This is a genomic window from Nocardia sp. NPDC088792, from assembly GCF_044750615.1.
Taxonomy (GTDB): domain Bacteria; phylum Actinomycetota; class Actinomycetes; order Mycobacteriales; family Mycobacteriaceae; genus Nocardia.
Genome location: NZ_JBIVKC010000006.1, coordinates 684,438 through 778,913, shown reverse-complemented (window position 1 = coordinate 778,913; position 94,476 = coordinate 684,438). Strand labels below are relative to the sequence as shown.

Here is a 94,476-nt window from a genome sequence, read left to right as displayed (position 1 = left end):
ACTCAGCAGGATTCGCGCGGGGCGGCACGATCCGAAATGCTATCGGAGCGTAGAACAACCCAGCGCACCGCACCACAAACGTCCTGTCTTGCCGCGGACCGCGCTGACCGAACCGGCCAACGTGGTGCGCCGGATGATCAACCGGCGGTGTCCATCCGAGCCCGGCCGAACGCACCATATTGCCGAGTTCAGTGTGTTCAATAGGGTCGCTATCGCGCTGTGCTGTCAATTTCGGGCCCCTGGACGCTCGAAGCGCTCACGCAGCTTTTCGCTGGCTCCCTGCCGCTGCGATACCGACGACATCGGCGAAGGAATGTGGAAGCTCGACGGGCAGAGATCATCTCGATAAATGCGGACCTGTCGGTCCGCACGCGTGCGGCATCGCCACGGTCAAAGTGCCTGTATCTGTTCGGATTCCGGCGCAAACTGGTTGTGTCCCCTGATGAATCGGCACCGGAGTACGCCATGCTCGTTCTTACGGATCCCACCAAATCTGGCAGTACGGAGACTTTTCCGCAGAAGGACTTCAGGGAGGGGGCGAAGATGCTGGCGGGTCGGGTCGATCCGCCTACCGAATCAGCTGGGGCGCTACACAAGTTGCTCACCCTCGTGGTCCAGGTCGCCGTCGACGACCTCGAGAACACCTATACCGAACAAGACGTCGCCTTTGCCTATCGCAAGCTCGCCCGGCAGGCCACGGCGCGGGTGCAGAGATGGGAAGCTGACGCCGCCGCGTGTGAGTCGGCATTGGCGGACAACGAGAATCGTCGGCTGGCGAGCGCATTGAGCAGGGCGCAGCGGGACCAGGAGACCCGGCTCGCCGACCTCGAGAAGAGCCAGTACGTGGTGATCACCCGCGGGACCGATCCGACGCAGGCGCTCAACATCCTGATCTACCAGACATTCGGCGGCGTGTTGCCAGGTCCGGAGCGCACAGACACGCCGACCGAGGCGGAGGCGGGCGTGCAGACCGGTTACGGCATCAAGGTGACGAGTCAGGGGCGGCTGGAGGAGTGGTCATTGGGCACTCTGGAGGGATTCTCGACCGGTGGGTACATGCTCATCGCGGCCGCGAAACCGACCGCGGTGCGGTTGCCTCCGGTGAAAGTGCGCAGCGCCGGCGAGAGCGGGGTTACCGGTTTCGCCGATCAGCGCATGCTCGAGGTCGCGCTCCTGAAGCCCGGACCCAAATCCACCGGCGATCCGCTGGAGCGGGCGATCGAGGGCATGTTGAAACAGGGGCAGGCCAACGCGGCGAACGCCTTGCACGACGCCGTCCTGCATCGCTGAGGGTGCTCGGACCGGGGTTCGCAGCGGCCGGACGGTCCAGCTGGAATCTGAACGCCCCGAGATCATCTCGGGGCGTTCGCGTTTGGCCGGAACATAGGCAATTGCCGATGAGCGGATTCGCGGCTGCCTGGACGCCCGTTTCGAATGCCAGTGTGGCTGTGCTCGATCGGTCATAGCAGTGGTGTCCAGATCCAGTCGTTGGAGGCGGCGCTGGCCGGTTGGCAGGTCAGCGCCTTTCCGTCGTTGGTTGAGACTGTCCCCGTCTGGCTGGTGTGGTCGCACTTCTCACCGGGCTGGTGGTACCCGGCTGTAATAGGGCCCTGGTTCGTGTAGCTGTAGCTGTCGGAATGTTTGTCATACAGGCAGATCAGTCGGGTCTTGTTGTCGGCGGCGTAGCCGATGTCACCGTCCGCTTCTGGTTCGCAGAGGATTCCGATGGCCACGGTGTTCTCGTCGACCCACCGGGAGCCGGAGTCTCCGGACACATCGCAGGTCAGAAGGATGCCGTTCGCGTCTTGCGCTCTTCGCCCGAGATCGTCACAGGATTTGCCGAAAACGGCCGGTGCATTGCTCGCGGACCGAGTGGTTGTGGTGGAGCGTTGCACGGTGGTGGTTTGGGCGGGCTGGGGTGTCGTGGCCGGTGTGGGCTGGGCGGTGATGGTGACGGCCGAGGTTGGGGCGGCGTTGGGAACGTCGGTTCGGGTCGGGGTGACTCGTCCGTAGACGAGGACACCTCCCACCGCGAGAGCCGCTCCCGCAATGGTCGCCGCCAGAGCGATGAGCGCGTATTTGCGGGGCTCCGAGTGCTTCTGGGCGCGTCGGCGACGCGTGGGTTCGGGCGCGTAGTCATCGCGGATGGGCTCGAACACATCGGTGTCCTGCGACCACAGGTCATCTTGTCGACGTTGAGCTGCCGCCATCGACGCCCCCAATCTCGATCATCTTCAGGGCATCGGTAGATCCATCCCGCCCCGCAGAGCAGCATACGATGTGCTCCTCGATTTCTCTGCTGCACACAGTGATTCGCGAGATTTGACCGATACACCAACCGATACAAGTCCATTGCAACCGGCGGAAGCTCAGGAGGCAGGTAGTCATATAACGCGCGGTGGTCGGCCTGCCAAACCGCGGCTGACGGAACATCCGCTATTGCCGTGACCCACGCGGAGCCGCGGAAGATCAACCGGCCGTGCCGATCTAGAGCCCGGCAGAACGTCCGCTACTGCACCGATTTTCGTGCGTTCGTGAGTGGGCAGACTTCGAGGATTTGTTGCGGCTGTGCGGCGTTTAGGCGCGACCAAGGCCCGCGGCGAAGGCGGTGAGCAGGTCTCGGCCGTACCGCCAGTGGGCGAGGTTGCTCGCGGAGTTTATGTGACCGAGTCTTCCGGCGGAAAGGTGATCGAGACCCCATGCAGTGGCCAGGGCGGTAGCTGTTGAAGGCTCGCAGTACGGGTCGTTCTCGCTCGACACGACCAGCCCTGGCAGGCCGAGTGGCCCGGTGGCGGTTGGTGCGAATCCCTTTGCGGCCGTCGGGAAATTCGGGCCGGTACTGTCCGGTGGCGCGACGAGGAACATGCCGACTATCCCTGGCCGGTCGGCACGCTGCCGAGTCAGCCATTCGGTCACTGCTAGGCATCCGAGGCTGTGGGCGACGACTACGGTCTGGCGTGATCCACTGCCGAGTACTGCACGATCGACGGCCTTGATCCAGTCGTCGAGGTCGGGAGCGCTCCACGATGCCGGAGTGATGCGGGAGGCGGCTGCTCCCCAACCGTTTTGCCAGTGGCTTTGCCAGTGGTCGCCGTCGGAGTCGTCGATTCCGGGGACGATCAGGTAGTGCAATATTCTGGCCCTTCATTGCTCGAAACGTGGTGAGACAGCTGTGTCGGTGAACAACTGTGTGCGATTCAGTCGCTGATGTCATCGCGAACTGATGGATGGAAGGCAGATGACCAGACAGACGACGGTTTCATTGGATTCGACCGACCACGCCATCCTGCGCCTGCTGCAATCCGAGGCCCGTCTCGGTGTCACCGAGATCGGTCGCCGGGTCAATCTGTCCCAGCCCGCGGTGTCCGCGCGGATCAAGCGGCTCGAACAGTCCGGGGTGATCACCGGGTATCAAGCCGTGGTCGATCCGACCAAACTGGGCCTGAACCTGCATGCGGTCATCCGGGTCCGCACGACCCATGCCCACCTCACCGCGGCATTGGAGCATTTCGCACAGATCCCGGAAATCACTACCGCCTACCGGCTCACGGGTGAGGACTGCTTTTTCCTCGATGTATTCGCCGCCAGCTCAGAACGACTGGAACAGATCGTCGACGCTGTTGCTCGATTCGGCCCCGTCACAACCTCTCTCGTACTGCGAACCTACGACACCAAGCCCGTCTCGCCGGCCCACGCCACCCCTACAGCTGTGTGATCCACGGGCTTCGAGAACGCATTGTTCTGCCGCGTGCCGCGCTGATCCTGCGGACGAACTGGGCACCCTGCCTGAGCTCGCCATGGGCGGTGTCCCCGTGATTGGTCGTGGGAAGACGACCCCACTACGTCACCAGGACACTGGCCGGGGACATCGCCCGTTTGTCGGCGGGCACTGTGTGCCCGAAGGCCCGCCCACGGCGCGAATTCTTTTTCGCGGCAGGACAATCCGGCTCACGCTGGAGGTCGGCGGTCAGCACTGCGGGACGTGGCGCATCGAATATGGTGCGTTCGTGTTCTTTTTCTGCTTGGTGTTTCTGTTCCCGGTGCTGTGCTGGGCATTGGCGGCGCAGACCCCGAGAGGGCGATGGGCCGGGGTCACGGTGCTGACCATTGTGGCCGGTGTTCAGATCCCGCTGCAGGATGACGTCTTCGGTACCGATTTCCAGGCCACCGTCGGCGTAGTGCTGGCCGTATTCGTCATTGTGGTGCTGATCGTCGCGCCGATCATGGAGTCGGCGCCTACCCGAGCGGTGCCGCTCGGCTGGGGCGCCAAGGTGCGCATCGGCGTTGGTTGGACGCTCGGGGGTTTGTACTGCCTGCTCAGTGGGTTTGTCGTGCTGGCAGTCACCGCGCTGGGCCTGGTGGAGCTCGGAACGGCGACAATGCCTCCCGCCGACGCTATCGGCTCGCTGCCCGAGGGGCTGTCGATGACCAAGACGGTGGCCCCCAACTGCGCCAACGATTCCGACGGCACCGATTGCGAGCGGACTTTCTACATCGCAGGAACGAATAAAACACCTGAGCAGGTCGCTGAACAGGTTCGGCAGTACCTGACCGACAGCAACGGATGGACTTTCACCCCCGAACAAACCTTCCCCGACGATTCCAGTACATGGAAAGGCTCCTGCCGGCATCAAGGCTGGATACTCGATTCGTATCAGGCCTGCACATGGGTAGAAATCAAGAACGACGGCAGAGTCGCGGTTGTCCTCAGCCACAAGGACAGAGACTAGATCGACCGAGCCTTCGCCGGCACGGTCAGCAGCCCTGGTTGGTTCGTGTCGAAGGCGAGGACGGTGCGCAACCGCTGAGGAGCATCCCACCGGGCACCTAGATCAAATCCTGGCCGGGATCCGATCCTCACACCAGTCTCTCACCGGCCGTAGACCGCGCTGACCGAACCGGCCGGCCCAGGATCTGGAAGATCAACTGGGACTGCTGATCCAGGGCCAGCCGAACGCAGCAGCCGAATGCAGGATGCTAAGTGGTGTGAGCGCTAGTTGGGCTTCAGATTTGAGGTCGGTATTTATCCTTCAGAGTGTTTCGGGTTGGGCCGCCCACTCGTGATCTGCCAGTACGAAGTCATCATCGAACCAGCTGCCGGTCGGACCGAGTCGGTATCGGATGTCAGCTTCGCGATCTCGCCTCGCAATGCGAGCCTACCGATCCCGGCATGCCCGTACCTTGACAGGACACGGTTCGAACCTACTGGATACCGATTGGTTCCTATAGCGTGCGCTGAGTGACATCGGCGGATGCCGATACGGATACATCTCGGTCCCTCACTATCCGACAAGACGATGCGCACAATCAGTCCGCATCCTCATCCGGAGTCGGCAGTCGCCACCACCAGTGATCTGCAGGTATATTCGCCGAGATTCCGGGTTCCGGAAGCGAATCGACGAATGCTGCCTGGCTGCGCAGGGTTTCGTCCATGTCCGCAAGCAACTCGTATTCTTCTCGACCGAACAATCCGCCCGCCTCCGGGCAGGAGGTCAGCACAAGTTGGATAGCCGTCCGGGCAATGCAGACGTCTTCCCATTCATCGGTGCACGCGCAATGCATCGCGCACTCCACGGCGTCGTCGATGTACCAGCACAGACCGGTTTCACTCGCCGCGATGAGTTCCACCGCTGCAGGCCAGAACAGGGCGAGATCGTCTGCGGTGATGGTGCCATCATCACCCCCGACTTGCATGCCAACGATCGCCAACATCCCATGAGCGAAGGACGCGGCAGATAGCAGATGCCCACCGTATTTATCCGGCCGTGCGCGGCCGGCCTCGGCAAAGGATATGAGAGCGTTCTGCAAGCACATTCTGGCCGGGTGGAATACGATGTTCATTGCACCGGTCCGCCTAACTCATCGAGCTCCGATGCTGGAACCAGCGCCAGATTCGGATCCTTCTCAGGGGCGGTCCTCGACACCCGTGACCACCACCGATCTACAGACAACCCCATCACATGCTGCCCTGAATTAGCCATGATTTCACAGGTTTTCCGTTCGAACGCTCGTCGCCATGCAGCCGTCGACCTTCATATCGACTCAGTTCCTCTGATCGTCACGTATGCTGCACGCGCTGCCACGGCTCTCCGCGCCGAAAAGCTCAACGAGCCCGAGATAACCGCGGCCTGGCGAACGCACTGTATTGCCGCACGGCGCGCTGACTGAACCGTTCAGCGCAGCATCTCCTAAGGTCAACCGGCCCTGGCCATCTGAGGCTGACATCGGGCGGCAGTCTGCGTGTGTCGTGCCCTGTGGGAAGCGCTGTCGAGCTGGTTCGGGGTACGCCCTAGCCACGGGATTCTGGCCACACGCGTCGATTACGCGTGTGGCCAGCCCGTCGGGTTGCTTACCGGGCGATCGATATCCACCGGGACGATCGACCGCGCTTCGTACTGAGTGGACAGCACGATGTGGGTCTCGATCGTGCCGTGCTCGCCGATACGCTCGGCCAGCCCCTCGAAATGCTGTAGCGACGCGGCCCGGATCTTGAGCAGGGTGCAGTGCGCGCCGCTGAGCTTGTGCACCTCCGCAACCTCCGGATACGCCTCGGCCGTACTGGTTTTCAGCAGGCACCTGCCCAGCGCGCATCGCAATTGGATGAATGCCAGCACCGGCAGTCCGGTGCGTCGCGGGTCGACGCGGGCCTCGTATCCGGTGATCACGCCCGACTCCTCCAGGCGGCGTACCCGATCGGCCACCGCGGGTGCGGACAGATGGACCCGGCGGGCGAGCTGGTTGTAGGACAGCCGGCCGTCGGCTTGCAGCTCGGCGAGGATGCGCCAGTCGAGCTCGTCGAGGGGTTTGTTCACCTGCAAGCCGAAACCTCCCGAACCCGTTGCGATCGGCAACCGCAGCGGCCGAATGTCCTTGGTTATCTTATTCTTCGGCGCCCTTCCGGCTTCTAGCGTTTCTCGCATGACCACAATCGAGACAACCGCACCGGTAGTCGAACGCCGTTGGCTGGTGGCGCTTTTCACCGGCGCGGCAGCGATGAGCCTGGCAATGGTCACCGCTAGCACGATGGGCACACTCGTCGCCGCTGACGATCTGGGACCAGGATGGTCGGGCCTGCCGAGTGCGGCGGGCGTGGTCGGTACCGCGATCGGGGCCGCGGCGCTGACCGCGATCATGGCGCGCTGGGGTCGCCGGGCGGGCCTGGTGTCCGGGTATGCGATCGGGACCGTCGGCGGCGTGCTCGCGGTGCTGTCCTCCGCGACGGTGTGGCTGCTCATCGCGGGCTTGCTGCTGCTGGGCGTCGGGAACTCGGCTGCGCAGCTGTCCCGCTACGTCGCCGCCGACGTGCGACCGGGTCGTTCCGGGATCGTGCTGGCCGTGGTGGTGTGGGCGGGAACCATTGGGGCCGTGGGTGGTCCGCTGTTGCTGGTCCCGGTGTCGGCGGCGGCCACAGCGGCGAGCCGACCGGCACCAACGGGCGTGTTCCTGCTGGGTGCGATCGCAGTGGCGCTGGCGGCGCTGGCCGCGACCACATTGCCACGCGGCTCCCGCAGTGTCTTGCCGGGACGACCGGCACGCCTGCCACCCATGCGGCTGCCCCTGGCCACGATGCTGGTCGCGCAGATAGTGATGACGACGATCATGACCGCCGCCCCGGTCGCCATCCACCAGCACGGCCACGGCCTGCATACGGTCGGCACGATGATCTCCGCGCACACGTTCGGCATGTTCGCGCTCGCGCCGCTGTCGGGGCTGCTCTGCGATCGTTTCGGCGGACGAGCACTCATCGCCACCGGCATTGCGCTGCTTGCCATCTCGTCGGTCGCGACGATCGTGGTCACGACGGTCGGCGGGGTCCCACTCGCGCTCGTACTGTTCCTCCTCGGCTACGGCTGGAATCTCGCATACATCGGTGCGAGCAATCTGATCTCGGGCAACCTGCCCGACGTGGAGCAGATGCGACTGGAGGGAGCGGTGGAATCGCGCGTGTGGGGCGGATCGGCCCTGGCCACAGCGGCATCCACCGCAGGTTTCGCGGTCGGCGGCTACGGCCTGCTGGCAGCGCTATCCCTCGCGGCGCTCACGGTGCCGGTCATCGCTCTGGCCCGCTCAGCGAGGCGATGAATCAGGTAGGTAGATCACATAAATTTGGATGAAGTCGATCATTCGGTGCCGTAGATCAAGCGGACCTTCGTGGCTCCAAGAACCACTCCTCGCGAGCCTCAATTACTTTGGAGTCGTTTCAGCAGTCTCCAGGCGCTCCAGGCGGATACAGGTCGAGCACGATGTCGAGCCCAAACGTCGCGATATCGGCAAGCAGCGATCCGGGCAGCACGCAGCCGCCCTGACCGTTTCCGCTGCCGAAACCGAGAAGGAACTCCACGTCGCAATCGACGGACAAAGCAGCCAACTCCGCGCGGCGCCCATCCAATAGTCCGACCAACACCCGGACATGGTCAGCGAGATCGCTGTCGTTGGCCAGGCCACTGCGCCGGATCCATACGTTGTACTCGCGTCGAGCACCGGCCGGATTTCGGGGACTGATCAGGCTGCCCCGCTCGAACTGCTCATCGGCCATGATTCCCAGCCGAGCAGAGATCTCACCCGCGCTGACCGTCCGACTCGACAGGCGAATCGACCCTGCCGTCCATTTCCTGTCCTCCGATGGAGACCGCCGCTTTACCTTGTCTGGCACGCCCTCACCCTCGCAGGTTGCTCTGAACGAGGCGAATGCATTTCGACAACCCGCAGAACCGCGCGAGCCCAGTAGGCGTACCGCCGCCGAACGCACCGATCTCCCAATGCCCCGCGCTGACCAAACCGCCTAGCCGTACGTCTGGCGACGCAGATATCCCTACATGCCGCTGGTCGCGCTGATCGAGTCGGCCAACGCGGGTAAGGCGGAAGATCAACCGGCCGTGCGGATCTGATGCCGGCTGATTGTACGCCTCTGCCGATTCCCGTCAGAATCCGCGGACCGATGCGGCGGTGCGGTTGCTGCATAGTCATTCGCCGCGCTCTGCGCCACGTCGACTGAGTTCGTCGAGGATGCGGTACGCCCATTCACGAGTTCGTTCGTTGTCGCTGTTGGCTGCTGCGGCTGGGATGGAATGCCATGGCGGTGTGGTCAGCAGGGACCAGTAGCCGGTTCGCAGTGATTCCAGGGTTGCCCAGTCCGGTGGAGTCACGTTGGGACGACCGTCCAGAAAACGGGCGAGGGCCCACACCCAGCGATACCGATCCGGGCTTGGAGCGAGTCCACGTACGTGTGAGAGGTAGTGGGTGAGAACCTGTTCGGCGTGTTCGTAGTCCCAGAGGGTGCCACCTATGCCGTCACACCAGGCCAGGGTGGATATCAGGTCTCCGGTGTGGTCAATAAGGGCCTCGTCGGCGTCCGGTGCTGCTATCGCTTCGTGGATCGGTGCGGCGCAGGCAACCTTGTAGGCGAATTCGCCGTTCAGGTAGTCCCCATCGCAAGCCTTGCGCAGCAGCCACGGCTCGGCTGCGGGGTCGCCTAGCTCGCAGAGGGCGTAGACCAGGTACACCCGACCCCAGCCCGCGGTGCGGTCGGCGAGCCAGATCAGGTTCGTCGTGGCATCGGGGAGCCGGGCAAGAGCCTGGGAGGCGAGAAGTCCGAAGGTATTGGACAGCAATCCGATCGTCTGGATGAGCGGGACGTCTTGTTCGGTTCCGATGACGGCGAGCATTGCCATGCCGAGCACGGTCGGGTTCTGATCGGTGCTGGTGCGGGTGAGATAGCGGCCGAGCTCGCGGGCCTGGCCGGGGTCCGCGCGACTGATTGCCGCCGCGATCGATGGCCACAGAGCACTCTCGATGTCGTACTCGGTGACCTCGTGACAGAGTCGTGCGATGTCGCGGTGTTCGGTTGGGACACTGAAGTATTCGTCGATGAGTCGGCTCGTGCGGGTGCCCTGGAAGTCAGATTCGTCGTCACTCCCGTGGCGGGGATCGCGGCGGTCGACGTCCGGATATGGTCTGCCCTCATGGGGCAGTGGAATGCCCGGGTACCTGCGTGCAAGAGCAAGCGCGTGGTTGTAGAAGGTGGTTTTTCGGCTGGGCTGGGCAGAGCCGGTGGGCGCGCTCATCGCGCGGTGGAGAACTCGATTCTTGCGATCATGGGAGCCGATCGTGACAGGCATTGGAGGGCTTGGCAAACGGATTGGCAACTCGAGCGAATTGATCGGGTCGTTCGGTCACGCCACCCGCCTCGCCCACATCCGCGTATCCGAGGTCACCGGCGTCCCGCGCACGCAACCCGCGTGATTTGGCCGCGACCCGCGCATTCAGTTCAACAGTGGGGGATACAGCGTGAACGGCGATGGCACGATCTCAGTCACGGAAACACACTAATCTGCCGCAGATCGCGCTGATCGAACCGGCCGGCTCAGAACCTGGAAGATCAACTGGGACTGTCGATCCGGGGCCGACCGAACGCCCCATATCGCCCGCCCCGTGCGGTTCGAATTCCCCGGACAACCCGTCGTTTTGCTCCCCGGGATACGGTGCGGTTCATGACGTATGACTGGTCGGACGTCCCCCGTAGGATCGCGTGTCTTGCTGAAGCGGCCGGCGCGCACGAGGTTTTCGGGGCGGGCGGGCATCGGTGGTCTCTCGAGGCGCCGCTGAGTATTGCCGAATTAGGTGAGATCGAGAACCAGGTGGGGGTGGTACTGCCGCCAGAGTATCGAGCGTTTCTCCTGGCCGTCGGCCGCGGCGGGGCCGGGCCGGGCTATGGGCTGTTCACCCTCGGCCGGAGGGAGGGGCGATGGTGCTGGGAGGGTGACGGCGCGGACCTGACCGTGTTGGACACGCTCGCGCAACCCTTCCCGTACGTCGAGGCGTTCAACCCGGCAGACGAGCTCCCCGATCCTCCCGACGAGCAGGACTTCGACTCGGTCGAAACCTTCAACACTGCCGAGGACGCATATTGGGAGACGCACGACGAGATCGTCTACCGGCCACAGCATTCGATCGGGCTGCTCTATCTGTGTCATCTGGGTTGCGCACAACGCGAAGTGCTCGTGGTGAGCGGGGAGGCGCGAGGGCAGATGTGGGCCGACAACACCGCCGACGATCGTGGTTTCGAGCCCTTGGTCGATGGCGCCGGAGCCAGGCTGGGCTTTGCCCAGTGGTATCGGCGGTGGCTGGACCGAAGCGAAGCCGAAATCACCAACCAAATACCCGACGCCGTGTAATCAGCGCAAGACGTTCCGCATCGCACCTTTCCATGCTGACTTCACTCGAAACGAATGAACGATAATGCCGCTGACCGCGCTGAGCGAACCGGCCAGCGTGGCGCAGGGCCCTGCGCCACGGCCCTCGACACATCCAATACAGGTCCACGCTCATCGATAGCTGCTTGGCTGCGACAGGACTCACCATTGACGGCACCCACCCAGGAACCTCGTTACCCTGTTGCGACCGTTACCTTTTCGCCGCGGCGGTGGCGGTGCAGGCCGACGAACACCGCGCCCAGCCTGAGCGCTAACCGGGAATTCGCTGCGAGCCCCATCGCTTCTGGTGCCCTGAATTTCATTGTCTCGTGCCGTGAAGGCGTCGTTGACTAACTTTCTGCGAGCAAGCCTGAACTGAACTATTCGTATTTCAACTCGTTCGGTTCTCTGCGTACAGTGTTGTTCGCGGAGATTCGCCTAGTCTTCTTGGAGCTTCGATATGAGTGCGTACATCACGGCCACCGGCAGGTTCCTTCCGGGAGATCCGGTGTCCAACGAGGAGATCGAGGACTATCTCGGGACGGTGGGCCGCGCGTCTTCGGCTCTCAAGGACCGGACCCTGGCCAACTGCGGCATCAAGACACGCCACTACGCGATCGACAAGAAGCAGCAGACGATCATCTCGAACGCGGCGATGGCAGCCGGCGCGGTGCACGAAGCTGTCGAGCGAGCCGGACTCGGCGGCAACGACATCGAACTGCTCACGGCCGCGACCACGGTGGCGGACGTGGTCGCCCCGGGATTCGCCAGCATGGTGCACGGCGAACTCGGCTACGGTCCCCTCGAGATCTCCACCGCCCACGGCATCTGCAGTTCCGGAATGATGGCGTTGAAGAACGCCTACCTGCAGGTGGCGATCGGCGAGAAGCGCACCGCGGTAACCGTGGCCAGCGAACTCGCCTCCCGCATCCTGAAGAGCTCCCGTTACCAGGAACTCGACACCGAGCGCGGGGCGATCCCGATGGAGGCGGCGTTCCTGCGCTACATGCTCTCCGACGGCGCCGGCGCGGCGGTCATCCAGGACACGCCCGCAGCCTCCGGGATCAGCCTGCGCATCGACTGGATCACGCTGACCTCGTACGCGAACACCGAGAAGACGTGCATGTTCCTCGGCTCCGCGGACAACACGGTCGTGAAGAGCTGGATGGACTATCCGACATCGCTGCAGGCCGCCGCCGACGGCGCGCTGCACCTACGTCAGCGCCTCACCATGCTGCCGCACCTGGTGCGCGTCGGCGTCGACGAGTATGAACGCCTGTGGGGCATGCGCAAATTCGATCCCGAGCAGGTGACGTGGTTCCCCGCCCACTACTCGAGCGAGCGCATGAAGACCATGGTGCTCGACGAGCTCGACCGCCGCGGTATCTGGGCCGGACGCCCCGAGATGTGGTACAGCAACCTGACCAGAGTCGGAAACATCGGCAGCGCCTCCATTTTCGTCATCCTCGACGAGATGCTGACCGACGGCCTGATCAAGCCCGGCGACACACTCCTGTGCATGGTCCCCGAATCCGGCCGATTCGCAGTCTCCTTCATGCACCTCACCGCGGTGTCTGCACCGGAATCCCGCTAGGTTCTGGCTGAGTCGATCGTCCCCGGTGTCGAGTCCTGGGGTTCCGGACTGGTGAGCTCGCCTATTCAACTGTCGACTTCTCGAGACGCAGCGGTTCGTGGTCGGGGTTCGCTACCCAGTAGGTGACTGCCTCCGGTTTGGTTGACTCCTCGAGCTGCCCCGGATTTGGTGGTCGAACCGTGGCGATGACGCATATGCTCCGGTCTGCCGGTACGAAATCGGCTACAGCTCAATGTTTCTTCGGTGCGGGGTGAGATGGCGATCGCAACTCGGGCCCGGACCAATGCATGGGGGTGGTTACGACAGCTCCGCCGCGTATTGCTGGGTCTGGCAGGAGGTATATGGGCGGTTGGGTGTGCCTACGGTTTGTTCACCGTTCCCGTTCGCGTTGAGAGGCAGTGCACCTCCTACCCGTACGCGGATGCGGCGACTCATCGACTGTTGATCCTGGAACTCGTCGTCGCGGCGGCGCTGACGGTGGCGGTCGTCGTCACCGAAGGTGCCCGACGACGGGGCGATCTCGCCGCGGAGTCCGGGTTACGGCGGGTCCTGCGGCCTTTGTGGCCGCTGGTGATCATGTGGTCGTTGTTCTGGCTGCTTGCGCTGCAGGACACCGGGATCGCACCGTTCCTGGGGTACGTCCCGGCCGGAGATCTTCCGGATACCCGAATGTGCGCGCTGCTGGCAATGTGGGCGGCCACGCTCGCCTTCGGCGCGGCCGCAATGGTGCACACCCTCGTGGTCGCCGGGAGCCATCTGCGCGTGCAGTCGAAACATGTTGTCCCGGTCAGGTATCGAAAGTCGACATGGGCTCTGATGATCGGTGTCCTCATCGGTATCGCCCTGGCCGTACCGGTATGCGTGCTTGACTGGAACAATCCGGCAGAGTGCATTGCCCTGTCCCGATAACTGCCGGCACAGCGAATTCCGTCGCGAGTGACATCAGACTTTTGGCAGCGAGCCCAGGGTGTTTTCGTAGAATTGGAGTCGTGCGGCACCTTTTGCGTTCGCTGTGGGACGAGCCCGGGGCACCGGATCCACCGCGGCGAACACGGTGGGATTGGGTGCTGGTCGGGGTGTTCGTGGGGTTGGTGGTGCTGGAAGGGATAGTGCGGCAGGGCCTTCCGCATCGGGTGCCGCAGGTTGCGTTCGCGGTCGCGGTGGTGCCGACGTTGTTGTGGCGGCGGAGCCGGCCGTCGGAGATGGTGACGATCGCTTCCGTGGTGTCGGTGGTCGAGGCGGTGCTGGCCGGTGGGGAACAGGCGGGCTTGCGCAGTCTGGGGGTGCTGGTGTTGTTGCCGTTCGCGTTGGTGCGGTGGGGGTCCGGGCGTGAGGTGATGTTCGGCTCGGTGGTCGTGCTGGCCGCCGCCGGTTTGTCTTTGGCGGTTTCGGAGGCTACGGCGGTCGATGCGGCGGGTGGAATGACCATTCTGTTCGCGGTGGCGGCGCTCGGCCTGGCTTTGCGATATCGGGCGCGGGAGAAGACACGCGAACTCGATCAGGTCAAACTGCTCGAACGGGAGCGGCTGGCCCGCGATCTGCACGACAGCGTCGCAAATCATGTGTCCGCTATGGTGATTCGCGCGCAGGCGGGTGTGGTGACGGCCAAGTCCCGGCCCGATGCGGCGGTGGACGCGCTGCGCCTGATCGAGCTGGAGGCCACGCGCGCGCTCGGTGAGATGCGCGCGATGGTTCATATGCTCCGCGGTGACGCTGCGGCCGGGGACCACGACCCGAGTCCCGGTATCGGCGATGTGGGCAGCCTGGCCGGGAACGCCGGCCACGGACCACCGGTGGACGTCGCGATTACCGGTGATGTCGCCGACCTGCCCGCGGCGGTCGGCACCGCGATCTATCGACTGGCCCAGGAATCGGTGACAAACGCTGTGCGGCATGCACGCAACGCCACCCGCGTGCAGGTCCGCGTCGATATCGATGACGCGGCGGTGCGTTTGCTCGTGTCCGATGACGGCGATCCTTTACTGGGCCAGGCACTTCCCGGCTACGGACTGCTCGGAATGAGCGAACGCGCTGCTCTCCTCGGCGGCAGCTGCGAGGCCGGCCCGAATCCCGATCGGGGATGGCAAGTGAGCGCGGTACTCCCCCGTGCCGGCGCGGCAAGCTGAGTGAGGACCTATGAGCGAAAACCTCCGTGTGCTGGTCGCTGACGATCAGGAGATCGTTCGTACCGGGCTGGTGATGATCCTCGACGCCCAGCCGGGCATCGAAGTAGTCGGCGCGGCCGCGGACGGGCAGCAAGCTGTCGAACTTGCGCGGCAACTGCGTCCCGACGTGTGCCTGTTCGATATCCGTATGCCGAAGGTCGACGGCATCGACGCCACCCGCCGTCTCGCCGGACCTGCCGTCGCGGATCCGCTCGCGGTGGTGGTGATCACCACCTTCGATCTCGACGAATACGTCTATGCCGCATTGCGTGCCGGCGCGCGCGGGTTCCTGCTCAAGGAAGCAGGCCCGGATATGCTCGCGCAGGCCGTGCATGCCGCCGCCAGCGGTGACGCCCTCATCGCGCCGAGCATTACCGCGCGACTGCTCGGCGCCTTCGCCGGGTGCGGGCCCGATCCGGCTCCGCCGCAACCGATCTCGCCGTTGACCGAACGCGAGGAACAGATTCTGGCCACAGTTGCCAAGGGGCGGACCAATATCGAGATCGCCGCCGAACTCCACATCAGCCTCAGCACGGTCAAGACCCACATCGCCGCGCTGATGGCCAAGCTCGGCGCCCGCAACCGGGTCGAAGTCGCCATCTGGGCCTACGAGACCCGCCGCGTCAAGCGCTGACCGGCTCGGCCGAAAGTACCATCGCCGGACCGGCCGACAGGCCGACCGGATTCGAGCCTTTGTCCCGAGGCGGTGCGACGGCCCGACGACGACGATTTCAAGTACGGCCACACGCTCCGCGCGATGTGAACGCCCACCCTCTCCAGGAGAAATCATGTCGTCATCGACAAACCCCGGCACCCCGACCACGTTCGACCGGGACGCGCAGATGAAAGCGATCGTGCAGCGCGGCTACGGAGCACCGGAACGAGTGTTCGCACTCGACGAAATCGCCCGTCCCGCAATCGGCGCCGACGATGTGCTGGTCGCGATGCGCGCCACCAGCGTCAACACCCCGGACTGGGCCACCGCGATCGGCCTGCCCTACATTCTCCGGCTGCAGTCCGGACTGCGGACTCCCGCAACGCCGGTGCGGGGGTCCGACATTGCCGGGATCGTGCAGGCTGTCGGCGCGAACGTGACCGAATTCGAGCCCGGCGACGAGATATTCGGATCGACGTGGGATCCCGCCGCCTCGACACCGTCCGGCACCTTCGCCGAATACGCGGTCGCACCGGCGTGCAGGCTGATCGCCAAGCCCGCCGAGCTGACCTTCGAAGAGGCTGCAGCGTCGGTCATGTCGGGCATCACCGCCCTGACCGCCATGCGTGACGTGGGCGAGGTCGCACCGGGCAAGCGCGTGCTGATCAACGGCGCTTCGGGCGGGGTCGGGACACTCGCGGTGCAGATTGCCAAGGCACGCGGCGCAGAGGTGACCGGCGTGTGCAGCACCCGCAATATCGAGTTCGTCCAGTCGCTCGGCGCCGATCACGTCATCGACTACACCAGGGAAGACTTCACCCGCGGCCCGCAACGCTACGACGTCATTCTCGACAACGTCTTGAACCATTCGCCCGCGGTCACCGCCCGTCTACTGACCCCGGGCGGAATCTTGATCCCAAACAGCCTCGGCGAGGCCCGCGGTCTGCTCGGCAGCATGCCCAGGATCGGACGGGCCCTGCTGATGACGCGTTGGGGTTCCACCGACGTCCGCACCGTCACCTGCGTTCCGAACCGCGACAACCTCGGAGCACTCGCAGCTCTCCTGGTCCCCGGCGATCTCAAGGTGATCATCGAGAAGACTTACCCGCTGGCCGAGGCCGCCGCGGCGATGGCCCATATGAGCAGCCACCGCGCCCGCGGCAAAATCGCCATCACCATATGGTCCAGCCGAAGCGGCGACACAACCCGAACCTAATGCCGCGTGCGGGCGGTTACTTCGGTTGTGGCTCAGGCGGATTCGATTGTTTTCTTGAAGACGATCAGGGCCTGGTCCATGGTGGCGGTGAAGGGGGTGGCCATGGCGTCGGGGAGGATGTCGCGGGTCCACGTGAGACGGGTGGCGTTGTCGCCGTGGGGATAGACCTGCATGACCGCGTTGTCGTGCAATGGCGTCGCGCTCCCGCCGATGACCGAGTAGACGAGGCGACGGGCTTCGTTGTCGAGGGTGATGAGGCGTTCGCGAGCCACGGTGCCATGGGCGAAGGCCACTTCACGAACACCCTCACCCATGTCGGTGCCGGCGGTGACCAGGCCGGGGGCCATCCGGAGCGGGCCCTCGACGAAGTCTGCGACTACCGCCCACACCTCCTGCGGCGCGACATCGATGAGGATCTCTCGGGAGATCGAAGCCATGGCATTGCCCTTCCGTATCCGGAACCGTGATCCGATCATGGCAACCGGGCCGCGGAAGCAGCAGTGCCATAGGAATTTTCGATCAGACGTCTCTCGTTCCGATGGGCTGACCGTCTCTGGAGGTCAGGGGGCTCGTTTGATACGGGCGCGGGCATCGGCCCACGAGAGTGGAATGTCGGCGGAAGTTGCCGTGGAGTCGGCGAAGTGGGGATTGCCGAGGCGACCGGCCATGTCCTTCAACATCTCCGCGTGCGCGCCGCTGCGCACGAACTTCTCCATGGCCTGCTCGTCGGACCAGGCGGACAGCGTCCAGAAGGTCTTGATGAGAGGCTTCGCATCCATGGTGAATCCGGCGCAGCCCGGGACGGACTTCAACTGGGTACGGATCTTCATGGTCCAGCGCAGGAACCGAGGGATATCTCGGTATCGGGTCAATGGCAGATTGGTGGTCAGAACGTGTAACTGGTGTCCGTCAGCGGGTTTGTAGACTCCGGCGGACCAGGGCAGGGCGGGCATCGACAGCCCCTTCCGATCGAGGTGGGCGGTCGCCCGGGCGTCCCGGACGCCGTCGCCAAAGTCTCAGAATACTCAGGCGCTCTTCCACTTCGACTCGAATTCGAGGCCGCCGCAGTCAGGAAGGCCGCGGACTGAACTCCAGGTACACCGTGTCCTCCGGCACACCACCGAAGAAGACCCGATCATAGAGTTGAGGCCACAGCCGGTATATCGAGTTGCGAGCCTGCTCAGCGCGCGGCCGGTCGGATTCATCGAGCACACGCGCCGTGGCCCGCACCGCCGGACCGAGCGGCTTCCCCCGCACATTGCAGGGCGCAATCAACGCATGCGGATTGTTCCGAATCCGCTTGACCTTCCCCGACTGCCGCTCGGTGAAGACGTACACGAGCCCTTCACCATCGATCCCGAACCAGACCGGCGACGGCACCGGCTCACCGCTGCGCCGGAACGTCACCAGCACCGCATGCCGATGACCACGCAAACCTTCGAAATCCCCTGCCGTCGCGGTCGATTCGGTGATCGAGAACGCACGCCGATCCCGCAACCGGTTGTACACCACATTCATCCCGCTACCGAACCTCGCCAAGATGCCCATGACTACCACCCTCCGGCACCGCACGTCGTGGCCAGGAACCACGATACGTAGGTTGTGCGGTCCCCTGGTCGAATATGGATGACCACTTACCGTGCTGACGATTCCGGCAGCCATCCACTGAGCGTAACGATCTGCGCAGCGATGTCAGTGACGCAGCGATCGTCGGTCTCGACCCGATGAACTCAATCCGGCGAACAACAACGAAAAGTACGAGCCCTGCAGGCACAGCCGACGTCAGCGACAGCGGCAGCACCATAGAACCGACACGGAACGCGCCAGTAACTGCACCGAGCCAATAGAACGGAATCGAAAGTGCCGCAACCAGACCCAGAAACCACAGCGACCGACCTCGCACTCCCACCACACCCACAATACAAAGATCACACCGCCCGGTGACTTCACCGTGAGCCCGTTCAGTCAGAGCCGACTCTTCCTTGCTTCCCAGACCGTCACGCCGAATGCTAAGCCGGACGCACGATCTGAGGACACCCCGCATGCCGCGGGGTGTTCACCTCCGAGCGATGTCACGAAGGGACGTAGCCCGGAGGTGTCTCGCTCGGCGAATAGCATCGCGGCATGCGACCGCAATGGATCATCGATCTCCACGAGGAATTCCCGGGCTCCGAGGTCGTCGCGGCCGCGCTCGACGACGCCCTGATTGTCGAACCGCGTGATGCGATGATGGGGCGCTGGCCCGTTGTCCAAGAGGGCCGCCCGATCGTCGGGTACGGGACGATGCCGACGATGAGGAGCCTCCTCCGCGTGCCGCAGCTCGGAGAAGCGGTTTTCGATGACTATGCGATGCTGCGCTGCTCGTTCTACTACCGACACGTGTACGACCTACTCGGACGCACAGCCCTTTTCGTGCCATTCTCGGCGGTTCCTGGTCTGCCGCTGCGGCGAATGTTCGACAGTGATCAGGTCTTCATCCGCAGCGATACGAACTACAAGCTGTTCCCCGCAGGCGTTCATGCGATCGCGGAGCTGGATGGCTGGCTCCAAATTTACGACCAGTACCGGGACGAGCTCGTCGTCGTGTCCGAGGTAGTGACCTTCGAGCGCGAGTACCGATGCTTCTGCCGCGACGGCCGCTTCGTCTGCGGAAGCTCCTATCCAATCGAGCCGTACCTCCCCGTCCCCGATCACGTACGTGGCTTCGCGGAGACTACGGCGGCGCGACTACTCGCTCACGGCTGCACCATGGTCACCGTCGATGTCGGCGTCGGCCCCGACGGCGTACTCCGCCTCGTCGAACTCGGCGGCGTGAACAGCTGGGGTATCTATGGCTCCAACGTCACCGACTTCATCGCCGCGATGGAAGCCGAAGCCCTCGCCCGCCAGCGCGAAGAGTCGTGACTTCCTGTTCAGACCGGACGCAGAGCAACGCATTCCGTACAGCGCACTCACCACTCAGGGATCGCGTCTGACCACGGGAATCCGTGAGGAAGCACCCTGACGTCAGTGCCGCATTCGGGTCGGCTATCTCCCACGGCCACCGCGTGAGCGACGGGTGGGCCCTCACTGACGAACGTGAGATTGGCGTAGTTCGCGAAGTCGAGAGGCCGCGCCGGGTCGGCTGCCATCAGCTTGGCGTTCCCGATCATGGCGTCAGTGTTCGCCGATTCGGCATCCGGCTCGCTCTGACCGCCGTCGAGATTCACCGATGAACGACGTCAGGTTTCACCGATGCGGCCGGCGCCTGGCATGGTCTTGTGGATGGGTATCTGGACGGATCAATTTCTCGCCCCCTACGAGGCATATCTGCCGGAGGTGGCGGACTTCGCCGAGTTGGCGGCGAGCATGATTCGTTATCATGTGGCGTGCGCGCCCTGGACGCTGGTCGCCGGAAACCTCTCTGCCAATGCCGAACTGCCCTATGTCGGGATTCTCGGCGATATCCGATGGAGCATCCAAGAAGGTTCACTGGCCGTCGGCGGCGAGCGCGCCACCGACACTACCGAACTCAGCGAATGGGAGGAGAAACAAGTGCCGCCGTGGGGGAAGGCATTGGAGGTGGGCCGGGTGCTGGCTACCGGGACCGACCCGGCGGATATCGCGCCCGCACTTTCCGCCGCTCCGTACGGGCAAGAGGACATCGCTATCGTCTTCGACCAGCTCGATTTCGACAATCCCGAAGTGCTGAACCACTTCTGGAGCGAGGACAGTCGAATCCAGTTGACTTGTTTCGCGCTTGCCCGCCCGCAGCACCGGCCGTTGTCCGCCGATACGCTCGCTGCTCCGGGCAACGGCCCGGTGCATCCGGTGCAGGCGTTCGTGTCGGTCGGCTACAAGCTCGGCGAGGGCGGCTATCCGTGCCCGGCGGTCGCGGATGCCGTGGTGCGAGTCCTGGGTCCAGGGCTGGTGGTCGGTCAGACGATCGGTTGAGCGGTTCCCCTGGTTCTTCCTTCTGCGGCGAAGGAACAGAATCAGCTAGGCATCCCGTCATGCCGCGGACCGCGCTGACCTAACCGGCCAGCGCGGCAGGGCGGAAGATCAACTGGTCGTGCCCATCTGAGGCCGACCGAACGGACCACATTGCCGAATTCAGGATGTCTTCCGATCGAGACCTTGCTCATCCGTTGATGATCGGCAGAGATCAGCCGGACTACCAGGCCGCGCGCCTCCTGGTACTGGAGCACCTACCCACGGTTCACGAAGCAACCAACTCGGAGAGCAAGCTCCCGGTCACCACGAGCGGTCATCGCAACCGCTGGGCAGCAGTCGATCTCAGCAACATCCGCACCTGCCTGCGGACCGCGCTGACCGAACCGGCCAGCCCTGGGTCTGGAAGATCAACTGGGACTGCCGATCCGAGGACGGCCGAACGCACGACATTGCCGAATTGAGGATGTCGTGACGGTCCGCGATGGTCATCGCGGACCGCCGAGGACGTGCGGCACTGAGGCTAGCGATGCGCTCTTCCATAGACGGCCATGGCGTCGCGGGCGAATTCCGTTGTACCAGCACCGTGGAGGTCGTAACCGGCCCGGAAACGCTCGTCGGAAACATACATCTCACCGAGGTGGGCGAAGGCCTCTTCGAACGGCTTACCGCCCCAGGAACGGCCCTGCCACCCTTCCCGCACCCATTCCGCGTGGCGGGCGACGATGGCCTGGACCTCAGAGCTGTCGACGGCCAGACCCGTAGCATGGGCGCGGCCGTAATCAGCGGCGATATCGAGGGCGGTCTGCTGGAAGTCCTTCTTTTCCACATCGGTCTTCGACCGCCACCAACGGTCGCTGGACTCGTAGGCGTCCTTGCCCCAACGTTGGATGACCTCGTCCTTGTACTCGGTGTGGTCGAAACCATCGAAAGACTCTGCAGGCATGAGTGGTTGTCCTTTCTCGAGTTTGAGCACAGTCGTGGAGACCGAGGAGATCTGCCGATCGATGCGATCGCGCTCCCCACGCAACAGGTCCAAATGAACCCGCAATGCATCGACCGTCGTCGCCATGTCCATGCCATCGGCGGCCAGCACCTCCGCAATCGCCGGAAGACCGAGCCCGAGTTCCCTCAACAGCAAAATCCGCTGCAACCGGACCAGCGCACCCGAGTCGTAGTACCGCATCCCGTTGGCTCCGGTCCGATGCGGGACCAGCAGCCCCAACTGCCCGTAGTGGCGCAACGTGCGGCTGGTGGTTCCGGCGGCCTTGGCCAGGTCCTGGATCGACCACTCCTGTGCGTTCACACCCATCAGCCTGCCGATTGACGTCGCGTCAATGTCAACTCCAGATCGACCGCAAACAATCTCTGGCGTACAAGCCCCAGCGAACATCCGCCATTGCCGCAGAACGTATCCGCCGCCACCGACAACGCCGCCCCCAGTAGGTCGCGATGACCGACAGTCCCGAATCTCACGCGAGCCAGAGCCACCGTGCAGCAACACACCGAGATCTGGCACAAACCTGCCCGCAGGAAACGCACTCAACTGCCGCGGACCGCGCTGACCGAGCCGGCCGATGCGGTGCCTCGGAAGATCGACCGGCAGCATCCATCTGGCGCCGGCCGAACGTTCGCAAGCCGATTTCAGGTCGTCGGTGTAGAGCCAGACCTGAGGGTCCGATCATGGTGAGGTTGGTGGCGCGTGTGTCTGCTCACGTGAGATAGACAGCCACACCGACTGCTGCGAGACACGCCACGGCTAACAGCTGTAAAGTGCGGTCGCCCAACACGATCTCTTCGGGTTCACCGGCCTCGCCGCCATCGACGTCGACCGCGTAACGCAGGACGCAGATCGTGAAGGGAATCATCGAGATCGCGAACGGGACTGCCCCCGGTTTGGTTGACTCCTGACCTGTGAGGATGCGTCCTCGCGGTGGAAGGATCAGCATCATGCCCAAGCCTTATCCCGAGGAGTTCCGTCGCGACGTGGTCGCGGTCGCCCGCAAGGGCGAGATTCCGTTGACCCAGATCGCGAAGGATTTCGGGATCTCGCAGAGCTGTGTGAAGAACTGGGTGAAACAGGCCGACATCGACGACGGTCACCGCACCGGCACCACCGGTGATGAGTCGACCGAGTTGCGCGAGGCCCGCAAGCGAATCCGGCAACTGGAACAAGAAGCCGAGGTCATGCGCCGCGCGGTCGCCTATTTCTCGCGCGATGTGAACCCAAAATGAGTTACCCGCTGGTCCTCGATCTGGCCGCGGACGGTATTCCCGTCGCGGTGACCTGCCGGGTGCTCGGATTCACCACCCAAGCGTTCTATAAATGGAAGAAGCACCCTGTCTCGCAGCGTGATTGGGACAACGCACATCTGATCAACGCCGCCTACGATATCCACGCCGACGATCCGGCGTTCGGCTACCGGTTCATCACCGACGAACTGCCCGCCCGCGGCCTGCGCGCAGGGGAGAACCGTGTCGCCAGATTATGTTCACAGCAGCGGATCTGGAGTGTGTTCGCCAAGAAACGCGGGTCCAATCGCAAGGCCGGCCCGCCGGTCCACGACGACCTCGTCGGGCGCCGCTTCAGCGCGGATGCTCCGAATCTCGTGTGGTTGACCGACATCACCGAACACGCCACCGGGGAGGGCAAGCTGTATTTGTGTGCGATCAAGGACGTGTTCTCCAACCGGATCGTCGGTTACTCGATCGATTCGCGGATGAAGGCGTCGCTGGCGGTGTCGGCGCTGCGCCACGCGGTCGCGTTCCGCTCGCCGGCCGCGACGGTCGTGCACTCGGACAGGGGCAGTCAATTCCGGTCCAGGAAGTTCGTGAATGCGTTGTCGGTCAACAGGTTACGAGGTTCGATGGGCAGGGTCGGGGCGTGTGGCGACAATGCGGCGATGGAATCGTTCTTCGCGTTGCTGCAGAAGAATGTTCTCGACCGCCAACGCTGGGCGACCCGGGCGGAACTGCGGTTGGCGATCGTGGTCTGGATCGAGAAGACCTACCACCGCACCCGCCGCCAACGCCGACTCGGCCGACTCACACCGATCGAGTTTGAGACAATAAACCAGCCCGCGCTCGCGGCCTGAAACACCACACCCGCGAGTCAACCGAACTCGGGGCAGTCCCAACCACGGGTTGTCCTTGTGATCAGCCTCGAACGCCCACAGCCCGTAGAAGACCACGACCGCAGTACCGGACAAAGTCCAGACGAAACGCAGATAGGTAGGCGTGTAGTACTGCAGCGACTTACGAATCTTCGCACCGGTGTCGAGCGCGATCCTCAACTCGGCGTAGCGCTTGCCCGCAGCCATGAAAAGCGAGCCGGAGGCCGCGATCAACAGGAACCATTGCGACAGATGAATGTTCGCCGCCGCACCACCGGCGACCGTGCGCAACACGAAGCCCGACGACACGATGCAGACGTCGAGCACCGCTTGATGCTTGAGTCCGAAGCAGTAGGCGAGCTGGATACCGATGTAAACCGCCATCACCGCTGCCAGTTGCCACGCGGCCACGAATGAGATCAGGATCGAGGCGCCCAGTAGCACCGCCGACAGTGCGTACGCCAGATTCACCGGCACGACACCGGCGGCGATCGGCCGGAAGCGTTTGGTCGGATGCGCTCGGTCTGCCTCCACGTCGAGCGAGTCGTTGACCAGATAGATGCCCGAGGCCGCCAGGCAGAACACCACGAAAGCGATACCGATATGCAGGTCGCGGGTGAGGTCGGAGAGGGCGAAGGTGTCGGTACCCGGAGTTGTGCCCGCGGCCAGCGGTGCCGCCAGCACCAGGACGTTCTTCACCCACTGGCGCGGCCGCACGGCTTTGACCAGGCCACCGGCCAGGGTCCTGGGCGGTCCGGCAAGGACAGCGTCGTCGAGTTCGATGGTGGTCGGCTCTTCGCTCATATCAACCTGACTGCTTCCCGTGGCGGTGCACGAATCTCTTTCCGCGGCTGGGACTGCCGCTTCGACGCCCCCGCGATTGTGTCGACCCGCAAGACCGCCCACGACATACTCCCAAACACCCACCCGTATGTCTTCGGTCAATTTTTCGGCAAGCTCCGCCCGTTCGTTGGAATGATGACGAAGCCAGCAGTCCCTACGCCCACACAGGCCGTTGGGCGGGCGATCGGCAAGGCGAGATCGACTGCCCCGCAAAACATCCGATATTGCCGTATGCCGTGCTGTTTGAACCGGCCACATTGGCGCGCCCGAGGATCTACGGGCCGAGCTGATCTCGGCATCGGCACTGAGCCCGCACCAATTTCAGGGTGTTCGCAGGAGCGCGGACATGATCTCGCCCGTACCGATGAATTTTGTGTGGATCGGCAGTCGATACGGGTGGATACACCGACACGGTGGGTCTGTGTCGGGAACGTTGCGAGCGCGGGAGGAAACACATGGAGGCAGTGATGGGCGTCGACGACTCCAACCAGGAGCACACGATTCGGTCAGGCGAGCGGGGGACGCGGGTGAGCGGTCCCAGGGTGTTGGTGGCGGGGGCGAGCATCGCGGGGCCCGCGCTGGCGCACTGGCTGCGCCGGTGGGGGGCCGAGGTGACCGTGGTGGAGCGGGCGCCCGAGCTGCGGCCCGGAGGGCAGGCGGTCGATGCGCGCGGGGTGGCCAGGGAGGTCATCGGGCGCATGGGGCTGGACGCGGCGGTGCGCGCGGCGTGCACCGACACCGCCGGCGCGTACACCGTGGACGCGGACGGGCAAGTGCTGCAGACCTTCCGTGCCGACGACGATGGTGGCGACGGGTTCATCGCGGACATCGAGATTCTGCGTGGGGACCTGTCGCAGGTGCTCTACGACGACACCCGCGACGGCGTCGAGTACATCTTCGGTGACCGGATCGCCGAGCTCACCCAAGACGCGGACGGGGTCGATGTGGTCTTCGCGGGCGGCGACCGGCGGCGCTTCGACCTGGTGGTCGGGGCAGACGGGCTGCACTCGGCGCTGCGAGCGATGGTCTTCGGGCCGCATGAGCGGTTCCTGCACCACCTCGGGCATGTGCTGGCCTTCTACAGTGTGCCCAACGAGTTCGAGCTGGACCGCTGGCTGCTCGAGTACCAGGATCAGGAGTCCGGACGCTCAGCCCTGCTGCGACCCATCCAGGACGCCACCCGGGCGATGGCCATGTTCTACTTCCCCTCGGCCGACTTCGACGTCGACTACCGTGACGTCGCGGCCCAGCAGGTCCTGCTGCGTGAGCGGATGGCGGGCCTGGGCTGGTTGACTCCGGATATCCTCGCGCACCTGGACGACACCCCGGACTTCTACCTCGACCAGGTCGCCCAGGTGGTGATGGACCGCTGGTCGAGTGGACGGGTGGCGCTGCTCGGGGACGCGGCGTTCAGCTCGTCGCCGATGTCCGGGCAGGGCACCGGGCTGGCCCTGGTCGGCGCCTACCTGCTGGCCGGTGAACTGGCCGCTGCCGGATGGGACCCCGACGCCGGGTTCGCCCGCTACGAGGCGCGGATGCGCTCGTTCGTCGAGGCCAACCAGGAGATCGGCCGGTTGAACGCCCGCAGCCGCAACGTCTCCGGGCCGGACGCCGAGCCGAGTCCCGATTTCGCGGGCGAATGGTTCATCGAGCTGGTCGGGCGCGCGATCAACGGTATCGAGCTGCCCGACTACGCGGGGGTGCCGGACGCCGGGGCCCCGGCCGGATCGCCGATCACCTCGTCGGCCAAGCCGTAGGCGTCACACCACGTGCGGTGCAGCGGAAGATCAACGAGCCGAGATCATCTCAGCGTCGGCGATGCGCTGAAATGCCGAGGTGAGTACGCCCCCTCGAGTTGGCGATCGCAAAAAATCACACGTCGCGCAGGATCAGCGGAGACTGATCTTCAGTCTTTCGTCAATAAGAATCGGAAGGTATCTGATGGGCTTCGCACAGCGTTTCGACCACGTCGGCATCACCGTTGCCGACCTCGACACCGTGACAGCGTTTTTCGTCAGCCTCGGCCTGGAGGCCGATCAGAAGATGGCCATCGAGGGCGAGTTCCTCGACACCGTGATCGGCATGACCGGTGCTGCCACCGAAATCGTCATGCTGCGACTACCCGGCGGCGGAACAACGCTGGAACTGTCGAGCTTCACACGCCCGCAACACCTCCCGGGTTCGCCCTCCGCACCGGCCAACGAACTGGGCCTGCGCAATGTCGCCTTCCAGGTAGAGAACCTGCAGGCCGCGGTCGACCACGCAGCAGCCGCCGGCTACGGCCTGGTGGGAGGCATCGGCGAATACGAAGGCGTGTGGCGGATGGCCTACGTCCGGGGACCCGAAGGAATCATCGTCTCGCTGGCCGAGCACATCCAGAAATGAGGAGACATCATGACCACGACAGTCACCGACGAACAGATTCGAACTCTGGCCGCAACCGCGAAACCCTACAGCCTGGCACTCCTTCAATGGGGGCCGGAACGCACCATGGACGGCGCGGACGCAATCGAACTCGAACACCAGCGCCGCATGGTGTCACTACGCGCTGATGGGGTGATCGCTGTCCTATGCCCGGTCGCTTCCGACACCGTAGCCGGCGTCGCGATCATGACCGTGCCGGCCGAGGACGCCACGAAGATCATGACCGAAGACCCCTGCGTGCGAGCCGGCATGATGCGCTACGAGGTACACCCATGCCACGGCTTCCCCGGAGACACCCTCCCCGCATAAGCGATTCCGGCCTCGTGGACATTTCAGCCATAATCCATGGCCCACACCTGTTGCAAGAAGAGGGTTTTCGCTCTCAGAACATCCACCACCGCCGCATGCCGCACTGACCGAACGGTCGGCGCGGGTCTTCGAAAGATCAACAGCCAGTGCGCTTTCGGCTGCAGGCAGTCCACGCTCATTCCAAGTTGAGTGGGTTGGCTGGTCCGTGCCAGAAACGGTCACCCCCATCCGATCGGCGGCAGCGGTCGCCGGCGTGTGGCTGACCTACCAGTGTTCCCGCAGTTGCTCGTCCAGGATTCTCATGGTGCTTTGCGGAACTACCAAGTCCAGGCTGATGGGGCTGACGGACACCTTGCCCTGTGCGAGTGCGTGGATATCTGTTCCAGCGGCGGCGTTTTCGAAACTGACCAGCGGACTCCTCATCCGATAGGCGGTCCCGCTCCGGTGGAATACCTGGCCATACGCATTTTTGAACGGCACAGTTATCTCGTATTCGGTGTCCGTTCCAGCTTCGAACGGAATGTTGACGGAAATCAGGTCGAAGGAGGAAATGACCCCGGGGCGCATCAGAATATCGACGATCTTGCAGGCGATCATGGCCGCGCGCTGGAAGATGTGAAAGTTCTCAGCGTCGAAAAAGTCGATCTCCTCCTCGTATTCGGGAGGGATGTACAGCGAGAAGGCGACCGACCTGATTCCATCGATCGCCGCTTCCATGGCTGCCCCGACCGTCCCTGAGCTGAGAATCAAGCTGCGGCCGACGTTCTCTCCGATGTTGATTCCCGAGACCGCCATCATCGGCTTCTGGTCCAGAACGTGGAACAGGCCAACCTGAACACAATCCGCCGGCGTTCCGTTCACGGCGAAAACCGGAAGACCCTCTACCGCAACCTTTTCGAACTCGATATCCGCGTGCGCCGTGAGCGATTTACCGACCCAGCTCCTCTGGGTATCGGGCGCGATGCCGCAGACGGTGTATCGCCGCCGGAGTTCACGAAGAAGTGGATAGAAGCCGATCGACGAGTACCCATCGTCATTGGTCAGCAGTATGTCAATCACGACCCCACCTCTACGACGACCGCTCCAGCCAGAGGACTCACTGGTTATAACCAGTTGTTGATGCTAGAGGCGCTCATGAGCGTCGTCAACGGATTCGCCCCAGGCGCCCCGAGCGCGAACATCTGTGACGTAGCTCGACGGGCATGGACTGTGCTCTGCTATCAGCCGAATTTGGTCGCTGGTCAAGGCTCGGTCGAAGACCGCGAGGCCACCGATCGCACCCGCGAAGTGGTTGCCGGGACCATCGCTCAATTGCACCGCACCGACAGTGAACTCCGCAGGCGCGCCATTGAGGCCGGGCAGGCCACAGCCCTCAGGTATCCGGTACGGGTTCTTCGGATAACCGAGCCCCAGACCCAGCGGTGGGGGCGGCTCGGTGTAGTGCCGATAAGTATCGGCGACGCCATCGAGATACGAGGTGACACAAACGCCGTCGTAGGTGAAACCTGCCAACTGCCAGCGGTCGAACGACACCGTGCGCGCGGACGCCGAGTAGTCACGGGAGAAGGGCAGACCAGGCGACGGTCCACCGGTACGCGAGACATGGCCGCACACACGATCGGCACCACCGTAGACAGGCAGATCGACGAACAAGCCATACTGCCGCTTCGGCGCCCGATCGTCCTCCACCCAAATACCCGCAACGAAATGACACTCACTGCTGGGCGTGCGCTTGATCCACGCGAGCACAGACACACTGTCCCCCACGGCACCGACGTTCAGCGAACCGATCTGATCGACAGCGACACCGAGGGCATCATCACGGCCGTTGAAGACGACGGCATGCCCGAACGGGCCCGCGCTCATTCTCCTTGGCGCACCGCCACACACCTGAAGCGGGCCGATATCGGCGCCTCCGAGCGCCGGCGCGAACTCTGCAGCGTCTTGATGGAAATCCCAGAAGGCGACAAGGGACGCAGGCCACTTCACGATGCGTCACCAGCCAGCCGTGCAGATCGCCTGGTGTGGTGGTGAAATCCCGAGGAGGCACCGGACTGCCCGCAGAGAACTGCGACCCTGCCCGGAATCGAAACCACCCGAACCCTCCCCCAGTCGCTTCGGCCTCGTCTACCAGCGCGGCCTACGGGTCGGGCCATGGCTGTGATGCGTGATCAAATCTTACTCGGTCGCCGACAGCGTGCCGTCACCCAACGTCTGCAGGAATCCCGAATATCGCAGCGTCACTTGGATATACGAGAGTGCGCAGATCCGTCGAGTTGGTCGATGGTGGCGATCGAGGGGCGGCGGGTGGGTTGGAGGTTGCGGGCGATGGTTTCCGCGTCACGAAGGACGCGAACGGCATTGTGCCAGGTCAGTTTTCCGATGTCGGGTTCGGACCAGCCGCGACTGAGCAGCTCGGCGAGCAGGTTCGGGTAGCCGGAGACGTCGCTCAGATCGCGGGGTAGGTAGTCGGTGCCGTCGAAGTCGCTGCCGAGGCCGATATGGTCGATTCCCACCAGCTCTCGCAGATATTCGAGATGGTCGGCGACGGCGGTTGCCGTCAGTTGTGGGCGCGGATGAGTGGCCTCGAATGCTTGTCGGCATGCCGTCGCCTCGGGTGAGTGATCCGCACGCTCGAAGCCGTGGACGGTTAGGTACTCGCCGGCTTGCGCCTCCCAGTCTTTGGCGGCGGGCTGTAGGAAGTATCCGACGAAAGCCACCATCGCTACGCCGCCATTGGCGGGCAGCGTCGCCAGGACATCGTCGGGGATGTTGCGTGGATGGTCGCAGAGCGCGCGGGCGCAGGAGTGTGAGAACAGCACTGGCGCTTCGGAGATCGCCAGGGCCGCGCGCATGGTGTCCGGTGAAACGTGGGAGAGGTCTACCAGCATGCCGATGCGGTTCATCTCCCGCACTACTTCTTCGCCGAACGCGCTCAGGCCGCCGACCTTCGGCTCGTCGGTCGCCGAATCGGCCCACGGCACATTGTCGTTGTGGGTGAGGGTCATGTACCGCACACCCAGCCGATGTAGTGCGCGCAGAGTCGCGAGCGAGCAGTTGATGCTGTGCCCGCCCTCGGCGCCCATCAACGAGGCGATCCGGCCTGCGGCGCGAGCGGCCTCCATATCGTCAGCGGTGTAGGCCAATTGGAGCCGATCCGGGAATCGCTCGGTCAGCGATCGAACGAAGTCGATCTGCTCGAGAGTGGCGCTGACCGCGGCGTCGCCGGCGAGGTTGGAACGCACATAAACCGACCAGAACTGCGCGCCGACTCCACCGGCTCGGAGCCGATCGAGATCGGTGGACAATCGTGCGCTCTGGTCCGATGCCAGGTCGATAGCATCGAGGTCATAGCCTGCCTGGGTGCGCATGGCCCACGGAAGATCGTTGTGGCCGTCCACCACCGGGGTGTCGCGGAGGACGGCGTGCGCGCGATCGAGAAAGTGAGATGTCACCACCCCGTTCTATACGCGCTCCCATATCCGCGTCGAGCCCCGCACGCGAAACACCCGACAGCACGGCGCAGACGAAAGGCCCAGCAGCCAAACAGGTTCCGACCCGAAGGTCATCCCGTCCACCAGATGCGAGGCTCGGCAACTCGACGCTGACCCGAGACCGGATACGAAGGCCACCACCTTCTTTCCGTCAATGCACTCTCAGTAGCCGCGGGGAGCGAGCTATGCACCGTCGTTGCCATCGCGCAGGGAATGGATCATGCTCTGCAGCATCCGGAACGCGCCTGACTGCTCGGCCTCGGTCATGCCGGCCAGCATTCTGACCTCGACGGACCGGACCACTACGGTCGCCTTCTCGAGCTTCCGTCGCCCACGAGGTGTGAGCCGCGTGGGAAGAACCTTTCCGACGGGTGCCTCCGCAGGCCTGGTCACCTGCCCCTCTCGTTCCAGGGCCTGGAGCAGTACGTTCATCGACTGCCGTGTCACGAACGCGCCCCGCGCGAGCTCCGAGTTCGACAAGCCCGGTCGTTGCGCCAGCAGTTCGAGGCAGGAGTAGTGAGTCACGCTCATTCCGAGCGGCCGCAACACCTCCTCCATGGCCACGCGAAGCGCGCTCGATGCCTCTTTCAGCAGGTAGCCCAGTGACGTCTCCAGGTCGACGCCGATCTCGTCTTGACTCATGTCAGTATTCTGACATAGATTGATGCGTGTCAGAATACTGACACGAAGGAAGGAGCATCATCATGCCCGTCACCGGACCCGACTTCATCTCGCTCCAGGCGCGTGACCTCGACGTTTCGCGGACGTTCTACGAGCAGTACCTTGGCCTCGTCCGCTCACAGACCGGACCTCCGCACGCCGTCGTCTTCGAGACGAAGCCGATCGCATTCGCACTCCGCGACGTCGTTCCCGGCACCGATCTCGCATCCGTCACCCAGCCCGGTATCGGTGCCGCGATCTGGCTCCACGCCACAGACGTCCAGGCCATTCACGACGCTCTCGTCGCCGACGGCCACACCATCGTCTCCGCACCGATCGACGGCCCCTTCGGTCGGACATTCACCTTCGCCGACCCCGACGGCTACCAGATCACGCTCCACGACCGCGCCTGATAGGCCGAACGACCACAACGGCCTTTCGAGGCGCGTCATGGTGTACAGCTCGATCGCCGTTCGTCGCTGCGCCGACTGAATGATTCGGCGTGAATTCTTGTGCATCCCAGCGGTTCCGATCGTCGACCCGGGCGGTGAGTTCGAGGTGGCCGGCGATGATGTCGGTGCAATGGTCGGATCGGGTCGCCGGGCTCCGATGACAGACAACCGATATGGGATCCGCGATCCAAGATCGGGTAGATTTTCTGCTGCACGCCGTGTTCGGCGTGATGAACCTGATCTGGGGAGTTGTTTTGGTACGGACCGTTTTCCGCGTGGGCCTGCTGGCTTCGACGCTGGTGTCGTTGGGGGTTTCCGGTTCAGGAACGGGCTTCGCCGCGAATTCGGGCAGCTCGATGTCGCCGGCGCCGCAGCCGCCGACGATAACGCTCATGCCGCACGGCGTGATTCACGTCGATGCTCCCGCCGACGGTTCGGCATGGACCTGCAAGGGCATGAGCATCGTCCCGCCCGTTTCTCTGACGGCCCAGGTGAGTAAGAACCACGTCTCGACAGGCTCCGCAATGCTGGACTCGGTGCCCTGGGTACCGTCCGCCGACCTCCAGTTCCCGCCCAACACAATGGTGCTGTGGGAGTGCGACAGTTCCGGAGACAATGACACCACCTACAAATCCGAAGGCCCCCTCCAAACCCTCCCCTGAGAACTGCTGCCAGCGGTGAAGGGCGAATCGCCGGAGATCGAAGCCCGCCGGGCGTAGGTCTCTTCGGGGCTCACGGTGATCACATCGACCTGTTGAACCAGAGATCCTGGTATCTCCCCGCCTTCGAAGTGCGCCTGACTGGGGACGATAACTGCCTCGGCGTCCAATCGGGTGGCTTGGGCTTTCAGGCGGGCTAACGCGGGTCGCTCGGTTGCAGGGTCGTAGACGATCATGCCGGAGAAGTCGTAACCGAGCCGGGCAGCAAGCTTGCGGATCTGCGATTCATCCCAGAGTTGGCTTATCCCACACGTATCTGTTCGAACGTAGCCGAGAGCCGTTGGCTTGTAACGCATTACCGCCCCTCCGTCTTCGTGGCCGTCGAGTGCGAAGAAGTCGTGGAACTGGAGGTAGAACCCCTCGTAGTCCTCGGGCTCGTCGTCGGTGCCCTGGAGTTCGAACACGCCGCCAGGGAATTGGTAGAGCCGCGTATACCGGTTCATTTCGAGCCCTCTCCGCCGTTGGTGCACCGGCTCAGGGACCGCGAGCGTCCGACCTCTCTGAGAGCGACTTCCGACGCTAGAGAGGCAAGTCGCCCTGGATCCAGGAACTTGCTTCAGTTTGCGAATTGGGTGTTGTTCTGGACCGAAACCCGCGAATGGCGGGGACCATGGCATAGGTGGGCAGGTAGCCCACGCACACCTGAAGACTAGGACTGATCATGTTGCAGTCATTACGTTTCTTGGGTCGAAGTGGATCGCCGTCCGGTGGGTGCCCGGCCTTGTACGAAACCGATCCCGATGCGTTCGTAATCGTGGGCTGGGTGACGGGAACCGCGGCCACGGTCGAAATACCCCATGGGTTGCTCGGATTCGCCGAGCACGACCGATACGTCGGTGTGCCGCTCGCCGATACAGGTCGCGGCACGTTCACCTTGTGCGGGGAGCTGGTGAACGACCAGGAGACCATCATGGCGCTGAGGCTGGAGGAGAACGAGACCGCGATCGTGGTACCTCGCCGCAAGAGGACGTACTTCGGTGCAGCTGCTTGATATCGAGGGCGTCAACAACCTGATCCGCGGCGCCGAGAAGGAGGCGTTCCATCTCGAGTTGCTGGATGACTACGAGTCCCCCGGAGGCGATCAGCCGTACCGCAACTGGCTGGCCGAAGGTCCGGAAGACGATTACGCCTGGTTCGAGGATTGGCTGGGCATGATCCGGGACATCACCGCCGGCGGCGCAGTGGTGCGTCGAGCGCGGGTCGTCACGGTCCCCCTGACCGACTACCAACGTTGGATGCTGGAGATCACCGAGAACAACGCCGATGCCGGAGAAGATGTTCGATACCTGCCGAGGCATCTGACCGACTCGCATCGACTGACCGCCGATGACTGGTGGCTGATCGACGACTCGATCGTGTCGTACACAGTGTTCGACATCGTAGGCAATTGGGTGGGCGGAGCCCTCACCAGCGATCCGCGAATCGTGGCCTATTGCAAGGAGGTTCGAGACTACGTGTGGGAGCTGGCCGTTCCGTACCGCGACTTCCAGAAGTCGGTTACGGAGTGACTCATAGCGGCGCCGCACACGAACAGCGGGAAGCTCTCGGAGCACGCCTCCGGGAGCTTCGCCGCGACGCCGACCTGACCGGCCGCAGACTGGCCGAGCTGGCCGGCTGGCACGAATCCAAAACCAGCAAAATCGAATACGGCAAACAAACCCCCTCGGAGGCGGACCTCCGGACCTGGTGCAGACTCACCGACAGCCTCGACCAGCTCCCGGACTTGATCGCGTCCCTGCGGAACATCCAGGCCGCCTACATGGAATTCCGCCGAGTACTGGGCACCGGCACACGCCGTCGTCAACGGATGCTTTCTCACATCGAGGGCGAAACCAAGATCATGCGATGGTTCGAGCCGACGATCATCCCGGGGCTCTTGCAGACCCCCGGCTACATCGAATGGATCCTGAGCAGGATCATCCGGTTCTACGACATCCCCAACGACCTCGAAGACGGTGTGACGGCGCGGATAGAGCGCCAACAGGTGTTGTATCGCGGAACCCGCCGCTTCTCGTTCGTGATCGCCGAACAGGCGCTCTACACGACAGCCGGGGACGATTCGGTGATGGTCGAACAACTCGATCGGCTGCTGACGGCGATGGCGTTGCCGCGCGTACAGCTGGGCATCCTGCCCCGCACTGCCGTCTGGGAAACGATGATGAACAGCTTCGTCCTCTACGACAACAGGTTAGCGATCGTGGAGACGGTGACCGCCGAGCTGACGATCACCCAGCCCCGCGAGCTCGCGCTGTACGGCAAGCTTTTCGACACCCTGGTCGGCCAAACGGTCTACGGAGAGCCGGCACGCCGCCTGATCGCCTCGGCGCTCGACCGACGGCGGTAATGGCCCAGTTCAACAGTGCTGTGGAAGGTTTCAGGGGGTGGGTTGGGGGGTGAGGGAGCCGATTAGGGAGGTGTCGTGGGTGGCGGTGCGGAAGCGGGGGTGGTCGAGGATGTCGTGGAGGTAGTCGGTGGTGGTGGCTATGCCTGGGCCTTGGATGGTGGTTTCTGCTAAGGCGCGGCGCATGCGGGCGATGGCGGTGGGGCGGTCGGGGGCCCAGACTATGACCTTTGCGAGGAGGGAATCGTAGTGTGGGGGAATGGGATAGCCGGGGTGGATATGGGTATCTGTGCGGACGAAGTGGCCGCCGGGGAGAATACATTCGGTGAGGGTGCCGGGGGTGGGGGCGAAGTCGCGGTCGGGGTCTTCGGCGTTGAGGCGGCATTCGATGGATACGCCGGTGGGGTTGCCGCCGGGCGGGATGGTCAGAGGGTGGCCGGCGGCTATGCGGATCTGCTCGGCTACCAGGTCGGTGCCGGTGATCATTTCAGTTACCGGGTGTTCTACCTGGAGGCGGCAGTTCACTTCCATGAAGTAGAAGTTGCCTTCCGCGTCGAGGAGGAATTCGACGGTTCCGGCGCCTACGTAGCCGGCTGCTTTCGCGCCGAGAACGGCTGCGGCGCCGATGCGCTCGGCCAGGTCCGTGGACAGGCCCGGGGCGGGGGCCTCTTCGACCAGTTTCTGGTGGCGGCGTTGCAGGGAGCAGTCTCTCAGGCCCAGGTGGATGACGGTGCCGTGGGTGTCGGCGAGGATCTGGGCTTCTACGTGGCGGGCCGGTTCGAGGTAGCGCTCCAGGTAGAGGCGGCCGTCGCCGAATACGGCGGTGGCGTTGGCTCGGGTTTGCTGCCAGGCGGTGGCGAAATCGGCGGGGTCGCGGACTACTCGCATGCCGCGGCCGCCGCCGCCTGCTACCGCTTTGAGGATTACCGGGTAGCCGATGTCGCCGGCCAGGTCTCGTGCTTCGTCGACCGATTCCACCGGGTCCAGGCTGCCGGGGAGCAGCGGGAGGCCCGCGTCGGTCATGAGGGCGCGGGCGGTGGACTTATCGCCCAGGCGCGCCATCACTTCGGCGGGGGCGCCGATGAAGATCAGGCCCTCGGCCTCGCAGACTTCGGCGAAATCCGGGTTCTCCGAGAGGAATCCGTAGCCGGGGTGAATTGCGTCGGCTCCGGTGGCGCGGGCTGCCTCGATGATCGCGGGGATGTAGAGGTAGCTGCGTTTGGCGGGGCCTGGGCCGATCTGGACCGTTTCGTCGGCCATCCGGACGGCGAGGGAATCGCGGTCGGCGGCCGAATGCACGGCGACCGTGGCGATCCCGAGTTCGGCGCAGGTGCGCAGGATCCGGACGGCAATTTCGCCGCGATTGGCCACCAGCACCTTGCGGATGGGACGCGTCATCGCAGCGCCTCGAACACGATGAGCGGCTGGCCGTGCTCGACGGATTCGCCGTCCTCGACCAGGAATTCGGCTACGACACCCTCGCGAGCGGCCGTCACCGGAATCATGAGCTTCATGGCCTCGACGATGGCGACCTGCTGACCGGCGCGTACCGGGTCACCCTCGGTGACGAAGGGCGCCGCGCCCGGCTCGGAGGCCCGGTAGAAGACGCCCACCGTCTCCGCGGTCAGCGTGAATGTGGCTGTCTGTGCGCCATTTCCGTTGACCGCACCATTTCCATTGGCCGCACCGGTTTCGCCGGCCGAGCCGGCACCGGGCGCGACCCGCTCCACCGTAGAAACCCCGGCGGACGAGCCACTCTCGGCATACCGCGCATCGGCCGCCACGGCCTCCGCACGACCCGACTCCCAGCTGACCCGCAGCACGACAGGCCCATTGGCCACCGTCACCGTGGTAGGCGCCGACCCGGCCCGGACGGTCAGCGCATGCCGGGCGAGCACCGCCAGACTGTGATCGGCTTCCGCGGCGCTCACGGCACGGCCACCGGCCGGAATATCGAAGGGGACAAGGGTTTCGGTGATGCCGGACTCGGTCATCGGTTCTCCTGAAGATCGTTTCGCGCCACGCCGAAGGCTCGGAAGCGGGCATGCCGGTGAGCGAGTAAGTCGCTGGTGGACCAGGCGCGCAGTTCGTGCACGGCCTGGCGGACCGCGCGGCGCAGCAGGGCGGTCGCGGCGGCGGGATGGGTATCGGCACCGCCCTCGGGTTCGGGGATCACCGCATCGGCGATCCCGAGTTCGAGCAGGGCGGCAGAATCCACCCGCAGTGCGCGCGCGGCGCGGGGCGCGGCCGACGCGTCCTGCCAGAGGATGGAAGCACAACCCTCGGCGGTGATCACCGAGTACACGGCGTTCTCGCACACCAGCACCCGATCGGCCACGGCCAGCGCCAACGCTCCCCCGCTGCCGCCCTCACCGGTGATCACCGCGACCACCGGAACAGACAGTCCGGCAAGGAGTTTCAGGTTCTCGGCAATGGCCACCGCCTGGCCCTGTTCCTCGGCCTCGATGCCCGGGTAGGCGCCCGCGGTGTCGACGAGCGTTACGACCGGCAGCCCGAGCTTGGCCGCGAGCCGGAATACCCGCGCGGCCTTGCGATATCCCGACGGCGTCGGCATGCCGTAGTTGCGCTGGGCCAATTCGGCGGCAGTATGGCCCTTCTGCGTGCCGACCACGGCCACGGGAACACCGTCCAGCCGGGCGAGGCCCGCGATCATGGCCGGGCAGTCGGCGCTCATGCGGTCGCCGTGCAGTTCGACGAACTCCTCGAACGCACCGGCCAGATGGTCGAGCGTGGTCGGGCGGCCCAGCCGCCGAGCCGCCCGCACCCGATCCCAGGCATCAGCGGTCGGCAATGCGGCCGGATCGGTGATGACCGCTTCCGCGTCGTTGGTGTACGGCCGCGCCGAACGCACGGTCATGCCCACCAGCCGGATCAGCCGATCACGCAGGCCCGACCGGTGGCAGATCATGTCGACAATGCCGTGCTCCAGCAGGAACTCCGCGGTCTGGAAGCCGGCCGGCAGCGTCTGGCCGATGGTCTGCCGGATCACCCGCGGGCCCGCGAAGCCCAGGCGCGCACCGGGTTCGGCGACGATCACATCGGTCGAGGTGGCGTAGGAGGCCGCGACCCCGCCGTAGGTGGGATCGGTGATGACCGAAACGGTGAGCACACCCGCCTCGTCCAGGCGACGCAGTGCCCGGCTGGTCTTGGCCATCTGCATGAGCGCGACAATGCCTTCTTGCATGCGCGCCCCACCGGAGGCGGTGACCAGGATCAGCGGACGACGTTCGGCCAGCGCCACTTCCGCCGACGCCGTCACCGCCTCACCGACCGCACTGCCCAGGCTGCCGCCGAGGAATCGGAAGTCCATGGCGGCCACCACGACCGGGACACCACCGAGCGTGCCGCGCACACAGCTGATCGCGTCCGTCATCCCGGTCCGGCGGCGGGCATCCTCCAGCCGCTCCGGATAGGGGCGAGAATCATTGAACTGCAGCGGATCCGGCACCGTCTCGGCATGCTCGATCGGCGTCGCCGACTCCTGATCCAGCAGCAGCTCGATGCGCTGCGCGGCGGTCAGCATGCCGTGACTGTCGCACTCGGGACAGACGCGGTCACTGCGCTCGTAGCGTTTGACGTAGATCATCGACCCACACCCCGGGCACACCATCCAGGAGGTGCCCGCGGCCGTGCCGGTTTCGAGAATGGTCATCGTTCCTCCAGAGGACGCGGCACGTACCGGGCGCATTCGGCCGGCAGCCGCACACCGGCGGCCCGCAATTGCGCGACCCTGGTCAGATAGGCCGCGCCCCGCATGAGCTGCCCCGCGATATCGGCGACCGCGCGATTGCCGGGCGCGGCCAGGTAGGTGCCCGCCGTCCAGGTGTTGAACGCGCCCATGGCCGGCCCGCACCAGATCTGGTAGTCGGGCGCCCGATCCGCTTCGCCGCGGATACTCCAGCCCGAGGACAAGCCCAGATACCAGCGGAACACCAGCGCCATCCGGGCCTTCTCGTCACCCTCGGCCGCCGTCAGCTGCGCCGGATCGCGCTCGGTGAAGTAGGCGACGCAGTCCTGCCACACCGTTTCCAGTGGACGGCGGAACAGCTTGGCCTCCAGGTCCTTCCGCACCTCGGCGGGCAGAGCGTCCATCCCGGGGTAACCCCGGTACAGGTCGTAGAGCCGCTGCGCCCGGGAGGCGAACATGGTGCCGCGACGCAACACCTGCACCTGCACACCGAGTTCGAACATGTCCGAGGACGGCGCCATGATGCAGTCCGCGAATTGCGCAGTGGCCAGCAGGTTCTTGGTGGCCTCGCACTGATTCGCCTCGCGCGCGGCCTGATTCACCGATCCGGTGACCACATACGCCGCGTTCATAGCGAACGCGGCAGCCGCGGCATCGGGGGTACCGATGCCGCCGGCAGCCCCGATGCGAACCGCCGCAGCAGCGGGCACCTCGCGGGCAATACGATCCCGGGCGGCGACCAGTTCCGGCAGCAGCACCACCAGCGGCCTGCGGTCGGTGTGACCGCCCGAATCCGCCTCCGCCGTAATGTCATCCGCCATCGGCACCCGCGCGGCCAGCTCGGCCTGCGCACTGCTGATGCGGCCGTCCGCCACGAGCGTCTGCAGCAGCCGCGCGGGCGCCGGACGCAGGAACAGCTCGGCCACCTCGACCCGGGATACCTTGGCGATCACCCGATTCCGGCATTCGATGCGCCCCTGCGGATCGACGGTCAGCCCGAGCGCCCGATAACGCACCACCTCGGCGGTGAGGTCCATGAACGCCGAAGCCTCCACACACCGCACCTCATGACGCAGGCAGGCATCCACGATCGCCCGCTCCAGCGCGGGCTCGGAGGGGCTGTGAATCAGATTGCAGGCGAACGCTTTACCCGTCAGCCGCCGCGAGAGCTCGGCCAGCGCCGCCTCGATCCCCGCCGGCGGTACCCCGGCCGCACCGTAACTGGCCAGATATCCGGCCTCCGCCATGGCGATGACCAGCGCGGGCGAGGCGATGCCATTGGCCATGGCGCCCGCCGCATACGCCGCCCGGACCCCGTGGAAGGACCTGAAGGTACTGTCCCCCAGCCGCTCCGGCGCCAAGGGCGGCACCGCGGCCAGGATCTGCCCGCGACCGGCCACGCCCGCGTCCGAGGTGGCACCCATCCGCCCCTCATGCCGGATGATCCAGCACGGCCGCTCCAGTTCGAGCAGGACCGCGGCGATATCGCCGGCCGTCTCCGCGACGACCGGATTCCGGAAAGTGGTCACGGCAACGCCTTTCGATCGGCGATCTCGACCGCCAGGTCGATGAGTTCGTAAATGCGCAGCCCCGGCTTCCACAGCGACCCGTCCACGACGACGGTTGCCCCGCGCGGCCCGCGATGCACCGACTTGATGTGCGCTTCCAGCTCGACACTGCCGTCGGTGGGCAGGAACTGACCGCGATACCGCCAGCTGAACGGGATATCCCGGGGAATCCGGAACACCGGATCGGCCATGCCGTCGGCGAATCCGGCGTCGAGCATCCACTCCTGCACGGCATGGATGACCGACTCCACACCGAGCGAACCCGGAATCACGGGGTCCAGATGGAAGTGCCGGGCGAAGAACCAATCCGCCGGATCGATCGCGCGCAGGGAATGCAGGTAGCCGGCACGGTATTTACCGCCTTCATCGACCACCTCGACGCGGTCGATGAGCGCCAGCTTCCGCCGCGAGCACGCCCGCGCCGCTTGATCCGCGCGCCGGGCCGCCACATCGATGACCCGCGGCCGCGCCTCCGGGTGTTCGGCCAGCCACGAGGGCACATACCGTCCAGCATCCAAACCGGTCTGGTTGCCCAACGCCTGGTCACTGAAGTAGCCGAACATGGTCTCGCCTCGATAGAACGGCTCGCCGTCCACACTGAGCGTGTAATCGAAGGTCTGCAACGACGATCCGGGCAGAATGGTCGTCGACAGCAGACGCGAACTCTGTTCGATCGTCGCATCCCGCAGATCGACCTGCCGCAGCACCGTCGCGGTTCCACCCAGATTCCGCAGGCTCAGCGTGGTGCCCGGTTGGGTCAGGGTCGGCCCGGCGTAGTAGCCCATGAGCAGGGCCGCCTGCAACGAGGTCTCCATGTAGACGAAATGCGGCATGGAATCGTTGGCCGTGTCCGCGTAGTACCAGGAATCGGCGGGTGAGTCGTATTCCGTGGTGTACGAGGCCGTTTCGAGATTGCCGCGGGCGCCGTCGAAATCGCGCACCCGGTCCACCAGCAACAGGCCGCCGGTCGGCAGCCGAGTCGCCCGCACGCCGGTGTACGGCGCGAACTCCGGGCCCATGGCGATGGCTTGATCGCCGCGCGCCAGGTGCGCCATATGGAATTCGTTGAGCAGCAGCCCCGCAACCGCGTGGCCGGGACCGACATCGGCGCCCTGCGGTTCGGCGACAGTGACCGCGACCCGTATCGGTTCGGTCCCTTCGCCGAAGAACGCCGTGGCGTGGACGTGCGGCCGCGGCACCAGGTCCGCGCTGTCGACGACCAGTTCGACCGTGCCGCTGATCGTTCCGAGCGCCGACTCCGACGCCCCGCCCGTGAGCAGGCTGCCGGACAGGCACAGCGGCATGCCGGTGTAGAGCGCGTACACCTCCGCCGCCTGCAAGGCGGCCGTACGGGCATCGCCCTCGAATCGAGCCGTCACCCGGCCCTTGCCGGCGCCGCCGTACAGCTCCAGCCCGGTGACCTCGGTGAGTACGAGCGGCGTGGTGCCGGCCAGTCGCGCCACGGCTTCGACGCCGTCCGGTAGGTAGGCGGGCCCGAAGACCGTGCTCACCGCGCCATTGGCCAACTGCACCAACGATTCCCGATCCAGCCGGGCCCTTCCGGTGCGGGCCAGGGGTTTGAACGCGCCCTCGGGTGCACTGTGCACCGGCTGCGCGTCCGTGACCGCCGGTCGCAATGCCCGCCGCCAGAGCTCGCGCTGCAAGGCGGTCTGAGCGCTCAGCGCGGACCGGTGCGCGGCGACCACACCGGCGCGAATCTGCGCGATCGGATCGATACCACCTGCGGGCCTCGCATTTTCGATGGCCGCAGCAGCTGGGGCCAGGGTGGAAGAAGCCTGCTCTCGGGCCGAGTCAGTCTGTTCCTGGGCTGCCCCAGTCTGCTGCGGCGCGTTCAGGGGGTCGAAGGCTACCCCGTCGAATTCCAGTACCGTCATGCCGTCCACCGCCTCACCGAGGATCGGAACTTCTCCGTCAGATCGGGTGTCGTGAGCACGGTGACATCCGAGAACCGTTGCAGCACGGTGCCGTCCAGGGCCACCGCTGTCGCATCGATCAGGGCCTCCATCCGCGCGGCGCGCGGATTGTCGGTCACCACCAGGAAGGGCTCACCGGACGGCAGCGGCGCGTAGTAGTCCACGCGACCGATGCCGAGCGGCAGGCACGCCGCGCCCAGCAGGCGATGACCGAGCGCCGGCGGAACCTGCAGGATCAGATCCGCCTGGACCGGATCGTGCAGCCGGCCCGCATATGCGCCCAGCGTCACCGGGTCCGCGGGCAGTGCGCATTGCACCACCAGCAACTCATCGCTGGCCACGCGCACCGACCGTAGCCCTTGCAGGGCGGGTCCGTGGAATTGGATCCCGTCGCGGTAGATGTATGCCGCATCGCGGTCATGGCCACTTCCCAGTCTGTCGGCTGGGACGTTCCGCGGCGCTTGCTCCGGCGCATCGGCCAGTAGCAGGGTCGCCCGGAATCGTGCCGTCGAGTCCGTGAAGACCGTGGCCCGCACGGCAATCCGGCCGTCGACCGGATCCGCGGGGTCGAGCTCGAAGTCCAGTCCGGTCACCGGGTGGTCGAACACCAGGCCCTTGAGCACCTGGAAGTCCCTCGCACCCACCACGATTCGACCCGGAAGGGCCCGTTCGGCGAGGTTCACCATGGCGCCCAGCCCGAAGGTGGCCGGGAGTACGACATGCTCGCCGATGCGATGCGCCGCGATTACCGGCTCGTCGATCAGCCCGGCCAGGCCGCGCCGCGCCCGGATCGGAGCCGGCGCGGGGCCGCCCTCCGACAGCGCGGTCGCCGCACCCACCAGCAATACCGGCTCGGTCCGGCGCGACTCGGTGAACTGTGCCGTAAATGCCGCCGCACCCGCCGCCGGCGCCAGCAGTGGAATACCACGGGCCCGGAAGTGCTCGCGCAGTTCGGGTGTCACCATCCCGCCGTCCCAGGCGCCCCAGTCGAGCGCGGTCACATACCGGTCCGGATGCCGGGCCGCCCAGCTGACAGCGAACCGGCCCAGGGCCTCGTTGGCCGACGCGTAGTCCGATTGCCCGGCATTGCCGAACAATCCGGCCACCGAGGTGAACAGCACCAGGTGCCGGGGTTCACCGGCCGCGGCGAGCACCGCCGCGAGCCCGGCCAGCTTGGGCCGCAGCACCCGGGCAATCGATTCGGCGGTCTTGTCGGGGACGAAGGAATCGGCCAGCACTCCGGCCCCGTGCACGACACCGGTGATCGTCTCGCGCCACGGCGCGAGGGCCTCGCGCAGCGCCTCGGCATCGGTCGCGTCCACCGCGAGGTAGTCCGCCCGATCACCGAGTTCGTCCAGCGTCGAACGGATCTCGCGTACGGCACGGACCTCCGAGCATGCCCGGTCGATATCACGCGGAGTGACGCCGGTCCCGGCGAGCGCCCGGACCGCGGCAAGCTTCAGCTCGCCATCGGAAATGCCCTGCGCCCAATCGGGTTCGGTAGTGAGTGCGGTCCGCCCCAGCAAGACGAAGCGGCACTTGCTCACCGTGGCGAGCTCCTGCACGCAGGTCGCGGTGACGCCGCGCGCGCCGCCGGTCACCACCAGCACGTCCTGTTCGGTCAGCAGTGCCGCCCCGTATTCCGCACCGGCAGTGACGATCTCGACCGTCCGCGCCGCATCGTGGCGGCTCGGCACCGGCGTCCGGCGCGCACCCGAATGATCGATACCGACCTCCGGCGTATCCCACGCCGAGTCGCACAACTCCTCGAGCACATGCTCGGCCAGCCGCTGCGGCAAGACCGCCGCGTCGATGTCCAGCGCCCGGCAGAACAGCGACGGCTGCTCCGCCGCAAAGCTTTTCACCAGACCACCGATACCGCCCAGCAGGGCCGCGACCGGCTCCGCATCGCCACGGAAACCCAGGTGCCCGTCCAGCCGGGTCACGGTGGCGAACCCGGCGCGACCGGTGGCCGCCCGCAGCCGGGGCAGCACCTGCCCGGCCACCAGGATGGCGTCGGTGAGAATGCGCTGCGCCTGCTCCCACTCCCCCGCCACACCGGCGACCACCACGCAGGCGTCCACCGGACCGGTCCCCGTCACCGCATCCGGGCCCGCGGCCCGGCGCACCGACCAGCTGCGAGCGCGCAGCAGCTCCTCGATTGCCTCGCAATCGGTTTCGGCCGAGTCATCCAGGCACACCAGCACGGCATGCCCCGCCGGACGGTACGGATCCACCGCCGGATCCACCGGCGCCAGCTCCACGAGCTCCACGACGTGCCGCGGCGCCTCCGCCGCGGCCTCAGCTTTTGGGTGAACATCACCTCCGGCCAGCTCGCCCACGATCTGATCGAGCGTGCGTAGCGTCCCGAGCTGTTCGGGTCCGAGCACCGGTAGCTCCGGGAACCGTTCCTGCAGTGCACCGATCACCTGCACCCGCTTGATCGAATCCACGCCGAGGTCGGCTTCCAGGTCCATGGTCGGGTCGACCATTTCGACCGGGTAACCGGTTTTCTCGGCCACGACCTCACGCAGCGCCTGGCGCAACGCGTCGCCGGAAAGCGCACCGTGCGCAGCCTGAGACGCAGCGGGGCTGACAGCCGCCGACACTACCGGGATAACCGCAGCAGGCGCGGACACCGCCGGGCCACCGTCGGCCCCGGCCAGTTCGTCGACGATCTGGTCGAGGGTGCGCAGCGTGCCCAACTGCTCGGGTCCGAGCACCGGCAACTCCGGGAACCGTTCCTGCAGTGCACCGATCACCTGCACCCGCTTGATCGAATCCACACCCAGATCGGCTTCCAGATCCATCGTCGGATCGACCATCTCGACCGGATACCCGGTCTTCTCGGCCACCACTTCCCGCAGCGCCTGGCGCAACGCATCACCGGAGGCCACACCCGCCCCGGCCGGAGCCTGCGGCGGCGTAACCGGCTGCGGGACAGCGATCTCCGCAACAGCGATCTCCGGGACCGACGGCGCTACCGCGGCCACGGGGGCATGCGCGATCGCGGCAGGCGCCGCGGCCGCGACGGCCTGCACGGGCGCGGTGGCCACCGGCTCCACGTAGACCGGGACGGTCCGCGGCCGGCTCACCGGCGCGCCACCCTCCAGCTCGGCCAGCTGCGCCACCACATCGCCTGCGCGGGAGTGGCTTTCGCTGATCGCGACGCCATGGTCCTTCACCGCTTCGATGGCACGCACCATGAGCTCGTCGATCCGCCCGTGGCTCAGGGCCCCGGCCAGATCGCGGGCCAGTTCGAGCTGGCCGTCCAGGTAGTGGCGGTGAGTGTGCAGATGCTGCACGAGAGCGCTGTCCAGAGCGCTCGGCTCCGGTAGGCGGTACTGCGGTTCCGCGGACATGCGGTTCTCCAGAATGCTGGGTGGGGTGTGCGGATCGAGCTGAACCGGCGACGCCTGGTGGCCATTGGTGGCGACGGCGCCAGTGGCCGGCGCGGCGCCGACCGCAGTGTCGACGAGCGCCGGAGCCGTGATGATGGGATGCGCGGAAGGCGCCGAAGCCGTGGTCGAGGCAGCGGCCGCGAGAGGCGGCGCGCTCGGACCGGCCACGCTCACGCGGTAACCGTCCGAGAGCGCCGCCGCGTAGGCCGCACGGCGGCTGTCGGGCACATACTCCGGCGCCGAAATGGTCACCGACATAGCAGGTTTCTTCGCGGGGCGAGCAGACTCCGGTGCCCCGTAGCGGTTGATACCGTGCAGGTCGAACCCGAGTACGGCCAGCTGCACCGCGGCCCGCTTGAGGGCCAGATCGCCATTGCCGATCGGACCGGAGTCGGTGGCGATGGCGATCACGTCATCGCCGAAGGTGCGGCGCACCAACGAGGTGAGCACCTGCTTCGGGCCGAACTCGACGAAGACCGTGCAGCCGTCACCGTGCATGGCGGTCAGGGCATCGTGGAACTCGACGGGATTGCTCAGCTGCGCGGTGAGCGTCGCCCGGTTCTCTTCGGCATCCGCGCCGTACCGCGCGCCCCGGGTATCGGCGTAGACCGGCGCGTCCGGCGCGCCGATCTCCACACCCGCCACCGCGTCGCCGAATGCCGTCACCGCGTGCGCGACGTACGGGGTGTGGAACGCACCCGAGACCGGCAACTGCCTTGTGACCCAGCCCTTTTCGGTGAAGAGCCCGGCCGCTGCCGCAATCCCCTCACTGCCGCCACCGACCACAACCTGATCGGGCGCATTGTGGTTGCAGATCCACACATCGTCGATCCCGGCAATGGCCGCCTCGACCTCCGCACGTGAGGCGCCGACCGCGACCATAGTGCCCGCGTCGGTCCCCTCGGCGACCGTCATGGCCGCGCCGCGCGCCCGCGCCAGACCGTAGAAGTCGTCGGTCTCGACCGCGCCCGCCGCCCACAGCGCGGTGAGCTCACCGAAACTGTGGCCCAGGTAGCCGGCGGCGCTGAACCCGAACTCGCTCAGCACCCGGAACTGCCCGGCCGCCAGCGCACCGATCGCAGGCTGCGCGAACTCGGTGCGCCGCAGCAGATTCTCCTGCCCGGCCTTGGTGCCCTCGTCGAAGGCGGGCGCGGGGAACACCACGCTGCCCAGCCGCCGCGGCGCACCCGCGAACGCCGCATTGGCGGCGTCGAAAGCCGCGCCGACCGGCGGATTGTTCAGTGCCGCATCCAGTCCCATGTCGACGTATTGACTCCCCTGCCCGGCGAACAGCGCACCCACCTTGCGGCCGGACAGCGCCGCCGCACGGAAGTACACGCCCTCGGGGTGATTCCAGTGCGCCGCTTCGGGATTGCGCACCAGCTCGTCCACGGCCAGCGCCCGCAGATCCGCGGCGGTGTCGTCATCGAGCGAGACGAAACCGATGCGGACGTGGTCCTCCGGAATCTCGCCGCCGTCGCCGCCATCGGTGCCGCGCACCGCGTCGATCAGGCCCGCCACATCGGGCGCATGCCAGATGTGCGCACGCGGCGTGCGGTGCAGGACCCGCAGTGCGTCCCGCTCGGAGTCCGCCTCCTCCAGCACCAGATGGAAGTTGGTGCCGCCGAAGCCCATCGCCGAGGCCGCCGCCCGCCGCACCGGCCGCTGCGGATCCAGGATCCACGGCCGGGTGCGGGTATTCACGTAGAAAGGCGCGGTCTCGGCGGCGATTTCACTGTTCGGCGCCTCCACATTGATGGTGCCGGGCAGCACCTTCTGATGCAGCGCCAGCGCCAGCTTCATGACGCTCGCCGTCCCGGCCGCACCCTTGGTGTGCCCGATCTGCGATTTCACGCTGCCCAGCGCGGCGAAGCGGGCCTCCGAAGTAGCGTCGGCGAGCAGCCCTTTCAGCGCGCTCAGCTCGGTCTTGTCACCGACCGCGGTGCCGGTGGCATGCGCCTCGATGAGCTCCACATCGGCCGGTGAGCATTCGGCGTCGGCATAGGCGCGATCCAGCGCGATCCGCTGCCCTTCGGCGCGCGGGGCGTAGATGGACTTGGACCGTCCGTCACTGGAGGACCCCAATCCCCGGATCACCGCATAGATCCGGTTCCCGTCGCGCCGCGCATCCGCCAGCCGGCGCAGCGCCAGCATGGTGATGCCCTCGCCCAGCAGGGTGCCGTCCGCGCCGGCGCCGAACGGGCTGATCTGCCCACTCGGTGACAGCGCGCCCACCTTGCTGAAACACATGTAGATGAAGATGGTGTTCTCGGTGTCCACCCCGCCGGTGATCATCATGTCCGCGCGGCCGTCCTGCAATTCGGCGATGGCCGTGCGAATGGCGGCCAGCGAGGCCGCGCACGCCGCGTCGACCGTGCAGTTCATCCCGCCCAGGCCGAGCCGGTTGGCCACCCGTCCCGCAACCACATTCGCGAGCAGACCCGGGAACGAGTTCTCCTCCCAGGGCGCGAAGGCGGCCACGAACCGATCGGCAATGGCATCGGCATCGGCATCGGACAGGCCGACCGAACGCGCGGCCTCCTTCAGCACCGGCGTGGACAGCCGCGCCGCCAGCGGATGCATGAGCGGCACCGGGCCGGTGGTCCCCAGCACCACACCGGTGCGCACCGGGTCGTACCACGGTGAATCGGTGGCCCCGGCATCGATCAGCAGATCCCGTGCCACGCCGAGACTCAGCGTCTGCATGGTGCTGGTGACCTCGAGCTGATTCGGCGGCAGCCCGAATTCGAGCGGATCGAAATCGACGTCCGGCAGGAAAGCTCCACGCCGCGAATAGGTCTTGTCCGGCGTGGACCGGTCCGCGTCGTAGTAGTCGTCGAGGCTCCAGCGGGAACCCGGCACCTCCTCGGTGCAGTCGACGCCGTCGACGATGTTCTGCCAGTACTCTCGATGATTACGTGCTTGGGGCAGCAGGCCCGACATCCCGACAATGGCAATCGGGTCGCGCGCCAGGCGTCTGTCGTCCGTCACAGAAGATCCTCTCGAACCGTGGCCGTCGCGCCGGTCAGGCGGCGACGGTGGTAGCGGTGGTCGACGAAATGAGTTCCGCTGCGGCCGCAGCGAAAAGACGGTGGCCGGACGGGCTGGGGTGCAGGCCGTCCTCGGTCCAGGTGCCGGCCAGTTCCCAATCGGGACGGGCCGAGAGATTCAGCAGCAGTACTCCGTGGTCGGCGGTGACCCGGGCCATGACCGCATTGGCGAAGGCGAAACGCTCGCGCAGCAGTGCGCGGAAACCCTCCGGAACCGGCAGCCGTGCCGGAATATCCGGATAGTCGGCGGTGAAAACAGTTGCACCGGTGGCGGACAAGGTGCCGAACAGCGTGTTCAGATTGTCCTCGAACCGGTCCGCGTCGAAGGCGCTGACCAGGTCGTTCACGCCGGCCACCACGCCGTACAGCTCCGCGCGCGCGGCCACCGGCAGTTGCCGCCCGACCACATCGCCGGTGGTGGCCCCGTGCGTCCCGAGATTGCGAATGACGCTCGGCCGCAATCCCAATTGCCCGCCGAGCCGGGGCACCCACCCGCGGTAACCGCCGGCCGCGGCGGGATCGCCGCGGCCTTCCACGAAACTGTCGCCCAGGGCGACCAGGCCCGGGGCACTCACAGCGCGGCCTCGGCCTTGCTCACATGCCGCTTGTCCACCGGGAATCCGACCTGCTCGTACAGTTCGGCGAGCTCGACCTCACCGAAGTACTTCTCCGACGGGTAGAGACCGGCGATCAGGCCGAAGAACTTCTTCGTGTAATCGGGGCTCATGCTGGTCGCCCGGAACACCGAGTCGTAGTACGGCGTCAGCGAGAGCTCGGAGATACTGGTGGTCAGTTCGTACGTGCTGGCGCTCTGCGCGTCGCGCTCGCGCTGGTACTCCGGCAGCGTCTCCTCGAAAGGCCGCCCGCCCGACAGGCTCTCATCGGCCAGATCCGACAGCAGCTGGGCGTACTTGAAGGAATCGGTGATGCCCCAGCCGGTGAACGGATCCTTGTGATAGCCCGCGTCACCGACCAGCGCCCACCCCGGCCCGTAGGACTGGCGGCGGTAATTGTCCGGGTACAGCATGGGCCGGAACGGCTCCACCCGCTTACCCGTGTCCCGCAGGCGCGCACCGAGTTCCGGATCCACCTGCTGCACGATCTCCTGCACACCGGCATCCGGGTCGGCGCGGAACTCCCGGAAACGCTCCCGCTTGCGCATGACCGCCACCAGGTACAGACCGTCATTGGTCGGCCAGGTCGCGAACTGCTGCTCACCGAAACCGGTGCGGTGGTTCATGCCCCAGTCGATGCCGTCGTAGTAGGAGTAGTAGACGAAGCACGCGGCGGGCGAACCCTCGTACACCTGCGCGCCCACCTCCTTGGCGACCGTGGAGGCCGAACCGTCCGCGCCGACCACGAGTTTCGCGCGGAACTCCTGTTCCGGGCCTTCACCGCTGCGACCGCGAATGCCGACGACCTGATCGCCGTCACGCAGCAGTCCGGTGACGGTGAACCCTTCGATCAGCTCCGCACCGGCGGTCCCGGCCTCGTCGACCAGGATCTTGTCCAGCACCGTGCGGCGCGGGCAGTACACGACGTCGATGCCGTCGGCCGACGGATCCGCCATCCCGCGAATATCGATATCGGTGTATGTGAAGTTGAGATGCCGGACCGGCGGGCAGCCGGTGGCCACCACCCGATCCAGCAGACCCCAGGTCTGGAGCAGGCTCAGACCGGCCTGATGAATGTAGTGGGTGGACGGTGTGTCACTGGGGAAGGTGGCGCGATCCACCGCCAGCACCCGATACCCCTTGCGGGCCAGGAGCATGGCCAGCGAAGCGCCGGACACCCGCGTACCGACAACGATGACGTCGTACATGACTGATCACTTTCCGGTCGTCGAATTTCATTTCGAGTCTGTCGGCACCGAACGGCCGGAACCACGGTGCGGCACCGTAATTCATCGGCCGATCGGCCTCGGCTATCGCCGGTACAGCTGATCGATATCTGCGGAATAGACCTCGGCGATGGCCGCCCGCCGCAGTTTCAGTGAGGAGGTCAACAATCCATTGGCAACGGTGAAATCACCTGCCACAATGCGAAACTCACGAATCGATTCGGCCCGCGACACCAGCGAATTGGCGTCCTCGACCGATGCCCGGATCTCCGCCGCCGGATCCGCGCCGGGATGGTCCAGCCGCCACGCTGCGGCCCGCTCGGCGTCCAGGGTCACCAGCGCCGTCACGAACGCCCGTCCCTCGCCCACCACCATGCAATTGCTGACCAGCGGATGCAGCCGCACCCGATCCTCCAGCGGCGCCGGCGCGACGTTCTTGCCGCCCGAGGTCACCAGAATCTCCTTCTTGCGCCCGGTGATCCGCAGGTATCCGTCGTCGAGCTCACCCACATCACCGGTGTGCAACCAGCCCGCCTCGTCCACCGGACGCTGCGCTTCCGCCGCACCCCAGTAGCCGGGCGAGACGTGCGGGCCGCTGACCAGCACCTCACCGTCGCCGGCGATCGCCACCGCGGTACCGGGAATCGGTTTGCCCACGGTCCCTACCCGATTGGTCTCCGGCGCGCTGACCGTCACCGCGGTCGCCGCCTCGGTGAGGCCGTAGCAGTTGAGGATCACCGTGCCGAAGGCCGCGTAGAACCCCGCCGTCGAATCATCGAGCGAGGCGCCGCCGGAGATGACATACCGCAGCCGGCCACCCAGTGCGGCCGCCACCGGATGATCCTGCGGCGCCACCGCTTCGCCCCCGGTGAGCTGCAGCAATCCGGTCACCACCGCCTCCCGTTCGGCGTCCTCGGTCAGCAGCGATCGGCAGTGCTTGCGAATCTTCTCCAGCGCGTAGGGAATCAGGGCCAGGAAGGTGGGCCGCAGCCGCGCCAGCGCGGGCACCAGATCCGGAATACCCGGCAGCAGATGGGTGCGCGCCCCGCCGAACAGGCAGGCGAACAACATGGTCTGGCCGAAGACGTGCGACAGCGGCAGGGCCAGCGCGGTGGTGCCGTCGAACAGCGCACCGGTCTGGCGGACCGTATTCGCCGCGGACACATACATATTGCGGTGGGTGATCATGCAGCCCTTGGACAAACCCGTGGTGCCGCTGGTGTAGACGATCATGGCGAGGTCGTCCACCGTCACCTGCGCGACCCGCGCGGCCAGATCCGCTCGCAGCGGGCCCGCGGCCCATCCGGCGATATCGCCGAACGACCACACCTCCGCCGCACCCGCCGCCGTCAGCCGCTCGGCGTCCTCGCCCGTCTCGGCCGCGAAGAACCTGCTGCCGCTGTCGCGCAGTATGTGCTCGATCTGGCTGGCCGACGAGGTCGGATACACCGGCACCACGACGGCACCGATCGCGAGCGCCGCGCAATCCAGCAGCGCCCATTCCAGACTCGTGCGCCCGAGAATCACCACCCGATCCCCGGCCGCCACCCCGCGGTCGAGCAGCGCCGAGGCGACCGCCCGCACCCGGGTGTCGAATTCGGCGCAAGTGAGCGGCATATCCTCCCCCGCGGCGAGGGTATGCCGTTCCGGATTCCGCTGCGCCGCCTCCGCGACGATTGCGTACAAACTCGCATTGGCGGCCGGTTCGAAACCGTTTCCGGTCATGGACCTGTCGACCAGAGGCACAATATTCACAAGTCGAATTCTGTCCGGCGACAATCATTCTCGTCGCCGCCCGCACCATTGTTCCTACCGTGCGAGAGTAATTGCCTATCGAATCGCCGCCGCCGTCATCGGACGCGCATCATCGAACTGCGCCGGTTCCAGCGACGGCACCGGCTCCGGTGCATCGGCGGACTCCACACAATCCAGAAAGGCAGCGACCGCCGGATTCGTTTCCTCCGCCCGCCACACCGCGTACAAATCCAGTGTGGGTACCGGGTCCGACAACTTCACCGCGACGGAACCACTGCCGGGCGAACCCATACCCATGGAGATCGCGCGCGGCAGCGAGGCGAAGCCCACCAGCGGCCGCACCGACACCATGTGCGCGGTGGCGCCCGGGTCATCGGCGTGATGCGCCACGCTGAGCGAGATCCGGGCCTGCGCGGCGGCTCGGAAGATGGCGTCGTACATGGCCGGACACTGGTCCCGCTGGAACAGCACGCACTCCTGGCCCTGCAGTTCCGCGAACGGCACCCCCGGGCGATCGGCCCAGCGGTGCCGCCGCCCCACCACCGCCACCAATGGGACCCGGTGCAACAACTTGCGATACCGGAAGTCCGAGGTGCTGGGATGGCCGTAGACCATGGCGATGTCGAGGGAGCCGTCGGACAGTCCCGCCAGCTGTGGTCCGGTGCGCTTCTCCCACAGCGACACCACCACATCGGGATGGCGTTCGGTCATGCGCACCAGCGTGTCCGGTAGGACATGCCGGCTGGCCGGGAGGTTGTAGCCGATATTGAGGGTGCCCGCGCGGCCCTCCGCGGTGGCCTTGGCGACCCGGGCGGCCCGGTCCAGGTGAGCGACGATCTGCCGGGCCTGCAGCTCGAACTCGCGCCCGGCGGGGGTGAGCCGGACCTCGTGGGAATTACGGGCGACCAATTGGACCCCGAGCGACTTCTCCAGCTTCTGTAGCTGGGCGGACAGGCTTGGTTGGGTCAGGTGGAGGCGCTGCGCTGCGCGGCCGAAATGCAACTCTTCGGCGATCGTAATGAATGAGACTAAATGTCGGATCTCCATGACGCCGGTCTCCTTCCGAGTACCCGTCACGGTAGCCGCGGCAGGTAACCGGCGATGAACCGAGCGGACACATCCGCCGCCAACTCGGTTGCGTACCAGTGAATCTCACCCACCGTGCCACCGGCTATGATAGTGCCCCAATGTGACCTGCGCCTCCTGGAACAAACGCGGGTATCCGTTCGTTGAACCTGTGCGGTCATCCCCGGGGGCGAAAAATCACCCGACAACGCATGGCCGTTGTGTCACCATGACTTTCACCAACGATCACCCGACCGACACCGGTCATTACCCGCAGGAAGGAGGAGACGGCATGACTCCCGCCTACGTAGAACACCTCGCGTTGCCGCTGGGACGGCTCGATGACAGCCAGCAGATCAGCCGTCTCCAGACGTTCGCCTAGACCGTCGCTCTCTCCCCTTCCCGCCTCGTCCGCTCGATCACATTCGGTACATCGAGCGTCCTCACGAAACATGGTGACCCCCATGCTGTTCCCTTCTGTCGACGACCCGGAGATAACCGCAGACAACTGGATACACGCAGGTGTGCTGCTGCTCAACGCCTCCTACGAGGCGCTGACCACGATCCGCGCCGAACGCGCGGTGGTGCTGCTGCTCGGCGGCGCCGCCGAGACCGTCGCAGACCGGCAGCCGCACTTCCCGATTCGCTCGAAGCACCTGGAGATGGCGCTCCCGGAGACCATCCGGCTGCACCGCTACATCTACCTCGAGCACCGGATCCTGGTCGCCGACGAGAACAGCCGGGCCACCCTCGGCGCCATCCTGCGGCGTGATCAGTTCCGCTGCGGGTACTGCGCCGGGTGGGCCCGCACCGTGGACCACATCCGCCCGCGGTCCCGCGGTGGCCCCAATACCTGGGGAAACCTGATCGCGGCCTGCGGCCCGTGCAATTCGCACAAGGCGGACCGGACTCCCGAAGAGGCCGGCATGCGCCTGCTGTGGGAGCCGCGAGCTCCCAAGGATATGGAGAAGGCCCAGCGCCGGATCTGGAAAGACCTGGCCACGACAACCCACTGATCACCCCTGAGTTATCGGGCACGAAAGGAGAAGATCCGATGACGACCACAGCACTTCGGGAGCCGACCACCCTGGCGGATCTGCTCCCCATTTCCGACTCGAAGGACTACTGGCAGCACGCCGCGTGCAAGGGCGACCCCAACCACGAGGCCTGGTTCCCGTACCCGTCGCAGGACTTCGACTATGCGCGAAAGATCTGCGCAGGCTGCCCGATCCGCCGCGAATGCGCCGAGTTCGCCACCGGCACCGGCCAGTCCGGCGTCTGGGGCGGGCACGAGTTCGACCGCGGCAAGATGATCAGGGAATAAGGACCGGCTGGTCCGGTGCGGCGGCTACCGTGCTGAACGGTAGCCGCCGCTGCCATGCCGGTCGGCTTTTCGCGTAACCGCCTGGTACAGGTGGCCCGAATGCCGTGAACATACACTGATCGCCGTGGGTACTCATCGCGCCACCGGCGGTTCACGAGGTGTCAGCAAAGGACCGGTTATCGCGGTGGCGGCGGTACTCGTCCTAGCGCTCGCCTTCGTCGGCTGGGCGTGGCTGTCCAATCACGCCAAGCAACGCGACAATGCCGCGGCCGGATCCTGCCTGGACGGCACCAGCACCCTCGATGTCACCGTCGACCCCGCCATCGCGGCCCCGGTCAAGGCCGCGGCCGATCGGTTCGACAGCACCCAGCCGCACGTGCGCGACCACTGCGCGCAGGTGGTCGTGAACCCGCAGCCCACCGCGGCCATGGTCACCTCGTTCACCTCGGCCCAACCCTGGGACAAGAACCTCGGCCCGCAGCCCGGGCTCTGGATCCCGCAGTCCTCCCGCGCGATCGAGCAGATGCGGGTGCCCGGCCTCATCGCCGGCACTCCGGCCTCGCTCGCGGTCAGTCCCATTTCCCTCGCGGTCCCGGACCCCTTGCGCCGCGCGCTGGAAGCCGCGCAGATCAAATGGTCGGATCTGCCGCGGCTGCAACAGGGCTCGCTGAGCAGTATCAACCTCGCTGCCTGGGGCAAGCTGAATCTGGCCGTGCCCGCCGGTGACGCGTCGCTGGCCGTCGCCGAACAGGTGGGCGCGGACATCTCCGGCACCGATCCGCTCGACGACAAGGCCGTCGCCACAGGACAGGTGATCTCGGCGATCTCCGGGCTCGCCGCGGGCGCGCCGCCCGAAAAGGATGTGGCCACCGCGCTCAATGATCTGGCCGCGGCCGCCGATGCCAATGCCCCGCTGCACGCCGTGGCCGCCACCGAACAGCAGATCCACGCGCACAACGGCCTCACGGTATTCCGGCCCACCGGCAACGGTCCCGTCGCCGACTATCCGGCGGCCCAGCTCACCGGGACCTGGGTGGATCAGACGCAGAACGCGATCGCGAGCCTGTTCGCCGACTTCCTGCGCGCCCCGGAACAATCGAAGCTGTTCACCGACAGCGGTTTCGGCGCCGCACCCCAGGCCACCACCGCAGTACCGCCGAAGTCCGTGCTGGACAAGGTGACACAACTGCTCGCCCACCCGATCCTCGGCGTACAGGCCACCGTACTGCTGGACGTGTCCTCCACCATGAGCACCCAGGACGGCAGCCTCACCCGGCTCGCGAACTCCATCGGCGCCCTGGAATCCACCATGAACGTCATGCCGCCCGATTTCGGGCTCGGCGTCTGGACCTACGGCAAGAACCTCAATGGCGACACCCCGTACAAGGTCCTCACGCCCACCGCGCAATTGACCCAGGACCAGCGCAACGCCATCGACCAGGCACTGTCCGGCGTCTCCCCCGATTCCACCAAGGCCGATCGCGCCTACCCGACGCTCGAAGCCGCCTACAAGGCCGCGGTCGTCAACTACACCGCCGGGCGCACCAATTCGATCCTGCTCATCACCCACGGCCCCGAGGACGACTCCGCGCTGACCGGCGATCAACTGCTCGCCGATATCGCCGCGGCCGGTGACCCGGCCCATCCGGTGCGCGTGGATGTCATCGTGATCGGCGGCGCGGGCACCCAGACACTGCAAACTCTGACCCAGCGCACGGGTGGCACCTACACCAAGGTCGACGCCAGCAATGAGCTCGCCTTCGGAACCGCCGTCTCCGGGGCCCTCACGACGCCGTAGCCGCACCGACCCAGCAACACGTCGGCGCTTCCTTCCCGATTTCCCGGCAAACCCGTGGCATATTCGGCGAATGGCACACAGTACAGGTACTCCCGAGCCCACGCTGAAACAAGGTCTGGCCGCCGGAACCTCCATCGGGGCGGGCGTGCTGATGCTGGTCATCGGCGCGCTGTCGATCCTGGAGGGCATCTCCGCCGCGTCCTCGGACGACCTCCTGGTCGTCGGTACCAATGACTACATCTACAAGTTCAATACGCATGCCTGGGGCTGGATCCACATCATCGTGGGCATCCTCGTCATCATCACCGCGTACGGGCTGATGACCGGGACCACCTGGGGCCGCGTCGGGGCCATGATCATGGCGGCCCTCTCGATCGTGGCGAACTTCCTGTGGATGCCCTACTACCCGGCCTGGTCGCTGCTCATCATCGCCCTCGACGCACTCGTCATCTGGGCGATCGCGACCTGGAAGCCGACCACGGCCTGAGGCTGTGGCCCCTCCGGAAAGACCTGCGCCCCACCGGTGCGAACCGGTGGGGCGCAGTGCATTTCCGAGCTTTTCCGAGTGTCGCCGTTACTCCGCGTAGGCGTCCATCGGCGGGCAGGAGCAGACCAGGTTGCGATCACCGAACGCGCCGTCGATGCGCCGGACCGAGGGCCACACCTTGGCCCGGAACTGGTGCTTCACCCCGCGCGGGTAGACCGCGGTCTCCCGGCTGTAGGGGTGATTCCACTCGCCGACAAGGCATTCCGCGGTATGCGGGGCGCCGCGCAACGGATTGTCCTCCACCGGCCACACACCCGCCTCGACCTGATCGATCTCACCCTTGATGGCGATCATGGCCTCGATGAAAGCGTCCAGCTCCTCGAGGTTCTCGCTCTCGGTGGGCTCCACCATGAGCGTGCCCGCCACCGGGAAGCTCATGGTCGGGGCGTGGAAACCGTAGTCCGCCAGGCGCTTGGCCACATCGTCGACGGTGACGCCGGTGCGCTTGGTGATCTCGCGCAGATCCAGGATGCACTCGTGGGCGACCATGCCGTTGTCGCCGGTGTAGAGCACCGGGAAGTGCGGATCCAGCTTGCGCGCAATGTAATTCGCCGACGCGATGGCCGTCAGCGTGGCGCGGCGCAGGCCGTCGGCGCCCATCATGCGGATGTAGGACCAGGTGATCGGCAGGATCGAAGCCGAACCGTACTTGGCCGCCGACACCGCATGCGAGCCCTGCACCAGCGGATCACCCGGCAGGTACTGCGCCAGGTGCTCGCGCACCGCCACCGGGCCCACGCCGGGACCGCCGCCGCCGTGCGGAATGCAGAAGGTCTTGTGCAGGTTCAGGTGGCTGACATCGCCGCCGAACCGGCCCGGACGGGCAAGCCCGACCAGCGCGTTCAGGTTCGCGCCGTCCACATACACCTGGCCGCCGGCATCGTGCACCAGCGCGCACAACTCGGCCACCTCGTGCTCGTACACGCCGTGCGTGGACGGGTAGGTGATCATGATGCAGGCCAGCCGGTCGGCATGATCAGCGATCTTGGCGCGCAGATCATCCAGATCGATATCGCCGTTGGGGCGGGTCTTCACGACCTCCACCCGCATGCCGACCATGGCGGCCGAGGCGGCATTGGTGCCGTGCGCACTGGACGGGATCAGGCAGGTATCCCGGTGCGAGTCACCACGATCCAGGTGGTAGCGGCGAATCGCCAGCAGGCCCGCGTACTCGCCCTGGCTACCGGCATTGGGCTGCAACGAGACCCGGTCGTAGCCGGTGACCGCGGACAGCCAGCCCTCCAGATCCTCGATCAGCTTGATCAGGCCCGGCGCGTCCTCGACCGGCGCGTACGGGTGCACCCGATTGAAGCCCGGCCAGGTGATGGACTCCATCTCGGCCACGGCATTCAGCTTCATGGTGCAGGAACCGAGCGGAATCATGCTGCGGTCCAGCGCAATATCCTTGTCCGACAGCGCGCGCAGGTAACGCAGCATGGCGGTCTCGGTGCGGTACCTGGTGAACGCCGGCGCGGTCAGGAACTCCGAGGTGCGCACCTCGATGTGCGGGCGCTGCTTACCGTGGAACAGCGCACCCTCCGGGCCCACCGGGATCTCGGCGCCGAAGCAGTCCAGCACGTCGACCACGTGGGTGTCGGTGGTGACCTCGTCACAGGCGATGCTCACATGATCGGCATCGACCAGGCGCAGATTGATGCCGCGGCCCTTGGCCTTGGCCACAATGGCTTCCGCACCGCCGGGCACGTTCACCAGCACGGTGTCGAAGAACGTCTGGTGCACGACCGCATCGCCGAGCCCCGCGGCCAGCCACTGCGCATGCCCGTGTACCCGCCGCGCGAGGGACCGCAGCCCGTCCGCGCCGTGGTAGGAGGCGTACATGGCGGCCAGAATCGCCAGCAGCACCTGCGCGGTGCAGATGTTCGAGGTCGCCTTCTCGCGGCGAATGTGCTGCTCACGGGTCTGCAGTGCGAGGCGGTAGGCGAGATTGCCGTCCGCGTCCACCGAGACGCCGACCAGGCGGCCGGGCAGCTGCCGCGCATGCGCCTCGCGCACCACGAGATATCCCGCGTGCGGGCCGCCGAAGCCGAGCGGCACGCCGAAACGCTGGGTGGTACCGAAGCAGACGTCCGCGCCCTGTTCACCGGGCGGCGTAATCAGGGTCAGCGCAAGCAGATCCGCGCCGACCGCCACCAGCGCACCGCGCTCGTGGGCCGCCGCGATGACCGGAGCCCAGTCCACGACACGACCGGAGGCGCCCGGCTGCTGCACCAGCACACCGAAGAACTCACCCTCGGGCAGCTCGCCACCGGACAGATCCGCCTCGACGAGCTCGATGCCCATCGGCTCGGCCCGGGTGGTCAGCACCGTGCGCGTCTGCGGGAAGAGATCGGCGTCGATGAGCAGTCGGTGCGACTTGCTCTTGCGGTTGGCCCGCTGCAGCAGGGTCATGGCCTCGGCCGCGGCGGTGGCCTCGTCCAGCATGGACGCGTTGGCCACCTCCATGCCGGTCAGCTCCGCCACCATGGTCTGGAAGTTGAGCAGCGCCTCGAGCCGGCCCTGGCTGATCTCGGGCTGGTAGGGCGTGTACGCGGTGTACCAGGCGGGGTTCTCGACCAGGTTGCGCAGCAGCACCGGCGGGGTGTGGGTGTCGTAGTAGCCCAGCCCGATCATGGAGGTGGCCACGGTATTCGAGTTCGCCAGTGCCGCAAGCTCGCTCAGCGCCTCGTGCTCGGACAGCGCCGGCGGGAGCGCGGCCAGGCCGTTCTCCGCGACGGGGTCGAGAATGCCGGCGGGCACGGCGCGGGTGGCGAGCTCGTCCAGCGACTCGACGCCGACGGTGGCCAGGATGCGGTCCAGTTCGCCGCTGTCGGGGCCGATGTGGCGGTCGGCAAAGGATCGAGTCCAGATCACGGCTGCTCCAAAGGGGTGGGCGGGGTCGACCGCTGGGGTCGACTCGTTCGTCTGCCCTCCCCCTCTGTCTTCGGCGCCTGAGAGATTCAAGCCCCGGCCACGCTTGTGGCCGTTGCCCTTTCACCATGGGCGGGTGGCCCGAAGCCACCGCTTTCCAGAGGCGTCGTAACTCCGCACGGTCCCTTGTGCCTGAGAGATTGACGGGGAGGTTTTGCTCCTTCGGCGCCCGGGCTTTTCGGCCCGGGACTCTCCCGCACGGCTGCGACGCAACGCCAGTCTAATTCGACCCAGGTTACGAGAATGTTGCCTGGGTCGATTTCACAAAAACGCACGCTGACAGAGAGGTCAGCGTGCGTGTCGTACAGTCCCGATCCGGCGTTTCTAGCCCGTCTTGCTCATGCGGGCCTTGCGGCGGAAGGAGAGCTCGTCCTCGGGACGATCCGAGGCGGTGCCGCTCTCGGCCCGCTCGGCCGGGAAAGCGGCGATGGCCCCGGTCAATTCGCGCATGGCCCCGCCGACGGCGATGCCGAACACGCCCTGTCCGCCCTGCAGTAAATCGACTACCTCTTCCGGCGAGGAGCATTCGTAGACGGTGGCGCCATCGGAGAAGAGGGTGATGCCGGCCAGATCCTCGACGCCGCGGCTGCGCAGGTGATCCACCGCGATGCGGATGTTCTGCAGCGAGATACCGGCGTCGAGCAGCCGCTTGACGATCTTGAGGACCAGGATGTCCTTGAACGAGTAGAGCCGCTGGCTACCCGATCCGGTGGCGGAGCGAATGGACGGCACGACCAGCCCGGTGCGGGCCCAGTAATCCAGCTGGCGGTAGGTGATGCCGGCCACTTGGCAGGCGCTGGGGACGCGGTAGCCGACCAGTTCGTCCGGCACCGTGTCGTCGGGGAACAGCCCTGGCTGCACCACATCCTGAGGTTGCGGTTGATCTCCCACTGACTACTCCCTTACTGCGTGCCTATCAGCGCTTGTCATCGACCTGGAGCGTGGCCTAACAATCGAGGCTACTCTTCGATTGTCGCGGCAGGATCGGCAGCTTCAAAGCTTGGCGGAGTGCGTGTTTCTCACCCTAAACCTGAGGTAGAGACACGGTTTTATCACGCGGGGAGATCATCGCCAGGTCAGGAACTGGTCAGCTGTCCGTCGCCTTGAAGTCGTCGGGAGAAACAGACTCGAGGAACTCTTTGAACTTCTCGACTTCGTCCTCGCGCTCGTCCGGCATGACGAGACCGGCCTCTTCCAGCACCGGCTCCTCGGCATAGATCGGACAACCCACCCGCAGGGCGATGGCCACCGAATCCGACGGCCGCGCGGAGATCCGCAGATTGTTCTCGAAGACCAGATCCGCGTAGAAGGTGCCCTCTTGCAGGTCCACGATCCGGACCTCCTTCAAGGTGTGCCCCAGCTCCTTGATGAGGTTCTTGATCAGATCGTGCGTGAGCGGACGGATGGGCGTCACGCCTTCTTGCTCGAGCACGATCGCGGTCGCCTCGGCCTGCCCGATCCAGATCGGTAGGTATCGGTCACCGGACACCTCACGAAGCAACAGCACGGGCTGGTTCTGTGGTTGCTCGACACGGATGCCGATCACACGCATTTCGCTCATGGCCGTGCCTCGCTAACGCTCGCCACGACCATGCGCGAAGGCGCGCTGTGTTTGATGATTCGCTCGCTTCGCTCACTCATGGCACTGCCTCCCAATACACTCGCCGGCCGTCGAGCCCTGCCTATCGAGTCGGCCGTATCACCGAGTCTAGGCGAAGATTTCAGCCTCCGAGTGAAGCGCGCACAGAGGTCTTCACGAGGCAGGTATGCAAGGTCAGCGACAGTGCCGCCAACTCGCGAACCGTCTCCTCCGCGCGCGCACGGGCATCCGCGTCGCGGCTCTTGGCGATGGGCGCGGCGATTTGCGCGACCATGGCCGCCTCCCGATCCGCGGCCAGTTTGAAGGCTCGCAGATGCCTTGCCTCCAAACCGAATTCGCTCAGCGCCTTGGCGGTGCGCGCGAGCGTCACGGCATCGGAGTCGAAGTAGCCGGCCGCGCCCGGGGTGATGAGCCCGGCACGGATCAACTCGGTCAGGAACTTCTCGTCGATTCCCGCCTGCGACAGCAGGTCCGCCCGCGGAATCCGGATCTCGTGATCGAACCGGAGCTCCTCGGGCGACACCTCACCGGGCACGACACCGAGCCGCCGCGGGCGACTTCCCCCGTTGGGCGCCATGGCATCCCCTGCAGCTATATCTCCCGGAGCGGGCGCCAGCGCGGGGCCGGCACCCGCCCGGGCGCGGGCTTCCCGCACGCCGAGCGTCGCCGCACCGCTGTCGATCGCTTCGAGCTGTTCCTTGATCACCTTCAGCGGCAGGTACTGATCCCGCTGCGCCGTCAGCACGAAGCGCAGCCGCTCGACGTCCGCCACATGAAAACGGCGGTATCCCGAGGGGGTGCGCTCCGGGCTGATCAGGCCTTCCGACTCCAGGAATCGGATCTTCGAAATAGTGATGTCCGGAAAATCCGGACGCAGGAGATCCAGCACGGAGCCGATCGACATACCTCCGCGCGTCCACTGCGCTGCGCCTGTCATTCCCGTCGGTCCTATAGAGCGCCCGCCGCCGATTCACTCGACGCGGGGCGCGGACCGGTAAGGAACACAAGGCGGAACTTGCCGATCTGGACCTCGTCACCGTTCTGCAGTTCCGAGGAGTCCACCGGCTCCCGGTTCACGTAGGTGCCGTTCAGGCTGCCCACATCGACGACCTGGAAGGTGTCGTCGTCCTGACGGAACTCCGCGTGGCGACGGCTGACAGTGACGTCGTCGAGAAAGATGTCGCTGTCGGGATGGCGTCCCGCGGAGGTCGTGGGCTGGTCGAGCAGGAACCGCGAACCGGCGTTCGGGCCACGCTTGACCACCAGCAGGGCCGCGCCCGGAGGCAGGCCCTCGACTCCCTGCACCGGCTGCTCGCCGGTCTGCTCGGTGCGCGACGTGTCGACCTCGTTCAGGAAATCGGCGCGGAACACCGAAGTGGTCTCTGCTGCCGTCTCCTGGTAACCCGGGTCTTTGTTCTCGCTCACCCTTGCTCTCCTCCTCGAACCGAATAATCATGCAAGCAGTTGCTGCCTTCAGCGATGCGGCCACCGGCCGCTCCCCGCTTCGGGCAGGTCCGGGAAAAAACCCCGGGCACCGGCTGCCGGCACATCTGTTGGCATTGACCGTACCCTGCCAGGGCGTACCCGTGCAGGTAGAACTGTGAAGGCTACTTCAGCCTCCGATAACTCCTTGATAACCTGCGGCATCCAGCAACTTGCCGAGCGCGGCATCGAGTGTCGCAGCGTCCTCGACCTCGAGTTCGAAGAGCCAGCCGTCGCCGTAGGGATCGGAGTTGACCGTCTCCGGCTCGGCGTCCAGAAGTTCGTTCACCGCAACAACTTTCCCCGCGAACGGGGCGTAGATGTCGGAAACGCTCTTGGTGGACTCGATTTCTGCGATGCCTTCGCCGGCGGCCGCGTCCGCGTCCGCACCGGGCAGCTGCACGAACACGACGTCACCGAGCTGTGATTGCGCATAGTCGGTGATTCCCACCCGAACCCGGGTCGGTTCGAGTCTGCGCACCCACTCGTGCTCCTCGGTGTAGCGCAGGTCCTCGGGGAGGTCGCTCACAGGCGGTGTCCTTTCAACGGGCCGTTCCTCTCGGGATCATCGTCGATCCGTCTGCCGCACAGCCTATCGGCTACCGATCTTGGTGCGACGCGGCCGGTATAGCTCGGGCGACGGCGATGGCTTTGCCCAGGTAGAGAATGCCGGTCCAGATGTATGCCGCCGTACCCCAGATCATGAATGCCCAGCCGAAGGCCCGGCTGAAACCTGCGGCGGCCCAGTCCATCTGCCCGGCCAGGATCCACGGCAGGGCGGACATGAGCGCGAAGGTGGCGGCCTTGCCCAGGTAGATCACGTCCGGCGGGGGCAGCCCGCGGCGCCGGTAGACACCGAGGGCGAGGAACAGGATCAGCTCGCGGCCCACCAGGATCGCCACCAGCCACCAGGGCAGGATGCCACGAATCAGGAAGCCGCCCAGGGTCGCCACCAGATACAGCCGGTCCACCAGCGGGTCGAGCAGCGCGCCGAGTTTGGACGATTGATCGAGCAGCCGAGCCAGTTTCCCGTCCGCCCAGTCGGTCACGCCGCTGAGGATCAGCAGGGCGAAGGCCCAGCCGTCGGCCTTCTCGGCCAGCAGCAGCCACAGGAGAACCGGGACGCCGATCAGCCGGATCACGCTCAGCACATTGGGCACGGTGAGGATACGGTCGCTGTAGACCGGTTCGGCGTTGCGCTCGGTTGTCACAACCCGGTCTTACCGCAATCACTTCGGCGTCACCATACGGGCACGCCGTTCTTCCGGGGGAGACTGTAAACGATATGGTCGCCGCCATAGTAGGTCGGTGAGAGAATGACAGCCTATTCTTCTCATTGATGTGGGTTCCAGCTGCGAGAGGAAAGACCATGCCCGACTTCGACTACGACGTCGTTGTTATCGGCTCCGGCTTCGGGGGGAGCGTCAGCGCGCTGCGCCTGACCGAGAAGGGCTACCGGGTGGCCGTGCTCGAATCCGGCCGCCGCTGGAACGCCGAGGACATCCCCAAGACGAACTGGAATGTGCGCAAAGCCATTTGGGCGCCCCGGCTGGGCATGACCGGAACCCAGCGGATCAGCGTGCTCGGCAAGTGCGCGGTGTTCTCCGCCTCCGGAGTGGGCGGCGGGTCGCTGATCTACGGCAATACGCTCTACGAGCCGCTGCCGAACTTCTACACCGATCGGCAGTGGTCGCACATCACCGACTGGCGCAGCGAGCTGGCGCCGTACTACGACCAGGCGCAGCGCATGCTGGGCGTGGCCCAGAACCCGCGCATGACCCCCGCCGACGAGGTGATCCTGTCCGTCGCAGAGGAAATGGGCGTCGCCGACACCTTCCACCCCACCAATGTGGGCGTGTTCTTCAACGAGGACGCCCCCGGCAAAGAGGTGGACGACCCGTACTTCGGCGGCTCGGGCCCGCGCCGCAACGGCTGTATCCACTGCGCGCGCTGCTTCACCGGCTGCCCGCACAATGCCAAGAACACCACCCCCAAGAACTACCTCTACCTGGCCGAGCAGGCCGGCGCGCACGTGTTCGACCTGACCACCGCCACCAAGGTGCGGCCCATGACCGGCGGCGGCTACGCGGTGGAGACCGAACGCTCCGATCGCTGGGTTCGCAAGCAGCGCAAGGTGTTCACCACCGAGCAGGTGGTGTTCGCGGCGGCCGCGCTGGGCACCCAGAAACTACTGCACAAGATGAAGGACGACGATGTACTCCCCGCGCTGTCACCGCGGCTGGGTGAGCTGACCCGGTCCAACTCCGAGGCCATCCTCAATGTGGTGAGCCGGCAGCGCGATGATTTCGCGCAGGGCATCGCCATCACCTCCTCTATTCATCCCGAGGCCGATACCCATATCGAGGTGTGCCACTACGGCTCCGGCCAGAACGGCCTGTTCCCGCTGTCGGTGCCGATCGTGGACGGTGGCGCCTTCCGGTTCCTGCGGTTCCTGCTGGCCATCCTGCTGCATCCGATCGTGTTCGCGCGCAGCCTGAATGCGCACCGGGCCTCGGACAAGTCGGTGATCCTGCTGGTCATGCAGTCGCTGGACAATTCGCTGACCTCCTACCGCAAGTGGGGGCAGCTGAAGACCAAGCAGGGCACCGGCAAGCCGAATCCGACCTGGATCCCGATGGCGCACGAGATCGGCCGCCGCTTCGGTAAGAAGGTGGACGGCGACGTGCAGAGCCTGATCATGGATGTGTTCAATATCCCCGCGACGGCCCACTACATCGGCGGCTGTGTCATCGGCGAGGGGCCGGAATCGGGTGTGGTGGACCCGTATCAGCGGGTGTTCGGCTACGAGGGCCTGCACATCGCCGATGGTTCGGCGGTGACCGCCAATCTGGGCGTGAACCCGTCGCTGACCATCACCGCGCAGGCCGAGCGCGCAATGGCGTTCTGGCCCAACCGGAACGAGGCCGATACCCGCCCGCCACTGGGCGCGCCCTACCGCCGCATCTCTCCCGTCGCGCCCAATCATCCGACCGTGCCGGTGTTTGCCCCGGGTGCGCTACGGCTGCCGATCTTCCCGATGGACCCCGGGTATTCGGCGGCGGACGCCCGGTACCCGGCCGCCGACACCTGGCCGACCGACCCGGAACTGCCCGTCCACCGGCACTCCCGGCACTCCCGGGACGCGTGATCGTCAGCGTCGAAAACCCCGTCGACCGAGCAGATCGGCGCACCCGCCTGTAATTTGGATTCTCGTGTGCGCCAACGCGATCGATTCCCCCGCCCGGACCCCTCGATGGGTCCGGGCGGCGGCGTTCCGCGGGGGCGACACACGGCGGGCGGTAAATCTGTGCCGCCGGGCCAGCGCGTCCGTACCATTCCGGGTATCGATTCGACGGGGAAGGTGAGAGCCGATGCTCGTCCGAGTGCAGAACACCGCCGGCAGCCATGCCGAGAAGGTGCTCATCGATTGGCTGCGCACCTGGAAGGGCAGCTCCGATCCCAAGGGCGTGGCCACCGTCAATTGCAGTCTCTTCCACGGCGATCGGCTCTATCCGTTCGATGCCGTGGTGTGGACGCCGACCAGCTGCGTGGTCATCGAGGCCGAAGAGCTGACCGAGCGCATGGACGGCGAGCTGCAGGTGCCGGTGAACGGCCCGTGGCGGATCGGCGATCGGATCATCAACTTCGAGGGCGGCGATAAGCGCACTCCGCTGGATCGGTCCCGCGATCACACCTTCGCACTGCAGAACTGGCTGGCCGAGCGGGGTCTCGGGCAGCGGGTCATTCACGGTGTGGTGCTGGTGGTGCCGCAGCCGGGATCGAATATCCAGGTGCGGCAGATGTGGACCGATCCCAGCTTCCAGGTGCTGCTGGGCGATGATCCGCGGCGCATGCGCGACCATTTCGTGAGCCTGCTGTCCCGCGGCCGGCCGCAGTGGTCGGCCAATGATGTGGCGTGGGCCTTCCGCGGCCTCGGCATTCTGCCGTACCTGCCCGCGCCGCAGGATCTGCTGAACGAGGGCTTCCTGGGCCCGGTCGACATCACGCTCTGGCACGGCGGCCCGCAGCAGGCGCAGGCCGAGGCCTATGCCGACGAGCAGGCCCGCCTGGAACGCGAGGCCGCCACCTCGGTCCGCGGTCTGCGCGTCCCCGAGCCCTGGTACAGCCCGTGGCGGCTCTACCCGCGCCGCCCCGGCGAGTTCGATTTCGGCCGCGGCGTACTGCGGGTGATGCTGGCCCTGGGCATGGTGGTGGCGGTGCTGTGGATCGCGTGGATGATCATTGCCGGGATCCTGCAGTACGGACCCGGATAAACAGCAGGTACATCGCGCCCACCAGGGCGAAGGCCGCGGCGGTCCCGCCGATCACATCCGTCGGATGGTGGTATCCGAACCCCACCATCCCGATGGTGACCGCGGGCAGCACCACCACCATGACCACGGCCACCACCACGCGGGCCCGCACCGACTCGCTCGCGAGCGCGAACGCGGTCACCACCGCCACCAGTTGCACGGTGTGCCCGCTGGGATACGCCAGATAGTGATCGAGCTTGCGCTCCCAGAACGGTTTCAGCAGAAACGAATTCACCGCCACGGCCAGCTCCGGCGCCACCAGCGCGAACCCCGCCTGCCACCACTGCCGGCGATAGGCGAACCACCCGGCCGACACGACCAGCATGGCGATCACGAACGGCGAATCACTCGGGAACACCAGCACTCGCAAGACGGTCCGATGCGCGTCGAACGCCGCATGGATGTGCTGCTCGAGCACCCGATCGAAGCCGGTCGACCCGCCACCAGGCGGAAAGAACTGCGGCACAACGACGGTGACCACCACCGCCACGAGAATCAACACCGGCAGCACGGCCCGGCGGGCCGGGCCGTCGGTCCAGGCGGGCGCGGGGACGGTCGATCGAGTCACGCCCTGCACCCTAGGTCACTCCCGCAGCGCGGCCTTCTCCAGCAGCGGTTTCGAGCGACGCGGAGCCCACCAATTCGCGGTGCCCATCAGGCGCATGAAGGCGGGCACGAGGACCATGCGGACGAGGGTGGCGTCCATGAGCACGGAGACGGCCAACCCCAGGCCCAGCATGCGGTTCATGGTGACCCCGCTGGCGGCGATGCCCGCGAACACGACCGCCATGAGTAAGGCGGCGGCGGTGATTATGCGGCCGGAGCGGGCGATACCCAGCGCTACCGCGGTGTCGTTATCGTCTCGGGTTTTCGCGGAGTGTTCCCACTCTTCGGTGAAACGCGCGAGGAGGAACACCTCGTAGTCCATGGAGAGGCCGAAGGCCACACAGAACAACAGCACCGGCAGGGTGCCGATGGTGTAGCCGGTGGCGTCGGTGCCCAGGCCGCCCAGGTGGCCGTCCTGGAAGATCCACACCATGGCGCCGAAACCGGCGGAGAGCGAGAGCACGTTGAGGACCAGGGCCTTCAACGGGAGCACCACGCTGCCGGTGAGGAGCAACAGCAGCACGAAGGTGATGATCGCGATCCAGGCGGCGGCCTTCGGAAAACCTTGGGCGACACCGGAAGCCGCGTCCGCGTTCTGCTGGGCCAGGCCGCCGAACAAGGTGGCGGCCGGGGCGGGGACGGCGTGCAGGGCGTCGAGCTGCCGCACGGCGGCGTCCGAGTACGGATCGAGGTGGGTCGAGACCGTGAGGAGTACGGTGCCGGGCCCTGCGGTGGGCGGACTCACCCCGTCCACATCCGGAACCTTCGACAGCGCAACCGCATACGCGCCGACATCGGTGTCGGCCCCGGTGACCAGGATGTCCACGGCACCGGTGGCATTGTCCGCGAACCGATCCCGCAGCAGGTCACCCACTTGATGGGATTCGGTGGCGGCGGGCAGGACTCGGTCGTCGGGCAGTCCGAGCTTCAGCCCGAAGATCGGCGCACCCAACACGATCAGCAGGGCGAGCACCGGCAGCGCGCACAGCGCGGGGCGGCGCTGGACGGCGCGCGCGACGCGATAGAGCAGCTGTTGTTCCACGGGTCGCGCCTCGCGCAAGGGTTTCCGGTTGATCCGCTCGCCGAGCAACATGAGCAGCGCGGGCACCAAGGTGAGGGCCAGCACGATCGACAGCGCGACCACCGCCAGCCCGGCCAGGGCCAGCGACCGCAGGAAGTTCATGGGCAGGAACAGCATGCCGAGCAGCGCGATGCCGACGGTGATCCCGGAGAAGGCCACGGCCCGCCCGCCGCGGCGCATGGCCAGGGTGAGCGCCTCGGGCCGATCCCGCCCGCGCGCGATCTCTTCCCGGTACCGCCCGATGATGAGCAGCGAATAGTCGATGGCCAGCGCCAATCCGATGGCCGTGACGATATTCAGCGCGAACACCGACAGCTGCACCACGAAGGTGAGCAGGTAGAGCACCGCGGTCGCCCCGGCGATGGCGACCACTCCGGTGACGAACGGGATGGCCGCGGCCACCAGGCTTCTGAGGAACCACACCAGCAGCAGGAAGGTCAGCGGCAGCGCGATGGCCTCGGCCAGGCCGAGATCACGCTGGGTCTGGTCCCCTGTCTCCGCCCACACCATGGCCTGGCCGCCGGCGCGCACGGTGACGCCGGCCCGGGTGCCGCGGTAGCTGTCGGCGAGCTCGCGGGCGCTGGCGGGTGCGTGGTTCTCGTCGCCACGCACGGTGGCGACGATGAGGCCGATGCTGCCGTCGGTACTCGTCAGCGCGGCGCTCGCGGCCGGATCGGTCCACGGCGACGCCACGGTCGAGATCCGCGGATCGCCCTGTAGCTGCCGGGCGATCTCCCCGCCCCGGGTGACGGCCGCGGGACTCTGTGCGCCGCCCGGGGATTCGACGGTGAGCACCAGCTGTGTGCCGGATACGCCGTAGTCGCGATCGAGAATGTCGGCGGCGCGGGCGGATTCGGAATCGGTGGCCACGAAACCGCCATTGGAGAGCCGGGCCGGCGCATGCACACCGAGCAGGCCGCACAGCACGAATGCGATACCGACGAGGACGAGCACGACCCTGGGCGCCCGGAGCGCGGGAGTGAACAGTTTCGTGATCACGCCGCGCTTCCCTCCGTGTCGATGCACTCCCCCGCCCTGGCCGCGGCCGCCCGCACGCGCGGGCAGCCTCATATTGACGGCATCATAGGGCGGCCGTGGAGAGTGTGGTCAACCTCTCAACGGTGCACGGGGGCAAGAAGGTTCAGCGTGCGACGGGTGCGTGCTCCTGCTCGGCGAGCGACTTCGGATCCTCGAGCATGACCGCGTGCAGCATGCGCTCGGGCACGCCCAATCCTTCGATGAGGGTCAAGGCGTCCGGCCGCAGCCGGTCCACGAGCTCGTTCACGCCGCGGCGCACGTTCTTGGCGCGTTCGACGGACATGAACCGGTGCATGATGAACCAGGCCTGGTTCTCCTCGATGGTGGTGTAGACGAACAGATCGCACACCGTCTCGGCGAGCGCGCGGGCGTCCGGATCCTCGATATCGGCGATGCCGTCGATGAACGCCTCGAGCACGAGCCGTTCGATATGCGCGGTGCCGGCGGTGAGAATGTGGTCCTGTGCGTTGTTGAACGCCTCGAAGGGCCCGGTCTCCTCGGCGCGGGCGCGCAGCCGGTGGGCGGCGGTGCGCACCAGGTAGTCCTCGCGGTCGGCGAAGAGCTGCAACTGGACCGAGCGCCGCGACAGGTCGGCCTCGTCGACGGATTCGTCGCCGCGGTCGCGCAATCGCTGGATCATCTGCCGCACGCCGGAGCGTTCGCGCACCACATCGCGGGCCATGGTGGCGGCGAATCGCACCCAGCCCAGCGCGTCGAGGTCGCGCACCTCGTCGGAGTAGGCGGTGAGCAGTTCCTTGGCGACCAGCTGGGTGAGCACCAGATTGTCGCCCTCGAAGGTGGTGAACACGTCGGTGTCGGCCTTGAGGGTGACCAGCCGGTTCTCGGTGAGATAGCCTGCGCCGCCGCAGGCTTCGCGGCATTCCTGGATGGCGCGGGTGGCGTGCCGGGTCTGCGCGACCTTGAGTCCGGCCGCGCGCTTCTCCAGGGCGCGCTGGGCATTGGGGTCGACATCCTGCCCGGTCTGCACCAGATGCATGCGCAGTACGAGATCGTTCTGCGCGAACGACAGCGCGTAGGACCGTGCCACGAGCGGCAGCAGTCGCCGCTGGTGACTGCGGTAATCCATGAGCACGGTCTCTTCGCCGGTGTCGGGATCGGCGAACTGACGCCGCTTTTCGGCGTAGCGCACCGCGATGCTCAGGGCGACGCGGGCTCCGGCGGAGGCCGCGCCGCCGACGCTCACCCGTCCGCGCACGAGGGTGCCGAGGGTGGTGAAGAAGCGCCGGCTGGGGTTGGCGATCTCGGAGCTGTAGGTGCCGTCGGGTTCGACGTCGGCATACCGGTTGAGCAGGTTCTCGCGCGGAATTCGCACCTGGTCGAACAGGATTCGGCCATTGTCGACGCCGGGCAGGCCGCCCTTGAGCCCGCAGTCGGAGGTGGTGACGCCGGGCAGGTCGGCGCCCGCCGCGTCGCGGATGGGCACCAGGAAACAGTGCACGCCCTGGCTTTCACCGCCGGTGATCAACTGCGCGAAAACCGCTGCCATGCGGGCATGTTCGGCCGCGCCGCCGATGTAGTCCTTGCGGGCGCCGGGGGTCGGGCTGTGCACCACGAATTCCTGGGTGGCGGGATCGTAGGTGGCGGTGGTCTCCAGGTTGGCCACGTCACTGCCGTGCCCGGTCTCGGTCATGGCGAAGCAGCCGAGCAGGTCGAGCGGAATGAGTTCCTGGATATAGGTCTTGTGCCGTTCGGTGCCGAGGTTTTCGACGGCGCCGCCGAAAAGTCCCCACTGCACACCGCATTTCACCCACAGCGACAGATCGGTGTAGGCGAGCATCTCCAGTGCGGTGACGGCCGCGCCGGGTTCACCGGTGCCGCCGTGGCCGAGCTTGTAGCCCTTCTCGGCCCAGCCGAAGGAGGACACCAGGTGCATCTGGTCGAGCACGCGGGCCCTGGCCGCCCGGTAGTCGAGGTAGGGATCGCCGTAGAGGCGTTCGTCGTCGAGGTGGGTGCGGGCCTGCTCGCGGACGTCCCGCCAGGGGCCGTCCAGGGCCGCACGTAGATTCGCCGCAATCGATTCGCGTCCGGTCGCCATACTCCGAACACTACTGCGCCCGACCTGCTCGACCAGGTGATCCGGGCCACCCGTGTACGTTTTTCCCTGTGAGCAACGAGCTGGCGATAGCGCCCGACGCTGCTGTGCCCCGATTGCGTGCGCGGTGGCGACGATTGGTGACCGGCCTGGTCGACCGCATTGTCGCCGAGCGGCACGCGACGGCCGATGCGGTCGTGGAGGCGCCCGCCCCGGTGCAGCCGATCGATCTGACCGATGACGCGGCCGTGACCGAAGTGCTGGATCTGGTCGAGCGTGTCGGTGAGGTGGTGCTGGCGTCGGGGACCGCGGTCATGGACACCACCACGCAGATCGAGTTCATCGCCTCGACCTACGGCCTGTCGAAATGCGATATCGATGTCACCTACAACTCGATTCGTATCTCCGCCGACCGTGGCCCGAAGCTGCCGCCCGCCACGACCATGCGGGTGGTGCACTACCGTTCGCTCGACTTCACCCGGTTGGCGGCGGTCGACCGGTTGACCCGGCGCATCCGGCGAGAGCTGGTGCCGCCCGGTGAAGCGCTCGAGGCGCTGGACCGGATCACCTCGGCGCCGCACCCGTATCACCGCTGGATCGCCACCTTCGGCTGGGCGCTCATGGCCGCGGGGGTGGCGGTGCTGCTCAATGGTGGCGCGCTCATCGCGGTGCTGAGTTTCGCGACCACGATGCTGATCGACCGCACCAATCGGGTGCTCAACCGGCGCGGGTTGCCCTTCTTCTTCCAGCACATGGTGGGCGGCATGATCGCGGCGGTGCCCGCGGTACTGGTATCCACCTACGGCCACGGCATCCATGCCGATCCCTCGCTGATCATCGCGGCGGGAATCGCGGTGCTGCTGGCCGGTTTACAGCTGGTGGGTTCGGTCGAGGACGCGATCACGGGTGCACCCATCACCGCGTCGGCACGCATGCTCGAGGTCATGATGATGACCGGCGGCATCATCGCGGGCATCACCCTCACGCTGCGGGTGGCCGAGATGTTCGACGCCAGTGTCCCGACGGTGGATATGTCGCCGGGTCGCGACCTCACCAATCTGCCGCTCAAACTCCTGGCCGGTGCGGTCACCGCCGCGGCCTTCGCCCTGGCCTGTTATGCCGAGCGGCGGGCCCTCGCCGCGGCGGCCTTCAGTGGTGCGGCGGCGACCATCGTCTATCTCTTGGTGCAGCATGCGGGTTTCGGCCCGGTCGTCTCCTCCGGTGCGGCGGCGACGGTGGTGGGTCTGGCCGGTGGCCTGCTGGCCCGCCGCTCACTGACGCCGCCACTGGTGGTCGCGGTCGCGGGCATCACTCCCCTGCTCCCGGGCCTGCGGGTCTATCGCGGCCTGTACGCATTGCTCGACGGCGAACAGCTGATCGGCATCAATCAGCTGTTCGGCGCCTTCGCGGTGGGTTGTGCGCTGGCGGCGGGCGTGACGCTGGGTGAGTGGATCGCGCGTGATCTGCGCCGGCCGCGAATCGCCAAGCGGTTCGGCACGATTCGCCGCCCGCGATTCAGCGTCTCGCGAGGCGCCGGCACGCGCCGGACCAGCTGAGCCCGCCGGACGCCTAAGCGAGGAATCCGGCGAGGCCCCGGCCCGGCACATCGCGGGCGGCGCGCGCCCACCCCATGCAGGAGGTGATCGCCTCCAGCACATCGCGTTGCAGGGCCGAGCGCCGCTGCGGTGTGGTCTGCTCCCATTGCGCCAGCAGCTTGGCGCACTCCTCGGCCGACCACTCCGCGTAACCCCAGGCGAACTCCGGCGTGGGCAGGCCCGCGGGTAGTCCGGGATACCCGAAGTCCGTCAGGGTGATTCCGCTGATCCCGAGTTCGAGCAGCCCGTCGTCCACGGTTTCCAGCCAGCCGGCCCGGCACGGCGAAAAGGACGAATTGTCCTGCGGCCGCCCGTGGAATGCGCAGATGGCCTGATACGCGTGCGCGTACTGGGCGGCGAATTCGGTGTGGAAGGGACCTCCGGCGACGACCGCCCGCACCGCCTCGAGCCGGGTCGGCCACCCGGCGGCTATGCGGTCCGCGAACACCTCGTCCGCGTGCGCGAACTCGTCGCGGAACCGGCCCCCGATCATCTGCGGCAGGTCGTGATCCCGCGAACCGATCGCATTGCGCACCCGGTCGATATCGACCAGATAGATGCTCAAGGCGTAACTCATGATCAAAACCCTACCGCCGGTCGGCGGCCGGCGGGCAGGGTCGAAAAGCCTTGTGACACAGCGCGCCGTGCCGCGCGCTGTTCTGACTTGTTACCGTGTCATATGAATCGGAGCGGTGGGAGACCTGTGTTCGCAAGATGGGGAGACGTGGTCTGCCGCTGGCGGTTCGGAGTGATCGCGGTGATCGCCGCGGGACTGCTCGCGTTGAGTGGTTATGGATGGGGTGTCCAGAACCTGCTCTATTCGGGCGGAATGGACGATCCGAACTCACCCTCCACGCAGGCCGCGGTGCTGGCCGATCAGGCCTTCGGCCGCAATCACGATGTCGATGTGGCTGTGTTGTACACCGCGCCCGCGGGCAAGACGGTCGACGATCCCGATTTCAGCTCGGCGGTGGTCGCCAGTCTCAACAGCCTGCCGCACCGATATCCGGACGAGATCGCCAAGGTGAACCTCGCGTATTGGCCCACCGAAACCGGTTCCGCCGCGGTGGCCGCGGCTACCAAGGACAAAACCCGCGCGATCGCCACCATCGCGCTGAAGGACACCGCCGACACCTCCGGCTACGAGTCGATCAAGAACGCCTTCGCGATTCCGGGCATCGATGTCCAGGTGGGCGGCCTGCAACCGGTCGCGAGCGCGCTACAGGGCACCATCGCCGACGATATGCACCGAATGGAGGTGCTCGCCATCCCGTTGGTGGCGGTGCTGTTGTTCTTCGTCTTCGGTGGCGTCGTCGCGGCCGCGCTGCCATTGATCGTCGGCGTGCTCACGGTCGGCAGCGCGAACGGCATCGTGCGGATCATCACCCACTACACCCCGGTGAACTCGTTTGTCGCCCCGGTGGTCTCGATGGTCGGTCTCGGTTTGGCGATCGATTACGGCCTGTTCATAGTCAGTCGCTTCCGAGAGGAGCTGGCAGCGGGCCGGGACGTCCCGACCGCCGTGCGGCGCACCGTGATGACCGCCGGCCGCACCGTGGTGTTCTCGGCCACCATGATCATCGCCAGTCTCGGTGGGCTGCTCCTGTTCCCACAGGGCTTCCTGAAATCGATTGCCTACGGAGCGATCGCGACGGTCGCGCTCGCGGCCCTGTCGGCCATCACCATTTTGCCGGCCGTGCTGGCCATCCTGGGCCGGCGCGTGGATGCGCTCGGCCTCAAGCGCTTCCGCCGCACCCGCACGGCCGCGGAGATCGACGCCGGTCTGTGGAGCCGCAGCACCTCGTGGGTGATCCGCAATCCGCGCAAGGTCGCGATCCCCATCGTGATCGGGTTGTTCCTGCTGATTCTGCCCATACGCAGCATCGCCTTCGGCGGCTTCACCGAGAAGTACCTGCCGCCGGACAACCCCACCCGGGTGGCGCAGGAGCAGATCGACAAGTACTTCCCGTTCCGCAAATCCGACCCGCTCCAGCTGGTCTTCATCACCGACAACCCGACGGCGATCGGCCCGCTGGTCGATAAGGCGAACATGGCGCCGGGTCTCACCTCGGCCGGGTTCGGCATCCCCTCCCGCTCGACCACCCAGCCCGACGTCTTCCGCACCACCGCCACCATGGTCGACTCGTCGCACCCCGATGCAGCCATGAAATACCTACGCGGGCTGCACGTTCCCGACGGGACCCGGATGATCGTCGGCGGCGTTCCCGCCATTCAGTACGACACCATCGCGGCCATGCTGGACCGGGTGCCGCTGATGATCCTGCTGGTGTTCGCGCTCAGCACGATCCTGATGTTCCTCACCTTCGGTTCGCTGATCCTGCCGCTCAAGGCGGCCTTGATGAGTGCCTTGGGCTTGGGTTCCACGCTGGGCATCCTGTCCTGGATCTTCGTGGAGGGCCACGGTTCCGGGCTGCTGAACTTCACCCCGCAGCCGATTCAGGCCAATGTGCTGGCGGTGATCATCGCGATCATCTACGGCCTGTCCACCGACTACGAGGTATTCCTGGTGTCCCGCATGGTCGAAGCGCGAGCGCGCGGCGCCTCGACCTCGGAGGCGATCCGCGAGGGCACCGCGCACACCGGCCGCATCATCACTGCCGCGGCGTTGATCCTGTTCGTCGTGACGGGCGCTTTCGCGTTCTCGGATCTGGTGATGATGCAGTACATCGCCTACGGCATGATCGCCGCGCTGTTCATCGACGCGACCCTGCTCCGCATGCTGCTGGTCCCCGCGGCCATGCAGTTGCTCGGTGATCGATGCTGGTGGGCGCCCGCGTGGATGAAGCGGATTCAGCGCCGGATCGGCCTCGGCGAGGCGGTTCCGGACGAGCCCGACGCGGAGCCCCAAGAAATTGGGGAGCTCGCCCGCGCATCGCGGTAGGGCACTATGAGGGCATGAGACGTGCGATCATGGTTGCCGCCCTGGCTGTTTCGTTCATCGGGATGGGCGCCGGCCCGGCCGGGGCGGCGCCCCTGACGGTGACGAGCGACCGTGAGGTGCTGTATTCACCGCACGGCGGCATGATCCAGAACGGCTTCGATCACGATGACGAATGGGTGCTGACCCCGGACGGCTACGACTGCTGGTTCGCCGCACTGCCGTCCGCGGACGCACCGAACGCGGATCAGGTACCGCGGATCAAGGTCATCGGCACGGCGACGCTGGATGTCCCGGCCAAGGCGGTGTTCCAGACCAACTGCGAGGTCTCCATCAGCTGAGCTGTTCAGCCGACGCCGATTCCGATGGTGCGGCCGATATCGGCCAGCGTGGAATCGAAGAGGACGTCGGGGTGGGTCACGTGAATCGGGTAGTTGCCGAACACTTCCAGGGTGACGTGGCCGTAGAGCCGCGCCCAGAATTGGATCATCACGTAACTCACGCCGAGATCGAGCTTTTCGGCCGGGAACTTCTGGCCGGACTCGGCGAGGACGCGCAGCAGATCCGTTTGGAAGCCGACCAGATCGTCGCGGAGTTCGGCGGGGATGAGTTCGGTCGGGGGCGTGACGACGTCGTATTCACTCAGCAGCCGACCGGCGGCCTCGAGGAAGAGCCGCCCCACCGGTTCGCCGAATTGCCGCATGGCGCTGTCGATTCCGGCGGCCGCGGGTGAGGCGAAGACGAGGGTGAATTCCTGCGCGTGGGTGAGCGACCAGCGCCGGAAGCCGCGGCAGATGGCGAAGAAGCGGATGCCCGCGTCATCGGGCAGGCCCTCGAGCCCGGCGGCCAGGTACACCGCGAGGTCGGCGCACACCTCGGTGCGCACCGCCGAGACCAGGCATTCGCGCGATTCGTAATAGCGGTACAGCGCGGGAGCGGTGATGCCCAGCTCCCGCGCGATGGCCCGCAGGGTGATGGCGTCGGGGCCCTGCTCGACCAGTAGTGAACGCGCGACGCGACGGATGTCGGCATCGCTCACCGCCGGCATCCTGCCGCGTCGGCGGATCTCGCTCATTGTCGTCTCCATGTCGAAGGAGCTTGGGCCCGTATGCCTTCGCTAGGGTGATTACGCTAGTCGACGCCACGGGCCCGGGCCGCTCATTCGTAGGCGACCTGCCAGCTCTTGATGCCGTTGAGCCAGCCCGAGCGCAGGCGGACCGGTTCGGAGACCTGGCGCAGGTTCGGCATCACATCGGCGATGGCGTTGAAGATCAGATCCAGCTGCAGGCGAGCCAGATTCGCGCCGACACAGTAGTGGGTGCCGGTGCCGCCGAAGCCGACGTGCGGGTTCGGGTTGCGCAGCACGTCGAACTTGTAGGGGTCCTCGAAGTGCTCTTCGTCGAAGTTGGCGGCGCTGTAGAACATGCCGATGCGCTGCCCCTGCTTGATGTCCTGCCCGCCGATCACGGTGTCCTGCATGGCGGTCCGCTGGAAGGCGATGACCGGGGTGGCCCAGCGCACGATCTCGTCGGGGGCGGTGCGCGGGCGCTGCTCCTTGTAGAGCTCCCACTGATCCGGGTTGTCGACGAAGGCCTTCATGCCGTGGGTGGTGGCATTGCGGGTGGTTTCGTTGCCGGCCACGGACAGCAGGATGACGAACCACGCGAATTCGTCGGAGGCCAGCGATTCACCGTCGACGTCGGCCTGCAACAGGGTGCTGGCGATATCGTCCATCGGGCAGGCGCGGCGCTGTTCGGCGAGGTTCCAGGAGTAGCCCATGACCTCGGCGGTGGCGACCTTGTGGTCCCCGTCGAATTCGGGGTCGTCGTAGCCGATCATCTGGTTGGACCAGTTGAAGATCTTGCCGCGGTCTTCCTGCGGGATGCCGATGAGTTCGGCGATGGCCTGCAGCGGGAGTTCGCAGGCGACCTGTTCGACGAAGTTGCCGCCGCCGTTCTTCTTGGCCTCGTGCACGATTCGCTCGGCGCGTTCGCGCAGGGCTTCGCGCAGGCTCTCGATGGCGCGCGGGGTGAAGCCCTTGGAGATGATGCGGCGCAGCTTGGTGTGGCGCGGCGGGTCCATATTGAGCAGCAGGTAGCGCTGCACCTCGATCTCTTCGCGGGCGATATCGCCGTAGAAGCGGATGACGGAGGTGTTCTCCTCCGAGGAGAAGATCTCCGGGTTCTTGGAGATCTCCTTGATGTCGTCCATCTTGGTGACGGCCCAGTAGCCGCCATCGTTGAAGCCGGTCAGGTTGTCGGCCTGCGGCACCCAGTGGACCGGGTTGGTGCGGCGGAGCTGGGCGAATTCCTCGACGGGAAGTCGCTGGGCGAGCAGATCGGGATCGGTGAAATCGAAGCCGGTGGGCACGGACGGCGCGGACACGGTACCTCCTTTGGAACACGTTCCACTGGAGTGAACCACACCACACCGGCTTTTGTGAACACCTTTTAGTAAAAGCCGTTCACTTTCTCAGGCGGCGCTCAGTAGGCCCCTTCACCCTTGGTCACCGCGCCGATGGTCTTGGCGATCAACAGCAGATCCAGCACCATCGACCAGTTCTCGACGTACGAGAGATCCAGGCGCATGGCGTCATCGGGCAGCAGATCGGAACGCCCGCTCACCTGCCACAGGCCGGTGACCCCGGGCTTGACCAGCAGTCGCCGGCGCATGATCCCGTCGTAGGCCGCCACCTCCCGCTGTACCTGCGGCCGCGGCCCGACGATGCTCATCTCGCCGCGCAGCACATTGAAGAACTGCGGCAGCTCGTCGAGGCTGTATTTGCGGATCACCCGGCCGATGGGCGTGACGCGCGGATCGTTCCGGATCTTGAAGAACAGCGGATTGCCGCCATTGGTGTCGATGAGCGCGTTGATATGCGCCTCGGCGTCGACGTACATGCTGCGGAACTTGATCATCCGGAACGGCTCGCCGTCGCGGCCGATGCGCTCGGACAGATAGAACACCGGCCCGCGACTGCCGACCTTCACCGCGCACGCGATGGCGGCCAGGGCCGGTGCGATGGCGATGACGGCGAGCAGCGCGAAGCAGAAGTCGAAGACCCCCTTGCGAATCGACTTCGCGCGGTCGTACTGCGGCTTCTCCACATGCAGCATGGGCATATCCGCGACGACGCGATGGGTGAGCCGGGTGCCGGCGATATCGACCAGCCCGGGCGTGACGATCAGCTCGGCGCCCAGTTCGTCCAATTCCCATGCCATGCGCCGGAAGTCGGCCGGACCCAGATTGTCGGTGGCGGTGACGGCGACCGTGTCGGCGCCGGTGCGCCGGACCACCTCGAGTACGTCCGCATCGCTGCCGAGGATCGGGATCTCGCGGCCGTCCACCACGACCCGCCCGGCGACCACGCTCTCGCCGCGAGTGCAGATGCCGATGATCCGATAGCAGCTGTCCCGGTCCCGGGAGAAGGCCGCGACCATGGCGCGCGCCGCTTCCGGGCTGCCGACCACGAGCGTGGCGGTGCGGTACTGCCCGCGCGTGCGGCGCCCGGCGACCCAGCCGCGCCAGAGGCGGCGTTCGATCATGAGGCCGATCATGCCCAGCGGTAGCGCGATCGCCAGATAGCCGCGGGCGACATCCACGCGTAGCAGTAGCGACACGATGGCGATGCCGCCGAAGAGTTTGAGTGAGGCGGAGACGACGCGCCGGTATTCCTCTGTGCCACTGCCGATTACGCGTGGCGAGCGAGTGCCGCCGAGGGTCAGGGTGGCGGTCCAGGCCAGTACCAGCACCACCGTGACGACGGTGTAGCCGACCTCCAGCGGTAGCGCGGAAGCCAACGGCGGCTCCTCGGCGCCGCCGAAGCGGATGAACTGTGCCATGCCGACCGCCGCGCACACCACCAGCAGGTCACTGATCGACAGGCGGCGTGCGTAGTCCGCCTGCCATCGTTCTCTGTCGGAACGCGGCTCCGGCCGCGGCAGCCTGGTCGCACGCACAGGGCGACGGGCTGAAACTTCGAAACTCATGAAACGAACGCACCTCCCCCACGGGAGAACTCGGTTCCGATCCCCGCTGATCAGTTCCACGAACGGGCTGACGCCGGTTTCCCAAGGGCTTTCAGGACCATGACAACCGATACGGTCACAGACTGCGTCGATGACCAGAAGCCGAATGTTACACACCCTGCTCTGACATACAGTGCCAACCTGCCACTCTCCCAACGTATCCGCACGGTAGCTCGAACCGACACAACCGGTTTCCCTTGCGTTTCCCCCTATTTCCCCTATTCGCAGAATCGCAGGTTGATCTACGCAACTCACACAGTGTGAGATGGTCGAAGCCCTTGGTTTGCAAGGCTCGAGCGTTTGCCCGACGGAAACCCGGTTCTGCGACCCGCAGAAAAATCACTCCTCCCGCAGCAGCCGCCACGCCCGGACCCGGGCGGTCCTGGTGAATCCTGTTGTAACGTAAGGCCGGATCGATCCGAACACAGGACAGCCGATGGCAGCGGAAGCCTGGGTTCGGCGGACAGAGGGGAATCTGCGTGCATTGCCGTGTGTGTGAATCCGACCGTCTGATAAGCATTCTCGATCTCGGCGCGACGCCGCCCTGCGAGAAATTCCTGACCGCCGGCGAGCTCGACCTGCCGGAGTTAACTCACCCGTTACACCTGCGTCTCTGTGAACAATGTCTGCTGCTGCAGATTCCGGCGCTCATCACACCGGAGGAAACGTTCACCGAATATGCCTACTATTCTTCATTTTCGGACAGTTGGGTGCTGCATGCAAAACTCTTCGTGGAACAGGCAATCCAGCAGCTAAATCTGAACGAGAATAGTTTCATAATTGAGGTCGCCAGCAACGATGGCTATCTGCTGCAGCACGCGGTGGCCGCCGGCATCCCGTGCCTGGGCATCGAACCGTCGGTGAACGTCGGCGCGGCCGCCCGGGACAAGGGCGTCCCGACCACCACCGCCTTCCTCGACGAGGACCTCGCCGCGCAACTGTGCGCCGAGCGCGGCCCGGCAGATCTGGTGGTGGCCAACAACGTTTACGCCCACATCCCCGACCTCCTGGGTTTCACCAGGTCACTGCGGGCGCTGCTGGCCGACGACGGCTGGTTGTCCATCGAGGTGCACCACGCGCTGGAGCTGGTGACCCGCGGGCAGTTCGACACCGTCTATCACGAGCACTTCCAGTACTACACACTGTTGTCCGCGCAGCGCGCGCTCGCGACCGCCGGGCTCACCGTCGTGGACGTGGAACTGCTGCAGACACACGGTGGTTCGCTGCGGCTGTTGGCACGGCCCGACGGTATTGCCGAGCCGAACGAACGAGTAGCGGAGGTGTTGCGACTCGAGGAACTGGCCGGTCTCCACGAGGTTGCCGGCTACCTCGGCCTGCGCCCGCGCGCCGAGCACGTCCGCCAGGAACTGCTGCGATACCTGCTGGACGCCAAGGCTTCCGGCAAACGCGTCGTAGGTTACGGGGCGCCCGGAAAAGGCAACACGCTGCTGAATTACTGCGGTATTCGCGCCGACTTGCTCGAGTACACCGTGGACCGTAATCCTTACAAGCACGGCCGGTTCACCCCCGGCGCGCGCATCCCGATCCATCCACCGGAACGCATCGACGCGGACCGCCCGGACGTGGTGCTGATACTGCCCTGGAATCTCGAAGCCGAGCTGACCGCCCAGCTGGACCACGTCCGGTCCTGGGGCGGCGAACTGGTCTATCCCCTCCCCACGCTGCATCACGCCGCGAATCACGCAGGAAGGCAAGCGAAGTGAAGGTCGTACTGTTCTGCGGCGGCTACGGCATGCGGATGCGCAACGGCACCGAGGACATGATCCCCAAGCCGATGCAGATGGTGGGCCCGCGCCCGCTCATCTGGCATGTGATGCGCTACTACGCGCATTTCGGTCACAAGGATTTCATTCTGTGCCTCGGCTACGGGGCCGCGCATATCAAGAACTTCTTCCTCACCTATCAGGAATCGGTGTCCAACGATTTCGTGATTCGCGGCGGCAAGGTCGAGTTATTGCAGTCCGATATCAGCGACTGGACCATCACCTTCGTGGACACCGGAGTGGAGTCGCCGATCGGTGAGCGGCTGCGCCGGGTGCGCCCGCATCTGGGTGACGAGCCGTATTTCCTGGCCAATTACGCCGATGTGCTCACCGACGCCCCGCTGGACGAGATGGTGGCGCAGTTCCGGTCCTCGGGGGCGGCGGCCTCCATGATGATCGTGCCGCCGCAGTCCTCCTTCCACTGCGTGGATGTGAGCTCGGGCGGTGAGGTCAAGAACATCACCCCGGTCTCGCGGCTGCCCATCTGGGAGAACGGCGGCTACTTCGTGCTGACGCCAGAGGTTTTCGACCATCTGCCCGAGGGCGGTGATCTGGTCGAGGACGCCTGTGGCGCACTGGCCGCGCAGGGTCGCCTGTACGGCTATCAGCACGAAGGGTTCTGGAAGCCGGCCGATACCTTCAAGGAGCGGGCCGAACTGGATTCCGGTTATCAGCAGGGTGATCGCCCGTGGATGGTCTGGGAGCAAGCCGGCGCATGATCCGATTCGACACCGGAGCGGTCCGCGAGATCGCCCTGCTCGCCGCGCACTGCGACGATCTCGCCATCGGGCTCGGCGGCACGCTGCTGAGCCTCGCCGATACCGTTGCGGAACTGCGGGTCCGGGCGCTGGTGCTCAGCGGCGCCGGTACCGAACGTGCCCGGGAGGAGCAGCAGGCGCTCGAATCCTTCTGCCCGGGAGCCGATCTGGAGTTGCGCATCCTGGATGTGCCGGACGGGTACGCGCCCGCGCACTGGGAGCGGGTCAAGGACGCGGTGGCGGCGTTGCGCCGCGGGGGCGCTCCGCAGCTGGTGTTCGCGCCGCAGCGCGGTGACGCGCATCAGGATCACCGCCTGCTGGCCGAGCTGGCGCCCACCGAGTTCCGCGACCACCTGATCCTCGGTTACGAGATTCTCAAGTGGGAGAGCGACACTCCGCAGCCGACCGTGTTCCATCCACTGCCCGACGGCATCGCCGAGCGCAAGGCGGCGCTGCTGCTGAAGCACTATCCCTCACAACGCGATCGGGACTGGTTCGACGAGCAGTCCTTCCTGGCCCTGTCCCGGCTGCGCGGGGTGCAGTGCCGCGCTCGGCACGCCGAGGGCTTCCTGCTGGACAAGGCCACCATCACTTTCGGAGGTGCGTGATCATGCGCGTGCTCGTCACCGGGCATCAGGGTTATCTGGGCACCGTCATGGCGCCGCTGCTACAGCAGGCCGGTCACGAGGTGACCGGCTTGGACATCGGGTATTTCGCGGACTGCGTGCTGGGCACGGCCCCGGCGCAGCCGCCCACGCTCACCGTCGATCTGCGGGATGTGCGCGCGGATCAGCTCGCCGGGTTCGACGCGGTCGTGCATCTGGCGGCGCTGTCCAATGATCCACTGGGAGCGCTGGCCCCGACCATCACCTACGACATCAACCATCACGCCTCGGTGCGGCTGGCCCGGCTGGCCAAGGAGGCGGGCGTGCGCCGGTTCCTGTACGCCTCCACATGTTCGGTCTACGGCGCGGCGGGCGACGGCCTGGTGGGTGAGGACGCACCGCTCAAGCCGCTGACCCCGTACGCGGAGTCCAAGGTGCGCGTCGAGGATGATGTGGCGGCGCTCGCGGATTCCGGCTTCACCCCCGTATTCCTGCGCAATGCCACGGCTTTCGGGTTCTCCCCACGGCTGCGCGCCGATATCGTGCTCAACAATCTGGTCGGGTACGCGGTGCTCACCGGGGAGGTGCGGGTGCTGTCCGACGGCACGCCGTGGCGCCCGCTCGTGCATGCGCAGGACATCGCCCGCGCGTTCGCGGTATGTCTCGAAGCGCCGGCGCCCGCGATCCATTGCCGCGCGTACAACGTGGGCACCGAGACCAATAACCTGACCGTCGCGCAGATCGCCCAGGCGGTGGTCGACACCGTGCCCGGATCCACGCTCGTGATCACGGGCGAGGCGGGCGCCGATCCGCGTTCCTACCGCGTCGATTTCTCCGCCGCCCGCAGGGATTTGGGCTACGAGGCGCAGTGGAGTATTCCGGACGGCGCGGCCGAGTTGTATCGCGAGTACACCGCACGCGGCCTCACCACGGAGGCGTTCTTCCAGCGCTTCACGCGCCTCGCACACCTGAAGTCGTTGAAGGAGACGGGAGTTCTCGACGACGAACTGCGCCGGGTGAGGATCGGAGCGTGAGGCGGTCAAGCCCGCGGCGCGAGGCGATGGGCCGCGATCAGTTGCCGCCAGGAGCCCGCGCCCGCGTCGCGCTCCGAGACCACGGTGACCGGCTGCGGCCATTCGATGGCCAGCTCCGGATCGTCGTAGACCACGCCGAGGTCCTCGGCCGGATCGTGCGGCCGGTCGATCCGGTAGCAGACATCGGCCACCGGGGTCAGCGCCTGGAAGCCGTGCAGGAAGCCCGGCGGCACATAGAGGTGCCGGAAGTCGATGTCGTCGAGCTGGAATGCCTGTTGGCGGCCGAAGCTCGGAGAGTCCGGGCGGATGTCCACCAGCACGTCGTGCACCGCGCCGTGCGCGCAGCGCACCAGCTTGGCCTCACCGCGCCCGGCCCGGCCGTGCATGCCGCGCACCACGCCGCGGTAGGACCGCGATTGCGAGTCCTGCACGAAAGTCGCCGCCAGGCCGGGGATCCCGAGGTAGTCGTCGAAGACGCCGGCGTCGAAGGTCCGGGTGAACAGGCCCCGGCCGTCCCGGTAGGGCTGCGGCGTCAGCAGCAGGACGTCGGCCAACTCGGTCGGTTCGATGCGCACCAGGCCATGGTGCCATGAGCGGCGGGCGAATGCGCGAGTGTCGCGGATGCGGAACCGGGCCGCTGGTCCGGGTGCTGGATCTGGGGAAAATGCCTGCGGCAGATGACTTTCCGGCCGTCGACGCGATTCCGGATCTCACCGAGACCGGGCATCCCCTCGGTATGGATCTCTGCCGCACGTGTGGGCTGGCGCAGCTCGCCGAGGACGATACGGTCACCGCCGAGCCGCGTGCGGTGGAACCGCAGGCGCTGCGGGATCAGGCCGACGACGCCGTGTCCAGAGTCGCGGCGGCGGGCTGGCTGCGCGGCCGGACCGTGCGCGAGTTCGGCAGTCCGCACGGTGGCAGCTGGCTGTCGCTGCTGGGCGCCCGGGGTTTCACCGAAACCGCGGATCCCGCCGACGTCGTGCTGGACTGTTTCGGCATCATGCACGAGCCCGATCAGCGGGCCGCGTTCGCCCGGCGGGCGGCGGCGACCGCGCCGGGCGGCGTACTGCTGCTGCAATTCCATTCACTGCACACGATCGTGGCGCAACAGCAGTGGAATGCGCTGCGGCACGGTCATTTCGCCTACTACTCGCTGACCGCGCTGCGCGAGCTGCTGGCCGCGGCCGGGATGAGCGTGGCCACGGCCTGGGAGTTCGACCTCTACGGCGGCACGGTGCTGGTCGCGGCCGTGCACGCCCCGATCGACCCGGACGACACCGCACTGCGGATCCTGGCGGCCGAGTCGGCTGTCACGGAACCGGATACGCTGCGCACGCTGCAGGATGCGGCCGACCGGCAGGCGCGCGCGCTGCGTACCTGGCTCGAACGAGAAACCTCTTCCGGCCGTTCGGTGTACGCCTATGGCGCGGCTTCCCGCGCGGTGGCGCTGCTGCACCTGGCCGGCGTGCACCGCGGCCTGCTCACGGCGGTGGCCGATGCCTCGCCCGCCAAGCAGGGCTGCCGCATGCCGGGCACCGACGTGCCGATCATCGATCCCGCCGCACTGGTTGCCGCGCAACCGGATCGGGTGCTGCTCACCCTGCCCGACCTCCTGCCCGAGGTGCGCTCGCGGCTGCCGGAGCTGGACGGGAGGTGGGTGGTGGAAGTCCCCGGATCGCACTGAACGGCACTAGGATTCGCCCGGCACGGAGATCGCGCCGGGCTGGTAACGCGGTAAACCTGATGAGGGAATGGGGAGAGTCATGGGGAAGCAACAGCGCATGGTCACGCGCACGCTGGCGATCGCGGTCGTCGGCACCGTCGGTGTGGTGTTCGGGGGCGGAACTTCGAGCGCGGCCGTGGATGCCAGCAATTCGCTGGTGGACCAGCAGGGCCGCACCGTCGAGGCGATCGTGGCCGACACCAAGATCAACTTCGTACCGCCGCTGGACGGTAATCCGCTCACCCGGGAGTGGTTCCACAACGGCAAGGCCTGCTTCCACGTCTCCGGCGGCACCGGTGACTGGAACGGCCACATCACCATCGGCTACCAGGTCGGCTATCCGGCGACGCTGACCGGCAAACTCAATGTCCAGTACGAGACGCCGCAGCTGGAAGTCCAGGTCACCACGCCGCCGTCGCTCTACGTCTTCAACCTGATCCCGACCGTCGGCGGCGAACTCGATGTGGCCTTCGGTCCGGGCATCACCTCGGTGGACGCGGCCAATGGCGATGTCTCCGGCACCGACGGCTGCATCACCCTGGCGGGCTTCCACGGCACGGTGACCGGCGTGCTCGGCACCACCACGGTCCGCCCGTACGTCAAGCTGGTCAGCAGCACCGGCGACACCGTCATGGCCTACGGTCCGACGACCAGCAACTGAGGTGACCGGCAACTGAATCCGTTCAGTGCAGTAGATCCGGACGGCGCAACGCCGTTGCCACCGTCCGGACCCGCACCCGCTCCGCCGCGGCGCGGGCCAGCCGCCAGTCGCCGCCGAGCACCGCGCCCCGGCCGACGTACTGCGGATACTCCGAGCCGAGCCGATGGTGGAAACGCAGCATCTCGGTGAGCTTGCTGACCGTCGAGGTATTGCTGCACAGGTTGAAGCTCGAATTGCGCCAGGCCGCGAGCACTTCCGCCATGCCGAAGAACAGGCCGAACGCGCTCACCCGGGCGAACAGGTCCACATCCATGGGGAACACCAGATCACCGCGGAAGCCGCCCACCCGGTCGAAGTCCTTGCGGCGGAAGGTCGCCGCGGCGGTGGGCCCGAAATCGGCGGGGCCGCGCCGCACGATCACCCGCATGAGGGCGCGGACGTCCTTGGGGCCTAGTAGATCCGGTAGCCCGAGGCCCGATTCCTCGATCTTCCCGTCCTCGTCGATGACCTGGAACCGCGACGAGCAGATGGCGATCCCGTTATCGCCCAGCACCTCCAGTTGCCGGTCCAGCGCGCCGGGCAGCAGGATGTCATCGGCGCACACCACCTTCACGAAGCGGCCCGCGGACAGCGAGACGGCCTTGTTCCAGTTCTCGCCGATGGGCAGCGTCTCGTCGTTGCGGTGCACCCGCACGCGCGGGTCGTCGAAGGATTTCGCGATCTCGCCGGTGTCGTCGGTGCTGGCATTGTCCAGTACCAGGATTTCCATCTCGGTGTCCTGGACCAGAATCGAGCGCATGGTGGCCTCCAGGGTGCGCCCGGAATTGAAGGCCGGGACACACACCGAAAGGTTGTTCATTACTCCCCCTGAAGTGCTGCACTGCCGGTAACAGGTGCGGGCCGGTTCCCGTCATGCCCGTCCACGAGCCCGTATACCCGCTCCAGACCCGCGCGCCCGGCATCGATCTGCTCGACCGCCTTGCGCTGCAACGTATCCCGCAGATCGGGTGCAGCCTCCCACAGCTGCCGGATCGCACGGGTCAGTTCGGTTTCGAGGTGCTCGGAGTCGAGATGCACGATGCGCAACCCCGCGCCGGCCGTCTCGGCCTCCGCGGTGTTCGCCTCGAACATGTCGGCCAACCCATAGAACTTGTCGTCGTAATACTGGGACGCCGTTACAGCCACCGCCGGAATGCCTTGGGACAGTGCGAATACCGCCAGATGGTAGGCGCTCGTCACGAGTACCCGGCAGCGGGAGACCTGCCGCGCGACATCCTGCGCGGTGCCCGTGCGGGCGATGACCGGCCGGGTGCGGTGCGCCCCGCCCAGCAGTGGCAGGGTGTGGCGGCGGTCCTCGTCGTCGTATTCGGAGATGATGAGCGGGGCCAGCGCGGTGCCCAGGGCGCGGCCCTCGCGGCGCACCACCTCGCCGAGGGTGTCGCGGGCGGCATTGCTCACCTTGGAGTAGTCCGAGATGCGCAGGCACAGGCCCAGATCGGTGCCGATCTCCGGACGCCGCAGGCGGTAGGCGAATTCGACGGCGTCATCGCCGGTCACCAGGATGCGATCGGAGCGCACGCCGGCCTGCTCGAGCAGTTCGGGGCCGCGCAGGCCCTCGCGGACCGCGATGAGATCCACGCCCGGCAGCACCGCCGCCGCGCGGCGCAGCAGCTCGGGATCGCGCATGGGGCCGAGGCCCTGGCCGATCATCACATTCGGAATGCCGTGCTGCTGCGCGGCTTCCAGCAGGTTGAGGGTCCGGTGGGCCTGGTACTTGTCGATATCGGTCATATAGCCGCCACCCTGGGCAATGACCAGCGACGAATCGGCGACCGCGGCGGGGACCGGCGGCAAATCCGGCATGCCGTCGTCGCGCTCGGGCCGTGATTCGCCGGTGAGGGCGCGCATCCCGTCGCGCACCCGGTCGCGTGCCTCGCGCAGATGGTGTTTGGGCACTTCGGTGAGCGCCCGCCAGTGCACGGCCGCGGGACCGGTGAGGTGTACGGCGGCGGCTCGATCCAGCCGGCCGGGCACCCCGCCCGCGCCCCATCCGCTGCCTCTGCCCCATTGCCCGCCGCCGTAGGCGACCACCGGTTCGGCCTGCGGTAAGAGGCCGTTCAGTATGTGTGGCTGGTCGGTGAGCATGCCGATGCGCGCGTGCGGCCAGCGCTCGCGTAACCGCTCGACGGTCATCACCATCATCGCGATATCACCGCGATTGCGTAGCCAGTACTCGCCGTTGTCGATGAGTACCCGCAGTTTCCCGGCACCGTCCCCCGCGCCAGTTTGCCCCACGCTCGATTCCTTCCGACGCCCGGTTTGACGAGCATGAATTCGCAGGGAATCTATCGCACCGCTGTGGCTGTGCGCTACACCGGACAAATGCGGCAGGGCCGCGAAACGGCTTCATTCACAAGATCATCCGAGTTCCTGGGAGTTCGCTGTGCGCCGGCTTCAGCTGGGCAGCAGGGGCAGATCCATTTTGCTGCACAGCCAGCGGCCGTCCACGTAATCCATGGCCATGCCGATGGATTCGCTGCGCTGGTTGGCGTCCTTGCCGTTCACGGTATCGACCAGGTCGAAGTTCCCGGTGAACTCGTAGTGGGTGCCGCTACCGGAGGTGACGACACATTTGCCACCCGTGGAACGGGTGTGCGTGCCACTCTCCAGCAACATGCGCATGGCCGGAAGCACCCCCTGCAGCTGGGATTTCCAGTCTCCGGTGGCGCCGGCGAGCACCTTGGCCTGCCAGCCGTCGCCATTGCCGTAGTCATAGGTATTGACCAGCTGCCCGTAATCACACGCGGCCTTGATCGCGGCATCCTGGGACGGATTGTCCTTACCCGCCACGATCGCCGGCGCTCCCCCACCGGCATCGGCCGCCCCGAGCTTGAAATGCAGCGCACCGGTGCCGAATCCGATACCGATGGCGGCGGCCAGCACCACCACGACGAGCGCCGCCGACAGCAGCCATCGACGCCGCGAGCGGCGCCGCGGCACCGCCGGAGGCGATGCGTGGGAACCCTGGATCGGCGGCGCGGCAGCCGGTCCCGAGACGAAGTGCGGTGGCGGCGACGCCTGAGTGGGTGCCGTGTCCCAGCCGGCCGGGCGGGCGTCCTGGTTGGGCAGACCCGAGGATTGGACAGGCAGGCCCGGATTACTCCACGGATGGGTCGGGGCCGCGAGCGCCTGGGCCGCGGCGGTGGCGAGTTCACCACAGCTCGCGTAGCGCTGCTCACGGTCCTTGGCGAGGGCGCGGGCGATGACCGCGTCGAAGGCGCTGGGCACCGCGTGGTTTCGCTCGCTGGGCCGCGGGACGGGACCGCTGAGATGACCCGCCACCAGCTGGGCGGTGGATTCTCCCGGGTAGGGCAGTTCGCCGGTGAGCATGTGATAGAGGGTGCAGCCCAGGGCGTAGACATCGGCGCGGCGATCGACATCGGACCGGAGTTCGAACTGTTCGGGCGCCGCGTATTGGAAGCTCGCGTACATCTCACCGGTTCTGGTGATACCCGTGGTCTGGTCGAGGGCCTTGGCAATGCCGAAGTCCGCCAGGTAGACCCGCTGATCGGGCCCCCATTCCAGCAGGATATTGGCCGGTTTCACATCCCGGTGCAGCACGCCCGCACGGTGTGCGTGGTCGAGCGCGCGGGCGGTCTCGCCGATGATGCGGACCGCGTGGTCCGGGCGCAGCGCGCCCTCGCGCAGCACTGCGGACACATCGGTGCCCTCGATGTACTGCATGGCCATCCAGAGCCGATGCTCGGCATTGCCGCGCGCGTAGACGGTGACGATGTTCGGATGCGCCAGCCGCGCGGCCGTATCGGCCTCCCGCAGAAATCGCGCACGCACCTCGGGATCGTCGGCCTTGCCCGGCGCGAGCAACTTCAGGGCGACCGATCGCGGCAGGTCAGGGTCGCGCGCGAGATAGACCTCGCCCATCCCGCCGACTCCGAGCAGCCGTTCGACCTGATAGCCCGCGAATGCCTGCCCCGCTGAGAGTGTCCTCCCCAAACCGCACTTCCTCCGACCGCACTGCGCTGCCGATCACCCTAACCCACATGTACGCCGCTCCGGACGGGTCAGTTCGATTGCCGCGGGCAATCATTCGGCCGGCACCGGCCGCCCGGTCGATTGCGGAGCGATAACCCGCCCCGCCGCGCGCGGTGACATACACTTGCGCTGCAATGGCGCTCGGGCCGTGACCATCGGCCCGGTTCTGTCTGTGACGAACCCGGGGGTGAGGGTTTTGGCGCAACCGCTTCGGGTGCATATGACGGGTTCCGAGTGGTTTTCGGCGGCCCCCGGCGGACTGAATCGATACTTCACCGACCTGTACACCGCCCTCGCACGCGAGCCCGAAATATCCGTTACGGCAAAGGCATTCGGCGCCGCACCGGATGGCGCGGCCAGCTGGGGACCGACCGGCGGCTCGACCCTGCAACGGGCACGGGCGGCCTACCTGGATCGCGCGGACCTGCCGCGCGGGGCGGTCCTCGATCGCCATTTCTCGCTGTACGGGCCGTCACCGGTCCGGAATCCGCTGGTGGTGCACTTCCACGGCCCCTGGGCCGCCGAGAGCCGCATGGCCGGCGAGGGTGCGCGGGCGGTGCGGGCGAAGTACCTCCTCGAACGCCTGCGCTACACCTTCGCGGATCGGTTCGTCGTGCTGTCCCAGCACTTTCGGCAATTGCTGATCCACGACTACCGGGTGCCCGCGGATCGGGTCCGGGTGATACCGCCGGGCGTCGACCTGGACCGCTTCCCGGCGACCGAGCCGCCCACCGCTCCCGGCACCGTGCTGTGCGTCCGCCGATTGGAGCGGCGCATGGGTATCGATGTGCTGTTGCGCGCCTGGCCCGCGGTCCGGGCCGAGCAGCCGCACGCCCGCCTGGTGATCGTCGGAACCGGTACTGCCGAAACGGAATTGCGCGGTCTGGCGGGGGATGATCCCACCATTTCCTTCACCGGTGCCGTGCGCGATCGAGACCTCACCGAGCTGTATCGCCAGGCGGAACTGACCGTGGTGCCATCGCTGGCGCTCGAGGGTTTCGGGCTCATCGCGCTCGAATCCCTGGCGGCCGGTCGCGCCCCGATCGTGTCCGACTGTGGTGGATTGCCTGATTCCATCCGTGAATTGGATGCGAGCCTGATCGTCCCGCCCGGCGGTACCGAGGCCCTCGCCGCGCGGATCACCGCCGCCCTCGCCGGCGCGCGACCCGATCCCGGCCGGTGCCGCGCCCATGCGGAGACCTTCGCGTGGCCGATCGCCGCCCGCCGGCACCGCGACCTCTACGCCGAGCTCGTGAGCCTATGACACCGCCCGGGGCGAAACCATTGCGGGCGGTCTTCCTCGCGCATACCGCCGCGCCCTCCGGAGCCGAACTCGCCACCCTGCGCCTGGTTTCGGCCATGCCCGCGGGCCGGACCGCGGTCGTCTATACCGAGGACGGCCCCATGCTGCGCCGGATGGCCGAGCGCGGCATCGAAACCCGCGTGGTGCGCAATGATTTCGACTCCCGCGCCATGACCATCGACAAGGCCGGGGTAGGCAGTCTGCTGCGCGGCGGGCTCGGCCTGCTGCGGCTGGGCTGGCGGCTCGGCGCCACGATGCGCGAGCTCGGGGCCACCGTGCTGGTGGCGGGCAGCAGCAAGGCCATGCTCATGGGCGCGGTCGCCGCGCGCCGGGCCGGTATCCCGCTCGTCTGGCATGTGCACGACCGGATTTCCGCCGAGTACTTCGGCCAGTGGCTGGCCACCGCGGTCCGGCTGCTGGGCTGGCTGGCGGTGGACGGCTACATCGCCAACAGTCGCGGCACGCTCGCCTCGCTGTATACCTGGCGCCGGCGCGCGCTGGTCGCCTATCCGGGGGTCGAATACCGTTCGGTGAGCGAAGAGCCCGAGTCCGGTCGCCGTGAACAGCGCCCGGCGGCGGAGACCGTGGTCGTCGTGGTCGGCCGGCTCGCACCCTGGAAGGGCCAGGACCTGTTTCTGCGGGCCCTGGCCGATGTGCGGAACCTGCCGCGCGAGGTTTTCCTGGTGGGCGGCACCTTCTTCGACGAGCAGGACTACCGCCGGGAGCTCGAGGTCCGCGCCACCGCGCTGGATCTCCCGGTCATCTTCACCGGCCACGTCGAGGATCCGGAACCCTATCTGCACGAGGCGGATATCCTCGTGCACTGCTCGGTGCTGCCGGAACCCTTCGGTCAGGTGGTGGTCGAGGGCATGCGGGCCGGCTGCGCGGTCATCGCGACCCGGCCGGGCGGGCCGGAGGAGATCGTCGAGCCGGGTGTGAACGGGCTGCTGGTGGACGCCGGCGAGCGTGCCCGGCTCACCCATGCACTGGACACCCTGATCGCCGATCAGGAGCTGCGCACCAAGCTCGCCGCGGCCGCCCGGGTGCGGGCCCGTGATTTCGATGTCGCCGAATCGGCGCGCCAAGTCACCGAGTTCCTCACGACGGTGCCGGGAAAGCGGTGGCGCCATGGATGATCCGACGGAACAGCTGCCGGTCTACGAGCCGCCCACCACCCCGATGCGGGCCCCGGACAAGCTGCGCAGACTACGCCGGATGCGGCACGCCATCCCGGACGTCGACCAACAGGACGAGGCCTTCGACCACCAGGCGGGCGGCCTGCTCGGCCACTCCGCGACCGCCGACGCCGCATCCAACGCCCCGCCACACCACGATGGCGAACCCGGAATCGCCCGTGGCACACCGGCCTTCGATGAGGAACTGGCCGCACGGTATGCCGCGGGTACCGGCGGCCCGGTCGATCCCGCCTTCTACGGCGACCCGCGCCCCGGCGATACGGGCGCCTATCCAATCATCGGATCATCCGCTGACACAGCGGCTTTCAACGATCGACACACCCACCACCGTGACGCCACCGGTGCATACGCCCCGTCCGGCACCACCTCCGAACCCCCCGCGGTACCTGCCCCCGTGGTTCATGGCAGGCATCGTAAACCCAAGAAGAACGGTATGGGCGGGATCGCCGCCATCATCCGCGATATCGGCCTGGTGACCTTCGGCAAGTACGGCCAGTACATCATCACACTGGTCACCGTGCCGCTGCTGGCGCGCATGCTCGGACCGCACGGCACCGGTCTGCTCGCCATCGGAATGTCCTCGTACTTCATCGGTTCGCTGATGGTGGATCTGGGCGTCACCTCGTTCCTGGCCGCCC

General features: G+C 66.4%; 83 protein-coding genes, 3 pseudogenes and 1 riboswitch (1 of these 87 cut by a window edge). Of the genes and pseudogenes, 41 read left to right on the top strand and 45 right to left on the bottom strand.

What is annotated here, in order from left to right; genetic code table 11:
- The first annotated feature begins 315 nt into the window (after window positions 1-315).
- A complete protein-coding gene (locus tag ACIP5Y_RS39860; RefSeq protein WP_400358034.1) occupies window positions 316-1,290 on the top strand; it encodes a hypothetical protein in 975 nt (324 codons plus the stop codon).
- A 170-nt stretch (window positions 1,291-1,460) separates the two neighbouring features.
- Here ACIP5Y_RS39860 and ACIP5Y_RS39855 read toward each other — a convergent pair whose 3' ends face one another.
- Together ACIP5Y_RS39855 and ACIP5Y_RS39850 are read right to left on the bottom strand one after the other, a co-directional pair.
- Window positions 1,461-2,159 carry a hypothetical protein gene (locus ACIP5Y_RS39855; protein ID WP_400358032.1) on the bottom strand — a complete coding sequence of 233 codons (699 nt, stop codon included), beginning with the start codon at window positions 2,157-2,159 and terminating at the stop codon, window positions 1,461-1,463.
- 418 nt (window positions 2,160-2,577) lie between these two features.
- On the bottom strand, window positions 2,578-3,132 hold the full coding sequence (locus ACIP5Y_RS39850; RefSeq protein WP_400358031.1) for an RBBP9/YdeN family alpha/beta hydrolase: 555 nt from the start codon (window positions 3,130-3,132) through the stop codon (window positions 2,578-2,580).
- Window positions 3,133-3,238: 106 nt separating this feature from the next.
- Here ACIP5Y_RS39850 and ACIP5Y_RS39845 point away from each other — a divergent pair, with 106 nt between their 5' ends.
- Window positions 3,239-3,715, top strand: a complete 477-nt coding sequence (locus ACIP5Y_RS39845; RefSeq protein ID WP_400358029.1) for an Lrp/AsnC family transcriptional regulator — start codon at window positions 3,239-3,241, stop codon at window positions 3,713-3,715.
- A 178-nt stretch (window positions 3,716-3,893) separates the two neighbouring features.
- On the top strand, window positions 3,894-4,730 hold the full coding sequence (locus ACIP5Y_RS39840) for a hypothetical protein (protein ID WP_400358028.1): 837 nt from the start codon (window positions 3,894-3,896) through the stop codon (window positions 4,728-4,730).
- Window positions 4,731-5,307: 577 nt separating this feature from the next.
- Here the strand turns inward: ACIP5Y_RS39840 and ACIP5Y_RS39835 are convergent.
- The gene (locus ACIP5Y_RS39835) at window positions 5,308-5,841 is read right to left on the bottom strand and encodes a hypothetical protein (RefSeq protein WP_400358026.1); all 534 of its coding nucleotides are present in this window, start codon (window positions 5,839-5,841) and stop codon (window positions 5,308-5,310) included.
- Window positions 5,842-6,320: 479 nt separating this feature from the next.
- On the bottom strand, window positions 6,321-6,812 hold the full coding sequence (locus ACIP5Y_RS39830) for an Lrp/AsnC family transcriptional regulator (RefSeq protein ID WP_400358089.1): 492 nt from the start codon (window positions 6,810-6,812) through the stop codon (window positions 6,321-6,323).
- Window positions 6,813-6,918: 106 nt separating this feature from the next.
- Between ACIP5Y_RS39830 and ACIP5Y_RS39825 the strand changes: the two genes are divergently transcribed.
- Window positions 6,919-8,082, top strand: coding sequence for an MFS transporter (locus ACIP5Y_RS39825; RefSeq protein WP_400358024.1), 1,164 nt, complete (start codon window positions 6,919-6,921; stop codon window positions 8,080-8,082).
- A 118-nt stretch (window positions 8,083-8,200) separates the two neighbouring features.
- On the opposite strand, the gene ACIP5Y_RS39820 is transcribed toward ACIP5Y_RS39825, so the two are convergent.
- Both ACIP5Y_RS39820 and ACIP5Y_RS39815 read right to left on the bottom strand, forming a co-directional pair.
- Window positions 8,201-8,653, bottom strand: a complete 453-nt coding sequence (locus tag ACIP5Y_RS39820; RefSeq protein ID WP_400358022.1) for a DUF4279 domain-containing protein — start codon at window positions 8,651-8,653, stop codon at window positions 8,201-8,203.
- A 310-nt stretch (window positions 8,654-8,963) separates the two neighbouring features.
- A complete protein-coding gene (locus ACIP5Y_RS39815) occupies window positions 8,964-10,064 on the bottom strand; it encodes a hypothetical protein (protein WP_400358020.1) in 1,101 nt (366 codons plus the stop codon).
- Between the two features lie 426 nt (window positions 10,065-10,490).
- Between ACIP5Y_RS39815 and ACIP5Y_RS39810 the strand changes: the two genes are divergently transcribed.
- The 6 genes from ACIP5Y_RS39810 (at window position 10,491) to ACIP5Y_RS39785 (ending at window position 16,822) form a co-directional block, all read left to right on the top strand.
- Window positions 10,491-11,174 (top strand): SMI1/KNR4 family protein, encoded by a 684-nt coding sequence (locus ACIP5Y_RS39810; RefSeq protein ID WP_400358018.1) that lies wholly within the window; start codon window positions 10,491-10,493, stop codon window positions 11,172-11,174.
- A 478-nt stretch (window positions 11,175-11,652) separates the two neighbouring features.
- Window positions 11,653-12,786: a 3-oxoacyl-[acyl-carrier-protein] synthase III C-terminal domain-containing protein gene (locus tag ACIP5Y_RS39805; protein WP_400358016.1), complete on the top strand. Its 1,134-nt coding sequence runs from the start codon at window positions 11,653-11,655 to the stop codon at window positions 12,784-12,786.
- 441 nt (window positions 12,787-13,227) lie between these two features.
- A complete protein-coding gene (locus ACIP5Y_RS39800) occupies window positions 13,228-13,695 on the top strand; it encodes a hypothetical protein (protein ID WP_400358014.1) in 468 nt (155 codons plus the stop codon).
- Between the two features lie 80 nt (window positions 13,696-13,775).
- Complete coding sequence (locus tag ACIP5Y_RS39795) at window positions 13,776-14,912, top strand: sensor histidine kinase (protein WP_400358012.1); 1,137 nt, start codon at window positions 13,776-13,778, stop codon at window positions 14,910-14,912.
- Window positions 14,913-14,922: 10 nt separating this feature from the next.
- Window positions 14,923-15,585 (top strand): response regulator, encoded by a 663-nt coding sequence (locus tag ACIP5Y_RS39790; RefSeq protein WP_400358010.1) that lies wholly within the window; start codon window positions 14,923-14,925, stop codon window positions 15,583-15,585.
- Window positions 15,586-15,739: 154 nt separating this feature from the next.
- On the top strand, window positions 15,740-16,822 hold the full coding sequence (locus tag ACIP5Y_RS39785; RefSeq protein WP_400358008.1) for an NAD(P)-dependent alcohol dehydrogenase: 1,083 nt from the start codon (window positions 15,740-15,742) through the stop codon (window positions 16,820-16,822).
- A 32-nt stretch (window positions 16,823-16,854) separates the two neighbouring features.
- Here ACIP5Y_RS39785 and ACIP5Y_RS39780 read toward each other — a convergent pair whose 3' ends face one another.
- The 3 genes from ACIP5Y_RS39780 to ACIP5Y_RS39770 all read right to left on the bottom strand — a co-directional run bounded on the left by ACIP5Y_RS39780 (window position 16,855) and on the right by ACIP5Y_RS39770 (window position 18,370).
- Window positions 16,855-17,259, bottom strand: a complete 405-nt coding sequence (locus tag ACIP5Y_RS39780; RefSeq protein WP_400358006.1) for an SRPBCC family protein — start codon at window positions 17,257-17,259, stop codon at window positions 16,855-16,857.
- Between the two features lie 123 nt (window positions 17,260-17,382).
- On the bottom strand, window positions 17,383-17,775 hold the full coding sequence (locus ACIP5Y_RS39775; protein WP_400358004.1) for a hypothetical protein: 393 nt from the start codon (window positions 17,773-17,775) through the stop codon (window positions 17,383-17,385).
- Between the two features lie 115 nt (window positions 17,776-17,890).
- On the bottom strand, window positions 17,891-18,370 hold the full coding sequence (locus tag ACIP5Y_RS39770) for a PPOX class F420-dependent oxidoreductase (protein WP_400358002.1): 480 nt from the start codon (window positions 18,368-18,370) through the stop codon (window positions 17,891-17,893).
- 576 nt (window positions 18,371-18,946) lie between these two features.
- Here ACIP5Y_RS39770 and ACIP5Y_RS39765 point away from each other — a divergent pair.
- Window positions 18,947-19,726 (top strand): ATP-grasp domain-containing protein, encoded by a 780-nt coding sequence (locus tag ACIP5Y_RS39765; RefSeq protein WP_400358000.1) that lies wholly within the window; start codon window positions 18,947-18,949, stop codon window positions 19,724-19,726.
- Window positions 19,727-20,086: 360 nt separating this feature from the next.
- The gene (locus ACIP5Y_RS39760) at window positions 20,087-20,755 is read left to right on the top strand and encodes a hypothetical protein (RefSeq protein WP_400357998.1); all 669 of its coding nucleotides are present in this window, start codon (window positions 20,087-20,089) and stop codon (window positions 20,753-20,755) included.
- A 520-nt stretch (window positions 20,756-21,275) separates the two neighbouring features.
- On the opposite strand, the gene ACIP5Y_RS39755 is transcribed toward ACIP5Y_RS39760, so the two are convergent.
- Window positions 21,276-22,064, bottom strand: a complete 789-nt coding sequence (locus tag ACIP5Y_RS39755; RefSeq protein WP_400357996.1) for a MerR family transcriptional regulator — start codon at window positions 22,062-22,064, stop codon at window positions 21,276-21,278.
- Window positions 22,065-22,464: 400 nt separating this feature from the next.
- Window positions 22,465-22,632: pseudogene (locus tag ACIP5Y_RS39750) on the bottom strand (decaprenyl-phosphate phosphoribosyltransferase); the annotation flags it as partial.
- A 70-nt stretch (window positions 22,633-22,702) separates the two neighbouring features.
- Between ACIP5Y_RS39750 and ACIP5Y_RS39745 the strand changes: the two are divergent.
- Window positions 22,703-23,847, top strand: a protein-coding gene (locus ACIP5Y_RS39745) for an IS3 family transposase (RefSeq protein WP_400357994.1) whose coding sequence is annotated in 2 segments (ribosomal slippage) — window positions 22,703-22,982 and window positions 22,982-23,847 — 1,146 coding nt in all. Because the reading frame shifts where the segments join, the coding sequence is not laid out codon by codon here.
- Window positions 23,848-23,862: 15 nt separating this feature from the next.
- Here ACIP5Y_RS39745 and ACIP5Y_RS39740 read toward each other — a convergent pair.
- Window positions 23,863-24,669: pseudogene (locus tag ACIP5Y_RS39740) on the bottom strand (decaprenyl-phosphate phosphoribosyltransferase); the annotation flags it as partial.
- A gap of 494 nt (window positions 24,670-25,163) precedes the next feature.
- On the opposite strand from ACIP5Y_RS39740, the gene ACIP5Y_RS39735 reads away from it, so the two are divergent.
- The 3 genes from ACIP5Y_RS39735 (at window position 25,164) to ACIP5Y_RS39725 (ending at window position 27,441) form a co-directional block, all read left to right on the top strand.
- Entirely contained in the window at window positions 25,164-26,465 is a 1,302-nt protein-coding gene (locus tag ACIP5Y_RS39735) for an FAD-dependent monooxygenase (protein ID WP_400357992.1), read from the top strand.
- Window positions 26,466-26,649: 184 nt separating this feature from the next.
- Window positions 26,650-27,093: a VOC family protein gene (locus tag ACIP5Y_RS39730; protein ID WP_400357990.1), complete on the top strand. Its 444-nt coding sequence runs from the start codon at window positions 26,650-26,652 to the stop codon at window positions 27,091-27,093.
- A 9-nt stretch (window positions 27,094-27,102) separates the two neighbouring features.
- Window positions 27,103-27,441 (top strand): hypothetical protein, encoded by a 339-nt coding sequence (locus tag ACIP5Y_RS39725; RefSeq protein ID WP_400357988.1) that lies wholly within the window; start codon window positions 27,103-27,105, stop codon window positions 27,439-27,441.
- Between the two features lie 264 nt (window positions 27,442-27,705).
- On the opposite strand, the gene surE is transcribed toward ACIP5Y_RS39725, so the two are convergent.
- The 4 genes from surE to ACIP5Y_RS39705 form a co-directional block, all read right to left on the bottom strand.
- Window positions 27,706-28,500, bottom strand: coding sequence for a 5'/3'-nucleotidase SurE (gene surE / locus ACIP5Y_RS39720; RefSeq protein ID WP_400357987.1), 795 nt, complete (start codon window positions 28,498-28,500; stop codon window positions 27,706-27,708).
- Window positions 28,501-28,563: 63 nt separating this feature from the next.
- Window positions 28,564-29,430 carry a hypothetical protein gene (locus ACIP5Y_RS39715; RefSeq protein ID WP_400357986.1) on the bottom strand — a complete coding sequence of 289 codons (867 nt, stop codon included), beginning with the start codon at window positions 29,428-29,430 and terminating at the stop codon, window positions 28,564-28,566.
- Window positions 29,431-29,681: 251 nt separating this feature from the next.
- The gene (locus ACIP5Y_RS39710) at window positions 29,682-30,896 is read right to left on the bottom strand and encodes a dipeptidase (RefSeq protein WP_400357984.1); all 1,215 of its coding nucleotides are present in this window, start codon (window positions 30,894-30,896) and stop codon (window positions 29,682-29,684) included.
- Between the two features lie 222 nt (window positions 30,897-31,118).
- Window positions 31,119-31,577 (bottom strand): MarR family winged helix-turn-helix transcriptional regulator, encoded by a 459-nt coding sequence (locus tag ACIP5Y_RS39705; protein WP_400357982.1) that lies wholly within the window; start codon window positions 31,575-31,577, stop codon window positions 31,119-31,121.
- A gap of 62 nt (window positions 31,578-31,639) precedes the next feature.
- Between ACIP5Y_RS39705 and ACIP5Y_RS39700 the strand changes: the two genes are divergently transcribed.
- Both ACIP5Y_RS39700 and ACIP5Y_RS39695 read left to right on the top strand, forming a co-directional pair.
- Window positions 31,640-32,008 carry a VOC family protein gene (locus ACIP5Y_RS39700; RefSeq protein WP_400357980.1) on the top strand — a complete coding sequence of 123 codons (369 nt, stop codon included), beginning with the start codon at window positions 31,640-31,642 and terminating at the stop codon, window positions 32,006-32,008.
- Window positions 32,009-32,220: 212 nt separating this feature from the next.
- The gene (locus ACIP5Y_RS39695; protein WP_400357978.1) at window positions 32,221-32,709 is read left to right on the top strand and encodes a hypothetical protein; all 489 of its coding nucleotides are present in this window, start codon (window positions 32,221-32,223) and stop codon (window positions 32,707-32,709) included.
- On the opposite strand, the gene ACIP5Y_RS39690 is transcribed toward ACIP5Y_RS39695, so the two are convergent.
- Complete coding sequence (locus tag ACIP5Y_RS39690; protein WP_400357977.1) at window positions 32,673-33,170, bottom strand: hypothetical protein; 498 nt, start codon at window positions 33,168-33,170, stop codon at window positions 32,673-32,675. The two genes, ACIP5Y_RS39695 and ACIP5Y_RS39690, sit on opposite strands and share 37 nt — an antisense overlap.
- A 317-nt stretch (window positions 33,171-33,487) precedes the next feature.
- Between ACIP5Y_RS39690 and ACIP5Y_RS39685 the strand changes: the two genes are divergently transcribed.
- The 4 genes and pseudogenes from ACIP5Y_RS39685 to ACIP5Y_RS39670 all read left to right on the top strand — a co-directional run bounded on the left by ACIP5Y_RS39685 (window position 33,488) and on the right by ACIP5Y_RS39670 (window position 35,110).
- Complete coding sequence (locus ACIP5Y_RS39685) at window positions 33,488-33,757, top strand: hypothetical protein (protein WP_400357975.1); 270 nt, start codon at window positions 33,488-33,490, stop codon at window positions 33,755-33,757.
- A complete protein-coding gene (locus tag ACIP5Y_RS39680; RefSeq protein ID WP_400357973.1) occupies window positions 33,744-34,274 on the top strand; it encodes a DUF6879 family protein in 531 nt (176 codons plus the stop codon). The genes ACIP5Y_RS39685 and ACIP5Y_RS39680 overlap by 14 nt, the downstream gene beginning before the upstream one ends.
- Window positions 34,223-34,453, top strand: a pseudogene (locus ACIP5Y_RS39675) (helix-turn-helix domain-containing protein); the annotation flags it as partial. The gene ACIP5Y_RS39680 and the pseudogene ACIP5Y_RS39675, both read left to right, overlap by 52 nt.
- Before the next feature lie 72 nt (window positions 34,454-34,525).
- A complete protein-coding gene (locus ACIP5Y_RS39670) occupies window positions 34,526-35,110 on the top strand; it encodes a DUF5753 domain-containing protein (protein ID WP_400358087.1) in 585 nt (194 codons plus the stop codon).
- A gap of 30 nt (window positions 35,111-35,140) precedes the next feature.
- Here the strand turns inward: ACIP5Y_RS39670 and ACIP5Y_RS39665 are convergent, their stop codons facing one another.
- The 10 genes from ACIP5Y_RS39665 to ACIP5Y_RS39620 form a co-directional block, all read right to left on the bottom strand.
- Complete coding sequence (locus ACIP5Y_RS39665; protein ID WP_400357971.1) at window positions 35,141-36,505, bottom strand: acetyl/propionyl/methylcrotonyl-CoA carboxylase subunit alpha; 1,365 nt, start codon at window positions 36,503-36,505, stop codon at window positions 35,141-35,143.
- On the bottom strand, window positions 36,502-37,101 hold the full coding sequence (locus tag ACIP5Y_RS39660; protein ID WP_400357969.1) for an acetyl-CoA carboxylase biotin carboxyl carrier protein: 600 nt from the start codon (window positions 37,099-37,101) through the stop codon (window positions 36,502-36,504). Before ACIP5Y_RS39660 ends, ACIP5Y_RS39665 begins: the two co-directional genes overlap by 4 nt.
- On the bottom strand, window positions 37,098-38,780 hold the full coding sequence (accD, locus tag ACIP5Y_RS39655; protein ID WP_400357967.1) for an acetyl-CoA carboxylase, carboxyltransferase subunit beta: 1,683 nt from the start codon (window positions 38,778-38,780) through the stop codon (window positions 37,098-37,100). Before accD ends, ACIP5Y_RS39660 begins: the two co-directional genes overlap by 4 nt.
- Entirely contained in the window at window positions 38,777-40,345 is a 1,569-nt protein-coding gene (locus ACIP5Y_RS39650; RefSeq protein WP_400357965.1) for a PfaD family polyunsaturated fatty acid/polyketide biosynthesis protein, read from the bottom strand. Before ACIP5Y_RS39650 ends, accD begins: the two co-directional genes overlap by 4 nt.
- On the bottom strand, window positions 40,342-42,279 hold the full coding sequence (locus ACIP5Y_RS39645; RefSeq protein WP_400357963.1) for a beta-ketoacyl synthase: 1,938 nt from the start codon (window positions 42,277-42,279) through the stop codon (window positions 40,342-40,344). The genes ACIP5Y_RS39650 and ACIP5Y_RS39645 overlap by 4 nt, the downstream gene beginning before the upstream one ends.
- Complete coding sequence (locus tag ACIP5Y_RS39640; protein ID WP_400357961.1) at window positions 42,276-48,710, bottom strand: beta-ketoacyl synthase N-terminal-like domain-containing protein; 6,435 nt, start codon at window positions 48,708-48,710, stop codon at window positions 42,276-42,278. The genes ACIP5Y_RS39645 and ACIP5Y_RS39640 overlap by 4 nt, the downstream gene beginning before the upstream one ends.
- Before the next feature lie 34 nt (window positions 48,711-48,744).
- Window positions 48,745-49,344: an SGNH/GDSL hydrolase family protein gene (locus ACIP5Y_RS39635; protein ID WP_400357959.1), complete on the bottom strand. Its 600-nt coding sequence runs from the start codon at window positions 49,342-49,344 to the stop codon at window positions 48,745-48,747.
- Entirely contained in the window at window positions 49,341-50,591 is a 1,251-nt protein-coding gene (locus ACIP5Y_RS39630) for an NAD(P)/FAD-dependent oxidoreductase (RefSeq protein ID WP_400357957.1), read from the bottom strand. Before ACIP5Y_RS39630 ends, ACIP5Y_RS39635 begins: the two co-directional genes overlap by 4 nt.
- Window positions 50,592-50,693: 102 nt before the next feature.
- Complete coding sequence (locus tag ACIP5Y_RS39625) at window positions 50,694-52,364, bottom strand: AMP-dependent synthetase/ligase (protein ID WP_400357956.1); 1,671 nt, start codon at window positions 52,362-52,364, stop codon at window positions 50,694-50,696.
- 75 nt (window positions 52,365-52,439) lie between these two features.
- Entirely contained in the window at window positions 52,440-53,411 is a 972-nt protein-coding gene (locus ACIP5Y_RS39620; RefSeq protein WP_400357954.1) for a LysR family transcriptional regulator, read from the bottom strand.
- Window positions 53,412-53,658: 247 nt separating this feature from the next.
- On the opposite strand from ACIP5Y_RS39620, the gene ACIP5Y_RS39615 reads away from it, so the two are divergent.
- The 5 genes from ACIP5Y_RS39615 to ACIP5Y_RS39595 all read left to right on the top strand — a co-directional run bounded on the left by ACIP5Y_RS39615 (window position 53,659) and on the right by ACIP5Y_RS39595 (window position 57,038).
- Window positions 53,659-53,811 (top strand): hypothetical protein, encoded by a 153-nt coding sequence (locus ACIP5Y_RS39615; protein ID WP_400357953.1) that lies wholly within the window; start codon window positions 53,659-53,661, stop codon window positions 53,809-53,811.
- A gap of 82 nt (window positions 53,812-53,893) precedes the next feature.
- Window positions 53,894-54,445, top strand: coding sequence for an HNH endonuclease (locus ACIP5Y_RS39610; RefSeq protein WP_400357951.1), 552 nt, complete (start codon window positions 53,894-53,896; stop codon window positions 54,443-54,445).
- Between the two features lie 38 nt (window positions 54,446-54,483).
- A complete protein-coding gene (locus ACIP5Y_RS39605; RefSeq protein WP_400357949.1) occupies window positions 54,484-54,753 on the top strand; it encodes a WhiB family transcriptional regulator in 270 nt (89 codons plus the stop codon).
- A 124-nt stretch (window positions 54,754-54,877) separates the two neighbouring features.
- Window positions 54,878-56,551: a substrate-binding domain-containing protein gene (locus ACIP5Y_RS39600; protein ID WP_400357947.1), complete on the top strand. Its 1,674-nt coding sequence runs from the start codon at window positions 54,878-54,880 to the stop codon at window positions 56,549-56,551.
- Window positions 56,552-56,621: 70 nt separating this feature from the next.
- A complete protein-coding gene (locus ACIP5Y_RS39595; protein WP_397004450.1) occupies window positions 56,622-57,038 on the top strand; it encodes a hypothetical protein in 417 nt (138 codons plus the stop codon).
- An 87-nt stretch (window positions 57,039-57,125) separates the two neighbouring features.
- Here ACIP5Y_RS39595 and gcvP read toward each other — a convergent pair whose 3' ends face one another.
- From gcvP to ACIP5Y_RS39560, 7 genes are all read right to left on the bottom strand, one after another.
- The gene (gene gcvP / locus ACIP5Y_RS39590; RefSeq protein ID WP_400357946.1) at window positions 57,126-59,969 is read right to left on the bottom strand and encodes an aminomethyl-transferring glycine dehydrogenase; all 2,844 of its coding nucleotides are present in this window, start codon (window positions 59,967-59,969) and stop codon (window positions 57,126-57,128) included.
- Between the two features lie 166 nt (window positions 59,970-60,135).
- Window positions 60,136-60,233: riboswitch (glycine riboswitch) on the bottom strand.
- A gap of 117 nt (window positions 60,234-60,350) precedes the next feature.
- Window positions 60,351-60,917, bottom strand: coding sequence for a MerR family transcriptional regulator (locus tag ACIP5Y_RS39585; protein WP_397004454.1), 567 nt, complete (start codon window positions 60,915-60,917; stop codon window positions 60,351-60,353).
- Window positions 60,918-61,113: 196 nt separating this feature from the next.
- Complete coding sequence (locus ACIP5Y_RS39580) at window positions 61,114-61,587, bottom strand: bifunctional nuclease family protein (RefSeq protein ID WP_397004456.1); 474 nt, start codon at window positions 61,585-61,587, stop codon at window positions 61,114-61,116.
- 160 nt (window positions 61,588-61,747) lie between these two features.
- Window positions 61,748-62,563, bottom strand: a complete 816-nt coding sequence (locus tag ACIP5Y_RS39575; protein ID WP_397004458.1) for a MerR family transcriptional regulator — start codon at window positions 62,561-62,563, stop codon at window positions 61,748-61,750.
- An 11-nt stretch (window positions 62,564-62,574) separates the two neighbouring features.
- Complete coding sequence (gene garA, locus ACIP5Y_RS39570) at window positions 62,575-63,051, bottom strand: glycogen accumulation regulator GarA (RefSeq protein WP_397004460.1); 477 nt, start codon at window positions 63,049-63,051, stop codon at window positions 62,575-62,577.
- 187 nt (window positions 63,052-63,238) lie between these two features.
- Complete coding sequence (gene gcvH, locus ACIP5Y_RS39565; RefSeq protein WP_400357943.1) at window positions 63,239-63,637, bottom strand: glycine cleavage system protein GcvH; 399 nt, start codon at window positions 63,635-63,637, stop codon at window positions 63,239-63,241.
- Window positions 63,638-63,707: 70 nt separating this feature from the next.
- Window positions 63,708-64,319, bottom strand: coding sequence for a CDP-alcohol phosphatidyltransferase family protein (locus ACIP5Y_RS39560; protein WP_400357941.1), 612 nt, complete (start codon window positions 64,317-64,319; stop codon window positions 63,708-63,710).
- Window positions 64,320-64,477: 158 nt separating this feature from the next.
- On the opposite strand from ACIP5Y_RS39560, the gene ACIP5Y_RS39555 reads away from it, so the two are divergent.
- Together ACIP5Y_RS39555 and ACIP5Y_RS39550 are read left to right on the top strand one after the other, a co-directional pair.
- Entirely contained in the window at window positions 64,478-66,256 is a 1,779-nt protein-coding gene (locus tag ACIP5Y_RS39555; RefSeq protein WP_400357939.1) for a GMC oxidoreductase, read from the top strand.
- Between the two features lie 223 nt (window positions 66,257-66,479).
- Window positions 66,480-67,382: a nuclease-related domain-containing protein gene (locus ACIP5Y_RS39550; RefSeq protein WP_400357937.1), complete on the top strand. Its 903-nt coding sequence runs from the start codon at window positions 66,480-66,482 to the stop codon at window positions 67,380-67,382.
- Here the strand turns inward: ACIP5Y_RS39550 and ACIP5Y_RS39545 are convergent.
- The 3 genes from ACIP5Y_RS39545 to ACIP5Y_RS39535 form a co-directional block, all read right to left on the bottom strand.
- On the bottom strand, window positions 67,348-67,989 hold the full coding sequence (locus tag ACIP5Y_RS39545; protein ID WP_400357935.1) for a phosphatase PAP2 family protein: 642 nt from the start codon (window positions 67,987-67,989) through the stop codon (window positions 67,348-67,350). The genes ACIP5Y_RS39550 and ACIP5Y_RS39545 overlap by 35 nt on opposite strands.
- A gap of 15 nt (window positions 67,990-68,004) precedes the next feature.
- Entirely contained in the window at window positions 68,005-70,107 is a 2,103-nt protein-coding gene (locus ACIP5Y_RS39540) for an MMPL family transporter (RefSeq protein ID WP_400357933.1), read from the bottom strand.
- 142 nt (window positions 70,108-70,249) lie between these two features.
- Window positions 70,250-72,202: an acyl-CoA dehydrogenase gene (locus ACIP5Y_RS39535; protein WP_400357931.1), complete on the bottom strand. Its 1,953-nt coding sequence runs from the start codon at window positions 72,200-72,202 to the stop codon at window positions 70,250-70,252.
- 104 nt (window positions 72,203-72,306) lie between these two features.
- Here ACIP5Y_RS39535 and ACIP5Y_RS39530 point away from each other — a divergent pair, with 104 nt between their 5' ends.
- Window positions 72,307-73,755 (top strand): threonine/serine exporter ThrE family protein, encoded by a 1,449-nt coding sequence (locus ACIP5Y_RS39530; RefSeq protein ID WP_400358085.1) that lies wholly within the window; start codon window positions 72,307-72,309, stop codon window positions 73,753-73,755.
- 13 nt (window positions 73,756-73,768) lie between these two features.
- Here the strand turns inward: ACIP5Y_RS39530 and ACIP5Y_RS39525 are convergent, their stop codons facing one another.
- Entirely contained in the window at window positions 73,769-74,371 is a 603-nt protein-coding gene (locus ACIP5Y_RS39525) for a hypothetical protein (RefSeq protein WP_400357929.1), read from the bottom strand.
- A gap of 126 nt (window positions 74,372-74,497) precedes the next feature.
- On the opposite strand from ACIP5Y_RS39525, the gene ACIP5Y_RS39520 reads away from it, so the two are divergent.
- Both ACIP5Y_RS39520 and ACIP5Y_RS39515 read left to right on the top strand, forming a co-directional pair.
- Window positions 74,498-76,696, top strand: coding sequence for an MMPL family transporter (locus ACIP5Y_RS39520; RefSeq protein WP_400357927.1), 2,199 nt, complete (start codon window positions 74,498-74,500; stop codon window positions 76,694-76,696).
- A 14-nt stretch (window positions 76,697-76,710) separates the two neighbouring features.
- Complete coding sequence (locus ACIP5Y_RS39515; RefSeq protein ID WP_400357925.1) at window positions 76,711-77,034, top strand: hypothetical protein; 324 nt, start codon at window positions 76,711-76,713, stop codon at window positions 77,032-77,034.
- Between the two features lie 5 nt (window positions 77,035-77,039).
- Here ACIP5Y_RS39515 and ACIP5Y_RS39510 read toward each other — a convergent pair whose 3' ends face one another.
- From ACIP5Y_RS39510 to ACIP5Y_RS39500, 3 genes are all read right to left on the bottom strand, one after another.
- Window positions 77,040-77,768 carry a TetR/AcrR family transcriptional regulator gene (locus ACIP5Y_RS39510; protein WP_400357924.1) on the bottom strand — a complete coding sequence of 243 codons (729 nt, stop codon included), beginning with the start codon at window positions 77,766-77,768 and terminating at the stop codon, window positions 77,040-77,042.
- 83 nt (window positions 77,769-77,851) lie between these two features.
- Window positions 77,852-79,078 carry a cytochrome P450 gene (locus ACIP5Y_RS39505; RefSeq protein ID WP_400357922.1) on the bottom strand — a complete coding sequence of 409 codons (1,227 nt, stop codon included), beginning with the start codon at window positions 79,076-79,078 and terminating at the stop codon, window positions 77,852-77,854.
- A gap of 98 nt (window positions 79,079-79,176) precedes the next feature.
- Window positions 79,177-80,652 carry a sugar transferase gene (locus tag ACIP5Y_RS39500; RefSeq protein ID WP_400357920.1) on the bottom strand — a complete coding sequence of 492 codons (1,476 nt, stop codon included), beginning with the start codon at window positions 80,650-80,652 and terminating at the stop codon, window positions 79,177-79,179.
- A 548-nt stretch (window positions 80,653-81,200) separates the two neighbouring features.
- Between ACIP5Y_RS39500 and ACIP5Y_RS39495 the strand changes: the two genes are divergently transcribed.
- Genes ACIP5Y_RS39495 through ACIP5Y_RS39480 form a run of 4 tightly spaced genes read left to right on the top strand, consistent with a single transcriptional unit; the run spans window position 81,201 to window position 84,902 of the window.
- A complete protein-coding gene (locus ACIP5Y_RS39495; RefSeq protein WP_400357918.1) occupies window positions 81,201-82,445 on the top strand; it encodes a methyltransferase domain-containing protein in 1,245 nt (414 codons plus the stop codon).
- Window positions 82,442-83,224 carry a sugar phosphate nucleotidyltransferase gene (locus ACIP5Y_RS39490; RefSeq protein ID WP_400357916.1) on the top strand — a complete coding sequence of 261 codons (783 nt, stop codon included), beginning with the start codon at window positions 82,442-82,444 and terminating at the stop codon, window positions 83,222-83,224. Before ACIP5Y_RS39495 ends, ACIP5Y_RS39490 begins: the two co-directional genes overlap by 4 nt.
- Window positions 83,221-83,871 (top strand): PIG-L deacetylase family protein, encoded by a 651-nt coding sequence (locus ACIP5Y_RS39485; RefSeq protein WP_400357914.1) that lies wholly within the window; start codon window positions 83,221-83,223, stop codon window positions 83,869-83,871. Before ACIP5Y_RS39490 ends, ACIP5Y_RS39485 begins: the two co-directional genes overlap by 4 nt.
- Window positions 83,872-83,873: 2 nt before the next feature.
- Window positions 83,874-84,902, top strand: a complete 1,029-nt coding sequence (locus ACIP5Y_RS39480) for an NAD-dependent epimerase/dehydratase family protein (protein ID WP_400357912.1) — start codon at window positions 83,874-83,876, stop codon at window positions 84,900-84,902.
- Window positions 84,903-84,907: 5 nt separating this feature from the next.
- On the opposite strand, the gene rfbC is transcribed toward ACIP5Y_RS39480, so the two are convergent.
- Window positions 84,908-85,477, bottom strand: coding sequence for a dTDP-4-dehydrorhamnose 3,5-epimerase (gene rfbC, locus ACIP5Y_RS39475; RefSeq protein WP_400357910.1), 570 nt, complete (start codon window positions 85,475-85,477; stop codon window positions 84,908-84,910).
- A gap of 29 nt (window positions 85,478-85,506) precedes the next feature.
- Here rfbC and ACIP5Y_RS39470 point away from each other — a divergent pair, with 29 nt between their 5' ends.
- On the top strand, window positions 85,507-86,586 hold the full coding sequence (locus ACIP5Y_RS39470; RefSeq protein ID WP_400358083.1) for a class I SAM-dependent methyltransferase: 1,080 nt from the start codon (window positions 85,507-85,509) through the stop codon (window positions 86,584-86,586).
- 79 nt (window positions 86,587-86,665) lie between these two features.
- Window positions 86,666-87,286, top strand: coding sequence for an MspA family porin (locus ACIP5Y_RS39465; protein ID WP_400357908.1), 621 nt, complete (start codon window positions 86,666-86,668; stop codon window positions 87,284-87,286).
- Between the two features lie 22 nt (window positions 87,287-87,308).
- On the opposite strand, the gene ACIP5Y_RS39460 is transcribed toward ACIP5Y_RS39465, so the two are convergent.
- The 3 genes from ACIP5Y_RS39460 to ACIP5Y_RS39450 all read right to left on the bottom strand — a co-directional run bounded on the left by ACIP5Y_RS39460 (window position 87,309) and on the right by ACIP5Y_RS39450 (window position 91,300).
- Complete coding sequence (locus tag ACIP5Y_RS39460; protein ID WP_400357906.1) at window positions 87,309-88,145, bottom strand: glycosyltransferase family 2 protein; 837 nt, start codon at window positions 88,143-88,145, stop codon at window positions 87,309-87,311.
- Window positions 88,145-89,581, bottom strand: a complete 1,437-nt coding sequence (locus tag ACIP5Y_RS39455) for a polysaccharide pyruvyl transferase family protein (protein WP_400357904.1) — start codon at window positions 89,579-89,581, stop codon at window positions 88,145-88,147. The genes ACIP5Y_RS39460 and ACIP5Y_RS39455 overlap by 1 nt, the downstream gene beginning before the upstream one ends.
- A 159-nt stretch (window positions 89,582-89,740) precedes the next feature.
- Complete coding sequence (locus ACIP5Y_RS39450; RefSeq protein ID WP_400357902.1) at window positions 89,741-91,300, bottom strand: serine/threonine-protein kinase; 1,560 nt, start codon at window positions 91,298-91,300, stop codon at window positions 89,741-89,743.
- A 259-nt stretch (window positions 91,301-91,559) separates the two neighbouring features.
- Between ACIP5Y_RS39450 and ACIP5Y_RS39445 the strand changes: the two genes are divergently transcribed.
- The 3 genes from ACIP5Y_RS39445 to ACIP5Y_RS39435 form a co-directional block, all read left to right on the top strand.
- The gene (locus ACIP5Y_RS39445) at window positions 91,560-92,603 is read left to right on the top strand and encodes a glycosyltransferase family 4 protein (RefSeq protein WP_400357900.1); all 1,044 of its coding nucleotides are present in this window, start codon (window positions 91,560-91,562) and stop codon (window positions 92,601-92,603) included.
- The gene (locus tag ACIP5Y_RS39440; RefSeq protein ID WP_400357898.1) at window positions 92,600-93,778 is read left to right on the top strand and encodes a glycosyltransferase family 4 protein; all 1,179 of its coding nucleotides are present in this window, start codon (window positions 92,600-92,602) and stop codon (window positions 93,776-93,778) included. Before ACIP5Y_RS39445 ends, ACIP5Y_RS39440 begins: the two co-directional genes overlap by 4 nt.
- Before the next feature lie 493 nt (window positions 93,779-94,271).
- Window positions 94,272-94,476, top strand: the 5' portion of a protein-coding gene (locus tag ACIP5Y_RS39435) for a lipopolysaccharide biosynthesis protein (protein ID WP_400358081.1). It continues 1,079 nt past the right edge of the window; the window shows 205 of its 1,284 coding nt (coding positions 1-205); the start codon lies at window positions 94,272-94,274; its stop codon lies beyond the right edge, outside the window.

Coding starts and splice junctions, on each gene's coding strand:
- ACIP5Y_RS39835 (WP_400358026.1), bottom strand. CDS start 5,841: ATGAACATCGTATTCCACCCGGCCAGAATGTGCTTGCAGAACGCTCTC.
- ACIP5Y_RS39645 (WP_400357963.1), bottom strand. CDS start 42,279: ATGACGGTACTGGAATTCGACGGGGTAGCCTTCGACCCCCTGAACGCG.
- ACIP5Y_RS39510 (WP_400357924.1), bottom strand. CDS start 77,768: ATGAGCGAGATCCGCCGACGCGGCAGGATGCCGGCGGTGAGCGATGCC.
- ACIP5Y_RS39615 (WP_400357953.1), top strand. CDS start 53,659: ATGACTTTCACCAACGATCACCCGACCGACACCGGTCATTACCCGCAG.
- ACIP5Y_RS39815 (WP_400358020.1), bottom strand. CDS start 10,064: ATGAGCGCGCCCACCGGCTCTGCCCAGCCCAGCCGAAAAACCACCTTC.
- ACIP5Y_RS39630 (WP_400357957.1), bottom strand. CDS start 50,591: ATGTACGACGTCATCGTTGTCGGTACGCGGGTGTCCGGCGCTTCGCTG.
- ACIP5Y_RS39705 (WP_400357982.1), bottom strand. CDS start 31,577: ATGAGTCAAGACGAGATCGGCGTCGACCTGGAGACGTCACTGGGCTAC.
- ACIP5Y_RS39660 (WP_400357969.1), bottom strand. CDS start 37,101: ATGACCGAGTCCGGCATCACCGAAACCCTTGTCCCCTTCGATATTCCG.
- ACIP5Y_RS39440 (WP_400357898.1), top strand. CDS start 92,600: ATGACACCGCCCGGGGCGAAACCATTGCGGGCGGTCTTCCTCGCGCAT.
- ACIP5Y_RS39700 (WP_400357980.1), top strand. CDS start 31,640: ATGCCCGTCACCGGACCCGACTTCATCTCGCTCCAGGCGCGTGACCTC.
- ACIP5Y_RS39695 (WP_400357978.1), top strand. CDS start 32,221: ATGGGATCCGCGATCCAAGATCGGGTAGATTTTCTGCTGCACGCCGTG.
- ACIP5Y_RS39845 (WP_400358029.1), top strand. CDS start 3,239: ATGACCAGACAGACGACGGTTTCATTGGATTCGACCGACCACGCCATC.
- ACIP5Y_RS39620 (WP_400357954.1), bottom strand. CDS start 53,411: ATGGAGATCCGACATTTAGTCTCATTCATTACGATCGCCGAAGAGTTG.
- ACIP5Y_RS39770 (WP_400358002.1), bottom strand. CDS start 18,370: ATGGGCATCTTGGCGAGGTTCGGTAGCGGGATGAATGTGGTGTACAAC.
- ACIP5Y_RS39575 (WP_397004458.1), bottom strand. CDS start 62,563: ATGACAGGCGCAGCGCAGTGGACGCGCGGAGGTATGTCGATCGGCTCC.
- ACIP5Y_RS39515 (WP_400357925.1), top strand. CDS start 76,711: ATGAGACGTGCGATCATGGTTGCCGCCCTGGCTGTTTCGTTCATCGGG.
- ACIP5Y_RS39670 (WP_400358087.1), top strand. CDS start 34,526: ATGGAATTCCGCCGAGTACTGGGCACCGGCACACGCCGTCGTCAACGG.
- ACIP5Y_RS39485 (WP_400357914.1), top strand. CDS start 83,221: ATGATCCGATTCGACACCGGAGCGGTCCGCGAGATCGCCCTGCTCGCC.
- ACIP5Y_RS39445 (WP_400357900.1), top strand. CDS start 91,560: ATGACGGGTTCCGAGTGGTTTTCGGCGGCCCCCGGCGGACTGAATCGA.
- ACIP5Y_RS39535 (WP_400357931.1), bottom strand. CDS start 72,202: ATGGCGACCGGACGCGAATCGATTGCGGCGAATCTACGTGCGGCCCTG.
- ACIP5Y_RS39580 (WP_397004456.1), bottom strand. CDS start 61,587: ATGAGCGAAATGCGTGTGATCGGCATCCGTGTCGAGCAACCACAGAAC.
- ACIP5Y_RS39525 (WP_400357929.1), bottom strand. CDS start 74,371: ATGAGTTACGCCTTGAGCATCTATCTGGTCGATATCGACCGGGTGCGC.
- ACIP5Y_RS39595 (WP_397004450.1), top strand. CDS start 56,622: ATGGCACACAGTACAGGTACTCCCGAGCCCACGCTGAAACAAGGTCTG.
- ACIP5Y_RS39810 (WP_400358018.1), top strand. CDS start 10,491: ATGACGTATGACTGGTCGGACGTCCCCCGTAGGATCGCGTGTCTTGCT.
- ACIP5Y_RS39825 (WP_400358024.1), top strand. CDS start 6,919: ATGACCACAATCGAGACAACCGCACCGGTAGTCGAACGCCGTTGGCTG.
- accD (WP_400357967.1), bottom strand. CDS start 38,780: ATGACCATTCTCGAAACCGGCACGGCCGCGGGCACCTCCTGGATGGTG.
- ACIP5Y_RS39465 (WP_400357908.1), top strand. CDS start 86,666: ATGGGGAAGCAACAGCGCATGGTCACGCGCACGCTGGCGATCGCGGTC.
- ACIP5Y_RS39550 (WP_400357937.1), top strand. CDS start 66,480: ATGCTCGTCCGAGTGCAGAACACCGCCGGCAGCCATGCCGAGAAGGTG.
- ACIP5Y_RS39805 (WP_400358016.1), top strand. CDS start 11,653: ATGAGTGCGTACATCACGGCCACCGGCAGGTTCCTTCCGGGAGATCCG.
- ACIP5Y_RS39765 (WP_400358000.1), top strand. CDS start 18,947: ATGCGACCGCAATGGATCATCGATCTCCACGAGGAATTCCCGGGCTCC.
- ACIP5Y_RS39555 (WP_400357939.1), top strand. CDS start 64,478: ATGCCCGACTTCGACTACGACGTCGTTGTTATCGGCTCCGGCTTCGGG.
- ACIP5Y_RS39460 (WP_400357906.1), bottom strand. CDS start 88,145: ATGAACAACCTTTCGGTGTGTGTCCCGGCCTTCAATTCCGGGCGCACC.
- ACIP5Y_RS39605 (WP_400357949.1), top strand. CDS start 54,484: ATGACGACCACAGCACTTCGGGAGCCGACCACCCTGGCGGATCTGCTC.
- ACIP5Y_RS39735 (WP_400357992.1), top strand. CDS start 25,164: ATGGAGGCAGTGATGGGCGTCGACGACTCCAACCAGGAGCACACGATT.
- ACIP5Y_RS39775 (WP_400358004.1), bottom strand. CDS start 17,775: ATGCCCGCCCTGCCCTGGTCCGCCGGAGTCTACAAACCCGCTGACGGA.
- ACIP5Y_RS39730 (WP_400357990.1), top strand. CDS start 26,650: ATGGGCTTCGCACAGCGTTTCGACCACGTCGGCATCACCGTTGCCGAC.
- ACIP5Y_RS39755 (WP_400357996.1), bottom strand. CDS start 22,064: ATGGGTGTGAACGCACAGGAGTGGTCGATCCAGGACCTGGCCAAGGCC.
- ACIP5Y_RS39665 (WP_400357971.1), bottom strand. CDS start 36,505: ATGACGCGTCCCATCCGCAAGGTGCTGGTGGCCAATCGCGGCGAAATT.
- ACIP5Y_RS39480 (WP_400357912.1), top strand. CDS start 83,874: ATGCGCGTGCTCGTCACCGGGCATCAGGGTTATCTGGGCACCGTCATG.
- ACIP5Y_RS39610 (WP_400357951.1), top strand. CDS start 53,894: ATGCTGTTCCCTTCTGTCGACGACCCGGAGATAACCGCAGACAACTGG.
- ACIP5Y_RS39725 (WP_400357988.1), top strand. CDS start 27,103: ATGACCACGACAGTCACCGACGAACAGATTCGAACTCTGGCCGCAACC.
- ACIP5Y_RS39780 (WP_400358006.1), bottom strand. CDS start 17,259: ATGGCTTCGATCTCCCGAGAGATCCTCATCGATGTCGCGCCGCAGGAG.
- ACIP5Y_RS39785 (WP_400358008.1), top strand. CDS start 15,740: ATGTCGTCATCGACAAACCCCGGCACCCCGACCACGTTCGACCGGGAC.
- ACIP5Y_RS39790 (WP_400358010.1), top strand. CDS start 14,923: ATGAGCGAAAACCTCCGTGTGCTGGTCGCTGACGATCAGGAGATCGTT.
- ACIP5Y_RS39470 (WP_400358083.1), top strand. CDS start 85,507: ATGCGCGAGTGTCGCGGATGCGGAACCGGGCCGCTGGTCCGGGTGCTG.
- ACIP5Y_RS39760 (WP_400357998.1), top strand. CDS start 20,087: ATGGGTATCTGGACGGATCAATTTCTCGCCCCCTACGAGGCATATCTG.